The organism is Roseibium sp. AWQ4_290 (genome assembly GCF_056160985.1).
In genome coordinates, this window is record NZ_JBSWYG010000002.1 from 1 (window position 1) to 112,534 (window position 112,534).

Annotated in this window: 114 protein-coding genes and 4 tRNA genes (1 of these 118 cut by a window edge); 80 read left to right on the plus strand and 38 right to left on the minus strand. The window is 59.5% G+C overall.

What is annotated here, in order from left to right; translation table 11 throughout:
• Positions 1-484 precede the first annotated feature (484 nt).
• The 4 genes from gpt to ACXAH0_RS02185 form a co-directional block, all read right to left on the minus strand.
• Complete coding sequence (gene gpt, locus ACXAH0_RS02170) at positions 485-994, minus strand: xanthine phosphoribosyltransferase (protein WP_475185254.1); 510 nt, start codon at positions 992-994, stop codon at positions 485-487.
• 13 nt (positions 995-1,007) lie between these two features.
• Positions 1,008-1,754, minus strand: coding sequence for a competence/damage-inducible protein A (locus ACXAH0_RS02175; protein WP_475188763.1), 747 nt, complete (start codon positions 1,752-1,754; stop codon positions 1,008-1,010).
• A gap of 73 nt (positions 1,755-1,827) precedes the next feature.
• Complete coding sequence (locus tag ACXAH0_RS02180) at positions 1,828-3,030, minus strand: FAD-dependent monooxygenase (RefSeq protein WP_475188764.1); 1,203 nt, start codon at positions 3,028-3,030, stop codon at positions 1,828-1,830.
• Positions 3,031-3,076: 46 nt separating this feature from the next.
• Positions 3,077-3,322, minus strand: coding sequence for a zinc-finger domain-containing protein (locus ACXAH0_RS02185; RefSeq protein WP_475185241.1), 246 nt, complete (start codon positions 3,320-3,322; stop codon positions 3,077-3,079).
• Positions 3,323-3,543: 221 nt separating this feature from the next.
• Between ACXAH0_RS02185 and ACXAH0_RS02190 the strand changes: the two genes are divergently transcribed.
• Together ACXAH0_RS02190 and ACXAH0_RS02195 are read left to right on the plus strand one after the other, a co-directional pair.
• Positions 3,544-4,290 carry an alpha/beta fold hydrolase gene (locus ACXAH0_RS02190; RefSeq protein WP_475185237.1) on the plus strand — a complete coding sequence of 249 codons (747 nt, stop codon included), beginning with the start codon at positions 3,544-3,546 and terminating at the stop codon, positions 4,288-4,290.
• 83 nt (positions 4,291-4,373) lie between these two features.
• A complete protein-coding gene (locus ACXAH0_RS02195) occupies positions 4,374-5,258 on the plus strand; it encodes an alpha/beta fold hydrolase (RefSeq protein WP_475185234.1) in 885 nt (294 codons plus the stop codon).
• Positions 5,259-5,428: 170 nt separating this feature from the next.
• Here ACXAH0_RS02195 and ACXAH0_RS02200 read toward each other — a convergent pair whose 3' ends face one another.
• Positions 5,429-6,241, minus strand: coding sequence for an enoyl-CoA hydratase (locus ACXAH0_RS02200; protein ID WP_475188766.1), 813 nt, complete (start codon positions 6,239-6,241; stop codon positions 5,429-5,431).
• Positions 6,242-6,383: 142 nt separating this feature from the next.
• Between ACXAH0_RS02200 and cysE the strand changes: the two genes are divergently transcribed.
• Both cysE and ACXAH0_RS02210 read left to right on the plus strand, forming a co-directional pair.
• Positions 6,384-7,205, plus strand: coding sequence for a serine O-acetyltransferase (gene cysE / locus ACXAH0_RS02205; RefSeq protein ID WP_475185225.1), 822 nt, complete (start codon positions 6,384-6,386; stop codon positions 7,203-7,205).
• A 169-nt stretch (positions 7,206-7,374) separates the two neighbouring features.
• Positions 7,375-7,590, plus strand: a complete 216-nt coding sequence (locus ACXAH0_RS02210) for a DUF3126 family protein (protein WP_475185223.1) — start codon at positions 7,375-7,377, stop codon at positions 7,588-7,590.
• Positions 7,591-7,669: 79 nt separating this feature from the next.
• Here the strand turns inward: ACXAH0_RS02210 and ACXAH0_RS02215 are convergent, their stop codons facing one another.
• The gene (locus ACXAH0_RS02215; protein ID WP_475185219.1) at positions 7,670-8,380 is read right to left on the minus strand and encodes a hypothetical protein; all 711 of its coding nucleotides are present in this window, start codon (positions 8,378-8,380) and stop codon (positions 7,670-7,672) included.
• Between the two features lie 213 nt (positions 8,381-8,593).
• On the opposite strand from ACXAH0_RS02215, the gene ACXAH0_RS02220 reads away from it, so the two are divergent.
• On the plus strand, positions 8,594-8,920 hold the full coding sequence (locus ACXAH0_RS02220) for a DUF6949 family protein (protein WP_475188768.1): 327 nt from the start codon (positions 8,594-8,596) through the stop codon (positions 8,918-8,920).
• 161 nt (positions 8,921-9,081) lie between these two features.
• On the plus strand, positions 9,082-9,618 hold the full coding sequence (locus ACXAH0_RS02225; RefSeq protein ID WP_475185210.1) for a gamma carbonic anhydrase family protein: 537 nt from the start codon (positions 9,082-9,084) through the stop codon (positions 9,616-9,618).
• A 170-nt stretch (positions 9,619-9,788) separates the two neighbouring features.
• Here the strand turns inward: ACXAH0_RS02225 and ACXAH0_RS02230 are convergent, their stop codons facing one another.
• The 3 genes from ACXAH0_RS02230 to ACXAH0_RS02240 all read right to left on the minus strand — a co-directional run bounded on the left by ACXAH0_RS02230 (position 9,789) and on the right by ACXAH0_RS02240 (position 12,582).
• Positions 9,789-10,403: a transglutaminase-like cysteine peptidase gene (locus tag ACXAH0_RS02230; RefSeq protein ID WP_475185206.1), complete on the minus strand. Its 615-nt coding sequence runs from the start codon at positions 10,401-10,403 to the stop codon at positions 9,789-9,791.
• A 551-nt stretch (positions 10,404-10,954) separates the two neighbouring features.
• On the minus strand, positions 10,955-11,581 hold the full coding sequence (locus ACXAH0_RS02235; RefSeq protein WP_475185204.1) for a PilZ domain-containing protein: 627 nt from the start codon (positions 11,579-11,581) through the stop codon (positions 10,955-10,957).
• Between the two features lie 356 nt (positions 11,582-11,937).
• Positions 11,938-12,582 (minus strand): PAS domain-containing protein, encoded by a 645-nt coding sequence (locus tag ACXAH0_RS02240; protein ID WP_475185199.1) that lies wholly within the window; start codon positions 12,580-12,582, stop codon positions 11,938-11,940.
• A 669-nt stretch (positions 12,583-13,251) separates the two neighbouring features.
• On the opposite strand from ACXAH0_RS02240, the gene ACXAH0_RS02245 reads away from it, so the two are divergent.
• Positions 13,252-14,034 carry a rhomboid family intramembrane serine protease gene (locus ACXAH0_RS02245; protein ID WP_475185196.1) on the plus strand — a complete coding sequence of 261 codons (783 nt, stop codon included), beginning with the start codon at positions 13,252-13,254 and terminating at the stop codon, positions 14,032-14,034.
• A gap of 126 nt (positions 14,035-14,160) precedes the next feature.
• On the plus strand, positions 14,161-14,592 hold the full coding sequence (locus ACXAH0_RS02250) for a CBS domain-containing protein (RefSeq protein WP_475185192.1): 432 nt from the start codon (positions 14,161-14,163) through the stop codon (positions 14,590-14,592).
• Positions 14,593-14,671: 79 nt separating this feature from the next.
• On the opposite strand, the gene hisI is transcribed toward ACXAH0_RS02250, so the two are convergent.
• Positions 14,672-15,124 carry a phosphoribosyl-AMP cyclohydrolase gene (hisI, locus tag ACXAH0_RS02255; RefSeq protein WP_475185188.1) on the minus strand — a complete coding sequence of 151 codons (453 nt, stop codon included), beginning with the start codon at positions 15,122-15,124 and terminating at the stop codon, positions 14,672-14,674.
• A 46-nt stretch (positions 15,125-15,170) separates the two neighbouring features.
• Entirely contained in the window at positions 15,171-15,806 is a 636-nt protein-coding gene (gene folE, locus ACXAH0_RS02260; protein WP_475185183.1) for a GTP cyclohydrolase I FolE, read from the minus strand.
• A gap of 283 nt (positions 15,807-16,089) precedes the next feature.
• Here folE and ACXAH0_RS02265 point away from each other — a divergent pair, with 283 nt between their 5' ends.
• From ACXAH0_RS02265 to ACXAH0_RS02285, 5 genes are all read left to right on the plus strand, one after another.
• On the plus strand, positions 16,090-16,554 hold the full coding sequence (locus tag ACXAH0_RS02265; RefSeq protein ID WP_475185178.1) for an iron-sulfur cluster assembly scaffold protein: 465 nt from the start codon (positions 16,090-16,092) through the stop codon (positions 16,552-16,554).
• 32 nt (positions 16,555-16,586) lie between these two features.
• Positions 16,587-16,946: a membrane protein insertion efficiency factor YidD gene (yidD, locus tag ACXAH0_RS02270; RefSeq protein ID WP_475185173.1), complete on the plus strand. Its 360-nt coding sequence runs from the start codon at positions 16,587-16,589 to the stop codon at positions 16,944-16,946.
• An 89-nt stretch (positions 16,947-17,035) separates the two neighbouring features.
• Positions 17,036-18,817: a B12-binding domain-containing radical SAM protein gene (locus ACXAH0_RS02275; RefSeq protein WP_475185170.1), complete on the plus strand. Its 1,782-nt coding sequence runs from the start codon at positions 17,036-17,038 to the stop codon at positions 18,815-18,817.
• Positions 18,818-19,130: 313 nt separating this feature from the next.
• Positions 19,131-21,107, plus strand: coding sequence for a threonine--tRNA ligase (gene thrS / locus ACXAH0_RS02280; protein ID WP_475188771.1), 1,977 nt, complete (start codon positions 19,131-19,133; stop codon positions 21,105-21,107).
• Between the two features lie 240 nt (positions 21,108-21,347).
• The gene (locus ACXAH0_RS02285; protein WP_475188773.1) at positions 21,348-22,196 is read left to right on the plus strand and encodes a lysophospholipid acyltransferase family protein; all 849 of its coding nucleotides are present in this window, start codon (positions 21,348-21,350) and stop codon (positions 22,194-22,196) included.
• Between the two features lie 79 nt (positions 22,197-22,275).
• Here ACXAH0_RS02285 and ACXAH0_RS02290 read toward each other — a convergent pair whose 3' ends face one another.
• A complete protein-coding gene (locus tag ACXAH0_RS02290) occupies positions 22,276-23,382 on the minus strand; it encodes a hypothetical protein (RefSeq protein ID WP_475188774.1) in 1,107 nt (368 codons plus the stop codon).
• A 331-nt stretch (positions 23,383-23,713) separates the two neighbouring features.
• On the opposite strand from ACXAH0_RS02290, the gene ACXAH0_RS02295 reads away from it, so the two are divergent.
• The 4 genes from ACXAH0_RS02295 (at position 23,714) to ACXAH0_RS02310 (ending at position 27,783) form a co-directional block, all read left to right on the plus strand.
• Positions 23,714-24,310: a nitroreductase family protein gene (locus ACXAH0_RS02295; protein WP_475188778.1), complete on the plus strand. Its 597-nt coding sequence runs from the start codon at positions 23,714-23,716 to the stop codon at positions 24,308-24,310.
• A gap of 1 nt (position 24,311) precedes the next feature.
• The gene (locus ACXAH0_RS02300; RefSeq protein WP_475188781.1) at positions 24,312-24,914 is read left to right on the plus strand and encodes a flavin reductase family protein; all 603 of its coding nucleotides are present in this window, start codon (positions 24,312-24,314) and stop codon (positions 24,912-24,914) included.
• 312 nt (positions 24,915-25,226) lie between these two features.
• Positions 25,227-26,528, plus strand: coding sequence for a lytic transglycosylase domain-containing protein (locus ACXAH0_RS02305; protein WP_475188783.1), 1,302 nt, complete (start codon positions 25,227-25,229; stop codon positions 26,526-26,528).
• Positions 26,529-26,628: 100 nt separating this feature from the next.
• Positions 26,629-27,783, plus strand: coding sequence for a DUF2336 domain-containing protein (locus ACXAH0_RS02310; RefSeq protein ID WP_475185141.1), 1,155 nt, complete (start codon positions 26,629-26,631; stop codon positions 27,781-27,783).
• A gap of 91 nt (positions 27,784-27,874) precedes the next feature.
• On the opposite strand, the gene ACXAH0_RS02315 is transcribed toward ACXAH0_RS02310, so the two are convergent.
• The 12 genes from ACXAH0_RS02315 to ACXAH0_RS02370 form a co-directional block, all read right to left on the minus strand.
• On the minus strand, positions 27,875-28,408 hold the full coding sequence (locus ACXAH0_RS02315; protein ID WP_475188787.1) for an Hpt domain-containing protein: 534 nt from the start codon (positions 28,406-28,408) through the stop codon (positions 27,875-27,877).
• 131 nt (positions 28,409-28,539) lie between these two features.
• Positions 28,540-29,352: an NAD kinase gene (locus ACXAH0_RS02320; protein ID WP_475185127.1), complete on the minus strand. Its 813-nt coding sequence runs from the start codon at positions 29,350-29,352 to the stop codon at positions 28,540-28,542.
• Between the two features lie 145 nt (positions 29,353-29,497).
• Entirely contained in the window at positions 29,498-30,277 is a 780-nt protein-coding gene (locus tag ACXAH0_RS02325; protein WP_475185121.1) for a trypsin-like serine peptidase, read from the minus strand.
• 139 nt (positions 30,278-30,416) lie between these two features.
• Entirely contained in the window at positions 30,417-31,940 is a 1,524-nt protein-coding gene (locus ACXAH0_RS02330; protein ID WP_475188791.1) for a sulfatase-like hydrolase/transferase, read from the minus strand.
• Complete coding sequence (gene phnX, locus ACXAH0_RS02335) at positions 31,937-32,719, minus strand: phosphonoacetaldehyde hydrolase (protein WP_475188793.1); 783 nt, start codon at positions 32,717-32,719, stop codon at positions 31,937-31,939. The genes ACXAH0_RS02330 and phnX overlap by 4 nt, the downstream gene beginning before the upstream one ends.
• A gap of 9 nt (positions 32,720-32,728) precedes the next feature.
• Positions 32,729-33,856, minus strand: a complete 1,128-nt coding sequence (locus tag ACXAH0_RS02340; protein ID WP_475188794.1) for a TIGR03364 family FAD-dependent oxidoreductase — start codon at positions 33,854-33,856, stop codon at positions 32,729-32,731.
• A gap of 12 nt (positions 33,857-33,868) precedes the next feature.
• Positions 33,869-34,972 (minus strand): ABC transporter ATP-binding protein, encoded by a 1,104-nt coding sequence (locus ACXAH0_RS02345; RefSeq protein ID WP_475188796.1) that lies wholly within the window; start codon positions 34,970-34,972, stop codon positions 33,869-33,871.
• Positions 34,969-35,976 (minus strand): ABC transporter ATP-binding protein, encoded by a 1,008-nt coding sequence (locus ACXAH0_RS02350; protein WP_475188800.1) that lies wholly within the window; start codon positions 35,974-35,976, stop codon positions 34,969-34,971. Before ACXAH0_RS02350 ends, ACXAH0_RS02345 begins: the two co-directional genes overlap by 4 nt.
• A gap of 10 nt (positions 35,977-35,986) precedes the next feature.
• Complete coding sequence (locus ACXAH0_RS02355) at positions 35,987-37,138, minus strand: ABC transporter permease (protein ID WP_475188803.1); 1,152 nt, start codon at positions 37,136-37,138, stop codon at positions 35,987-35,989.
• Positions 37,139-37,141: 3 nt separating this feature from the next.
• Positions 37,142-38,134 carry an ABC transporter permease gene (locus ACXAH0_RS02360; protein ID WP_475185085.1) on the minus strand — a complete coding sequence of 331 codons (993 nt, stop codon included), beginning with the start codon at positions 38,132-38,134 and terminating at the stop codon, positions 37,142-37,144.
• A gap of 289 nt (positions 38,135-38,423) precedes the next feature.
• Complete coding sequence (locus ACXAH0_RS02365) at positions 38,424-40,478, minus strand: ABC transporter substrate-binding protein (protein ID WP_475188804.1); 2,055 nt, start codon at positions 40,476-40,478, stop codon at positions 38,424-38,426.
• A 117-nt stretch (positions 40,479-40,595) separates the two neighbouring features.
• On the minus strand, positions 40,596-41,489 hold the full coding sequence (locus tag ACXAH0_RS02370) for a LysR family transcriptional regulator (protein WP_475188808.1): 894 nt from the start codon (positions 41,487-41,489) through the stop codon (positions 40,596-40,598).
• A gap of 304 nt (positions 41,490-41,793) precedes the next feature.
• On the opposite strand from ACXAH0_RS02370, the gene cyoA reads away from it, so the two are divergent.
• From cyoA to adhP, 5 genes are all read left to right on the plus strand, one after another.
• On the plus strand, positions 41,794-42,711 hold the full coding sequence (gene cyoA / locus ACXAH0_RS02375) for a ubiquinol oxidase subunit II (protein ID WP_475188809.1): 918 nt from the start codon (positions 41,794-41,796) through the stop codon (positions 42,709-42,711).
• Positions 42,711-44,753: a cbb3-type cytochrome c oxidase subunit I gene (locus tag ACXAH0_RS02380; protein WP_475188812.1), complete on the plus strand. Its 2,043-nt coding sequence runs from the start codon at positions 42,711-42,713 to the stop codon at positions 44,751-44,753. The genes cyoA and ACXAH0_RS02380 overlap by 1 nt, the downstream gene beginning before the upstream one ends.
• Entirely contained in the window at positions 44,750-45,355 is a 606-nt protein-coding gene (cyoC, locus tag ACXAH0_RS02385) for a cytochrome o ubiquinol oxidase subunit III (RefSeq protein ID WP_475185064.1), read from the plus strand. The genes ACXAH0_RS02380 and cyoC overlap by 4 nt, the downstream gene beginning before the upstream one ends.
• A gap of 10 nt (positions 45,356-45,365) precedes the next feature.
• Positions 45,366-45,671 (plus strand): cytochrome o ubiquinol oxidase subunit IV, encoded by a 306-nt coding sequence (gene cyoD / locus ACXAH0_RS02390; RefSeq protein WP_475188816.1) that lies wholly within the window; start codon positions 45,366-45,368, stop codon positions 45,669-45,671.
• 120 nt (positions 45,672-45,791) lie between these two features.
• A complete protein-coding gene (adhP, locus tag ACXAH0_RS02395) occupies positions 45,792-46,808 on the plus strand; it encodes an alcohol dehydrogenase AdhP (protein ID WP_475185058.1) in 1,017 nt (338 codons plus the stop codon).
• On the opposite strand, the gene ACXAH0_RS02400 is transcribed toward adhP, so the two are convergent.
• Both ACXAH0_RS02400 and ACXAH0_RS02405 read right to left on the minus strand, forming a co-directional pair.
• On the minus strand, positions 46,805-47,131 hold the full coding sequence (locus ACXAH0_RS02400; RefSeq protein ID WP_475188817.1) for a hypothetical protein: 327 nt from the start codon (positions 47,129-47,131) through the stop codon (positions 46,805-46,807). The two genes, adhP and ACXAH0_RS02400, sit on opposite strands and share 4 nt — an antisense overlap.
• A complete protein-coding gene (locus tag ACXAH0_RS02405; protein ID WP_475188819.1) occupies positions 47,128-48,231 on the minus strand; it encodes an IS5 family transposase in 1,104 nt (367 codons plus the stop codon). The genes ACXAH0_RS02400 and ACXAH0_RS02405 overlap by 4 nt, the downstream gene beginning before the upstream one ends.
• Positions 48,232-48,937: 706 nt before the next feature.
• Here ACXAH0_RS02405 and ACXAH0_RS02410 point away from each other — a divergent pair.
• Positions 48,938-50,416 carry a methyl-accepting chemotaxis protein gene (locus ACXAH0_RS02410; RefSeq protein ID WP_475185052.1) on the plus strand — a complete coding sequence of 493 codons (1,479 nt, stop codon included), beginning with the start codon at positions 48,938-48,940 and terminating at the stop codon, positions 50,414-50,416.
• Between the two features lie 219 nt (positions 50,417-50,635).
• Here ACXAH0_RS02410 and ACXAH0_RS02415 read toward each other — a convergent pair whose 3' ends face one another.
• The 3 genes from ACXAH0_RS02415 to ACXAH0_RS02425 form a co-directional block, all read right to left on the minus strand.
• A complete protein-coding gene (locus tag ACXAH0_RS02415; protein WP_475185050.1) occupies positions 50,636-50,995 on the minus strand; it encodes a hypothetical protein in 360 nt (119 codons plus the stop codon).
• Positions 50,996-51,224: 229 nt separating this feature from the next.
• A tRNA-Thr gene (locus ACXAH0_RS02420) sits at positions 51,225-51,300 on the minus strand.
• Between the two features lie 205 nt (positions 51,301-51,505).
• Positions 51,506-52,342, minus strand: coding sequence for a TrmH family RNA methyltransferase (locus ACXAH0_RS02425; protein ID WP_475188821.1), 837 nt, complete (start codon positions 52,340-52,342; stop codon positions 51,506-51,508).
• Positions 52,343-53,130: 788 nt separating this feature from the next.
• Here ACXAH0_RS02425 and ACXAH0_RS02430 point away from each other — a divergent pair.
• The 51 genes from ACXAH0_RS02430 to ACXAH0_RS02680 all read left to right on the plus strand — a co-directional run bounded on the left by ACXAH0_RS02430 (position 53,131) and on the right by ACXAH0_RS02680 (position 96,980).
• Positions 53,131-53,215 (plus strand) — tRNA-Tyr (locus tag ACXAH0_RS02430).
• A 22-nt stretch (positions 53,216-53,237) separates the two neighbouring features.
• Positions 53,238-53,311 (plus strand) — tRNA-Gly (locus tag ACXAH0_RS02435).
• Between the two features lie 170 nt (positions 53,312-53,481).
• Entirely contained in the window at positions 53,482-54,672 is a 1,191-nt protein-coding gene (gene tuf, locus ACXAH0_RS02440; protein ID WP_475188824.1) for an elongation factor Tu, read from the plus strand.
• Between the two features lie 108 nt (positions 54,673-54,780).
• Positions 54,781-54,856, plus strand: a tRNA-Trp gene (locus ACXAH0_RS02445).
• A gap of 105 nt (positions 54,857-54,961) precedes the next feature.
• Positions 54,962-55,165: a preprotein translocase subunit SecE gene (gene secE, locus ACXAH0_RS02450; RefSeq protein WP_475186766.1), complete on the plus strand. Its 204-nt coding sequence runs from the start codon at positions 54,962-54,964 to the stop codon at positions 55,163-55,165.
• Positions 55,166-55,219: 54 nt separating this feature from the next.
• On the plus strand, positions 55,220-55,750 hold the full coding sequence (gene nusG / locus ACXAH0_RS02455; protein ID WP_475186763.1) for a transcription termination/antitermination protein NusG: 531 nt from the start codon (positions 55,220-55,222) through the stop codon (positions 55,748-55,750).
• Positions 55,751-55,919: 169 nt separating this feature from the next.
• Positions 55,920-56,348, plus strand: coding sequence for a 50S ribosomal protein L11 (gene rplK, locus ACXAH0_RS02460; RefSeq protein WP_475186760.1), 429 nt, complete (start codon positions 55,920-55,922; stop codon positions 56,346-56,348).
• Between the two features lie 4 nt (positions 56,349-56,352).
• Positions 56,353-57,051, plus strand: a complete 699-nt coding sequence (gene rplA, locus ACXAH0_RS02465; protein WP_475186758.1) for a 50S ribosomal protein L1 — start codon at positions 56,353-56,355, stop codon at positions 57,049-57,051.
• Positions 57,052-57,369: 318 nt separating this feature from the next.
• On the plus strand, positions 57,370-57,888 hold the full coding sequence (gene rplJ / locus ACXAH0_RS02470; protein WP_475186757.1) for a 50S ribosomal protein L10: 519 nt from the start codon (positions 57,370-57,372) through the stop codon (positions 57,886-57,888).
• Between the two features lie 58 nt (positions 57,889-57,946).
• Positions 57,947-58,324, plus strand: coding sequence for a 50S ribosomal protein L7/L12 (rplL, locus tag ACXAH0_RS02475; protein WP_475186754.1), 378 nt, complete (start codon positions 57,947-57,949; stop codon positions 58,322-58,324).
• A 275-nt stretch (positions 58,325-58,599) separates the two neighbouring features.
• Positions 58,600-62,739, plus strand: coding sequence for a DNA-directed RNA polymerase subunit beta (rpoB, locus tag ACXAH0_RS02480; protein ID WP_475188826.1), 4,140 nt, complete (start codon positions 58,600-58,602; stop codon positions 62,737-62,739).
• Between the two features lie 92 nt (positions 62,740-62,831).
• A complete protein-coding gene (gene rpoC / locus ACXAH0_RS02485; protein WP_475186750.1) occupies positions 62,832-67,031 on the plus strand; it encodes a DNA-directed RNA polymerase subunit beta' in 4,200 nt (1,399 codons plus the stop codon).
• Between the two features lie 75 nt (positions 67,032-67,106).
• Positions 67,107-67,400, plus strand: a complete 294-nt coding sequence (locus ACXAH0_RS02490) for a regulator (protein WP_475186748.1) — start codon at positions 67,107-67,109, stop codon at positions 67,398-67,400.
• Positions 67,401-67,659: 259 nt separating this feature from the next.
• Positions 67,660-68,175, plus strand: coding sequence for an Lcl C-terminal domain-containing protein (locus ACXAH0_RS02495; protein ID WP_475188828.1), 516 nt, complete (start codon positions 67,660-67,662; stop codon positions 68,173-68,175).
• Positions 68,176-68,779: 604 nt separating this feature from the next.
• The gene (gene rpsL / locus ACXAH0_RS02500) at positions 68,780-69,151 is read left to right on the plus strand and encodes a 30S ribosomal protein S12 (protein ID WP_006936459.1); all 372 of its coding nucleotides are present in this window, start codon (positions 68,780-68,782) and stop codon (positions 69,149-69,151) included.
• Between the two features lie 12 nt (positions 69,152-69,163).
• Positions 69,164-69,634, plus strand: coding sequence for a 30S ribosomal protein S7 (gene rpsG / locus ACXAH0_RS02505; RefSeq protein WP_475186744.1), 471 nt, complete (start codon positions 69,164-69,166; stop codon positions 69,632-69,634).
• A gap of 25 nt (positions 69,635-69,659) precedes the next feature.
• Positions 69,660-71,735 carry an elongation factor G gene (gene fusA, locus ACXAH0_RS02510; protein WP_475188829.1) on the plus strand — a complete coding sequence of 692 codons (2,076 nt, stop codon included), beginning with the start codon at positions 69,660-69,662 and terminating at the stop codon, positions 71,733-71,735.
• A 47-nt stretch (positions 71,736-71,782) separates the two neighbouring features.
• Entirely contained in the window at positions 71,783-72,973 is a 1,191-nt protein-coding gene (gene tuf / locus ACXAH0_RS02515; RefSeq protein ID WP_475188831.1) for an elongation factor Tu, read from the plus strand.
• A gap of 73 nt (positions 72,974-73,046) precedes the next feature.
• Entirely contained in the window at positions 73,047-73,355 is a 309-nt protein-coding gene (rpsJ, locus tag ACXAH0_RS02520; protein ID WP_006936455.1) for a 30S ribosomal protein S10, read from the plus strand.
• A gap of 22 nt (positions 73,356-73,377) precedes the next feature.
• Positions 73,378-74,088 (plus strand): 50S ribosomal protein L3, encoded by a 711-nt coding sequence (gene rplC / locus ACXAH0_RS02525; RefSeq protein ID WP_475178289.1) that lies wholly within the window; start codon positions 73,378-73,380, stop codon positions 74,086-74,088.
• Positions 74,088-74,708: a 50S ribosomal protein L4 gene (rplD, locus tag ACXAH0_RS02530; protein ID WP_475178286.1), complete on the plus strand. Its 621-nt coding sequence runs from the start codon at positions 74,088-74,090 to the stop codon at positions 74,706-74,708. Before rplC ends, rplD begins: the two co-directional genes overlap by 1 nt.
• Positions 74,705-74,998, plus strand: a complete 294-nt coding sequence (locus ACXAH0_RS02535; protein ID WP_152501370.1) for a 50S ribosomal protein L23 — start codon at positions 74,705-74,707, stop codon at positions 74,996-74,998. The genes rplD and ACXAH0_RS02535 overlap by 4 nt, the downstream gene beginning before the upstream one ends.
• 15 nt (positions 74,999-75,013) lie before the next feature.
• Positions 75,014-75,847: a 50S ribosomal protein L2 gene (gene rplB, locus ACXAH0_RS02540; RefSeq protein WP_475188833.1), complete on the plus strand. Its 834-nt coding sequence runs from the start codon at positions 75,014-75,016 to the stop codon at positions 75,845-75,847.
• Between the two features lie 11 nt (positions 75,848-75,858).
• Positions 75,859-76,137: a 30S ribosomal protein S19 gene (gene rpsS, locus ACXAH0_RS02545; RefSeq protein WP_022998243.1), complete on the plus strand. Its 279-nt coding sequence runs from the start codon at positions 75,859-75,861 to the stop codon at positions 76,135-76,137.
• A 2-nt stretch (positions 76,138-76,139) separates the two neighbouring features.
• Complete coding sequence (gene rplV / locus ACXAH0_RS02550) at positions 76,140-76,520, plus strand: 50S ribosomal protein L22 (RefSeq protein ID WP_475178277.1); 381 nt, start codon at positions 76,140-76,142, stop codon at positions 76,518-76,520.
• Entirely contained in the window at positions 76,520-77,248 is a 729-nt protein-coding gene (gene rpsC / locus ACXAH0_RS02555; protein ID WP_299481553.1) for a 30S ribosomal protein S3, read from the plus strand. The genes rplV and rpsC overlap by 1 nt, the downstream gene beginning before the upstream one ends.
• A 47-nt stretch (positions 77,249-77,295) precedes the next feature.
• On the plus strand, positions 77,296-77,709 hold the full coding sequence (gene rplP / locus ACXAH0_RS02560) for a 50S ribosomal protein L16 (RefSeq protein ID WP_475178271.1): 414 nt from the start codon (positions 77,296-77,298) through the stop codon (positions 77,707-77,709).
• 20 nt (positions 77,710-77,729) lie between these two features.
• A complete protein-coding gene (gene rpmC, locus ACXAH0_RS02565; RefSeq protein ID WP_475178269.1) occupies positions 77,730-77,930 on the plus strand; it encodes a 50S ribosomal protein L29 in 201 nt (66 codons plus the stop codon).
• 10 nt (positions 77,931-77,940) lie between these two features.
• The gene (gene rpsQ / locus ACXAH0_RS02570) at positions 77,941-78,171 is read left to right on the plus strand and encodes a 30S ribosomal protein S17 (RefSeq protein ID WP_475178265.1); all 231 of its coding nucleotides are present in this window, start codon (positions 77,941-77,943) and stop codon (positions 78,169-78,171) included.
• 171 nt (positions 78,172-78,342) lie between these two features.
• Positions 78,343-78,711, plus strand: coding sequence for a 50S ribosomal protein L14 (rplN, locus tag ACXAH0_RS02575; protein WP_008191626.1), 369 nt, complete (start codon positions 78,343-78,345; stop codon positions 78,709-78,711).
• Complete coding sequence (rplX, locus tag ACXAH0_RS02580; protein WP_475178259.1) at positions 78,711-79,028, plus strand: 50S ribosomal protein L24; 318 nt, start codon at positions 78,711-78,713, stop codon at positions 79,026-79,028. Before rplN ends, rplX begins: the two co-directional genes overlap by 1 nt.
• Positions 79,021-79,578: a 50S ribosomal protein L5 gene (rplE, locus tag ACXAH0_RS02585; RefSeq protein ID WP_094071092.1), complete on the plus strand. Its 558-nt coding sequence runs from the start codon at positions 79,021-79,023 to the stop codon at positions 79,576-79,578. Before rplX ends, rplE begins: the two co-directional genes overlap by 8 nt.
• 21 nt (positions 79,579-79,599) lie before the next feature.
• Positions 79,600-79,905, plus strand: coding sequence for a 30S ribosomal protein S14 (gene rpsN / locus ACXAH0_RS02590; protein ID WP_094071091.1), 306 nt, complete (start codon positions 79,600-79,602; stop codon positions 79,903-79,905).
• Positions 79,906-79,917: 12 nt separating this feature from the next.
• On the plus strand, positions 79,918-80,316 hold the full coding sequence (rpsH, locus tag ACXAH0_RS02595) for a 30S ribosomal protein S8 (protein ID WP_207140512.1): 399 nt from the start codon (positions 79,918-79,920) through the stop codon (positions 80,314-80,316).
• Between the two features lie 40 nt (positions 80,317-80,356).
• Complete coding sequence (gene rplF, locus ACXAH0_RS02600) at positions 80,357-80,890, plus strand: 50S ribosomal protein L6 (protein WP_475178247.1); 534 nt, start codon at positions 80,357-80,359, stop codon at positions 80,888-80,890.
• Between the two features lie 13 nt (positions 80,891-80,903).
• On the plus strand, positions 80,904-81,266 hold the full coding sequence (gene rplR / locus ACXAH0_RS02605) for a 50S ribosomal protein L18 (protein WP_475178243.1): 363 nt from the start codon (positions 80,904-80,906) through the stop codon (positions 81,264-81,266).
• Between the two features lie 41 nt (positions 81,267-81,307).
• Positions 81,308-81,874, plus strand: coding sequence for a 30S ribosomal protein S5 (gene rpsE / locus ACXAH0_RS02610; protein WP_475178240.1), 567 nt, complete (start codon positions 81,308-81,310; stop codon positions 81,872-81,874).
• Positions 81,875-81,915: 41 nt separating this feature from the next.
• On the plus strand, positions 81,916-82,113 hold the full coding sequence (gene rpmD / locus ACXAH0_RS02615; protein ID WP_475178235.1) for a 50S ribosomal protein L30: 198 nt from the start codon (positions 81,916-81,918) through the stop codon (positions 82,111-82,113).
• Positions 82,114-82,135: 22 nt separating this feature from the next.
• Positions 82,136-82,603 (plus strand): 50S ribosomal protein L15, encoded by a 468-nt coding sequence (gene rplO, locus ACXAH0_RS02620; protein WP_475178231.1) that lies wholly within the window; start codon positions 82,136-82,138, stop codon positions 82,601-82,603.
• Positions 82,604-82,653: 50 nt separating this feature from the next.
• Positions 82,654-83,985 carry a preprotein translocase subunit SecY gene (gene secY, locus ACXAH0_RS02625; RefSeq protein ID WP_475178226.1) on the plus strand — a complete coding sequence of 444 codons (1,332 nt, stop codon included), beginning with the start codon at positions 82,654-82,656 and terminating at the stop codon, positions 83,983-83,985.
• Positions 83,982-84,578 carry an adenylate kinase gene (locus ACXAH0_RS02630; protein ID WP_475188837.1) on the plus strand — a complete coding sequence of 199 codons (597 nt, stop codon included), beginning with the start codon at positions 83,982-83,984 and terminating at the stop codon, positions 84,576-84,578. The genes secY and ACXAH0_RS02630 overlap by 4 nt, the downstream gene beginning before the upstream one ends.
• Positions 84,579-84,757: 179 nt before the next feature.
• A complete protein-coding gene (gene rpsM / locus ACXAH0_RS02635) occupies positions 84,758-85,126 on the plus strand; it encodes a 30S ribosomal protein S13 (RefSeq protein ID WP_031268319.1) in 369 nt (122 codons plus the stop codon).
• Between the two features lie 71 nt (positions 85,127-85,197).
• Positions 85,198-85,587 carry a 30S ribosomal protein S11 gene (rpsK, locus tag ACXAH0_RS02640; RefSeq protein WP_006936427.1) on the plus strand — a complete coding sequence of 130 codons (390 nt, stop codon included), beginning with the start codon at positions 85,198-85,200 and terminating at the stop codon, positions 85,585-85,587.
• A gap of 91 nt (positions 85,588-85,678) precedes the next feature.
• Complete coding sequence (locus tag ACXAH0_RS02645; RefSeq protein WP_475178218.1) at positions 85,679-86,701, plus strand: DNA-directed RNA polymerase subunit alpha; 1,023 nt, start codon at positions 85,679-85,681, stop codon at positions 86,699-86,701.
• 185 nt (positions 86,702-86,886) lie between these two features.
• Positions 86,887-87,312, plus strand: coding sequence for a 50S ribosomal protein L17 (gene rplQ / locus ACXAH0_RS02650; RefSeq protein WP_475178213.1), 426 nt, complete (start codon positions 86,887-86,889; stop codon positions 87,310-87,312).
• 261 nt (positions 87,313-87,573) lie between these two features.
• On the plus strand, positions 87,574-89,679 hold the full coding sequence (locus tag ACXAH0_RS02655; protein ID WP_475188842.1) for a methyl-accepting chemotaxis protein: 2,106 nt from the start codon (positions 87,574-87,576) through the stop codon (positions 89,677-89,679).
• Positions 89,680-89,830: 151 nt separating this feature from the next.
• Positions 89,831-91,276: a DegQ family serine endoprotease gene (locus ACXAH0_RS02660; protein ID WP_475178315.1), complete on the plus strand. Its 1,446-nt coding sequence runs from the start codon at positions 89,831-89,833 to the stop codon at positions 91,274-91,276.
• Positions 91,277-91,285: 9 nt separating this feature from the next.
• Entirely contained in the window at positions 91,286-92,590 is a 1,305-nt protein-coding gene (locus tag ACXAH0_RS02665) for a replication-associated recombination protein A (protein WP_475188845.1), read from the plus strand.
• 201 nt (positions 92,591-92,791) lie between these two features.
• Entirely contained in the window at positions 92,792-95,185 is a 2,394-nt protein-coding gene (locus ACXAH0_RS02670) for a patatin-like protein (protein WP_475178201.1), read from the plus strand.
• Positions 95,186-95,377: 192 nt separating this feature from the next.
• Positions 95,378-95,761 carry a fluoride efflux transporter CrcB gene (gene crcB / locus ACXAH0_RS02675; RefSeq protein ID WP_475178198.1) on the plus strand — a complete coding sequence of 128 codons (384 nt, stop codon included), beginning with the start codon at positions 95,378-95,380 and terminating at the stop codon, positions 95,759-95,761.
• A gap of 199 nt (positions 95,762-95,960) precedes the next feature.
• On the plus strand, positions 95,961-96,980 hold the full coding sequence (locus ACXAH0_RS02680; protein ID WP_475178193.1) for an RluA family pseudouridine synthase: 1,020 nt from the start codon (positions 95,961-95,963) through the stop codon (positions 96,978-96,980).
• Positions 96,981-97,007: 27 nt separating this feature from the next.
• Here ACXAH0_RS02680 and ACXAH0_RS02685 read toward each other — a convergent pair whose 3' ends face one another.
• The 3 genes from ACXAH0_RS02685 to ACXAH0_RS02695 all read right to left on the minus strand — a co-directional run bounded on the left by ACXAH0_RS02685 (position 97,008) and on the right by ACXAH0_RS02695 (position 99,039).
• On the minus strand, positions 97,008-97,496 hold the full coding sequence (locus ACXAH0_RS02685) for a P-loop nucleotide/nucleoside kinase family protein (RefSeq protein WP_475178190.1): 489 nt from the start codon (positions 97,494-97,496) through the stop codon (positions 97,008-97,010).
• Positions 97,497-97,501: 5 nt separating this feature from the next.
• Positions 97,502-97,672: a hypothetical protein gene (locus ACXAH0_RS02690; RefSeq protein WP_475178189.1), complete on the minus strand. Its 171-nt coding sequence runs from the start codon at positions 97,670-97,672 to the stop codon at positions 97,502-97,504.
• Between the two features lie 77 nt (positions 97,673-97,749).
• On the minus strand, positions 97,750-99,039 hold the full coding sequence (locus ACXAH0_RS02695; RefSeq protein ID WP_475188848.1) for a DUF2778 domain-containing protein: 1,290 nt from the start codon (positions 99,037-99,039) through the stop codon (positions 97,750-97,752).
• A gap of 393 nt (positions 99,040-99,432) precedes the next feature.
• Here ACXAH0_RS02695 and ACXAH0_RS02700 point away from each other — a divergent pair, with 393 nt between their 5' ends.
• Both ACXAH0_RS02700 and ACXAH0_RS02705 read left to right on the plus strand, forming a co-directional pair.
• Positions 99,433-100,113: an HAD-IA family hydrolase gene (locus tag ACXAH0_RS02700; RefSeq protein WP_475188851.1), complete on the plus strand. Its 681-nt coding sequence runs from the start codon at positions 99,433-99,435 to the stop codon at positions 100,111-100,113.
• Complete coding sequence (locus ACXAH0_RS02705; protein ID WP_475178179.1) at positions 100,113-100,886, plus strand: ATP12 family chaperone protein; 774 nt, start codon at positions 100,113-100,115, stop codon at positions 100,884-100,886. The genes ACXAH0_RS02700 and ACXAH0_RS02705 overlap by 1 nt, the downstream gene beginning before the upstream one ends.
• A gap of 22 nt (positions 100,887-100,908) precedes the next feature.
• Here the strand turns inward: ACXAH0_RS02705 and mgtE are convergent, their stop codons facing one another.
• The 5 genes from mgtE to ACXAH0_RS02730 form a co-directional block, all read right to left on the minus strand.
• Positions 100,909-102,330 (minus strand): magnesium transporter, encoded by a 1,422-nt coding sequence (mgtE, locus tag ACXAH0_RS02710; protein ID WP_475178176.1) that lies wholly within the window; start codon positions 102,328-102,330, stop codon positions 100,909-100,911.
• 85 nt (positions 102,331-102,415) lie between these two features.
• The gene (locus ACXAH0_RS02715) at positions 102,416-103,147 is read right to left on the minus strand and encodes a proteasome-type protease (protein WP_475178171.1); all 732 of its coding nucleotides are present in this window, start codon (positions 103,145-103,147) and stop codon (positions 102,416-102,418) included.
• Positions 103,148-103,423: 276 nt separating this feature from the next.
• Positions 103,424-104,245 carry a transglutaminase family protein gene (locus tag ACXAH0_RS02720; RefSeq protein ID WP_475188854.1) on the minus strand — a complete coding sequence of 274 codons (822 nt, stop codon included), beginning with the start codon at positions 104,243-104,245 and terminating at the stop codon, positions 103,424-103,426.
• 27 nt (positions 104,246-104,272) lie between these two features.
• A complete protein-coding gene (locus ACXAH0_RS02725) occupies positions 104,273-105,223 on the minus strand; it encodes an alpha-E domain-containing protein (RefSeq protein WP_475178161.1) in 951 nt (316 codons plus the stop codon).
• Between the two features lie 6 nt (positions 105,224-105,229).
• Positions 105,230-106,654, minus strand: a complete 1,425-nt coding sequence (locus tag ACXAH0_RS02730; protein WP_475188858.1) for a circularly permuted type 2 ATP-grasp protein — start codon at positions 106,652-106,654, stop codon at positions 105,230-105,232.
• Positions 106,655-106,942: 288 nt separating this feature from the next.
• Here ACXAH0_RS02730 and ACXAH0_RS02735 point away from each other — a divergent pair, with 288 nt between their 5' ends.
• Complete coding sequence (locus tag ACXAH0_RS02735) at positions 106,943-108,475, plus strand: acyl-CoA carboxylase subunit beta (RefSeq protein WP_475188862.1); 1,533 nt, start codon at positions 106,943-106,945, stop codon at positions 108,473-108,475.
• Between the two features lie 82 nt (positions 108,476-108,557).
• Here ACXAH0_RS02735 and ACXAH0_RS02740 read toward each other — a convergent pair whose 3' ends face one another.
• Positions 108,558-108,872 carry a hypothetical protein gene (locus ACXAH0_RS02740; RefSeq protein ID WP_475178150.1) on the minus strand — a complete coding sequence of 105 codons (315 nt, stop codon included), beginning with the start codon at positions 108,870-108,872 and terminating at the stop codon, positions 108,558-108,560.
• Between the two features lie 256 nt (positions 108,873-109,128).
• On the opposite strand from ACXAH0_RS02740, the gene ACXAH0_RS02745 reads away from it, so the two are divergent.
• The 3 genes from ACXAH0_RS02745 to ACXAH0_RS02755 form a co-directional block, all read left to right on the plus strand.
• Positions 109,129-111,141, plus strand: a complete 2,013-nt coding sequence (locus tag ACXAH0_RS02745) for an acetyl-CoA carboxylase biotin carboxylase subunit (RefSeq protein ID WP_475188867.1) — start codon at positions 109,129-109,131, stop codon at positions 111,139-111,141.
• Positions 111,142-111,376: 235 nt separating this feature from the next.
• A complete protein-coding gene (locus ACXAH0_RS02750) occupies positions 111,377-112,408 on the plus strand; it encodes a peptidoglycan-binding domain-containing protein (RefSeq protein WP_475188870.1) in 1,032 nt (343 codons plus the stop codon).
• A 105-nt stretch (positions 112,409-112,513) separates the two neighbouring features.
• Positions 112,514-112,534, plus strand: partial view of an HAD family hydrolase gene (locus tag ACXAH0_RS02755; RefSeq protein WP_475188873.1) — the beginning only. 633 nt of this gene lie beyond the right edge of the window; only the first 21 of its 654 coding nucleotides appear in the window; its start codon is at positions 112,514-112,516; its stop codon lies beyond the right edge, outside the window.

Here is a 112,534-nt window from a genome sequence, read left to right on the forward strand (position 1 = left end):
CCGCTGGCCGCAGACCCAAGAAGGCGCCGCTGCATAGGGGAGACAAACAACAAAAGAGATCCGCGCCAGCGCGGAGACTGTCGCCCCTCACCGGGACGATGACTGAGGCGAACCCGCGCTCTTGGATGCCAGGCCGAAACATCGGCAAGGGCGCTTTATACCTTGGGAGGCCAAAGTCAAAGGGTCCTATCATGAAGCGCTCCACAGACCCTGCTGGCAGCGACTTCGAAGACAACCGTGGACCTGGTGAGGAGGCAACAGGGCTTGGGACTTGACTGTGAGGCCGGAATTAGACAACCAACCTGAATAGATAGAAACCCATCTGATGGCGCTGGTCCGGCCCGCCGGACTGCGTTGCGCCGCTTGAACGGCCAAAAAGGCCGTGCTGCGCAACGCGCCTTGCCGGCCAATCCGGACCAGCGCCATCAGATGGGTTTCTATCTATTCAGGTTGGTATAAGAGCAGGCTGGGGGGCTTTGGCGCCTCAGCCGGCCGTGTCGTTTGAGAGCGGTGGCTGGAACTGCCAGCCCATGTCCCAGGGAAAATAGATCCAGGTGTCCTGGGAGACTTCGGTGATGAACGTGTCGACCATCGGAACGCCGACCGGCTTGGCATAGACGGTTGCGAAATGCGCCTTGGGCAGCATTTCGCGCACGACCTTCATGGTTTTGCCGGTGTCGACCAGATCATCAATCACCAGGACGCCGCTGCCGTCTCCGTCTTCCAGATCGACCACTTTCGGGTCTATCGGCTTGATGACCTTCAACTGGCCCTGATTTTCATAATCATGATAGGAGGCGATGCACACGGTTTCGATGGTGCGGATGCCCAGTTCCCGGGCCACGATACCGGCTGGAACCAGTCCGCCTCTGGTGATGCAGACGATGGCTTTCCATTCGCCTTCACTGGACAAGCGCCAGGCCAGGGCACGGGAGTCGCGGTGAAACATGTCCCAGGATACGGGGAACGCTTTGTTTTGTGCGGGATTTTCCATTTTTGTCTCGCTTTTAAGATCCCAGTAGCTCTGCAACGGCTGCAGCCACATCCTGCGCTGTGGCCTTCAATTCGGCTGCGTCGCGGCACCGGATAACAATTTGTGTCGTGAATTTTCCATCGGTTGCATTCGGATAGGACCCGATGAGTGTGTCCGGATGCGCGTCCTGAATGGCGGCCAGTCTGTCGGCAATCCGGCTTTCCGGCAGTTCCGCCGGTACGGTTTCGGAGAGCATTTTCCGGCCCGTTTTCAGCGTCGGCGCGATGGCGTCCATCATGGCCTGCATGATGGAGGGCACACCGGCCATGACATGCACATTGTCAATCCGGAACCCGGGCGCCTTGGAGACCTTGTTCTCGATCAGGTCCGCGCCTTCGGGAATACGCGCCATACGCTGACGGGCCGGTGTGAACTGTCCCGGAGCATAATGCTGTTCCAGGATTGCAACGGCACGCGGGTCCAGATTAAGCGGTACCTGAAAGGCTGCCGCGATGCTCTCGGCTGTGATGTCATCATGGGTGGGGCCGATCCCGCCGGAGGTGAAGACATAGTCATAGCGGGTGCGCAAGGTGTTGACCGCTGCCACGATGTCGTCCTGATCGTCCGCAACCACCCGGACTTCCTTCAGGTCGATCCCAAGCGCGGTTAGATAATCGGCGGCAAAGCCGACATTCTTGTCCTTGGTCCGGCCGGACAGGATTTCATCGCCGATGACCAGAAACGCAGCGGTTACAACGTCATCTGCCTTCTGTCCGGTCATCGTAGCGCTCCTTGAAAACGGGATGGGGATTGGCTTTATCCCAGCTTTCCGTTCAGCTCAAGCAAAAGAGGGCTCACGCGCCAGGCGTCCAGCCATAAATGTCGTCAAAGCGGGCGGCCAGCTGCTCAGGCGATGACAGGCGCAAGACCGTGTCCCGGGCAAAGGCCATTGGGCCCGAATAATGGAAGACCTTCGCGTTGCGGTGCGAGATCCCCTGCACAAAGCTGGCCCTTGGTTTGCGCTCGCGTTCATAGGCTCTGAGCGCGGAGGAAATGTTGCTGACGTTCCTGGGCAGGTGGCGGGCCAGAATGGCGGCATCTTCAATCGCCATGGCCGCGCCCTGAGCCATGAAGGGCAGCATCGCGTGGGCAGCATCGCCCAGAAGGGCCACATGCCCGTGGGACCAGGGGCCCGAGGCGTCCACGCCGCACAGTGCCCATTTCAGCCACCGGTCCGGCGTGTTCAGAAGGTTCCGGACAGCGGCAGGCCAGGCGCGGAAGCTTTTCAAGAGGTCTTCCTTATCCGCCTCAGCGGACCATGTCTCCTCGGCCCAGTCTTCCCTGGCCAGCGCGACAATGTTAAACGCCTGGCCGCCCTTAATCGGGTAATGCACAAGATGGCTGTCCCTGTGCAGCCAGAGGCCGCTGTCCCCATGGAACATCTTGTCCACCTGATCGATGGGCACGGTTGCCCGGTAGGCGGCCAGACCGCTGAAGCGGGCATTGGTGTGTCCGGGGATCTGGCGTCTTGTCTTTGACCAGACCCCATCGGCCCCGATGAGCGCCTTTGCCGGCTGTGTCCGTGTGTCTTTACCCTGCCGGTAGACGCAGACCAGATCGTCATAGGGCGAGGCGGTCAGGTCCTGAACCTCACTTGCCAGCCGGATGCTGATCCTCTCGGTCTCAAGGGCCGTTTCAAGCAATTCCCTTTGCAGATCCGCCCGGTGGATGACCCAGAACGGGTACCCGTGCCGCTCCCTGATATAAGAGCCGAACGCCACCCGGGCGAGTTTCCCTCCCGTATGGCCAGACCAGATCTGCAGATTGTCCGGCGCATAGGCGTGGGGTTCCAGCCTGTCCAGCACGCCGAGCTCCGCCAAAATGGCGCAGGCATTGGGAGAGAGCTGAAGCCCTGCGCCGACTTCCGAGATCTCGTTAGCACGTTCCAAAAGCAGGATTTCATGTCCCTCATGCGCCAGGGCGAGGGCTGCGGTCAAGCCGCCAATACCGCCCCCGGCAATGACGATGGGGCGGTCGGTCTCAGTGTGGTCAGCCATGAAAGGGCTCTTGCGGGAAGGCTTTTGGGGAGGTCCGGCGTCAGGCTCAAGCCGCTTCCGGGGTCCAGGCGCAATCGTCCGGCGACGATTCCGTGGCCTTCAGGGTTGAGTCGAACTTGTAGAGGGTGGAGCAATACGGGCAGACGATCTCATTTTCCGTCCCCATGTCCAGAAAGATATGCGGATGATCGAACGGAGGCCGTGCGCCGATGCACATGAATTCCCGCGCGCCGACCGCGACAGAATCGTGTCCGCTCGTGTTTTGGAAATGCGGGACAACCTGATCCGCCATGGTCTCATACCTCTTTGAGCGAAGGAGAACGGGAAGGCTTTTGCGATAGCAAATTTCGCGCCTGTGATCCATGAGGAAATTGAGCCGCGCCGCCAAATACCCTGCGGTTCTCCGCCGCATGGGCGCCGGCGCTCAGGCTTTTCGGCTTTGCCAAGCCCGGCCAAACCTTTTACTGTGATACAGAACTTATATTCCCTTTACGTAAAGGTTATCTCCTTTCCATGCCATATGCAGATATTGAAGGCGTCAAAATCGCGTATCTCGACGAGGGGCAGGGCGATCCGGTCCTGCTCATTCACGGCTTCGCCTCCAACAAACAGGTCAATTGGGTCAATACCGGCTGGGTCGATCTTCTGGTCAAGGATGGCCGGCGCGTGATTGCACTGGACAATAGGGGGCATGGAGAGAGCCAGGCCTTTCATGACCCGGCCGCCTATGGAGCGCCGGTGATGGCCGAAGATGCACGCGGCTTGCTGGATCATCTGGAAATCGGAACGGCGGATGTCATGGGCTATTCCATGGGTGCCCGGATCTCCGCGTTTCTGACGCTGAACCACCCGGGCCGGGTGCGCAAGGCGGTCTATAGCGGGCTGGGCTATGGCATGATTTCAGGCGTGGGCGATCCAGAGCCGATTGCCGCAGCTCTGGAGGCCGAGCGGCTGCAGGATGTGACGGATCGCACCGGCCGGGCGTTCCGCGCGTTTGCCGAGCAGACCGGCTCCGACCGGCTCGCGCTGGCCGCCTGTATGCGCTCCTCCCGCCAGAAAATCAGCGAAGAGGATGTGGCCCGGATCACGCGGCCGGTTCTGGTGGCGGTCGGCACCAAGGACGATATTGCCGGATCGCCTCAGAAATTGGCCGATCTGATCCCGGGGGCCGAAGTGCTCGACATTCCGGGCCGGGATCACATGGTTGCGGTGGGTGACAAGGTTCACAAACAGGGGGTCCTGGCGTTTTTGAACGCCTGAGGGTCAGCGGTTAAAAGGCCGGGGCGCCTGCCGCGTCCCGGTCCTGCGAAGGAGAGCCTGCGCAGGAGTTTTCGGGAGGGTGCATGGAGCCGAAACGGGTTAATTTTGAAGGGGCGGAACAGAACCGGCTGATTGCGGACCGGTATGGGCAGGGCACGCAGCCGGTGGTTTTGCTCCATGGCGGTGGCCAGACCCGCCATTCCTGGGAGATGGCCGCCCGCCGGATCGCAGCCCTCGGGCATCCCGTCTATGCCATCGACCAGCGCGGTCATGGGGAAAGCAGTTGGGTGCCGTCCGGCAATTACGGGTTTGAAGCCTTTGCGGCGGATCTGTGCGCCGTCACCCGGCAAGTGGTTGCGCTTCACCGGGCAAAGCCGGTTGTTGTCGGTGCGTCTCTTGGCGGGTTTGCCGGGATGCTGGCGGAAGGGCGCCATCAGCCCGGTGGCTTTGCCGCTCTGGTCCTGGTGGACATAACCCCCCGTGTCGACATGGGCGGGGTTGGCAAAATCATCGGCTTCATGGGCGACCGGGTGGAAGAGGGCTTTGCCGATGTGGAAGAGGCTGCCGACGCCATTTCCCGGTATCTGCCGGGCCGGGCCCGGCCAAAGGACCTGTCAGGCCTGACGAAAAACCTGCGTCTGCACGAGGATGGCCGCTACCGCTGGCATTGGGACCCGGCGTTTTTAAAGTCGCGCCAGCACCGGGAGCCGGCCGTTGCCGAGGCGGTGCAGCAAGACCTTCTGGCCGCTGCGGCCCGCCTTGCCCTGCCGGTGATGCTGATCAGGGGGCGGAATTCGGAACTTGTCTCCATGGACCATGTGGAGGAGTTTCTGAGCCTCGTTCCAACGGCGCAGTTCACCGATATTCAGGATGCCGGGCATATGGTTGCGGGAGACCGAAATGATGTGTTTGCGGACGCCGTCGAGACGTTTCTGGCTAGATTGCCTGCCGCTGCTGAAGGGGTCTAGAGCAAGGCGCGTTTCAGTCAATTTTCCTTTCGCTGCCTGTCATCAGAGCTTTCCGCGCAAAAGACACGCTGATTTGAAACCGGATCAGCGTGCCGCGATTTAATTCATTTAAACAATATCTTTTCTCTGATTTTTGAGAAGTAAGTTTAATCTCGGCGGTGGAGCAGCCTTCACTGGCCGGTGAAGACCGGGGGTCTTTTGTCCAGAAAGGCCCGGCAGCCCTCCCGATAGTCAGAGCTGTCAATGCATTGTGTGGCGGCCTCACGGTGCTGGCGGAGATCCTTTTCCGCTGCAGGCCCGCTCAGGTCGTTCACGCAGGCTTTGGCCGCGCGGATGGACAGGGGCGCGTTGGCGCTGATCGCGCCGCACAGGGACTGAAGACGGCTGGCAAGGGTGTCCGGCTCGCTGATCTCGTCAACCAGGCCCATCTGGATGGCTGCCTCAGCGGTGATCCGCCCGGCTGTGAACAAAAGGCGTTTGGCGGCTGAGGGCGACACGGTTTCAAGAAGATCGGACAAGGCTTCAGGCGGATAGGCCAGGCCCAGCCGTGCCGCCGGAATGCCGAAAACGGCCGTCCGTGATGCAAGGCGGATGTCGCAGGCCAGGGCGACGCCAAGCCCACCGCCCAGGCAGGGACCTTCAATGGCCGCAATCACCGGCATGGGCAGAGATTTCAGGGCGGCAAAGGCCTGCACATTGATCGCATCATAGGCCGCGGCTGCGTCCGGGGTTGCCCGGGTGTCCTCAAATTCGGCAATGTCGGCTCCGGCGCAAAAGCTCTCCCCGCCGGAGCCCCTGACCACGCAGACGCGGATCTGCGGATCTGCAGCGATCTGCGCAGCGAGGCCCGGAAGGCGCTTCCAGGCGGCCAGGGAAAGAGCGTTTTTCCGCTTCGGCGCGTTCAGGATCACTTCGGCAACGGGGCCGGTTTTCCTCAGAAGCGGATTGTCCTGGAGCATATCCGTGTCACCGGACTGGGGCATGGGGGAAAACTTTCGGCTGGTATTAACGTTTCAGCTTTCATAACAGGCCTTCATATCTGATATCAGCAAGTTTTATTTGGGAATGTAAGGCGGTCGTCCTATTTTAGGGAAACGTTTTGACGGCTTGAAAAGGAGACAGGCCATGTCGGCACCGAAGACACAACCCGGTGTGGAGCGCGTTCCGACCCATGATCCGGTCTGGACCAAGCTGCGCGAGGAAGCACAGCAGATGGTGACACAGGAACCGGCACTGTCGTCCTTTGTCTATGAGACCGTTCTCAACCACGACAGTCTGGAAGAGGCGGTGCTGCACAGGCTGGGCGACCGGCTCGGCCGGGATGTCGTCTCGGCCTCGCTGATCCGGCAGACCTATCTTGAGGCTCTGGCCGACGAGCCGGAGCTGGCCAAGATCTTCCGGGTTGATATTGTGGCCGTCTATGATCGTGATCCGGCTTGCTTCCGTTACCTGGAGCCGGTGCTCTATTTCAAGGGATTTCATGGGCTTCAGACCCACCGGCTGGCCCATTGGCTGTGGCGCAAAGGGCGCAAGGATTTTGCCCTTTATCTGCAAAGCCGGGCCTCGGAAGTGTTCCAGATCGATATTCATCCGGCCGTTCCGGTCGGACGCGGCATTTTCATTGACCATGGCACCGGCATTGTTGTTGGCGGCACTGCCGTGATCGGGGATGATGTGTCGATCCTGCAGGGCGTCACGCTTGGCGGCACCGGCAAGGAAGACGGTGACCGGCATCCGAAGATCCGCCATGGTGTTCTGATCGGGGCGGGGGCGAAAGTGCTTGGTAATCTGGAGATCGGCCATTGCTCACGCATCGCCGCCGGTTCCGTTGTGCTGTCCGACGTTCCAGTCAATACCACCGTTGCCGGGGTTCCGGCTAAGATTGTCGGCAAAGCCGGGTGTTCGGAACCGGCCCGCAGCATGAACCAGTTGCTTGGTCAGGAGTGAGGCCTGACCGGCAAATATGTCTTTATTCGGTCAAACCGCGCGCTCCTGCGGCTTTTGCAGGGGCACTGAGGAAGCCGGGGAAAGCCTTCCGAAAGGGTTTTGGCATTTGGGGCTGGTCTTATAGGGTCCGCGCGACTAAATAGCAGACGGCATAGACAAGGAGAGCGCCGTGAACCCTGATGAAATCCGCAAGATCGAAGCTTACTTGCGTTCGAAATTCGAGCTGCAGAGCCTTCAGGTGCGCGCACGTCCGCGCAAGGATGATTCCGCTGAAGTCTATATCGGTGAAGAATTTATCGGTGTGATTTTCCGCGACGATGAGGACGAGGACCTGAGCTGGAATTTCCAGATGGCCATTCTGGAAATCGACCTCGACGACGTCTGAGCCTTAAGGACAGATTGAAAACGCGTCAGGCGGCTTCTTCCGAGGCCGCCTTTTTGCTGTGCGCTGGATTGTGGCTCAGTCAGCTTTTGCGGAACGAGGCGATCTTGTGCAGGACCGCCTTGTCGATGGTCCGCCATTCTGCAAGCAGGGCTTGGTCGAACCGGTATCGGAGTTCTAGCCCGGATGCCAGAACGATGGCCCTGTGGCAGAGTGTCTGTCTGCTGGTCCGGTCTTTCCGGCACCGGGCGATAAAGCCGTTATTGTGCGCAGGGTCATAGACAATCAGATCCCTGTTTCGGGCCCCCTTGCCGGACAGGCGCAGCATTTTCAGTCCGTTCGGTCCGCTCAAGACACCGCTGCGCGCCAGCCGCCGGTAAAACGGGTCGAGCCGTGCCCGCATGCTTTCCCGCCCGGGGCTGAATTCCAGCTCCACAACAACAGGCAGGGCGGCTTTGCCGGTGGCTTCTGCATCGCTGCCGGGGCCCGCAGGCATCAGATTGGGCCAGGTCATGGCGAGTGTTACTGCTGAGAAGGCGGCACGGTCCTGGAGGACCTTGGCCCTTTGGCGCTCAGTGGACAGATAAGCTGGCGGCAGTTCAAAGGCGGTGCGGCCCACGGTCAGCGAAACAGGCCCGTTTCGTTGGCTGGCGGCCGCATAGGCCTGCCAGGAGCTGTTCCAGTGGCTGGTGCGCTCGGCGATATGGGCCGCGCCCAATGCCAGCATGGCCAGGGACAGGATCGTGAACCGGCGGGTGTTGATACTGGTGGTTGGCAGGGACAGGGGGATCATGGCGTCCCCTTCTGCAGCGCAAATGCGCAGAATTGGGACCCGCTGTGCCGAAACGGGACACGTGTTCCGTTCAAGGAGACCCATGAAGACAGCAAATCTGGCGCGAATCTTAAGTTTTTGCCCATTAGCCCATCCGGCACAGTCTTTGCGTAGGACTGTTTAAAGATTGTTAATCACTTTCTCAGTGTGATCGTTAATAAGAGGTTAACAGCCGTGATCTTCGATCTACTTCTCGTTGGATATATTGCGAGCGCAGGCTTCGTTGCCGCAGGCGTTCTTGGCAGCCTTTACCAGCTTGTCACCAAGCAGCCTCCGAAATTTTCCTTTTCAGGAGAAAACCTTCTGGCGTTTCTGGCCGAAATATTCCTGTGCGTGTTTGCCGGGCCGTTCATCATCATGCGCAATGCTATCCGGGGGCGCCGGATCGAAGGGCGCCCGCTGGGCTGGCTGGTTGCTTCGTCCACGATCGCGGGCATGTGGAGCATGTGTTCCGGCATTCTGGTGATGAATGTCGCTCTGGTTGTTGCCGGATATTCCTGACAGGCACGAGCGTTTTCAGGTCTTTAAGGGGGCGTTGCCGGTGGCCTTGGCGGGCAGTGCACCCGCTTTCGTCTGTCAGAACCAAACGAGCGTTTCACCGGGCGGACGGAATGGGTCATCATGGAAGGCAGAATCAAGTCTCCTTGCCATGAGGGATCTCCATGCCGATTTTTTCGCTTGAAGGCCGCAAGGCCGTTTTTCCAGACAGCGGTGCTTTCTGGGTCGCTCCGACTGCCACTTTGATCGGAGATGTCCGGTTGGAAGAAGAGGCAAGTGTCTGGTTCGGAGCGGTTTTGAGAGGGGACAATGAGCCCCTGATCATCGGCGCCCGTTCAAATGTCCAGGATGGCTGCGTCTTTCACACGGATATGGGGTTCCCGCTGACCATCGGGGCTGATTGCACCATCGGGCACAAGGCGATTTTGCACGGCTGCACCATCAAGGCGAATTCCCTGATCGGCATGGGGGCGACGGTGTTGAATGGGGCGGTGATCGGCTCAAACTGCATCATCGGGGCGAACGCCCTTATTCCTGAGGGCAAGGCTATTCCGGACAATTCCCTTGTGGTTGGTGTGCCTGGCAAGGTTGTGCGCAGCCTGCCGCCGGAATCGGCCGAAACGATCCGCAAGTCCGCTGAAGGATATGTGCGCAATTGGCACCGCTACGCTGCTGGGCTGGCAGAGGGTGGCCCGGCTTGAAGGCAGGTCTTCAAAGCTGCCCACCGGAACAGCTCACAGTTCGGGAAAAGTCGGGAACCGGCCCATGCGGGGGGCAGGACCGGTTCCCTGGATCCGGCCGTGGTAGGGATGGGGAGGGTGGGGACGCGACCGGATCGTCCTGACGGCCCCCGAAGGGACCGATCCCTATCCTAGTGGGACACGCTGCTGACAGTTGTAACGCGCGTGTCGGAAATCCCCGTCCACTTGACGGGAGAGGTGGCGGACTGGCGTTTGATGTAGCGGTACGGGGTGGAGTACCAGGGCAGGACCGCCTGAATCTGATTGTCCAGGATCATGTCGCCGAGATCCGTACGGACCGTCAGGACAGCATGGCCGGAATTTTGAACATCCTTGGCAACGGTGATCAAAAGGGCGCTGCGCGGCCAGCCTGCTTCCATCAGGACACGCTGCTTTTCAAGGACATATTCTTCGCAATCGCCATAACCGTTGACCGGGTAGGTCCAGTGTTCGACCTTGCCGAAGAGATCATCGTCGGTCATCGGACGGATCCGCCGGTTCACTTCCGCGTTGATCGCGATCAACTGGTTCCAGCGGTCTTCGTTCAACTTCACCACCACCGGCTGATACTGGTCATGCGGACAGGCCCAGGCATAGTCGTGGCAGAATTGCTTGTAGCCGATCGGCGCTTTGACAGCTTTATTCATGTCCATGAACCGGCCGGTATCGGCCAAGGCGGACGCAGCTGTGAAAGTGCCGCTTATGGCGATAACTGATGCGAAGAGAAGCTTTTCAAGTAGTTTCATCGTAACGCCCTCCCCAAGGCTGAGGCTACGATGACGTATTGCTTTTTATTTCCTGAAAATCTTCGAAGTAAAAACCTATTTATACTTTAATATAATTCGATTTTTATTTTAGTAAAATGAAATTCTCTTTTTAGGAAATCTTGAATCGAATTTTCCTAAAATTTTATCGATCCTCTGGAAGGTGTTGAGATCATTGCTGAAATGGTTGGTTTGGGGCGCTTTTACAGGTGGCCGCGCAGAGGCCGCTCGGTGGTTTGGGGGGGGAAAATCACGTGGTCTTTGCCGGATTCAAGGGGCAAGAAAAATGCAAGATCAGGCAAAAAAAGAATGGGAATGGGGTGTCTTGAGAAGACTGCGGGAGCGGGCCCCGCTCTCAGGCCGAAACCCGTTGCCGGACGCCATTGTGTCTTTTGACAGAGGTGCTGTTGCTTTCTTTCCTGGCAGCTTTCTGAAGGGGATGCCGGAAGAAGCGTGGCTCAGGCATGGCCGCGTTTAACCGCTCAGGGGCGGGGTCCTGGTGGCTGACTGGAATGGGAAAGAAAGGCGTGATGTCAGGGAGCTGAGATATGCGCCTCGAGCAGCTCGCGGTTCTGGACTGCGGCAAACTCGACCGCGATCCCTCCTTCGATGCGGCGGATCACACGAGCCTGCATCTTGCCGAGCGTGATTGGGGCGCCCATCTCCGGGATGATGTCGGTTGCAAGCGCGGCGCCAGACAGGGACACGTCGATAATGCGGCAGACATGTTCCGACCCGTCGGGCAGAACCATCCGGGTCATCGGGTTCTTCGGCACAAAACGGTCGTGGCGGCGGTCTTCAGGAAGGTTCAGCTCATCCCGGTTGGCAAGCCAGGTCAGTACATTGGCGATTTTGTCCCGCTTGCGCGCGGTGTTGCGAAGCTCCACCGCAAAGCCGCCGTCAATCGCGCGGGAGATGCGGCCTTCCACACGGCTGAGGTGGTCCAGATAAGCAACCACACGTTCACCGACCCGGCCCTCGACGGGCGTGATCATGGCCATGCCGCCCGGGGACATGTCGATCACCTGGCAGGGATATTCCCTCCGGTCTTCCAGCATGAAGCGGCCCAGTATATCCACCTGAACACGCTGGTGTTTCCGGCGGTCCGTGACTTGAAGCGGCTTGCTTCCTTCTGGTGCTGTTGCCAATCCGGCGTCCATGCCTGCTCTATCCAAACAGTGTGTCTCGCACCACCCCTGGCCGAAACCGAATCCCTAACATCTGCGTCCACTCTAGGGAGCTGGGGTTAACGATGTGTAAGAATAGCTGTGCAGAAAAGATCTTTCTGCCACAAAAAAACAGTTTGCACTTTATTGAGGCACAGAAACAGCCAGCATGGCCGGCCCGTTCTACAAAGTGGAACGGCAGAAACGGGATGCTTTGTTTGACGGAAGAAGTTTCACACCGATGAATTTATTACGCGAAAACAAACTCCTAAAGAAAAAAGACCCGGGCGGACCCGGGTCTTTTGTGTGAAGCAAAACGGAGACTTTCAGCGGTGGTCCAGGCTGCTGGTTCAGGCCTTGCCGCCGCTATAGACGGTCAGGTGGCCGACCTTGCGCTCCGCCCCCTGGGGCAGCGGCGGGGTCGGCATGGCCATGCCTTCCGCAGTGTAGCGGGGCAGAACAGGGTTAACCGCTACGCCTGTGTCGGCAAATGCGGGCCGCTCGTCCGGCCAGACCAGACGCAGGCTGGTAATGGACTGGTTCAGGATGGGATGGAGCCCTAGCCAATAGGGTTTGTCCATGGGGGTGCAGCAGCCGAGAATCCGGATGCGGCCTTCGCCCGGCACGTTCAACGGGACCAGAAGCATTTCCATGGGCAGAAGCTGGCCCCGCTCGGTATGGCCGTTCACACCGATCACAGCGGCGGCCGCATCTTCGGAAATGGCAGCGATCAGGCTTTCCAGCGCTTCCCGGTCTTTGGTGCTCCAGCCGCGCAAAAAATTGCGCCCTTTCAGTTCCCGGCAATGGGCCGAGCAGAGCCGCGTGCCGGCCAGGCGGTAGCGGACATCCTGCGGCCCGTTGGTCTCCAGAATGAACGTGTCGCCCAGGAGACCCCGGATTTCGCCGGGGTCAACTTCACTGCGGTTGGGGGCCGGGCGGGCACCGCGCAGGTTGTCCCAGTAAGAATAAAGAGTTTGCGTTACACCATGTTTCATCTTGCTTCGCCTCGTCGCCTTCAAGCGTCCCTTGTTCCGTCTCAAGACAGAAGCTGTATCAATTCGGGACGTTTATCCGTTTCAGCTTCTTTTTGTCCTTAGCTAAGCAGGGGGCGTGCCAACCCCTTGAAGTCACCGGCAGATTAATTTCTGCAGTTTGTTAGGGTTAACGAAAGGTGAGGCTTGTTTTGTTGCGCCTTGGCTGGCAGCTTAACATTCTGTTCACGATGTTTGGGTGGCGCGGGGGCGTCAAACCACTGGGCAGCAGAAGAAAAGGCTGAAACGCCTGATGTGCTGCCTTTTGAGCCCGGATATCACCGGAGGGGACCCGAGACGGACGTGTGGGGACGCGGCTGGAAACCGGGGGGCAAAAGGCGCCGGTATCGCTACGATACCGGCGTTTTTTTTTGGAGTATGACGAGTGTGTCCAGACCGACATCCCGGCCGCAGAGAGGGCCGATGATGCGTTCTTCGGTTGGGGGGGAGACAGCTTTCTCTTGTCTTTACGTTCCTGGCTCACCAGTTCTTTTACGAATTGCTCCTTAAAGTGTCCACGCGGGCTGTCTTCCGGCTGTCCACCCTTGTTTTGTCCGATAGCTGGCTTAGAAGAGGGGGACTGTCTGCCGGACCAGAGCGGTCCGGGAGGGGCTGGGAAAAGGCCGAGGGCTCATGAACGTCTATAAATTCGATGAAGAACGCAGCCGGCGTGAGCAGGCCGAAAAACAGCAGGCCCGCAAGCAAAGCGGTCCACCCGCCCTCAATCTGCCGGATGTCATCGTCTGGCTGGGCGGCGTGCTGATTGCCATTCACCTTGTCAGGACCTTCCTGTTGCCGGTGGCTTGGGACAATCAGATCCTGTTCCAGTTTGGCTTCTGGCCGGTGAAATACACGGTTTTCGGCAGTCTGCCCCTGTCTCAAATGGCGTCAAGCCTCTGGGCGTTCCTGACCTATTCGCTGCTTCATGGCGGGGCGGCCCACATTATTTTCAACCTGCTCTGGATGGCGATTTTCGGAAGTGCGGTGGCACGCCGGTTCGGGGCGGCCCGGTTTCTGGTTTTTTCGGCCCTGTGTTCGGTGGGCGGGGCCTTTGCCCATCTGGCCACCCATTGGGGGGAAACCACGCCGATGATCGGCGCGTCGGCGGCCATTTCCGGCCAGATGGCAGCCGCCATCCGCTTTGTCTTTGAGCTGGGAGGGCCGCTCGGTGCGTTCCGCCGGTCAGATCAGGGGGCGTATATGGTTCCCGCGCAGCCCCTTGCGGAATGTTTCCGCAATCAGCAGGTGCTTGTCTTTGTCGCGGTCTGGTTTGGTCTCAATCTCTTTTTCGGCCTGATGAGCGGGCCGGTTGCCGGTCAGCCGGCCAGTGTGGCCTGGCAGGCCCATATCGGCGGCTTTGTCGCAGGCCTCGCTCTGTTTCCCCTCCTGGACCCGGTGCCTCAGCGCAGGCCCTGAGGCGCTGGTATACCAGAGACGCATGCAAGACGTGTTGGGCGGGGAGTTTGCGGCACCGGCTTTTAATGCCATGATGCGGCTTGCCCGCAGATGCGGGTTTCATGATGCCATGGGAGGAGTTGGTACATGACCGTTGCAGCCATTTTGCATGGGAAGGGCCACGAGACGATCACAGCGCGCAGCGACACCGTTCTGAGCGATGTGTGCGAAACTTTGGCGAAATACAAGATCGGAGCTGTCGTGGTGTGTTCACCCGACAGAGCCATTGAAGGGATCGTGTCGGAGCGGGATATTGTCCGGGCGATCGGCACCCAGGGGCCGTCTTCCCTGCAACTGCCTGTCTCCAGCGTAATGACGCGGGAGGTGGTCACCTGCAGCGAGACTAACAGTGTCAATGAAGTCATGGCGCGCATGACCCAGGGGCGCTTCCGTCACATGCCGGTGGTGATGGATGACAAGCTGGTCGGGGTCATCTCCATCGGCGATGTGGTGAAACACAAGATCGCCCAGGTCGAACTGGAAGCCGAGCAGATGCGAAATTACATCTCCATGACCTGAGACTCCATGACCTGAGACTTGGACACTTCAGAAATTTTTCTCACGCGCAGGGGCGCTGCCGGGTCCGGCCCTTGGGGCTTTATTGTCCGTAGACCTCAACCGGGTCATAGACTTTTTCCGCTTCGACCCTTTCCAGACGGACGGGGCCGCCGTCCGTGCTGACGACTTTGCGGAAAAAACAGGACCGGTAGCCCACATGGCAGGTGGCGCCGTTTCCGGACACCGAAACTTTCAGGACAATGGCGTCCTGATCGCAATCGGTCAGGATTTCATGCACGGTCTGAACCTGTCCGGAAGTCTCGCCCTTTTTCCAGAAGCCCTTGCGCGAACGGCTCCAGTACCAGGCTTCCCCGGTCTCGATTGTCCGTTTCAAGGCTTCCTCATTCATGTAACCGACCATCAGGACCTCACCGGTGGCGTGATCGGTTACCACGGCCACAATCAATCCGTCCCGGTCATATTTCGGCATCAACAGAGCGCCGGTCTCAACCGCCGCCTTGTCGCCGCGTTCGGAAAGAAGGGGAGTGCACATGGAAAAAAGAGCCCTTGCCTTTGTGTTGGGAGGCAAGGGCGTGGTGTTAGTTGCCCTTGCCGCGCACCAGGGACATGAATTTGGCCTGCTCGGCCGGATCATCCTGGAAAACGCCGGTGAACTGGGTGGTGATCGTGGAGACCCCGGGTTTTTGTACGCCGCGCATGGTCATGCATTGATGCTCAGCTTCGATCATCACGGCAAGGCCGCGCGGCGCAAGCGTATCGTCAATGACCGAAGTGATCTGCGACGTCAAGTTTTCCTGGGTCTGCAACCGCTTGGCATAGATATCCACGACACGCGCAATTTTAGAAAGGCCCACGACCCCGTCTGCCGGATAGTAGGCCACATGCGCTTCGCCGATAAAGGGAAGCATATGATGTTCGCAATGGGAATGGAACGGAATGCCACGCACCAGAACTATATCCTGATAGCCGCCGACATCTTCAAAAGTGCGCTTCAAATGTTTGATTGGATCTTCAAAATATCCGCCATAAAGCTGGCTCAAGGCTTTGACGACCCGCTTTGGGGTCTCAACCAGACCTTCCCGGTCCGGATCATCTCCGGTCCAGGCAAGGAGGGTGCGAACGGCAGCTTCGGCTTCTTCTCGGCTGGGCCTGGTTAATTGATCCGGCGACTTTCTCTCGAACTTCTTTTCAACCGGATTCAGGACAGCATCCATCGGGAACCTCGCAAATTTACCCTTATCACTTGTCATACGGCGCCCGTGTGTGCACAGATCAAGAAGTCCCAGCGCGGAAGCTGGGGACCCTTAACATACTCCACACAAAAAGCGAACGCGCAGTTACGAGGCGAGTGGAACCGGTCTCCGGCCCCTTGGAACGGCCGGATAACGGCTGCGGCACTCTACCCCTTGCGAATTTGCCGTGGCGTCTGATCTATATATAAGAACGCAAAGCGCCATCAATGTGTCGCGCTTCAAAGGCTTTCACGAAGAGGCGAGAATGCTGGACGACATCTATAATGCAAAGATCCTGGAGCTCGCCGGGAACATTCCAAGGATCGGCCGCCTGGAACAGCCGGATGCCACGGCCAAGGCCCACTCGAAACTGTGCGGGTCCACGGTTCAGGTGGATCTGAGCCTGCGCGACGGGGTCGTGAGCGATTTTGCCCATGACGTGAAGGCCTGCGCTTTGGGACAGGCGTCTTCCTCCGTCATGGCCCGCAACGTAATTGGCGCGAGCCCGGACGAATTGCGGCAGGTGCGGGACACAATGCGCGCGATGCTGAAAGAGGGCGGCAGCCCGCCGGAGGGACGGTTCGCGGATTTGAAATATCTGGAGCCGGTACGCGATTATAAGGCGCGTCATGCATCGACGCTGCTCACCTTCGACGCTGTCGTCGACGCCCTGGAGCAGATCGAGGCCAAGGAAAAAGCAAAGGAGAAGGAGGGCGGTGCGGCTGCTTGATCTCTTCAGCCCGCCGGACCTGATGTTGCCCCATGTGTTCCCGCTGCCCGTCAAAGTCTGCCTCTGACAAACCTCTCTCCCTTCCCGGGCGGGGGGCTGTCGCCCTGATCTGGCTGTACCGGCATTCCCTCTCTCTGGTAATGGGCCGGGGCTGCCGCTATGCGCCGAGCTGCTCGGACTATACCGAACAAGCCATCCGCACCTTTGGTTTTTGGGCGGGCGGCTGGATCGGGCTGGCGCGGATCTTGAGATGCAACCCGTTTGGTGCTTCCGGTTTTGACCCGGTCCCGGACACGCTGCCGGAAGGGGCCCGCTGGTACAGGCCCTGGCGCTATGGCCGCTGGACAGGCCGGCACATTCCGGAAAAATTTCGCCTCGACGAGGCCGGTTAAGAGCTTTGGCCCCCTTTTCCGGGTTTTGGTTGACCTAAGGTAAATTGAGTGCGACGGTCCCTCGTTAGCCAGACGGCCGGGGAGGGGACATGGACGCGCACGCATTCCACTTCGTGATGATCAAGCCGACCCATTACGACGATGACGGCTATCCGATCCAATGGCTCAGATCCGCTATTCCGTCGAACACCCTGGCCAGTCTCAACGGGCTGGCGGAAGCGGCCCGGGCGCGCAAGGCGCTTGGGTCTGATGTCCGCGTTCACCTTCACACCTTTGACGAAACCAACAAACGTGTCCCGCCAGCCAGGATCGCGCGGGACATCCGGCGGCGTGGCGGCAAGGCTCTGATTGCGCTGGTCGGGGTGCAATCGAACCAGTTTCCCAGAGCAGCAGATCTCGCCCGCCAATTCCTGCGCGAGGGGCTGCCCACAGCCATGGGCGGGTTCCATGTGTCCGGTTGCATCTCCATGCTGGAGCAAATGCCTGAGGAGATGGTGGCGCTACAGGCCGAGGGCGTCAGCTATTTTGCCGGAGAAGCGGAAGACCGCCGGCTTGACCAGGTTTTCCGGGATGCTTGGGCCGATGACCTGAAACCACTCTACAATTTCATGGCAGATCTGCCGTCGCTGGAAGGGGAGCCGACTCCGATCCTGCCAACGCACCATATCCGGTTTACTGCAGGATCGCATTCCAGCTTTGATCTGGGGCGGGGCTGTCCGTTCCAATGTTCTTTCTGCACAATCATCAATGTGCAGGGGCGCAAGAGCCGGTTCCGCTCCGCAGACGATCTGGAGCAGATCATCCGGGACAACTACAGCCAGGGCATCAACCGGTTTTTCATTACGGACGACAACTTCGCCCGCAATCGGGAATGGGAACCCCTCTTTGACCGGCTGATTGCTCTGCGCGAAGGGGAAAAATTCGACATCAAATTCATCATTCAGGTGGATACGCTGTGCCACCGGATCGAAAATTTCATTGAAAAGGCCACCCGGGCCGGGGTGAACCGGGTGTTTATTGGCCTTGAAAACATCAATCCCGACAATCTCCTGGCGGCCAAGAAACGGCAGAACAAGATCACCGAGTACCGGGAGATGCTGCAGAAATGGCGGGCGCATGGGGCAACCACCTATGCGGGCTACATTATCGGCTTTCCGGGGGATACCAAGGAATCGGTCCTGCGCGACGTCGAAATCATCAAGTCAGAATTGCCCCTCGATCTCCTGGAATTCTTCTACCTGACCCCTTTGCCTGGTTCCGAGGACCACAAGGTCTTGCTGTCGAAAGGCGCCTGGATGGACCCGGACCTCAACAAATATGATCTCAACCATCGGGTTTCTCATCATCCAAAGATGAGCGATGCGGAATGGGAGGAAGCCTATCGGGAGGCCTGGGAGAGCTATTATTCGGAGGCTCATATCGAAACACTGCTGCGCCGGGCCGCCGCGCATAAGAAGGGCCGCCCTGGCAACAAGCTGTTCCTGATGATGTGGTTCAAGCTGATGGTCCAGCACGAAGGTGTCCATCCCCTGGAAGGTGGTTATTTCCGCCTGAAATTCAGGACAGACCGGCGCAGCGGCCTTCCGGTGGAAGGGGTCTTTGCCTTCTATTCAAGATATGTGCGCGAGATCGCCGCCAAACATTGGGCCTATCTGTCCGCGGCCTTTCGGGCCTACCGGATCTACCGGACCGTGAAAGCCTCTCCTGCGCGCTATGCCTATTCCGATCTTGCTATCAAGGAGATGGCCAAGGAGAGCGAGGACGCTCTTGCCATGATCCAGGAAACGCGCGGTGGGGTGGAAGCTGCTGCAAAGACCGCGCGGGATGCGTCCCTTGTCCGGGGTGCCAAGGACAGGGCGGCCGCGTCTTAAAACGATTCTATCCGGGTGCTGTGCCTGTCTCCTCAAAGGGAGAGGCCGCCACCGGGGCCGGGTGAGGGCTATAGGCGGTCGTTTGGCAAATTGGGCTGCCGATTGCTCAAGAAAGATGCGGCCCACGGACTCCTTGGCAAAACGTCTTTGGTGTGACCGGCAATTGTTGCATGCGGGCGCCGCCCCGCCCTTCATACGCTGGTCACGAGGTCGTAAGGGTTGCCGTTTCCCGCCGAATACCCTATCAGCAGGCGGTCCATAGCCAATGAACAGCTTACCTGCCTTGTCTGCAGGAGTGAGCAGGAGACAGACGATGATTCAACTGACTTTCCCCGACAATTCCGTGCGCGAATACGAGGCTGGCACCACCGGCCTTGCCGTTGCCGAAGGCATTTCCAAGTCGCTGGCCAAAAAGGCCGTGGCGATGACGCTGGACGGGGAGCTGCAAGATCTCACCGATCCGATCAAGATCAGCCACAAGATTGAGATCGTCACCCGGGACGATCCGCGCGCTCTGGAGCTTATCCGCCACGACGCTGCGCATGTGATGGCTGAAGCCGTGCAGGAATTGTGGCCAGGCACCCAGGTCACCATTGGTCCGGTGATCGAGAACGGTTTTTATTACGATTTCAAGCGCGTCCATCCGGATAGCGGCGGCGACTGGCCGTTCACGCCGGAAGAACTGCCGGCGATCGAGAAGAAGATGCGTGAGATCATTGGCCGGGGCGCACAATTCACTAAGGAATTGTGGAGCCGAGAAGAGGCCAAGACCTATTTTGCCGCAAAAGGCGAAACCTACAAGGTCGAGCTGGTCGACGCGATCCCGGAAGATCAGGACCTGAAGATCTACAAGCAGGGCCAGTGGCTCGACCTGTGCCGGGGGCCGCATATGGTCTCCACCAGGCAGATCGGTGATGCCTTCAAGCTGATGAAGGTGGCCGGCGCCTATTGGCGCGGGGATTCCAACAACGAGATGCTGACCCGCATCTATGCGACCGCCTGGCAGAATGAAAAAGATCTGAAAGCCTATCTCCATATGCTGGAAGAGGCGGAAAAGCGCGATCACCGCAAGCTGGGCCGGGAGATGGACCTTTTCCATTTCCAGGAAGAGGGGCCGGGGGTTGTCTTCTGGCACCCAAAAGGCTGGGACATGTTCCAGAACCTGATTGCCTATAAGCGGCGGCGCCTGAAGGACGACTATAAGGAAGTGAACGCACCGCAGGTGCTGCACACGTCCTTGTGGGAGACTTCCGGCCACTGGACCTGGTACAAGGAGAACATGTTCTCCGTTCAATGTGCTGACCCGGAGGCGGAAGACGACCGGGTTTATGCACTCAAGCCGATGAACTGTCCCGGCCATGTTCAGATCTTCAAGCATGGTCTTAAAAGTTACCGGGATCTTCCTATGCGCCTTGCCGAATTCGGGATGGTGCACCGCTATGAGCCCTCCGGCGCTCTTCATGGTCTGATGCGCGTGCGCGGCTTCACCCAGGACGATGCCCATGTCTTTTGCACCGAAGAGCAGCTTGCCGAGGAATGCCTGAAGATCAATGAGCTGATCCTGTCGGTCTACAAGGATTTCGGCTTTGACGAGGTGGTGGTCAAACTCTCCACCCGGCCGGAAAAACGGGTCGGGTCCGACGAGATGTGGGACCATGCCGAGGCGGTCATGGGCGATGTGCTCAAGCAGATTGAAGCTGAGTCCGGCGGGCGGGTCAAAACGGACATCTTGCCGGGCGAGGGCGCGTTTTACGGGCCGAAATTCGAATACACCCTGCGCGACGCCATCGGCCGGGAGTGGCAATGCGGCACGACCCAGGTTGATTTCGCCCTCCCGGAACGGTTCGGCGCGTTCTATGTCGACAAGGACGGGGAAAAGAAGACCCCGGTTATGGTCCACCGGGCCATTTGCGGTTCGATGGAGCGGTTCCTCGGCATTCTCATTGAGAACTTTGCCGGGCATTTTCCGCTCTGGTTCGCACCGCTCCAGATCGTGGTGGCCACCATCACCTCCGAGGCGGATGCGTATGGGCAGGAAGTGGCTGATCTTTTGAAGTCCAAGGGGCTGAAGGTGGAAACGGATTTCCGCAATGAGAAGATCAACTACAAGGTTCGCGAGCATTCGCTGGCCAAGGTTCCGGTGATCATCGTTTGTGGAATGCGCGAAGCGGAAGAACGCACGGTGAATGTACGCCGCCTGGGCTCCAAGAACCAGACTGCGATGGGGCTGGACGAGGCCGTGGCCGGGTTCGTTGAAGAGGCGACACCGCCGGATCTGAAAGCCGATTGAGCTTGACCGGCTTGCCTTTTGTGGTCTGAAATCAGAGATTTCATCGCCAAGGACAAGACACTGCCAATCTGGATGAGCGAGACGCGTTTTAATCAAGCGTCAACGATGCCGGTAAGCGGAAAAACTGACATCTTGCACATTGTCCTTACGTTAGGGCAATGTGCCGTCACATTCTTGTAATATCGTGTCTGGTATTGGGGTGGTCATTTACCCAAAGTCAGTGAAGAGACGACGGCGACCGTGGATCACGCAGAATTCAGCTATGCCAATCCGGACCATCCGCCGATCAAGCGGTGGACGATCAGGGCAATTGAGGGTCTGTCCGGCCGCAAGAAATTGCTGGACCATTATCAGGTGTGGAAACACACGATGGTGGGCACGTCGGACTGTATCTGGAACGATCTGCTCGGGCTGATCAATCTGAATGTCTCCGTTGAAGCCGGGGAGTGGCCGCCCAGGAACCTGCCGGACGGTCCCCTGGTGCTGATCGCCAACCATCCCTATGGCATTGGCGATGGTCTGGCGATCCTGGCCCTGGCGGAACAGCTAAAACGCCCTTTCAAAATCCTGATCAACAATGAATTGCTGAAAGTGCCCGAAGTGCGGCCCTTTTCTCTGCCGGTTGATTTTGAGGAAACCAAGGACGCGCTGAAAACCAATATACGCACCCGCAAGGAAGCCTTGCAGCTGCTGCAGGAGGGGACGACGATCATCGTGTTTCCGGGCGGCGGCGTGGCAACGGCGGCCAAGCCCTTTGGCCGCGCGGAGGAGCTGCCCTGGAAAACCTTCACGGCGAAGATGATCCGGGCCTCCCGGGCGACGGTGCTGCCGCTTTATTTTCACGGCCAGAATTCCTGGGTGTTCCATCTGGTCAGCAAATATTCCCTGACCTTGCGGTTGGCGCTGCTTGTGCGCGAGTTCCGCCGCATTCTGGGCTCCGTGATCACGGCCCGGGCCGGGCAGGCGATCCCCTTTGAAACCCTCTCCGGTTTCAAGGATCAGAAGGAAATCATGGATTTTCTGCAAACGCGGGTCATGGAAATGGCCCCGGCCGAACCGGCCAAGCGCTTGCTCGCACGGCGGAGCTGACCTTCTACATAGCGTAATTCGGGCGTTCTTTGTCTTTGCCAGAATGCAACGGCGTGGTGACGTCCAGCTCTTTGATGGATCAGTCGGTGGAGGCTGTTTCCTGGGTTGCCAATTCACTCGTAGCGGTCACGACTTCCACTTCCCGGTCCTGACCGGGCACCACCTCGAATGTGTACAGATACGTGCGCCCGTTGTTGCGCGCCAAAGCCTCGTATTCCCCGGCAGCCAGAACAAAATCCGGGAAGGCGCCTGTGGCTTCGACCACCACGTGACCTCCGGCGCTCAACACCGACCAGGTGGTGTTTGCAATCGCTTCACCGCCCCGTTCGTTGACAAGTTTCAAGGTGATATCCGCGGCCTTGTGCAGGATTGTGGCCTCGGTCAGCTTGCCGGGAAGCACCTGAACATCGGCGCGGATGACTGCGTTCACATCCCCGTAGTGGCTGACAATATGATAGGTGTCCGCGCCCAGACGCACGATGGCACCGGGCTTGAGACCGCCAATGATTTTGTGCCGTTCGCCGCGTTCGTTAAACGTACGGTCATAGACATCGAAGGTCACCAGCTTGCTGTCGATGCTCTGGCCATCCTGAAGCGTGGCGCCGAACTTGATGCCGCCCGCATTCAAGGTGAGCATTTTCGACTGGACTTCCTTGCCGATGACAATCCGGTTGGTGGCCTGGGCATAACCGTAAGATGTGTGGATCAGATAGGCCCCCGGGTCCAGGCGGAATTCCGCGTCGCCACCTTTGGACGTGGCGACCAGATCCAGGCGTCCATTGGCATTCGGGGTTTCCGAATAGATGCGCCAGACCAGACCGTCATTCAGCGGAGCGCTATCTGGTGTCAGTTTGGCCATAAGATAGAGCGCGCCCTGGTCCAGACCTTCGCTCATGCCGGTCATGGCCGAATGGGCCGGAGCGTAGGGAAGGGGAGTGTCGGCAAAAAGCGGCTCGGGCTCCCGGTCCAGCAGATTGAGGATCTCGTCCGGATTGGCCGGTGCGTCAGGATGCGGCTTGGAGGGCGGTGGCATGGGCGCTTCAACGGTTGCAGCCTGTTCCGTGTCGGCCTGCACTGCAAAGGTCTGCGTGAAGAGCACCGGCGCAGCAACACCAAGAACAGCTGCAAGCCGCTTCAAAAGGCTAAGAGTTCTCTTGCCGTTGGTAATCGATCCTGCTTCCAACATGCCCACTTCATTGTCTATCTGGCCGCCAGAAGTCGCGGCGACCCGTCTTTTACACCAAATCGGTAGCGGGCGATACAAGCGTGTCGCGCTTTGCCACCAGCAAATGCAACCCGGCAGTCCGGTGCCCGGTTTCTTCGCAAAACCGGTATGTTTGCGGTGGGGCGAAACGGAAAAGCCCGTTCCTGTATGGACCTGAAAATCGGGCAAATTCAAGACAACTTTTCCGGTTCTACTGGCCGAGAAAGAAGGAACCGGCCCTCCGCCGTTGACAATTCAGGGCAATCAATTAGGTCCTTTGGGACAAAAGCCCCGCATGCAAGAGTGAATATTCATGTCAAATTTCAGCCCCCGGTCGCAGGAAACGCTTGCGTTCCTGCAAAAACGGCGTTCGCATCCGTCTGTTACCATGACTGGCCCCGGGCCGGACAAGGATCAGGTGGACGAGATCCTCACAATTGCGGCCCGGGTGCCCGATCACGGCAAGCTGGCCCCCTGGCGGTTTGTCCTTTACCCGCAAGAGCAGGGAGAGGCGATTGGCGAAAAGCTTGCCGCGCTCTATGAAGACAGGAACGGGCCGCTTGACAGCGATCAGAGGCACAAAGAGCTGACCCGGTTCACGCGAGCCCCGTTGGTCATCGGGGTTGTGAGCACTGCGGCTGACCATGCCAAGATCCCGCTCTGGGAGCAGGAACTGTCCGCCGGAGCGGTCTGTATGAACCTGGTTACGGCGGCGGCCGCAAGCGGATTTGCCTCCCAATGGCTGACTGAATGGTACGCCTTCGACACGGAGGCGGCGGCCTTTCTTGGGGCGGAAGACGGTGAGCGCTTTGCCGGCTTTGTCCATATCGGGACCCCGAGCCAGGCGCCGGTGGAGCGGCCCAGACCCGATCTGGCGGATCTTGTGAGCATCTTCGGGGAGCCGCACTGACATGTTCTATGACACTGACGCCAATGATCACGGACTGCCCCACAATCCGTTCAAGGCCATCGTGACCCCGCGGCCCATCGGCTGGATTTCCTCGGTTGATGCGCAAGGCCGTCCCAACCTTGCTCCTTACAGTTTCTTCAATGCGGTCGGTGACCGGCCGCCGATCGTCATGTTTGCCTCCTCCGGTTACAAGGACAGCGTATCCAATGTGGAGGCGACTGGGGAATTCGTCTGCAACATGGCGAGCTTTGATCTCAAGGAGGAGATGAATGTCTCCTCGGCGGCCGTCCCCCATGAGACGAGCGAGTTCGAATTGTCCGGGCTTGAGATGGCGCCGGGCCGGCTGGTGAATGTGCCGCGTGTTGCCAGGGCGGTGACGGCGCTGGAATGCAAACATCTGCAAACCATGCGGCTGGCGGATTTAGGCGGTGCGCAGACCCAGTCCTGGGTCGTGTTCGGCCAGGTTGTCGGCATTCACATTGATGACAGCATTCTGGTGGACGGCATGGTCGATGTGACCCGCTTCAAACCTCTGTCCCGTCTCGGCTATATGGATTATGCGGCAGTGAGCGAAGTGTTTCAGATGAAGCGGCCTGAAGTCTGACGCGTTGCGCCTTCCGGGGGACCGGCCACCGGGCGGGCTCCCCTGAGCCCGTTTCGGCCTTCAGGCGACTCGACAGGATTTTTGTGTGTTTCGGTCTCGGTTTTTCAGATTGATTTTTCCCAAGAAAAGTCCCGGAACCTTTGGGATTTCCACTTTTTCCGCTTTGGCCCTTGTCAAGAATTCGGGCAAGGAAGATTAAATCGGTGCCCAGGGCCCTCCAAATGGCGTCGGCTGTGGGCTGTTAAGGATTTGTTAACTATTAAAGCGCGAAATTAACCAAGTGATAACCAGTTCCGTCGAGGAGATAGGGGCATGCGTGTTGCCGACACACCCTCGATCGCGTCTCGGATCGAGCTTGCATTTCAGTCAGCGAGTAACTCAACAGGAACGTCTTTTGACTACCTGGTGAAAACGGCTGCCCGGGAATCTTCCTTCAATCCGGCGGCAAAGGCCAAGACGTCGAGTGCGACGGGATTGTTCCAGTTCATTGAATCCACCTGGCTGGAGACAATGAAAGAGGCGGGGCCCCAGCACGGGCTTGAGAAATATTCCGACCAGATTCAGCGCAGCAAGAGCGGCAAATTCTACGTCAAGGACGCCCAGATGCGGCAGGAGATCCTGGATCTGCGCAAGGATCCGGAAATCTCGTCCATGATGGCGGGTGCCTTGACCCAGAAAAACGCCAACTACCTGGAGCGCAGGATCGGCCGGGAGCCGACCGATGGTGAGCTTTACATGGCCCACTTCCTTGGGGCACATGGCGCCAGCCGTCTGATCGATGCCACCAATGCCAATCCCGATATGCGTGCCGACAAGATGTTTTCTGCCCAGGCGCGGGCCAACAAGCCGATCTTTTATGAAAGAAACGGCAAGGCCCGGTCCATGCAGGAGGTCTATGAGGTCATCGTTTCAAAGCATGATGCGGTGTCCAGAATAGCCTCTGCCGGAAACAGCAAGGATCTGCGCAGTTCGGGCGAACTTCTCAACGTGGCGGCCTTGCCGTCTTCTAAGCCGCTTCATGCCATTCAGGGTATTGATCAGGAAGAGTTCGATCATCTGGCAGGCGATCCTGCGGCAGCCTTTGCCATGCGCTCCAAGCCTCTGTCTCCGGGCCAGATTGCCGCGGCTGCGTCCGGTTTGCCAGGGGTAAATGAGATTGCGCTGGCGGAAACCAGCGTGCCCCTGCCGCAAAGACGCCCGGATCAGAGCACGGAGGCAGCCGGGCCTGGTGAGCCGGCGCCGGTGACCGTGGCGGCTGCAAACCAGCCTGAACCGCAGGATCCGCGTGAAGCGGCCATCAATGGCACTGCTCCCGACACGCCGAGGGCCGCGTCCCGGGTTGTGTCAGCATTTCAGGCTGCAGAAACTGCCAACCCGTTCGAAGCCTTGTTCCGAAATGATCAAGGGTCCTCGGATGCCGGTATGAATCCGCGCTTTGCCTCTGCCTTTGCAGCGGTGGAAGAGGCAGCCCTGTTTGGCACCTTGTCCGGCGCGTCCAACCAGGTGGCGGCACAGGAGTTGGCTCTTGCAGATCAGGGCGGTCCGCTCGATCTGACACGGTTTTTGCGGCTGAAGGCAGAGGAAGAGCAGAAGGATCTCCTGCCGCCAGCCTGATCACTTTTATAAACGGGTATCGGCAAAATTATAGTGAACCGATCGTTAAGTCTTTGCTGTCAGACTGGTTTCAGTTTCTTGAAACAGACAGATTGCCGCCATGACCGGACACGACCTTTTGCATGTGACCCACGACGATGATCGGGAGCAGGATATTCTTTCCGCTAAGGAAATCGCAGAAAGATGCCTGGCCGCCGAAGACGGCAGTGAGGAAAGGGTGACCATGGCTGCGGCGTTGACGGTTCTTCTGGACGATCCCAGCCGGGGCGTGCGAAAGGCGATTGCCAGGGTTTTGGCCAAAAGCGCCTATGCGCCCGGACATGTGGTCCGCTGTCTGGCGAGTGATGTCGACGAGGTCGCCGTGCCGGTCCTGTCATCATCCCCGATTTTGAGCGAAGCGGAACTGGTCGACCTTCTGGCGCAAGGCAATGATGCGGTTCAAGCGGCAATCGCCGGACGGGCCGATCTCCCGGCTTCGGTCAGTGCCGCTCTGTGCGAGGTCGGCAGCGAAAGTGCCTGCCGCGCCCTGCTGGCCAATGGCTCGGCCCAGGTGCTGCAATCCTCTCTTTTGCGGCTTGCACAGCGGTTCGAAGACCGCCCGGACATTTGCGACCAGTTGCTCAAGACCCGCGATCTGCCGCTGTCCAACCGCTATGAACTCCTGATGCGGTTGGCGGAAAGCCTGGACGACCATCCGCTGGTTCTGGAACGGGTGCCGGAAAACCAGCGCCATACTTTCCTGAGTGATGCGGAGGACAAGGTGGTTCTGCGTCTGGCGCTTGAGGCCAGCGAAGCCGAGCTGCCGGAGTTTGTTGAACATCTGCGCGCCCGGGGCAAGTTGAACACCCGCTTGCTGCTGCGCTCCGTCTGCTGCGGGCGTTTGCGGTTCTTTGCCGCCGCGCTTGCCAATCTGGGTCAGGTGCCGCTGCCGCGCTTGTGCAAATTGCTCATGACCGTGCGCCGCTCCGCGCTTCAGGCCATCCTGCGCAAGGCCGGACTGCCGTTGCGCGCACATCAGGCGTTCCTTCTGGCGATCGATATTGCCCGTCAGGCTGATGCGGATTTTACCTATGATCTGGCATTGGATGAAGCCCGGCTTCTGACCGAGACCCTCCTGGAAGAGATGCAGGATGGTGCGCTTGGGGCCGATGAGGATGTCGCGGCCTTCCTTCGCCGCTTCGCCATCGAGGTGGCCCGGCTGGAGGCGCGCCTCTTGGTGAAAAACGGCACCTTGCAGGTTACCAAAGCTGCTTAGAGCCTCGTGCGATCAGTCTGCACCATTTGATGCTGGAAAGCAGATCCTTCGGCAAGGCGCTTTGCGCAGCGCGATGCGGCAGGTGCTGTCGTCAGGCGTCGTCGTCAGGTGGTGGCGGAAACTGTTTCAAATAGTCTTCCGAAACGCTTTCAAGACTTTCAAGAAGTTCCACACCGGTCTTGTTGCCGTCATCCTTGGCGCCTTCCATGACCATGGCCCGGATGGCTTCCACATAGCGTTCGGCCAGTTCCAGCGGCAGTTTGTCGGCAGAAGGAACGGTTTCGATCAGATGGCAGAACCCTGCGGCGACCTGGCCGACCAGCGGAAAGCCAAGCGTCAGGGCCTGGCCCTTGATATTGTGGGCTGCCTGGAACAGGGGCGCCAGTGTGTCTTCAGAAAGGCCCTCGCTCTGGAGACAGTCCCAGGCACTCAATAAGTCCTTGGTTTCGTTATCCATCCAGTTGCCGAAATGGCTTGAAAGGCGTTCCAGGGCCGCTTCCGCCGCCTTGACCGGATCGAACTTCTTGGCTTCCCGGGGCGTGAGAACACGGACTTTCCTGCGCAGATCGTCAGGCGGGGTCAAGACTTCGTATTCCTGTTCCGGATCCTGAACGGTTTCGGCCATGGGTGGTTTTGTCTCCGTGGGCAGCAGACCTTAAAGGGTGTTGCGGACAGTATGATGGTACAGCCTTAACAGGCTGTTGCCATTGCCGCTCTTCACCGGATCTTTGCCTCGCGGCGCAGGGCCCGAGGCAGTCAGTACCGGAACATCTCGCTCAGGATACGCTCATCCCAGTCATGATCGGCATCGAACATGATCACCCCCTGGATGTCCTGCGCTTCGCAGACGGAGACCCGGGTGACATTGCGGATTTCCTTGTGGTCTGCAGAAGCGCTGACCGGGCGTTTGTAGGAGGCCAGAATGTCGATATCAACAGTCGCGTGGTTGGGCAGCAGGGCGCCGCGCCAGCGCCGGGGCCGGAAGGCACTGATGGGCGTCAGCGCCAGAAGCTGGGCGGTGATCGGCAGTATCGGGCCGTGGGCGGACAGGTTATAGGCGGTGCTGCCGGCCGGTGTCGCCACGATGATGCCGTCGCAGACAAGCTCGTCCAGCCTGGTCTTGCCGTCGACGGACACCATGAGCTGCGCGGCCTGGGAGGTCTGGCGCAAAAGAGAAACCTCGTTGATGGCCAGCGCCGTGTGACGGGTGCCGCTTTCATCCAGCGCAGTCATCTTAAGTGGCCGGATGGTGGTGGTGTCGGCTTTGGCAAGCCGTTCGGGCAGGTCGTCTTCCCGGTATTCGTTCATGAGAAAGCCGACCGAACCCCGGTTCATGCCATAGATCGGCGTGCCCCCAGCCATATGCTCGTGCAGGGTCTGCAGCATCAGGCCATCCCCGCCCAGGGCCACGATCACGTCGGCGGATTCTGCTGCCACGTTGCCATAGCGGGCGGACAGGGCGAGGAGCGCGCTTTGAGCCTCTTCCGTGTCGCTGGCGACAAAGGCCAGCTTGTCGGTCGCAACAGGGCGGGGATCAGCAGATGTCACGGAGATCGCAGCTTGGTTCATGGGGCACTGGGGTCACTTGTTGTCTGGCCGCTGAAAAGAATTGTCACGGCATCGCCATGCGTCTCAAGCAGCGCATGCCCTATCGGAAGATGGACCTCTACCATAGCGGGATTTGCGCTTGCGAGCAGTGCTTTTTTCTGAAGGACTACTTTTCCGGTTTCTGCCGTGGGAGCCCGGCAGGCTTTGGCAGGTCTGGTGCGGTGGTTTCTGCCGCCTGATCGCAAGAGGCGGTCTTGATCAAGTCCTGCCATTCGGAAAACGGAACGACAACCGAGCGTTCGTCATTGATCTTGGCAGACATGACGGCGGCCACCCGGGGGCCGAAGATCGTGTTGACCATGAGCGGGCCGCCGGAGGCTCCGGTTTCCGTATTGCAATCGGTGATCCAGACATCGGATTGGCTGCCGAGAACGGAACAGGAGGACACGACGGTTGGCAGATAGGGCCGGCTGCGCCGGTAGCCAACGGACAGAAAGCGGCTGGTGGAGGGTACGCGTTTTGATTCTTCGGGCGTCAGCGCAGGCAGGGGAAACAGCGTGCTCGGTTCCTTCAGGATTATCAGGCCGATGTCAGAGCGCAACTCGCTGATTTTCGGCCGCCGGCGGGGAATATAGCTGTCAAGGGTGAGCAGGCATTGCGCTTCCAGGCGGGCGGCATATTCATCCCGCCGGACCCCGGCAATGAAAAGGACCTCCTCGGCGGGCAGTTTCTTTTTTGTCTTGGACGAGACGATGCAATGGGCGGCGGTGAGCACCTTGTTGGGGGCAATCAGAGTACCCGTGCAGCTGGAGACGGATTTATACCCGGCCCGGTTCACCCGGCCGATGGAGTGCCAAGGATAGTCCGTGCTGTCGATAACCTTGAGCTCGGCCTTTGCAGCGGCAGCTGCAGTAGGGGACGCCAGCGCGAGGATTGCGCAAAACATCAGCCAAGCCAATATGTTGAGTGTTGATCCGGCTGAAACCTGGTTGGCCTTGCCATCCCGCATTGCGTCTTGCCCTTATGTCTCGCAGTCCTTGGCGCCTTGCACGTGCACGAAGGGGCCGGACCCGGTGCGAAGCGGTCTATTGGCTATAATAGTCCCAGACCATCGTTCTTGCGAGTGTCTCGTCATTGTGCCGAAGGCGGGTGGAAAGCAGCGCCTCGGCCTGCTGAAGAGCGACGTCCGGCGGGGCTGAGGGCACGTGGCCGAACCCGTGCGGGTCTGAGCGGCCGGACAGCAGGTTGGGCAGCCCGGAAAAATGGACATAGTGCCAGTCCTCAGTCAGCCGGGAGATAAGGGCGGGAGCCGTGTCCGGCGCTGTTCCGGGGAGCGTTTCTGGCCCCAGACCGGGAAAGAGATGGGGCCAGCGCCGCATCAGCTCCCGGAAGTCATATTCCCACAGAGCCGCGTCCCGCCATCTGAGAGGGGTCTGACCTTTCAGGAACGGCATCAACGTGCTGCCATCGGGGGCGTGCTGCGGATCGAGATCCAGAAGATCGAGCAGCGTCGCGAAAATGTCGACAGCGGACGTGTAGGCGGTAACGCGATTGCCTTCAAGGCCCCCGGGCAGGCGGATCATCAGCGGGATATGATAGCTCTGACGAAAATAGCCGCCTTTGCCCAGCATCCAGTGATCGCCCATCATTTCCGCATGGTCGGAGGTAAAGATGACCATCGTGTCCGGGAAGGCTGTCAGTGCTTCGAAGATCCGGCCGAGCTGGGCATCGACTTCCGTGATCATGCCGTAATAAAGCGCGCGGATGCGGGCCAGATCCCGCCGGCTTAGATCCCGGACAAGACCGTCGGCGCCTGGAATGTGGCTGGCGAGCTGCTGATACGCCTGAAGCGCGGCGATCAGGGGATGAGCCGCAGCTTCCAGGTCAGGGGTATCGGCCCCGGCAAAGTCCGGACCGCTGTCCGGGTCATAGAGCTTGTTATAGGGCTCCGGCACCGCCATGGGCGGATGGGGCCGCAGAAACGAAATATGGGCCATGAAGGGGGCCCCTTCCGTCTCTCTTTCTGCGAGCCAGTCCAGAAAGGCATTGGTCAGGAAGGCGGTCTGGGTTTCATCGCTCGCATAGCGCGGTGCGTTCAGCGAGATCCTTTCACCCTTTTCCGGGGCCACATGATGAATGCTGTCAAAATGGGACGGGTCGTGGCCTCTCGAGGCAAGCCAGGAAAGCCATGGCTTGTCGTCTTCCGGCAGGCTCTGTCGCACGTCAAAGCCCGGTAAAACACCCTCATAGGTCTGAAGCGCCGGATCGGCAGGATCGTGCAGCCGCGGGTCCGGTGAAGTGTCCGTATAGCCGAAGAGGGTTGGCCGGTAGCCGGCCCTCCGGGCGGCGCGGGCAAGGTTGTCGAACCGGTCATCCAGCGGCGCGCCGTTCCAGACGACCCGGTGGTTCATCTGGTAAAGGCCGGTATAGAGGCAGGCGCGGGCAGGCGAGCAGGGTGCGGTGCCTGCATAATGCTGCTCGAATACCGTTGCGGTTCTGCCAAACGCATCCAGATGGGGTGTTTTCACCACGGGATGGCCAAGGCTGCCGATACAGTCTCCACGCCACTGGTCGGCGGTGATGAGGAGAATATTCGGGCGGCGGGTCATGCCGCCTCCAGTTTTTCGATCAGGGTCGGAAGATCGGCCACCGTGTCGATCACATGGTCGGCCCCGGCCTGTTTTAGCTTTTCTGTGGCAAAGGCGCGCAAGGCGTCGATTTCATCAGAGGTGAGGGCTTCCAGCTCCTGCGGTGTCTTGCCCGCATAATTGCCGGACAGGGCAAGGCCCACTGTCACACAGCCTGCGGCGACGCCTTCGGCAATGCCTGGTTCCGTGTCATCCACCTTGATGACCGCCTGGGGCGGATAGACCACCAGATCGACAAAACACTTATACATGCCAAGCGGGCCGGGACGGCCTTCCGGCAGATCGTCGGCACAGACCAGATTGTCCGGTGCATAGCCCTGGCGTGCCGCTTTCGGCAGTACCCGCTCCATGATCGAACGGGTGTAGCCCGTGGTTGACCCAATCTTGAGGCCCTTGTCCCGGAGAGTTTTGACCATGCTGGCAGCGCCGGGCACCAGGTCGGCGAAATCGGCGACGACCTCCTCGTTCATGGGAACGAAGACCTCATAGACCCTGTCCACATCCGCGTCAGCCGGAGCTGCGCCATATTTGGCGGCCCATTGGGCGGCAATGTCCGGGTCGTTCATCATGTCGCGGATGTGATCCCATTTCGGCTTGCCCATGGGACCTCTGGCCTGATCGATGGTGGCCGTGATGCCAAACGTTCCGAAGGCCTTGACGAAGACCCCCATTGGCGCAAAGGACCCGAAATCGATCATCGTACCGGCCCAGTCGAAAACGACCGCTTTGAATTTGCTCATAATTTTTCCTCAGGCATACAGATTGGCAATGGTTTCCTCACCAATGGCAAAGGCGGTTGAGGCGCCGCAGCCGGCCGTCACCATGACAACCCGTGTGGCATCGTCCGGCGCATCGGTCAGGCGCCAGCGGTCCGGGGCCGAGGCATAGGTGCCGATCCAGGTTTCCGAGACCTCGTAGGCGCCCAGATCGAGCAAGGTGTTCATCTCGGTCAGGATCAGATCGTTCACGCCCTTTTCGATAAAGGGGTCCGGGGTCGGGTCATAATGGTGGCTGTCGCCCACCACGAGGCTGCCATCGGCCGACTGGACCACGATCAGGTGAATGCCGTTCTCCCGGTATGCGCGCATGTCCCGGTCGAGCCGGGCCTTCAGGGCCTCGGCTTCAGGTAGTTCTGCATAGCCGAGATAGCGGGCCAGGCCGAGATCGGACATGACGGCTGTGCCAAGCGCAGTCTTCTTTTCCGGTGTGACCCGGAGCATCTGCAATTTGCAGCGGGAAACGTCATAGGAGGCGATGCGGCCGCTGAAAAGGGTTGTGCCGTCATCGCCCGGACAGACGACCACAGTGTCCGCATGCACGGGCCCGCGCGAGGTTTCAAGCTTCGGCGTGTCGACCGCATTCACGCTTGTCTGCCACAGGAAGTCGACCCCGTGGGCTGCTTCCAGCCAATTGGCGATCTGGGGCAGAGCGTCTTTGGATTCCACCCGCACCTCCAGGGGCGAATAAAGCGCACTTGAAATGGTGTTCGGGCGCAGGCAAGGCACTTTTTCGGCAGCTTCGCTGGCCGTCAGCTGGCGGCATTCGGCGCCCATCTCGGTTTTCAAAAAGGCGTTTATCACGGCCTCCGATTCCGGCAGCCGGGCGGTCATGGTCAGGCCTTCCTGCAACAGCTCGATCTCGGCGGCCTTTGCCACGTCGCCCCAGATAGAGCGGCTGCGCGCAGCCATGGTCCAGCAGTCACCGGCCTGCTGGCCTGTCACGGTCACAAAGCCGAAATTGCGGATAGAGGCGCCGTTCGCGACACTGTCGCGCTCGATCACAACAACCTTCTTGCCGCGTTTGACGGCGGCCAGCGCATGTGCGAGGCCGACGATCCCGGCGCCGACAACGGCGAGATCATAGAATGTCTGTCTCATACGGGACGTCTCTCAGGCTTTTAGTTTTGGTCTTGAGAAATCAAAGTCTTCGGTAAAGTGGCAAGCCACAAAATGCTCTTCCGATACCTCCCGCCACTCTGGTGGCTCTGCGGAGCAGCGCTCTTTGGCAAAGGGGCAGCGGCTATGGAAACGGCATCCGGCAGGGGCGTCCAGGGGATTGGGGATTTCCCCCTGAAGCCGGATCGGGTTGAACTCCACGTCCGGATCGGCTTGGGGGATCGCGGATAGGAGCGCGTGGGTGTAGGGGTGCTTGGGGTCGAAAAACAGTTTTTCGGTTGGAGCATATTCCACAAATTTGCCCACATACATTACCGCCACCCGGTGGCTCATCTGGGCCACGACCGACAGATCGTGCGCGATGAACAGGAAGGCCACATGCATCTCTTCCTGCAGATCTTTCAATAGGTTGACGATTTCTGCCTGGATCGAAACATCAAGAGCGGACACGCTTTCGTCGCAGACGATAAAATCGGGCTTTGAGACGAGCGCGCGGGCAATGCAGATGCGCTGGCGCTGACCGCCGGAAAAGGCGTGTGGAAAGCGGCGCAGATGTTCCAGGTTGAGCTTGCAGCGTCCTGCAATCTCGCGCACCCGCGCATCGATGGCCTCCCGGTCCTTCATCATGCCGGAGGCAATCAGGGGTTCTGCAATTATGTCGCGCACGGTCATGCGCGGGTTGAGGGACGAATAAGGGTCCTGGAACACCAGACTCATCTTGGAGCGGAACAGGCGCAGCCGGTCCGCCGCCAGGGTCGACAGCTGCACCTTGCCTTCAGAAAAGACCATGTTCATGTGCTGGCGGAATTTGCGCAGCTCTTCGCCCTCCGCATGGGCAACGTCAATGTCCTGACCGGCCGTGTGAAAGATCACATCCCCGTCCGTCGGATCAATGGCCCGCAGGATGGCCCGCCCGACCGTGGTCTTGCCGGACCCGGATTCTCCCACAAGACCGACGGTCTCGCCCCGCCGGATCTCAAAGGAGACGCCATCGACGGCCCGGAGCTGGCGGGTCTCTGAGGAAAACAGCTTCTTCTTGCGGACGGGAAACCGGACTTCCAGGTCCTTGACCTCAATAAGAATGTTGTCCGTGCTCATGCTGCGCTCCTTCCCTGCTCGGGCTGCTGGTAGAGCCAGCAGCGCACCGACCGTTCCGGACCGGAGGGGGTCTCCGGGGGGGCGTTCACGTCACAGGTGCCGGAAACCGCATCCGGGCAGCGGGTGTGGAAGGGGCAGCCGGACGGGCGCTCTGTGGGGCTCGGCATGTCACCGGGGACCGGAGAGAGCCGGTCATGCAGGGTATCGAGGCTCGGGATCGCCTTGAGCAGCCCCTGAGTGTAGGGGTGCTGGGGCCGCCGGATGATGTCCCGGGTCGGGCCGCGCTCGACAATGGTGCCCAGATACATCACCGCCACCTCGTCTGCGATCTGGGCAATCACGCCCAGATCGTGGGTGATGAAAATCATGGACATTCCCAGATCCCGCTGCAGGGCGCGCATCAGGTCCAGCACCTGGGCCTGAATGGTCACGTCAAGGGCTGTTGTCGGCTCGTCGGCAATCAGAAGCGCAGGGCCGGCGGAAAGGGCAAGGGCAATCATTGCCCGCTGGCGCATGCCACCGGACATTTCGTGGGGAAACTGGTCCACCCGCTCGGACGGATTGGAAATGCCGACCTTGTCCAGCATTTCCACTGCCAGATCCCGGGCCATGCGGCGGCTGCAGTTCCGGTGCAGTTGGATGGCCTCCATCATCTGATTGCCGATGGTATAGACGGGGGAAAAGCTGGCCATGGGTTCCTGGAAGATCATGCCGATTTCCCCGCCGCGCAATTGCTGCAGGGCGCGGGAGTTCCGCTTGATCTTGTGGATCCCGATCTCCTTGCCATCCTTGGCCCTGTAAGTGATCCGCGTGTCTTCCGACAGGCTGGCATTTCCGGGCAGAAGCTGCATGAGCGCCTTGGTGGAAATCGACTTGCCCGAGCCGCTTTCCCCGACAATCCCGAGGGTCTTTCCGGCTTCCACCGAAAAGCTGACGCCCTGAACCGGGGTGATACGGCCTTCATCCGTGTCGAAGGAAATGGAGAGGTTTTCAACGGTCAGCATGGTATGCTCCTCACTTCGCATCGCTATAGGGATCGGCCGCATCGCGCAGGCCGTCGCCGATCACGGTAAAGGCCAGCACCGCGACCACCACAAAGACGGCGGGAATGAACAGCCAGGGGGTCTGTTCGATCACCCGCACCGATTGGGCCTGCTGCAGCAGGACGCCCCAGGAGACGGTTGGCGGGCGCAGGCCAAGGCCGACAAAGGACAGGGCCGTTTCGGAGAGGATCATGTAGGGGAAGGAAATCACCAGATCGACGATGATGAAGCTGGTGAAGCTGGGCAGCATATGCTGGCCGATGATCCGTCCGGGCCGCGCCCCGGCCAGCCGGGCGGCGACCACATAATCTTCGCCCCGGATCGACAGGAGCTGGGAGCGGATGCGCCGGGCCAGGGTCGGCCAGCCGAACAGGCCAAGGATCAGTGTCATGGCGAAATAGACCTGGGTGGTCGACCATTCCTTCGGCATTGCGGCGGCCAGACCCATGTAGAGCGGAATGATCGGCACGACACGCACGACTTCGGTCACCCGCTGGATGACGTTGTCGGTCAGGCCGCCCGCATAGCCGGCAATGCCGCCGATCATCAGCGCCAGCACAAAGGAGATCAGGACGCCAATCACCCCAATGGAGAGCGAGGTGCGCGTGGCATACATGGTCCGGGAAAACACATCCCGGCCGAGATCATCGGTGCCCCAAAGATGTAGTTTGGCATTTGGGTCCGACAGGCCGAAGAGGTGGATATTGGAGGGAATGAGCCCCAGAATCCGGGTATGTTCACCCTGCACGAAGACCTGCAGATAGACCCTTTTGTCCGGGTCCGGCACGGAAATGGCACGCAAGGTTACCGGATCGCGCTTGGTGCTGACCCCATGAATGAAGGGCACGGCGGAACAGCCGTTCTGGTCGCAAAAGAGTGGGATCTGCGGGGCGCCATCAATGTATTTTGCATCCCGGGTGGTCGGGCCATAGGGGGCCACAAATTCGGCGAAGAGACCGAGCACGGCCATCAGGGCCAGAATGAAACTGGCCACCATCGCGGCCCTGTGGCGGCGGAAGCGCCACCAGATCAGGGTCCATTGGGAGGCTGAATAATATTTCAGTCGGCGCTGGCGTTCTTTTTCTTCGGCTTTGCCGAGCGTCTTGGCGGTCGCGTCCGTCATCGGTCAGGCCCCCAGTTTGATGCGCGGATCAAGCCACGCCAGAAGCAGGTCGGATACGAAATTCATGAAGACAATCACGAAGGTCAGAAGCAGAAGGATCGCGCCCGCGACATACATGTCCAGATCCAGATAGGCCCGCAGCAGCAGCTCGCCGAGTTCGGTCAGGCCGAGCACGGCCGCCACGATGGGCAGTTCCGAAAAGATGCGGTTCACGTCAAATCCGATCGTGGAGACAATGGGGTTGATGGCGAGCCTGGCCGGATATTTGAGCAGCAGCTTGCCTTCCGGAACGCCCCGGGCCCGGGCGGCTGTCACCGACAGGCGGTTCAATTCGTCGGACATGGTCGCGCGCATGGTCTGGATCTGATAGGCAACCGCCGACCAGGCCAGCACCACCGCCGGAAGCCACAGATGTTTGACCAGGTCCCAGAGCTTGGCCAGCGACCAGGGGGCGTCCTGATACGGGGCGGAAAAAAGCCCGCCAATATCGGCCCCGAACCATTTGTTGGCGAAATAAAGCAGGATCAGCGCCAGCAGGAAATTCGGCAGGGCCAGTCCAAGATAGGAAAAGACAGTCAATCCGTAATCCAGGGACGAGCCGCGCTTTACGGCCGCAAAGATGCCGACCGGAATGGAGATGGCGTAGGTCAGAAGCAGGGTGGTCAGGAGAATGCCAAGGGTCAGCCAGGCCTTGTCGCCGATCACCTTGACCACCGAGGTTTCAAAGGCAAAGGCCTGCCCGAAATCCCCGTGTAGGACGATGTTGCCGATCCAGTCGAAATAGCGCAGCACCATCGGCTTATCGAGGCCGAGATCGGCCCGGATGGCCTGGACATCCGCTTCAGTGACCGTGACACCGGTTCCGGAGAACTTCCGGAAGGCATAGCGATCCGCATAGTCGCCGGGCGGAATTTCCATGATGATGAAGACCATTACGGAAACAAGCGCCATGGTGATGACCATGCCCAAAAAGCGCTCAAGCGTGAACCGAAGCATATGCCCTCTCCATCCTGGCAGCCCGGTACCGAGTGACCCGCGCCGAGTGACCAGTGCCGAATGCCCAGTGACTGGCGGTGGTGCCGGTTGCCTTTGCTGCCAAACATCTTCTTGAGCGCCTGTCGAACCCTGTCCCAAGGAAGCGCCCCTGCCGGAAACGGACTTGTGCGGTTCTCTTCCGGATTGGGGGATCGGGCAACAAGTCGCGTTTGAGTGTCTCCGGCAGACAGCCGGATCTGCTCACAAAGGGCCGGGACAGTGTGGCTGCCCCGGCACCCGGGTCAAAGGATTACTGTTCCAGCGACCACTGCTGCGGACGATACGGATAGGTCCAGTAGAAGTCGTAGGTCTTTGCTTTGATCGGCTGCACGTTTTTCAGGGTATTGTGGTACATGAAGGGCGCAACGATATCGCCGACGGTGCCGATCTTCAGCAGGTTGTCGACATGGATCTGGGCGATTTCCTGGCCCAGGCGGTTGCTTTCTTCAGAGCCCATTTCAACCTGAATGAACTTTTCCGACAAATCCCAGAGCTTCTTGATGTCCGCAGGCGGCTCGGTGCCTTCCTTGCCGCCGGATTCTTTCCAGGCGGCCCAGCCGAAGCCGGTGCCCGGGTTGAAATAATCACCGAAGGGCGGGATGAAGGCGGTCACATCCTGGGAGACGGTCGGACCGGCGTTGCCGTCATATTTCCAGGTGGTGACATCCAGGTCGTTGTTGTTCCCGGCTGCGCGGTATTCGTCCGAAGTCACTTCCTTCAGGTCGACGCGGACCCCGGCAGCGGACCAGTAGTCGCGCACCAGTTCCATCATCTTCACCGGAACACCCTGGCTGGAATAGACCAGACGGACCACCAGCGGCTTGCCGTCCGGACGCTCCAGCGTGCCGTCGCCATCTTCGTCCTTCAGGCCGATCTCTGCGAGCAGCGCCTTAGCGCCGTCCAGATCAAAAGCGATGTCCTTGTTCAGCATCTCATCGGTGATGAATGACACGGTCTTCGGCTCGGCCGGGACGCCCTGCATCGGCTTGCCCTGGCCCAGATAGACGATCTCGTTGATCTCGTCCCGGTTCATGGCAATGGACATGGCCCTGTTGAAGCGGATGTCGGAGAACAGCTTTGCCAGAACCGGATCCTTGTGGGTGCGGTTGAAGGAGAAGAAGACATTCTCGCCAAAGGTCGGGGCGAAGGAGACGGTGTAGTTGCCCTTGGCTTCGTTTTCCTTCAGGAGCGGAAAATCTTCCAGGAAAACAGCCTGCTGCTTCCAGTCGACTTCACCATTCATGATTTTCAGGTTCTGGACTTCCTTGTCGCCGATATAGGTCTCGGAAATCTCGGAAATATAGGGGAGCTGGTTTCCGGCCGTGTCCACCATGTGGAAATAGGGATTGGCGACCAGCTTGCGGCCTTCGGAGGTTTCCTCAACCACAATGTGGCTCTCCAGTGTCGGCACGACGGCGCGGCCGATCTTGGCCGCCTTGTCGCTGTCTTTCAGGAGCGGGGAGGGAACGTCTTTCCAGTCGGATCCGCCATAGTAGAAATCAACGGCAGCGGCTGCAGTCTCAAAGCCGTAGTCCTTGGCCAGCTTCTCCGCGTCCTTATTGTATTTCGGCATGAACTGGCTGAGGAAATGCTTCGGCTGGAATGGTTGGCCGTAGTCCACGGCAAATCGGTTCAGAATGCCTGGGGTCGGCACAGGGAAGGTGAATTTCACCGTGGCCGGATCAACGGCTTCCACTTTGACCGGCTCTCCGGCAAACAGCCAGCGGCCCGGGGTCTTTTCGTAGACAGCCGGGTTCAGGATGATGTCATTGTACCAGAAGGCAACGTCGTCGGCGGTGAAGGGCTCGCCGTCAGACCATTTGTGGCCTTCTCGCAGCTTGAAGGTCAGCTCGGTATAGTCATCGTTCCAGGTCCAGGACTTGGCGACATTGGGCACGACCGTCTGCAGGTCATCGGAATAGCGCACAAGATTGACGTGGCGCACGGACAGAAGGTCGGATGTGCCCGATTCCGTGCCCTTGGAGATGCCTTTCAGCACGCCGCCATAGGTGCCGATCTTCTGGTACGGGGCCACCACCAGCGGTTCGGCCGGCAGGCGCTCGGACACATCGGCCAGAGCCACATTGCCGAGGATCTTGCCATTCAGGTCGCCAATGGCCGGGTTCTGGGCAAAGGCGAGGCTGCAGGAGGCTTTTTCCTCGAACTCGGCCAGTTCGAACTGTTCCGGATAGGCCGGAGTGAGGCCCTGCATGTCTGCAACAGTCACGCTAGGGCAGTTAGCCATGGCAGGGGAGGCCAGAACGGCCAGCGCTGCGCCGGACAGAAGAAGGGATTTGAAGGTCATTTTGGGCTCCTCGACGGGAAAATATGCGATGCCCTAGAAACGCCTGTTTCTTAACAGTTTGATGAAATACCAAAATGTATAATTTTAATCTATAGAATCCTGTCTGACATGAAAGTGTCAAACGCCGCGCAGGCTGTGGCGGAATGCCTCGACGGACGCGACTTTTTCCATGTCCTTCTGCCAGACAACAAAATGGTTTGCGGTCAGGCTCGGGTCGTCGATCTGAACCGCTATGCAGCCATCGCGCTCCGCGATTTCTGCTTCCATGGCGATTCCGACGCCGACACCGGAGCGGATCAGGGTGGCAAGGGACCCCCATGAGCCAAGCGCCAGAATGGTTTTCGGTTTGACGCCTGCCACGGTGGCCGACGCCTCGAAGATCCGGCGGGTACCGGACGAGCTTTCCCGCTGAAGCAGGGAGAGGCCGGCGACATCCTCCCAGGTGACTGTGTCTTTGCCCCTGAGGGGGTGCTCTGGCGGGGCGGCGATGACGATACGTGTCTGGATCAGCAATTCCCCGTCAAGCCCGGCCGGGATTTCCCGTGCAGTGACAAACCCAATATCGATCTCGCCCGCCTCGAACAGATCCAGAATGTCCTGGGTGGCCAGGGCACGGGCCTCAATTGCCACATCGGGATGTTTGGCCATAAAGGCGGAGATCCGGGGGATCGCCAGCTGATAGGTGGAATAGCCGATCCGCAACTGGCCGGACACGAGCGCCCGGTTGCGGTTCAGCTCGGTTTCCAGATCGGCGGTCAGCGCCAGCACGGCCCGGATCTTGGGCAGCAGGCCTTCCAGGGCCGGAGTGGGGGCAACGGAATAGCCGGACTTGGCCAGCAGCTTGGTCTTGTAGCGGCTTTCAAGGCCCTGGATGTGATTGGAGATGGAGGGCTGGGAGACGCCAATTTCCTTGGCAGCGGCTGAAAAAGAGCCGGTGCGGATCACCGCTTCCAGCGCCCGCAACTGCCCCAGGCTCAAATGGCTCTGACTGCGCGGTTTCAATCGTTCCATCGGTGACCGGTCTGTTCTTGAGGCTTCATCAGGGCGTTGCGGCGCCGTATCCTAGGCGGCTCAACCGCCGATTTCCACTGCGGGCCGTCCGTGTTTGGCAGAAGTGTCTGTTCCCTAGCGTAACTTTTTGAGGTGGCAGCCCTTTCAAACAGGACTGTGCTCCGCTAGGCTTTCTGTTGGTTGAAGATCGAAGCACCGCAAACCGTCGCGTTGATAGCGCTTGTTGGGGCAGACCGGAAGCGGAAACATATCCGCCCGGTGGCCGGTGTGCTGAGGTCTTGCACGGGGGAGCAATGTTGATCTGATGCGCAGGTTCATCTACCCGCTTCGTCACAGATCCGGCCCGGCGCTGCGTGCTGCAGGGCTTGTGCTGCTGCTTTCCGGCTGCGGACTCTCCACAGCACCGATTGTCAACCCGGGCGGGCCGGTGGCGCTTGCCGAACGCGATCTGCTCTTCACTGCGTTCTGGATCATGATGATTGTCGCCGTGCCGGCCATCCTGCTGACGCTGGTATTTGCCTGGCGCTACCGCCAGTCGAACCATACGGCCACCTATACGCCCGGCTGGGGCGGGTCCTGGACCATCGAGACCGTGATCTGGCTGGTGCCTGCGGCAATCATTGTCGTTCTGGGCACGCTCGTGTGGGAGAGCACCCACAAGCTCGATCCCTACAAGCCGGTTGCCTCGGACAAACCCGCTTTCAAGGTACAGGCGGTCGCGCTCGACTGGAAATGGCTGTTTCTCTATCCCGAATTCGGCCTTGCCAGCGTCAATGAGCTTGCCTTTCCCGCTGATCGGCCCCTAACCATTGAAATCACCTCCGACACGGTGATGAATTCCCTGATGATCCCGGCGCTGGGCGGCCAGATCTATGCCATGGCGGGCATGCGCTCAGAACTTAATCTGCTGGCGGACGGGCCCGGCATTTTTGCCGGGCGCAACACCATGTATTCCGGAGACGGGTTTGCCGATCAGCATTTCAAAGCCCATGCACTCGGCCCGGACGGGTTCAAGCTGTGGCGGGCAAAAGTGTCGTCGACGGCTCAGGTGCTGGATGCCCGGGCCTATCTGGCGCTGCACAAGCCAAGCGTTGCCGATCCGGTGACCTATTACGGGTCCTTCGAACCTGGGCTGTTTGAGATCATCCTGCGCAAATACGCGCCGGTTGTCGGTCCTTACGAGAGTGAAGCGGCCGAACTGATCTGCCGGGGGGCTGCGTGATGCTGGGACGTCTGACGGTGGAGGCCATTCCGCTTTATTCCTGGGTTGCTATGGGCGGAGCCGGGGTGACGGTTGGCGGCGGGCTCGCGGTCTTTTTGCTGATTACCTATTTGCGCGCCTGGAAGCATCTGTGGACGGACTGGCTGACCAGCGTCGACCACAAGAAAATCGGCATCATGTATGTGGTGCTGGCCCTGGTGATGCTGGTGCGCGGATTTGTCGATGCGCTGATGATGCGGGCCCAGCAGGCATTTGCGCTCAACAATGAGGGCTATCTGCCGCCGGAGCATTTCGAGCAGATCTTCTCCTCCCACGGCACCATCATGATCTTTTTCGTGGCCATGCCGTTCCTGACCGGTCTGATCAACATCATCGTGCCCCAGCAGATCGGCGCCCGGGACGTGGCCTTCCCGTTCTTGAATTCCGTCAGTTTGTGGATGACCGCCGCCGGGGCGGGGCTGGTGCTGATCTCGCTGGTGATCGGCAAATTCTCCACCGCCGGGTGGACCGGCTATCCGCCCTATTCAGGCATTGAATACAGTCCGGGCGTCGGCGTCGATTACTGGCTGTGGGCGCTGATTGTCAGCGGCATCGGCAGCACCGCGTCGGGGATCAATTTCATCGTCACGATCATCAAGAACCGCTGTCCGGGCATGACCTATATGTGCATGCCGATGTTCACCTGGACGGCCCTTTGCATCTCCATCCTGATCGCCTTTGCCTTTCCGGCCCTGACTGTGGTGGCGGTCCAGCTGACCCTGGACCGGAGCCTCGGCTTTCATTTCTTCACCAACGGGGATGGCGGCAACATGATGCTGTTTGCCAACCTCCTTTGGATCTGGGGGCATCCGGAGGTCTATATCCTCATCCTGCCCGCTTTCGGCATCTTCTCCGAGGTGGTCGCCACCTTTTCGCGCAAACGGCTGTTCGGCTATGTCTCCCTGGTCTATGCGACTGCCTGTATCGCCCTTCTGTCTTTTACCGTCTGGCTGCATCACTTCTTCACCATGGGCTCGTCCGCCAATGTGAATGCGGTGTTCGGTATTGCGACCATGATCATTGCCGTGCCGACGGGCGTGAAGATCTTCGACTGGCTGTTTACCATGTACCGGGGACGGATCGAGTTTCATCCCGCCATGGTGTTTACCATCGGCTTCATGGTGACCTTCGTGATCGGTGGTGTGACCGGGGTTCTACTGGCCCTGCCGCCGGCAGACTATCTGATGCACAATTCCACCTTCCTGGTGGCCCATTTCCACAATATGCTCATTCCGGGTGCCCTTTTTGGCTATTTTGCCGGGCTGAATTACTGGTTTCCCAAGGCCTTCGGCTTCAAGCTGGACGCCAAATGGGGCCTGCGCTCGTTCTGGTTCTGGATCATCGGTTTCTATCTGGCCTTCATGCCGCTTTATGTGCTCGGCTTCATGGGGATGAGCCGGCGCATGGAGCACTATGCAGATCCGGCCTGGCAGCCTTATCTGATTGTTGCGGCGCTGGGGGCAGTCTGCGTTCTGTGTGGCATCATCTGCATTGCGGTGCAGCTATACGTGTCTGCCAGGGCCTGGGGCTCGGCCCGGGATGTGACCGGCGACCCGTGGAACGGGCGCACCCTGGAATGGGCGACAGCGTCTCCTCCCGCTCCCTATAACTTTGCGGTTCTGCCGCATGTGCACGAAATCGATGCCTTTTACGACATGAAGCTGCAGGGCACCGCCTACCGGCCTCCGCACGCCTATGAGGCCATCGTGATGCCAAAGAGCAGCGCTCTGGGGCCTTTGCTGGGGGGCCTGTCTTTTGTGCTCGGCTTTGCCATGGTCTGGTATATCTGGTGGCTGGCCGGGCTGGCGTTTCTGGGATGCCTTGTGTGCATTGGTTTTCGCGCCTGTGATGATGACACGGAGTTTGTGCTCCCGGCCGAGGAGGTGGCCAGGCTGGAGGCGGAACGGTTCTCCCGGTTCGGTCCGGCGGACCACCACGACATGCGGGCGTTTCAGCCCATCGGGGCAGCTTCCGGCGCTCCTCTGGCAGGGAGGGCAGGATGAGCGCCACGGCCGGGTCTGAAACGCTTCTTCAACATGAGGAACAGAAGGCGCTGGAGGCGCGGGACTTTGGCTTCTGGGTCTATCTGATGACCGACGCCATTCTTTTTGCCCTGCTATTTGCCTCTTATGTGGTTCTTTCGGGCAATTCAGCGGCCGGACCGGCGGCGCGGCAGCTGTTTGATCTCGCCCACACGGCCGGGGAGACGGTGCTGCTGTTGCTCTCCAGCCTGACCTTCGGGATTGCCTCGATAGCGATGGCCGCAGGCAAGGCGGAGCGGGTGGTGGTGTGGCTTGTGATCACCCTCAGTCTCGGCCTCGGTTTTCTGGCGATGGAGCTTTGGGAATTTCACGGCATGATCGCACAAGGGGCGGGGCCTGGCACCAGTGGCTTTCTGTCCGCCTTCTTCACCCTGGTCGGCACCCATGGCCTGCATGTGGCCTTCGGCGCGATTGGTATCGGCGTGATGATTGGGCAGGTTCTGGTCAAGGGGCTGACGCTGCCGGTGCGCTCCCGTCTGTTCCGGCTGGGGCTTTTCTGGCACTTTCTCGACATTGTCTGGATCGGGATCTTCTCGGTGGTCTATCTGCCGGGGGTGATGTAGGAGACGCACGATGGATCCATCCGCCCAGCCCAGCCTCTCCACCTATCTGACCGGGTTCGTGCTCGCCGCCCTTTTGACGGCAATCCCCTTTGGTCTTGTCTGGGGCGGGCTTTTGACGGGAGTGGCCGTTTATGGGGTCATAGCTGCGGCGGCCCTATTGCAGGTGCTGGTGCATCTGGTGTTCTTTCTGCATCTCAATGTCAGATCGACTCCGGGAGAAAACCTGTTCTTTCTCGGGTTTGCGGCAGTGCTGATCCTCATCATGGTCGGCGGCAGCCTCTGGATCATGTTCGACCTGCATCACCGGATGATGTGAATGGCGCCCGTCCTGGCCTCTTCCTGCCCTTGAAAGTCAAAACTCTTGCGTTTGATCAATGACGGGCGCAACCGTTCGTGCGAGCACGGGCCTGTCTTGTAGCAGGCATAGGAAAAGCTCATGTCAAAGATGAAAGCTGCCGTTGTGCGGGCCTTCGGGGACCCGCTCGACCTGTGCGAAGTCGACAAGCCTGAGGTGAAGGACGGCAAGATCGTCGTCAAGGTGATGGCCTCGGGCGTGTGCCATACGGATCTGCATGCCGCAAATGGCGACTGGCCAGTCAAACCCAATCCGCCTTTCATTCCGGGCCATGAGGGCGTCGGGGTGGTTGCTGAGGTTGGTGCCGGGGTGACATCGGTGAAGGAAGGAGACCGGGTCGGGATACCCTGGCTCCATTCGGCCTGTGGTCATTGCAAACACTGCATGGGTGGCTGGGAGACCCTGTGCACGGACCAGCAGAACACCGGCTACAGCGTCAATGGCGGCTTTGCCGATTATGTGCTCGCCGATCCGGACTATGTCGGTCATCTTCCCGACGGGCTGGAGTTTGCTCCGGCCGCGCCGGTCCTGTGTGCGGGTGTGACCGTCTATAAAGGTCTCAAGGAAACCGAGGCCCGTCCGGGGCAAACGGTGGTGATCTCCGGCATTGGCGGCCTCGGTCACATGGCCGTTCAATATGCCAAGGCCATGGGGCTCCATGTGATTGCGGTCGATATTTCCAGGGACAAGCTTGATCTGGCCAGCTCTCTTGGGGCGGACAAGGTCATCAATGCACTTGAAACCGACCCGGTAGCTGAAGTTCAGGCAGGCGGTGGTGCCGAAGGGGTTCTGGTCACCGCCGTTGCGGGCAAGTCCTTTGAACAGGGTGTCGGGATGCTGGCCCGTGGCGGCACCATGAGCCTTGTTGGTCTGCCGCCGGAGGACTTTCCGCTGTCGATCTTCGACACGGTGCTGAACGGCAAGACAATCCGCGGGTCTATTGTCGGCACCCGCCTTGATCTGGCCGAGTCGCTGCAATTTGCCGCAGAAGGCAAGGTGGCCGCCCATTATTCGGAAGAGACGCTGGCGGATGTGAACAGTATTTTCGACCGGATGAAGGCAGGCGCCATTGACGGGCGGATCGTGATGGCGATCTAGCGGGCTGTTGAAGAAGTCCATCGGCGAGCGGAGAATTTGGCTTCATCTCCGCCTTGGAAGCAGACTGCGCCGTTGAGGGAGCCGTCGGACTGGAGTTCGGCCCAACCTTGGCCTTGCACCTCGTCCATTTCGTCATTGCCCTGCCAGGAGAATTCCACGGCTCGGCCTGCGCCGCCGGCAAAGATTTGGCCGGTAACACACCCAAAGACGAATTCGCCAGCGCCCTTGTCCTCAAACAGGATGTAGGCACGTTCCAGCATGTCCGGATAGTCCTCGACATAGTCCGGCATGGCTACGATGCGCCATTTGCCCAAAAGGCTCATGCCGGCACCGCCAGCAGTTTCGGCAGCCGCACCAGATTGTAGGCGGCTGCGGCGAAGGTGAAGGCCCATCCGACACGGTCGCGGCCACGGAACTTCGTCTTGTCCTGCCCGGCGACCGTCTTGATCCAGCCGAACACCTCCTCAATGCGCTTGCGGATGCGTTGGCTGACAGCATAGCCGTCATGGCGCGTCGTGCGCCCGTCGATTGCCGAACGGCGCCCACTCATGTTCTGCGCCACGTGCGGCGTTACCTTCATCGCGCGCAATTCATTGACGAAGTCCTGTGTGTCGTAGGCCTTGTCAGCCCCCAGCGTGACTGCTCGCGGCCGGTCGGCGCGGGGTTCGATCATGTGCAAGGCGGCCACGCGTTCGCCATGAGCGTCGGCCAATGTCAGGCAGGCATCGACCAAAAGGCCGTTGCGGTTCTCCATCAGCCCATGCCCGAGGAAGCAGAGCTTCGCCTCCTTGCCTTTGCCCTTCTTGTAGAGCCTTGCTTGCGGGTCGGTGGTCGAGGCATGCGTATCGTTCGACCGCTTCTGGCCGTGGAAATCAGCCTCGGTGTTGCGCCCGCCGCCAGCAGCCGGTGGTTCACCCGAACCGTCTTTGGGGGCCTCTTTCGGCCTGACGCTCTTCATCGACGCCCAGGCTTCGATCAGCGTGCCGTCGACCGAGAAGTGATCGGTGGACAGAAGCTTCTTCACCCTGGGCTGGGCCAGCACTGCCGCCAGGAATTTCGCGGCAATGTCACCTTCCAGAAGCCGGTCGCGGTTCTTTGAGAAGGTCGAGTGGTCCCACGCTGGATCATCAACGCCAATGCCGACGAACCAGCGGAACAGAAGATCGTACTCCAGCCGCTCCATCAGAAGCCGCTCCGACCGGATCGAATAGAACGCCTGCAGCAGCATCGCCCGCAAAAGCTTCTCCGGCGGGATCGACGGGCGCCCAATCGGCGAATACAGAGCAGAGAACTCCGGCTCCAGAATAGTCAGGGCCGCGCTCACGATCTCTCGGATCGAACGGAGCGGATGATCCCGCCGAACCCTCGCCTCAAGATCGACATAGCTGAAAAGCTCGCCCGTCTGCTCGTCTCCGCCACGCATCCATCACCTTCCAAAAATCATCTTCGGGAACAATGAATCACGGCAAGGCCTTCGAAACGAGCCCTTTTTCAACAGCCTGCTAGAGGGCATCGTGCGCTAAGTCTGCACCATTTGATGCTGGAAAGCAGTTCCTTCGGCAAGGCGCTTTGCGCAGCGGGATGCGGTGTATCGCGCAAGCGAGGCAACGCTGCCGATGGGCTGCGTTCCATCACCCGAGGGGCCGGTCTGCTTTGCCCGCTGACATCGTTGGATCGCACTTTTGGTGGGAAACACCAGGGCGCGCGATCCGCCTCCTCAGCAGACAAAGCAGATCCGGTCAAATCGTGCAGACGTGTCGCACGATGCTCTTGGGGCCGCGGCCGGGGCCGGAAGTGGTGGTGGTCTGGTCTTCATCTGCGCTGCTGCTGTTTCCGGCCCAGTTCTGCAGGCGCGAATCTGGGGCATATTCGAGCAAAGCGCCGGTTGTGGTTTGACGAAGTGGGGTGCGTTTTACTTGAATTGATTTAATTTTAAATTGTAAAAATTTCCTATAAATTCTTTAAAAATACGTAGTGTAGTGAATTTATTTTCAATCTAGGGTATTATTTGTATCGTTTTTTGTTTTTTATTTTTATCTGTTTAGTTATGCGCTCGTAAGTCAATATTAAGTCTTTTTTTTTAAGGTTAGACCCTACGGAATATCGTGATGTTAGGGGGACCCGCCGCCATGAAGCTTGCAAAGCCGGCGATTTCAACACTTGTAACGACCGCCACCAAGCAATTGATGGCCAATGTGATGATTGCAGATAGCGACTACAATATCGCCTATCTGAATGATTCGCTCATTGAGCTTCTGAAAGAGGCTGAACCGGATATCCGCCAGAAATTCCCGGATTTCCGGGCGACCGAGCTTATCGGCAAATCGATTGATATCTTCCACAAGAACCCGGCCCACCAGCGTGGCCTGCTGTCGTCCCTGACATCCGTGCACAGGGCGACCATCCAGATCGGTGACAGGAGTTTTGACCTGATCGCCAGCCACATCAACAAGGGCGGCAAGAGGATTGGCACTGTGGTTGAGTGGGGCGATGCGGCCGAGCGGCTGCAGAACCTGGAATACGGGGCCAAGATCGAGGCGCTTGGCAGGTCCCAGGCGGTCATCGAGTTTACTCCGGACGGCACCATTTTGGATGCCAATGACAATTTCCTGAACGCGCTCGGGTATTCGCTTGCGGAGGTGCGTGGCCAGCATCACCGGATCTTTGTGGACCGGGACTTTGCAGCCTCCGGCGACTATGTCCGGTTCTGGGAAGAGCTTGCGGCAGGCAATTATCAGGGTGGGGAATTCAAGCGGATCAACAAGTCCGGCGGAGAGATCTGGATCCAGGCGGTCTATAACCCGATCTTCAATGAGCAGGGCGAGCCTTATAAGGTGGTGAAATTCGCGACCGACATCACCGCGCAAGTGGAAGAACGCCGGCGGCGCGTGGATGTACAGGCCACGATCGACAAGGATCTGCAGGCAATTACCACCTCTCTGTCAGAAACGGCTCAGCAGGCAACCACCTCCGCAGATGCCTCTGCCCAGACCTCTGCCAGCGTGCAGACGGTGGCTGCGGCAACGGAAGAACTGGTGGCCTCCATTCAGGAAATCAGCCGTCAGGTGCAAACCGCCCAGAGCGTGTCTGCCGAGGCGGTGTCGGAGGCAGGCAAGTCCAGCGAGATCATGTCTGGCCTGTCGGAAGACGCCAAGACCATCGGCAATGTCATTGATTTGATCGACAGCATCGCCAACCAGACCAACCTTCTGGCGCTCAACGCCACAATCGAGGCAGCACGGGCCGGGGAGGCGGGCAAGGGCTTTGCGGTGGTTGCCTCGGAGGTCAAGAGCCTTGCCTCCCAGACCAGCAAGGCAACAGAGGAGATTTCGGCCCAGATCGTCAACATGCAGGCGACGACGGATCAGGCGGTGCAGGCGATTGAGTCGATCATGGGCATCATCAGTCAGGTCAGTGAGATCTCGGCCAGCATCTCTTCCAGCGTGGAAGAGCAGAATGCGGTGACGCAGGAGATTTCCAGCAATATGCAGACCGCTTCCGAAGGGGCGGAACTGGTGGCCTCCAACATCAAGTCGATTTCCAACTCCACTGCCGAAATCGACGCTGCGGCCCACAAGGTCCGCGAAGCCTCCCGCTCCGTGGCTTAAGGGCCGCCGCCGCGCCGGGGCCGGTGCAAGGCTGCTTGGGAATCGAACCCGTCCGCCGTTCCGGCGGGCGGTTTTTCTTTTGTTAGAGGCATCGCGTTCCGTCAGCTTCCCGTCTTACGGCCTGAAATCAGAGCGATAACCGCAAAGAGAACACAGATCGCCTTCACATAAGTGCGGCACACCCTGGGGAATCTGATCCCGGACAGGCGAAGCGGATTTTCAGGATGCTTTCACCAGCCGCTGCCAGGCGGTTTCATCAGCCGCTTTCAGTTTTGCCAGAGCTGCTTCCGCTTCGGTCTGCAGCGTGTCCTTGTTCCTGTCTTTGACGGCTTCAATCTCCTCGACCAGCCTGTCAATGTCCGGCAGGGGCGTGGCTGTGGCTGTCGACAGGGTCTGAAGGGCTTCGAGGATCTTGCCAAGCTGTTTGCCGTAACTGGCCACATCGGTCTGGATCTTCTGTTCCAGCTCGATATTGCCCTTGATCTCCGGCGACAAAAACCGCGGAACGATTTCCTGGGTGACATTCCCGGAAAATGGGGCCTTGAAAATCGGGGCCCAGACGTCAAATGGATTGGTCACACTCGCGTTCCTTTCACATCGAGAGGGGGAACGGCGCAAATCGCCCGTGTCTGGAAAGGCTTTGCGCTTCCCGGTCCAGAGTGTGAAGTTTACCATAAGCGAAGGGGCTTGCGGTGCTCCGGCCAAGCTGCGGTCTGCTGGAATTTTCAGCAACACCCTGACGAACCGCAACGTGCTTGTTGGCGCATAAGCGTAAGATGAGGAAAATATCAAAAAATCAGGGAGTTCATGGTGCCGGCAGCAGGATTCGAACCCGCGACCCCGAGATTACAAATCACGTGCTCTACCAGCTGAGCTATACCGGCGCCGGGAAAGGCTTCTACCAGATTGCGGCGGCTTGTCCATGCCCTGAAGACGTTTTTTGTGGCAAGACGGCTAAAAAACCGCCAAGCCCCTCAGACCCTTTGAAAAATTGCATTGCCTCTGTGGATAATCCGGGCAGGGGGCGGTGGTGACGCATGGGCGGAGATCATTGAAGCCCGAGTACGGAGCAATTGACCCTTTGGCGTGTCAGAGGCCCATCTTCATGCGCGCCACATATAAGGACAGCACTGCCGCGTTGGAGACGTTCAAAGAGCGGATCTCACCGGGCATGTCGAGCCGGGCCAGCAGGCCGCAGGCCTCGCGCACCCCCTGGCGGACGCCTTTGCCCTCAGAGCCAAGCACCAGAACCGTCTTGTCCGTGAACTGCGTGTCTTCAAGGCTGGCCGGACCGTCGCTGTCCAGCGCGATGGCGCCGAAGCCCTGGGTTTTCATTTCGGTGACAAAGCGGGCCATGTTCTTCACCCGCACATGTTTGATCATGTCGAGCGCACCAGAGGCGGATTTGGCAAGCACCGGGCCTTCTTCCGGAGCGTGGCGTTCGGTGGTTACCACCGCATCCGCGTCAAGAGCCACGGCCGAGCGCAGGATTGCACCCACATTATGGGGGTCTGTCACCTGGTCCAGGGCCAGAACCAGCCGGGCGCCTTTCAGTTCTTCCACCCCATAGGCGGGCAGGGGATCGGCCTCCAGAATCATGCCCTGGTGGACTGCGTCCTTGGTCACCATCCTGTCGAGGGCCCTTGGCATCAGGGTCTCCACCGGCACATCTATGGCAACACTGCGCTCCGACAGCCGGTTCTGCGCGTTTTCGGTGGCATAAAGCTTCAGCCGCTTGCGGTCGGGATTGGCAAAGGCGGCTTCAACCGTGTGCAGCCCATAAAGAAGGACGGGGCCTTCGGGCGGAAGGCCCGGGCGGCGCGGGCCCGGCTTGCCGCCTGCCTTTTTGGAAAAGCGGGCGCCGGACGGCGTGCCGGAGCGGGATCTGGCCGGTTTTGGCCGGTCCGAATTTGAATTCTGCGTCATGGGGCAGCTCTAGCGCCAAACCGGGGCCAGGGGAAGGGGGCAGCCGTCTGCCGTATCGTTTCATAGGCCAGATCACGCAGTCCTCTTGGAAGATTGAGGGTCCGAAGGGGCATCTCATCAGGGGGCGGCGGTTGTTGCGTCCTGTTATGCTCATGGATCTGTCTTGGCGCTCGCACCGTCCGGGCCGCCGCGCCGGGACCTTTGAGCGGCGGCGCTCTATATCCGCTGCCGTGGGTGGTGTCGCATCCCGTGCGGGGCGGCGCAGGTGGGAGGCTTCGCTGAATGGACTTTCCTGTTTCTTGGAAGAAGGGCGAGGTCTCGCATCAAAAAGGGGCTGAGCTTTCATGCTGGCGGTCTGTCGTTCAGGCGCGCGCTCGGCTCCATTTGCGGCTCTGACACGGCCTTCGCTTCGGTACAAGAACCAGGAAGGGACTGTTTTTTCAAAGGTGTGACACTTTCAGGCGACCCCTATGGGGACGCCAGGCAGGCGCGCCAAGTTGTCCACAGGTACAGCGTTAAGCTGGGGCCATGAACGGGAAAAGGGGCGGGAAACCGTGACATCGGGCCCTGGGGAAGGCACTCTCGTGCAGACGGCAAGCAAGGCATTCTCGAGCGTTCGGAGCAGGTGTTTCGAACGTCATCCTGATTTTGTGCATTTCTTTGCAAAATCAGCGTTGACACGGCAGGGCCGCATCTGCATAACACGCGCCACGGGATTGCTCGCCCCTTCCGGGCGGGCTCTCCGGTAAAAGCCATCCTGATCGCTTCGGCGTGAAGCAGGACGAGATGGAGGAGTGCCCGAGTGGCTAAAGGGGACGGACTGTAAATCCGTTGGCTATGCCTACGTTGGTTCGAATCCAACCTCCTCCACCATCGTTCCTGGTTCTCTCGTTGTGCGGGTGTAGCTCAATGGTAGAGCAGCAGCCTTCCAAGCTGACGACGAGGGTTCGATTCCCTTCACCCGCTCCATCATGGGGCTAACCGGAGTGTCCGGAACGGAAGGCTCTTTCGCCCGGAAATCCTGAAAAATAGTTCTACGGGAAGCAATTCGTCGCTCGCGGATCTGTCCAAGGCGCCGGAGAGTGGCCCGACTCGAGCCTATATCGACCGAACCGAGTATTGGACAGAGAGCGACGCCGATGGCGAAGGAAAAATTTGAGCGCACGAAGCCGCACGTTAACATTGGCACGATTGGCCACGTTGACCATGGCAAGACGACGCTGACAGCAGCAATCACGATGACGCTTGCCGAAGCCGGCGGCGCTGAAGCCAAAGCGTATGACGAGATTGACGGCGCGCCTGAAGAAAAGGCTCGCGGGATCACGATCTCCACGGCGCATGTTGAGTATGAGACGGAAAACCGTCACTACGCTCACGTTGACTGCCCGGGTCACGCTGACTACGTGAAGAACATGATCACGGGTGCTGCGCAGATGGATGGCGGCATTCTGGTTGTGTCTTCGGCAGACGGCCCGATGCCGCAGACGCGCGAGCACATCCTGCTTGCCCGTCAGGTTGGCGTTCCGGCGCTTGTTGTTTTCATGAACAAGGTTGACCAGGTCGACGACGAAGAGCTGCTTGAGCTGGTTGAAATGGAAATCCGCGAGCTGCTGTCTTCCTACGAGTTCCCGGGTGACGACATTCCGATCGTGAAGGGTTCTGCCCTTGCGGCTGTTGAAGACCGTGATGCGGCGATTGGCCGTGACGCGATCCGCGAGCTTATGGCGCAGGTTGACGACTACATCCCGACGCCAGAGCGTCCGAAGGATCAGCCGTTCCTGATGCCGATCGAAGACGTTTTCTCGATCTCCGGCCGCGGCACGGTTGTGACCGGCCGTGTTGAGCGCGGCATCATCACCGTTGGTGAAGAAGTCGAGATCGTCGGCATCAAGGACACTTCGAAGACGACGGTGACCGGCGTTGAAATGTTCCGCAAGCTGCTGGACAGCGGCGAAGCGGGCGACAACATCGGTGCGCTGATCCGCGGCGTTGGCCGTGAAGATGTTGAGCGTGGCCAGGTTCTGTGCAAGCCGGGTTCTGTGACCCCGCACACGAAGTTCAAGGCTGAAGCCTACATCCTGACGAAGGAAGAGGGTGGCCGTCACACGCCGTTCTTCACCAACTACCGTCCGCAGTTCTACTTCCGTACGACGGACGTGACGGGTGTTGTGTCTCTGCCGGAAGGTACGGAAATGGTGATGCCGGGCGACAACGTCTCTGTGGACGTTGAGCTGATCGTGCCGATCGCCATGGAAGAAGGCCTGCGCTTCGCAATCCGCGAAGGTGGCCGTACCGTCGGCGCCGGCGTCGTCGCATCCATCATCGAATAAGATGAGTTTTGTCCTGCCGGGCTTGTGTCCGGCAGGGCTGCTTCTTAAGTCTTGCGGTGCGTGGCTTGAGAGGGTATCAGGAGCAAAGCTGCGGAAGCAGCCTTCTGAAGGGGTATAGCTCAGCTGGTAGAGCGACGGTCTCCAAAACCGTAGGTCGCGGGTTCGAACCCTGCTGCCCCTGCCAAATTTGCTCTTGATTCATTTGCCTCGAGGGCTTAAAGAGTTTCCTCGAGTGAGGCGCGCGAAGTTAATTCGCGCGCCCACTCGTATTTAACAGACCGGAATCGGAATGGCGAAGACCAATCCCTTTAAATTCATCCAGGAAGTGCGCTCCGAAACGTCCAAAGTGACGTGGCCGACGCGCAAGGAAACCACGGTGACCACCTTGATGGTGTTCGTCATGGTTGTGATTGCGTCGATTTTCTTCCTCCTCGCGGATCAGCTGATGAGCCTTGGGATCGGCTATCTTCTGGGTGTGGGTGTCGGCGGTTGAATGTAGGCCGGCCGCCCGGTTTGTAGACAAGAACAAGAAACGGAACTGAGAACCATGGCCAAGCGCTGGTATATTGTGCACGCCTATTCCAATTTTGAGAAAAAGGTCGCCGATTCCATCCGCGAGAAGGCTGAGCAGAAAGGTCTGACCGATCTGTTTGAGGAAATCCTCGTTCCGATGGAAAAGGTCGTTGAGGTGCGCCGGGGCCGTAAGGTGGATGCCGAGCGCAAGTTCTTTCCCGGTTATGTGCTGGTGAAGATGGAAATGACCAACGAGGCGTTTCACCTGATCAAGGATACGCCGAAAGTGACCGGGTTCCTGGGCGCGGACCAGAAACCGATGCCGATCCCGGAAAAAGAGGCCATGCGCATCATCAACCAGGTGCAGGAAGGCGTGGACCGGCCGAAGCCGACCGTCAGCTTCGAGGTTGGTGAGCAGGTGCGTGTGTCCGATGGTCCGTTTGCGTCCTTCTCCGGCCTTGTGGAAGAAGTTGACGACGAACGGGCGCGCCTCAAGGTGGCCGTGTCCATCTTCGGCCGCGCAACACCGGTGGAACTGGAATTCGGTCAGGTCGACAAGCTCTGACTGTTTGCCGCCCTGCGGGCGGCTCAAGCGCCTGGGCCGGAGGTGATCTCCGGGCTGGGTAAACTCAGGTGGTAGGTCCTGATGCTCTTCGCCGGGCATCGGCGCGGGCCGCACCACCAGCTCCCAAGAGGCCGGGTTGCCGTCCGGCGTCAGAAGACTGGAGACAGATATGGCGAAGAAAATTGAAGGCTTCCTGAAGCTTCAGGTGCCGGCAGGCTCCGCGACCCCGTCGCCCCCTATCGGGCCGGCGCTTGGTCAGCGTGGTCTGAACATTATGGAATTCTGTAAGGCGTTCAATGCCCAGACCCAGGATGTTGAAAAGGGTGCACCGTGCCCGACCGTGATCACTTACTTCTCCGACAAGTCCTTCACGTTTGAAGTGAAGACTGCACCGGTGAGCTTCTTTCTGAAGAAGGCTGCCAAACTGCAGAAAGGGTCCCAGACCCCGGGCCGCGGCACCGTCGGGTCCGTGACCAAGGCGCAGGTGAAGGAAATCGCCGAAGCCAAGATGAAGGATCTGAACGCCAACGACGTCGATGCAGCAATGTTGATGGTTGAAGGCTCCGCCCGCTCCATGGGCCTTGAGGTAACGGAGTAAGATCATGGCGAAGGTTGGAAAACGTTTGAAAGCAGCTCGTGACGGCATCGACGCCAACAAGCTGTATGCTCTGGACGAGGCGATTGGCCTGGTGAAAGAGCGCTCCAAGACCAAATTCGACGAAACCGTCGAAGTTGCGATCAATCTGGGTGTTGACCCGCGCCATGCGGACCAGATGGTCCGTGGTGTCTGTGTGCTGCCGAATGGCACGGGCAAGACCGTCAAGGTTGCCGTGTTCGCGCGCGGCGACAAGGCTGAGGAAGCCAAGGCTGCCGGTGCTGACATTGTGGGCGCTGAAGAGCTGGTCCAGGAAGTGCAGGGCGGCAAGATCGACTTTGACCGCTGCATTGCAACCCCGGACATGATGCCGCTGGTTGGCCGTCTCGGTAAGGTTCTGGGCCCGCGCGGCCTGATGCCGAACCCGAAGGTTGGCACCGTGACGCCCGATGTCAAGGCTGCCGTGAACGATGCCAAGGGCGGTGCTGTTCAGTTCCGCGTTGAAAAGGCCGGGATCGTCCATGCCGGTGTTGGCAAGGTGTCCTTCTCTCAGGAAGCGATCACTGAGAACGTCAAGGCTCTTTTGGACGCTGTCCAGAAGGCCAAGCCGTCTGGCGCCAAAGGCTCCTATCTGAAGCGCATTGCCGTGTCCTCCACCATGGGCCCGGGCGTGAAGATCGATCTGGCAAGCGTTGCCAGCGAATAATCCGGCCTGACCGGATTGACCAAGTTTCCGGCCGCAAGGCCGGAGAAAGACCCGGCGGGTTCCGCCGGGTTGCCCTGTCCGAGACTGCAGGTGCCGGGAAACCGGCTTAAGCCCAAAGGCCTGCATAGATGGGTGAGAACCGGATTTTTCCGCTCCGGCGGACGACACGGTTCGAACCAGACCTTGCCAGCGCGTTTTGCGCGATGGCGGGGGGACAGGACCCTGAGCGCCGTCTTTCGGGCGGTCCCGGGTTCGGGGCCACCTGCTTGGCGGCAAAGGTAAACCGGTGGCGGTTCCGCCATCAAATGGAGAAGGCAAGTGGAAAGAGCGGAAAAGCACGAGTTCGTGACGTCCTTCAACGCCGAGCTGGAAGGCACCGGCGTCGTTGTTGTCGCGCACTATGCAGGTCTTTCGGTTGCACAGATGACCGCCTTGCGGGCATCCGTGCGTGAAGCCGGCGGCGCTGTGAAAGTCGCAAAAAACCGCCTTGTGAAACTCGCCCTTAAAGGCACCGACCTTGAGCATATCTCCGACCTGTTTCAGGGCCCTACCGTTCTCGTTTATTCCGAGGACCCGGTAGCCGCACCGAAAGCAGCCGTCGACTTCGCCAAGGCAAACGAACAGTTTGCGATTCTTGGCGGTGCTCTTGGAACGACCAACCTGAACCCGGATGGGGTCAAGTCTCTGGCAACCATGCCGTCGCTCGATGAGCTGCGCGCGAAACTGGTTGGCATGATCCAGACCCCGGCAAGCCGGATCGCTCAGGTTGTCAACGCACCGGCCGGGCAGCTTGCCCGCGTCTTCGGCGCGTATGGCGACAAGGACGAAGCCGCATAAGGCGCCCAAACACTGTCTAACGAAACCACATCTGGTTCGAACTTAAGGTACTAAGAAAATGGCTGATCTTGAAAAGCTCGTTGAAGAACTGTCCACGCTGACTGTCATGGAAGCTGCTGAACTCAGCAAGCTTCTGGAAGAGAAGTGGGGCGTTTCTGCTGCTGCTCCGGTTGCAGTTGCTGCTGTTGCTGGTGGTGGCGGTGAAGCTGCTGCAGCTGAAGAGAAAACTGAATTTGACGTTGTTCTGGCTTCTGCCGGCGACAAGAAAATCAACGTCATCAAGGAAGTCCGTGCCATCACCGGCCTGGGCCTGAAGGAAGCCAAGGAACTCGTTGAGTCCGCTCCGAAGGCTGTCAAGGAAGGCGTTGCCAAGGACGAAGCTGAAGAACTGAAGAAGAAGCTGGAAGAAGCAGGCGCTTCTGTCGAGCTGAAGTAATAAAGGCCTCGGCCTTTTGAGCGGTCCCGGTTTTCCGGGACCGTTTGTTGCCCCGGCGGGTCCAACCCGTTTCCGGGGCAAACGCACCACTAGGGCCAGCTGTTGTGTATGAGGCATGACAGAGGCTCTGGGCCCCATGAACCGGTCAACTTTTCTGTTTTGAAATCAGAAGGTTGATCTTTGGGGGACGGTTTTCCGAAGCGCCCGGGCAGGGCAGCCCGATTGGACAAGGGGCGTTTCGGGAAGCCGTTACCCGGCCGATACGAGGAGCGACAATGACCCAAACGTTCAACGGTCGCAAAAAGGTCCGTAAATATTTCGGATCGATCCGCGATGTCGCGGCAATGCCCAATCTCATCGAGGTACAAAAAGCATCCTACGACCAGTTTCTGCAGGTCGACGAGATGCCGGGCGGTGGCCGCAAGAATGAAGGCCTTGAAGCGGTCTTCCAGTCCGTATTTCCCATCTCTGATTTTGCGGGCACATCCCTTCTGGAATTTGTGTCCTTCGAGTTTGAAGCTCCCAAATATGACGTGGACGAGTGCCGCCAGCGCGACATGACTTTTGCTGCGCCGCTGAAGGTGACCCTGCGTCTGATCGTTTTCGACGTGGACGAAGACACCGGCGCCAAGTCCGTCAAGGACATCAAGGAGCAGGATGTCTACATGGGCGACATGCCGTTCATGACCGACAACGGCACCTTCATCGTCAACGGCACCGAGCGTGTGATCGTCTCCCAGATGCACCGGTCTCCCGGTGTGTTCTTTGACCATGACAAGGGCAAGACCCATTCCTCCGGCAAGCTCCTGTTTGCCGCGCGCGTCATTCCCTATCGCGGCTCCTGGCTGGATATCGAGTTCGACGCCAAGGACATCGTCCATGCCCGGATCGACCGCCGCCGCAAGATCCCGGTGACCTCGCTGCTGATGGCCCTCGGCCTCGACGGCGAAGAAATTCTGAACACTTTCTACAAGCGGATCGACTACACCCGCCAGAAGGACGGGTCCTGGCGGATGCCGTTTGACGGCGACCGGCTGAAGGGCACCAAGGCCTCCTATGACATGATTGACGCCGATAGCGGCGAAGTTGTGATCGAGGGCGGCCGCAAGATCACGGCGCGCACCATCCGCCAGCTCGGCGAAAAGGGCGTGACCGCTCTCAAGGTGACTGACGAGGATCTGCATGGCCAGTATCTGGGTGAAGACATTGTCGATCTGCAGACCGGTGAGATCTATGCCGAAGCTGGTGACGAGATCACCGGCAAGCTGCTGGAAGAACTGGTGGAGCGGGGCTATCACGACCTGCCGATGCTGGACATCGACCACGTCAATACCGGCCCCTATATCCGCAACACCCTGGCCGTCGACAAGAACGAATCCCGTGAGGATGCGCTTTTTGACATCTACCGGGTGATGCGTCCGGGCGAGCCGCCCACCATAGACACCGCCGAGGCGATGTTCCAGTCCCTGTTCTTTGACGACGAGCGCTATGATCTGTCCGCCGTCGGCCGGGTCAAGATGAACATGCGTCTTGATCTGGAGTGCGAGGACACGGTCCGCACCCTGCGCAAGGACGACATTCTTGAGGTCATCCGGGTGCTTCTGGAGCTGCGCGACGGCAAGGGCGACATCGACGACATCGACAATCTGGGCAACCGCCGGGTACGCTCTGTCGGCGAGCTGATGGAAAACCAGTACCGGGTCGGCCTGTTGCGCATGGAGCGCGCGATCAAGGAGCGCATGAGCTCCGTTGAGATCGACACGGTCATGCCGCAGGATCTGATCAACGCCAAGCCGGCGGCTGCCGCCGTGCGCGAGTTTTTCGGTTCCTCGCAGCTGTCCCAGTTCATGGACCAGACCAACCCGCTATCTGAAGTCACCCACAAGCGCCGCCTTTCGGCCCTTGGCCCGGGCGGTCTGACTCGTGAGCGGGCCGGCTTTGAGGTGCGCGACGTGCACCCGACCCACTACGGCCGGATCTGTCCGATCGAGACGCCGGAAGGCCCGAACATCGGTTTGATCAACTCCCTGGCGACCTTTGCCCGTGTGAACAAATACGGCTTTATTGAAAGCCCGTACCGGAAGGTGAAGGACGGGGTCGTGACCAACGACGTTGTCTATCTGTCGGCCATGGAAGAAGCCAAGCACTATGTGGCCCAGTCGAATGCTGAATATGACGCGGACGGCCGGTTCACCACCGAGCTGATCACCTGCCGCCACGCCGGTGAAAACATGATGGTTCCGTCCGACAAGGTCGACCTGATGGACGTGTCGCCGAAGCAGCTTGTGTCGGTTGCGGCGGCGCTCATTCCGTTCCTTGAGAACGATGACGCCAACCGCGCGCTGATGGGTTCGAACATGCAGCGTCAGGCCGTGCCGCTTGTGCGCGCCGAAGCGCCGTTTGTCGGCACGGGCATGGAGCCGGTCGTGGCCCGGGATTCCGGGGCGGCCATCGGCGCCCGCCGGGCCGGTGTGGTCGACCAGGTGGATGCGACCCGTATCGTCATCCGGGCAACCGAAGAACTCGATCCGGGCAAGTCCGGCGTCGATATCTATCGGCTGCAGAAGTTCCAGCGCTCCAACCAGAACACCTGTATCAACCAGCGTCCGCTGGTGCGTGTCGGGGACCGGGTCCACAAGGGTGACATCATCGCGGACGGTCCATCGACCGATCTCGGCGATCTGGCCCTGGGCCGGAACGTGCTGGTCGCGTTCATGCCCTGGAACGGCTACAACTTCGAGGACTCCATCCTTCTGTCCGAGCGCATCGTGTCCGATGATGTCTTCACCTCGATCCACCTTGAGGAATTTGAGGTGATGGCCCGTGACACCAAGCTCGGCCCGGAAGAAATCACCCGCGACATTCCGAATGTGTCGGAAGAAGCGCTGAAGAACCTCGATGAGGCCGGCATCGTCTATATCGGTGCGGAGCTTAACCCGGGCGACATTCTGGTCGGCAAGATCACCCCGAAGGGCGAGAGCCCGATGACACCGGAAGAAAAGCTTCTGCGCGCCATCTTCGGAGAAAAGGCGTCCGACGTGCGCGACACGTCCCTGCGCCTGCCGCCGGGGGTTTCCGGCACGGTCGTCGAAGTGCGCGTCTTCAACCGCCACGGCGTTGAAAAAGACGAACGCGCCATGGCGATCGAGCGCGAGGAAATCGAACGCCTCGCCAAGGACCGGGACGACGAGCAGGCGATCCTTGACCGTAACGTCTATGGCCGTCTGGCCGAGATGCTGATGGACAAGGTGGCTGTTGCCGGCCCGAAAGGCTTCAAGAAGGACACGGACCTGACCGGGGATGTTCTGAATGACTTCCCGCGCTCGCAGTGGTGGCAGTTTGCCACCGACGACGAGAAGTTCATGTCCGAAATCGAAGCCCTGCGCGGCCAGTATGACGACAGCCGCAAGCGTCTGGAGCAGCGGTTCATCGACAAGGTCGAAAAGTTGCAGCGCGGTGACGAGCTTCCCCCTGGCGTCATGAAGATGGTCAAAGTGTTTGTGGCCGTGAAGCGCAAGCTTCAGCCGGGCGACAAGATGGCCGGCCGTCACGGCAACAAGGGCGTGGTCTCCAAGATCAACCCGTGTGAAGACATGCCGTTCCTGGAAGACGGAACCCATGTGGACATCGTGTTGAACCCGCTCGGCGTGCCCTCTCGTATGAATGTGGGCCAGATTCTGGAAACCCACCTGGGGTGGGCCTGCCGGGGCATGGGCCACCGGATCGGGGAAATGTACGAAGAGTACAAGCGCTCCGGCCAGATCGAGCAGCTGCGCGGCAAGATCGTCGAGATCTATGGCGACAACATGAAGGGCGACAACGTCAAGGAATATGATGACGAAGGCATCGTGCGCCTGGCGGACCAGCTGAAGAAGGGCGTTTCGATTGCAACCCCGGTCTTCGATGGCGCCCGGGAGCCCGATGTGGTCGAGGCCCTCAACATTGCCGGATACGATGCGAGCGGCCAGTCCGTCCTTTATGACGGGCGGACCGGTGAAGAGTTCGACCGCAAGGTGACTGTGGGCTACATTTACATGTTGAAGCTGCACCACCTGGTGGACGACAAGATCCATGCCCGTTCCATTGGCCCGTACTCGCTTGTGACCCAGCAGCCGCTGGGGGGCAAGGCGCAGTTCGGTGGCCAGCGCTTCGGGGAAATGGAGGTCTGGGCGCTTGAAGCTTATGGTGCAGCCTATACGCTGCAGGAAATGCTGACGGTCAAGTCGGATGACGTTGCCGGCCGGACGAAGGTCTATGAGGCCATCGTGCGCGGGGACGACACCTTCGAGGCTGGTATTCCGGAAAGCTTCAACGTGCTTGTGAAGGAAATGCGGTCCCTGGGGCTCAATGTGGAACTTCAACGCACTGACGCACCCATGATTGGCGAGGAAGAAACTGCAGACGCTGCAGAATAACCCCGGCAACGGACCACAAATGACTTGGCATGCCGGTGACGGGGAGGGGCCAGAGCGCGCCCACCCCGCCCGCGCATCGAAGGAGATGGATCATGAATCATGAGGTCATGAACCTGTTTAACCAGCAGGCTCCCACACAGACCTTCGACAATATCCGGATTTCGCTTGCGAGCCCGGAGAAGATCTTGTCCTGGTCTTTCGGCGAAATCAAAAAGCCGGAAACCATCAACTACCGGACATTCAAGCCGGAGCGGGACGGTCTGTTCTGCGCGCGTATCTTTGGCCCTATCAAGGACTATGAATGTCTTTGCGGCAAATATAAGCGCATGAAATACAAAGGCGTCATCTGTGAAAAATGTGGCGTTGAAGTCACGCTTTCCCGGGTCCGCCGCGAGCGTATGGGTCATATCGAACTGGCCGCGCCCGTTGCCCATATCTGGTTCCTGAAGTCGCTTCCGAGCCGCATTGGCCTGCTGCTCGACATGACGCTGAAGGATCTGGAACGGGTTCTGTATTTCGAAAACTATGTGGTTCTGGAGCCGGGCCTGACCCCGCTGAAGCAGCATCAGCTTCTGTCGGAAGAAGACTTCGTGGCAGCCCAGGACGAATATGGCGAAGACGCCTTCACGGCGATGATCGGTGCTGAGGCGATCCGCGAGATCCTGATGAGCATGGATCTGGAGCGCGAAAGCGAAAAGCTGCGCCAGGAAATCGCTGAAGCCACCACCGAGCTTAAGCCGAAGAAACTGGCCAAGCGCCTGAAGGTCATTGAAGCCTTCATGGAATCGGGCAACCGTCCGGAATGGATGATCATGACCGTCGTCCCGGTCATTCCGCCGGATCTACGCCCGCTGGTGCCGCTGGATGGCGGCCGGTTCGCGACCTCGGATCTGAACGATCTCTACCGCCGCGTGATCAACCGGAACAACCGTCTGCGCCGTCTGATGGAGCTGCGTGCCCCGGACATCATCATCCGGAACGAGAAGCGTATGCTTCAGGAATCCGTGGATGCCCTGTTCGACAATGGCCGCCGCGGCCGGGTCATCACCGGTGCCAACAAGCGCCCGCTGAAGTCCCTGTCCGACATGCTCAAGGGCAAGCAGGGCCGGTTCCGCCAGAACCTGCTCGGCAAGCGGGTTGACTATTCCGGCCGGTCGGTGATCACAGTTGGGCCGGAACTGAAACTGCATCAGTGCGGCCTGCCGAAGAAGATGGCGCTTGAACTGTTCAAGCCGTTCATTTATTCGCGCCTCGACGCTAAGGGCTTCTCTTCGACTGTCAAACAGGCGAAGAAGCTGGTGGAAAAGGAGCGTCCGGAAGTCTGGGATATCCTGGATGAGGTCATCCGCGAGCACCCGGTTCTCCTGAACCGTGCGCCGACCCTGCACCGTCTTGGCATTCAGGCGTTCGAACCGACCTTGATTGAAGGCAAGGCCATCCAGCTGCACCCGCTCGTCTGTTCCGCGTTCAACGCCGACTTTGACGGGGACCAGATGGCTGTTCACGTGCCACTGTCGCTGGAAGCCCAGCTGGAAGCGCGCACGCTGATGATGTCCACCAACAACATTCTGCACCCGGCCAACGGGGGCCCGATCATCGTGCCGTCGCAGGATATTGTTCTCGGCCTCTACTATCTGTCCATCATGGCAGAAGGCGAGCCGGGCGAGGGCATGGCGTTCGGTGATATCGGCGAGATCCACCACGCACTGGCCAACAAGGTCATCACGCTGCACACGAAGGTCAAGGGCCGGTACAAGTCGGTTGACGCCGACGGCAACCCGACCTCAGAGATCATCGAGACCACGCCGGGCCGGATGCTGATCGCAGAACTTCTGCCCAAGCATTTCGAAGTGCCGTTCGAGGTCTGCAACAAGCTGATGACCAAGAAGGACATCTCCAAGATGATCGACACGGTTTACCGTGCCTGCGGTCAGAAGGAGACGGTTATCTTCTGTGACCGGATCATGCAGCTTGGCTTTAAAAATGCCTGTAACGCCGGTATCTCCTTCGGCATGGACGACATGGTCATCCCGGACACCAAGCAAAAGCTGGTGTCTGAAACCGCGTCGCTCGCGACCGAATACGAGCAGCAATATAATGACGGTCTGATCACCCAGGGCGAGAAGTACAACAAGGTTGTCGACGCCTGGGCGAAATGCACCGACAAGATTGCTGACGAGATGATGGCCCGCATTAAGGCGGTCCAGATCGATGAGGAATCCGGGCGTCAGAAACCGATGAACTCGGTTTACATGATGTCCCACTCCGGTGCCCGTGGCTCGCCCCAGCAGATGAAACAGCTGGCGGGCATGCGCGGCCTGATGGCCAAGCCGGACGGCTCCATCATCGAGAACCCGATCATCTCCAACTTCAAGGAAGGCCTGTCGGTTCTGGAGTACTTCAACTCCACCCACGGTGCCCGTAAGGGTCTGGCCGACACCGCCTTGAAGACGGCGAACTCCGGGTATCTGACCCGCCGTCTGGTGGATGTGGCGCAGGATTCCATCATCCTGGAACAGGATTGTGGCTCCGAGCGCGGCATCACCGTGGCTCCGATTGTCGATGCCGGCAACGTGATTGCCTCCCTTGGCATGCGCGTTCTCGGCCGGACCACTGCGGAAGACGTGGTCAACAACCAGACTGGCGAATTGCTTGTCCCGAGAGGCAAGCTGATCGACGAGAAGGATGTTGAGGCGGTTGAAGCGGCCAAGGTTCAGCAGATCAAGATCCGGTCGGTTCTGACCTGTGAAACCGAAACGGGCGTGTGTGCGACCTGTTACGGCCGTGACCTGGCGCGCGGGACCCCGGTCAACATGGGCGAAGCCGTCGGCGTGATCGCGGCCCAGTCCATCGGCGAGCCGGGCACGCAGCTGACGATGCGGACGTTCCACATCGGCGGCACGGCCCAGGTTGTCGACAGCTCCTTCATCGAGTCCAACGTGGACGGTACCATCAAGATCCGGAACCGGTCCGTGAACCGGGATTCGGAAGGCAACCTGATTGCCATGGTCCGCAACATGTCCATCGTTGTGATCGACAGCGACGGCAACGAGCGGGCGGTCCACCGGGTCGCCTATGGCTCCAAGCTGCATGTGGATGAAGGCGATGCGGTCAAGCGCGGCCAGCGGATTGCCGAATGGGATCCCTACACCCGTCCGATGCTGGCGGAAGTCGACGGTGTGGTCGACTTTGAGGATCTGGTTGATGGTGCGTCCGTTCAGGAAACGGCCGATGAGGCGACTGGCATCACCAAGCGTGTTGTTATCGACTGGCGGTCTTCCCAGCGCGGTGCGGATCTCAAGCCTGCCATCGTCATCAAGGACGACAAGGGCACGATCTCGAAAAACGCCCGTGGTTCTGATGCCCGCTTGATGCTCTCGGTGGATGCGGTTCTGTCCGTTCAGCCGGGCTCCACGGTCAAGGCCGGTGACGTTCTGGCTCGTATCCCGCTGGAAAGCGCCAAGACAAAGGACATCACCGGTGGTCTGCCGCGCGTTGCCGAACTGTTCGAAGCACGCCGTCCGAAGGATCATGCGATCATCGCCGAAATCGATGGCACGATCCGTTTCGGCCGGGACTACAAGAACAAGCGCCGCATCATCATCGATCCGGCGGAGGATGGCGTCGAGCCCGTCGAATATCTGATCCCGAAAGGCAAGCACTTCCACCTTCAGGAAGGGGACGCCATTGAAAAGGGTGAGTATATTCTCGACGGCAACCCGGCTCCGCACGACATTCTGGCGGTCAAGGGCGTGGAAGCGCTGGCGGCCTATCTCGTCAACGAGATCCAGGAAGTCTACCGGCTCCAGGGTGTGACCATCAACGACAAGCACATCGAAGTGATTGTCCGCCAGATGCTGCAGAAGATCGAGATCACAGATCCGGGTGACACGGAGTTCTTCTCCGGCGAACAGATCGACAGGATCGACTTCGAGGAAGCCAACCAGAAGGCCATTGACGAGGCGAAAGACCCCGCCAAGGGCACTCCGGTTCTCCTTGGCATCACCAAGGCGTCTCTGCAAACCCGCTCGTTCTTCTCTGCCGCGTCCTTCCAGGAAACGACCCGCGTCTTGACCGATGCGGCTGTCAACGGCAAGACCGACCCGCTGGTCGGTCTGAAGGAGAACGTCATTGTGGGCCGCCTGATCCCGGCCGGTACCGGCGGGGTGATGAAGCGGATCCGCAAGATCGCCTCTCACCGGGACGATCTCATCCAGGAAGCTCAGCGCCAGCAATCTTCGGAAAGCGCGGCGGAAGGTCTTCTGGAAGACATGACCGGGGCCGCCGAATAAGCGGTGTCAAAAAGATGACGGGAAAGGCCGCCTTCGGGCGGCCTTTCTTATATGACCTTCAAAAAGGAATGATCCATGAACGACAATGACCAGGACTTGGACCCGGTGGTCTATATTGTGATCGGCCGGGTGTGGGAAAACGAGAATGCGGTTCCAAATGAGGCAATCACCATTCATGCGCTTCTGACGGCCGCCGATGACGACGATGCTGTCCGTAAGACGCTGGAGTCGTTGTCTACGCAAGGATTTGCAGAAGCAGAACTTGATCAAATTGGTGTTATGGACGGGGAACCAGATGATCCTGTCTATGAGGGCGCGTATCAGGATGCGCTGTCCGGAAACGTCGCGATTGTCACGTTCACCGAGTAATTGTCTGTTAGAATAGTTTCTTTTGCCAGCTTCGAAAAGAAGACGGCGGGCTGGAGATTGTGTGGAGGTGCACGCCCCGCATATAGGGTTGGGAGCTGGCGGCAGCGTCAAATAGGGCAGAGAGACTGCCAAAAGATTGCCAGACGGAAAGTGCTTCGGGTCAATTTCAGATTCTGCTGTGCCCGGTTTTTGCCTTAAGTTTCGTTATTTTAATGCAAAATCAGCTGGTTATTCCTCCAAAACGCTCCTGGCGAATAGAATGTTCTTTATCCATACGCTCCCGAAGCTAGCAAGCATCGTTGCTTTGACGATCTCCCTTTTGGCATCTCCCGCATATGCCGACTGTGTCTCATTAAGCAGCAGCGGGTTTGAACTCAGCGGTCCGATTGCGACCGACAAGAGGACCGGGCTCCAGTGGCAGCGCTGTGCTGTCGGGATGGTGTGGCAGCAGAATGGGAACGACTGTTCCGGCACCCCTCTTGGACTGTCAAACCAGGAGGCCATGGAAGAAGCCCTGAAGTCAGGGAAGGGATGGCGTGTACCAACAGCGCAGGAATTGGATACGCTTTTTCTGGACAGTTGCGATGGTCCGAAGATCGATCAAGTGGCCTTTCCGAATATCGCGGCTTCTGACATGGGGGCCGGCGCGGAGTTTTGGACCTCGACGCAAGTTCTGCCGCCAAACATGTATTACTATTTCAATGTGACGAAAGGGTATGCCGACATGCACAGTTCTGGCTACCATCTGTCAGTATTGCTGGTCCGCGAGCCATAAGCGGAATATAGATTACCGGCATTTCCAAAGAGCAGGGCTGGTTTGCAAGACCTGCACGGCTCGGGCGATTCTTCGATAAACCACCGGTATCAAATACGATTCTAGGTTCCGAGCCGGAAGCCTGAAGCGAAGCGCACGATCTCTTCAATCGCCATCAGGAAACGACTGGCCGGCGCTTTGTATCATTATGTCCCGAGCCTGCTGGTTAGCGAAATAAAATACCAAAATGGACCTGCGTCCGATTGTAAAATAACAGGATTGTTCGGCATTGCCCGGAAATGCGGAATTTCCAATAAATCACTTGACGCAATGGGTGCATATGAGTAGTTTCCGCGCATCCCAAGGGCAGGCGGTAAGAGTGAACCCGTCCAGCGCGCTCCGAAGCGCCGGATCAAATCCTCTTAAACGCTGCCGGGTTACATAGGCGAATAAGCGTCGATTGCATGACCGCGGGGTAACTCGTGGTCCTCTGGTTTTTCGCAGCGCCTGCCGCTCATTTGAGAGCGCGCGGGCGCGATTTTGCATGTCTTTACCGGACTTGCAGGGTCTGCGGGGGACTGCAGTTGCATACGAATTTTTGGATGGACAAGGTAAAGGGCAAAGAATGCCGACCATCAACCAGTTGATCCGCAAGCCGCGGAAAGATCCGCCGAAGCGGAACAAGGTGCCGGCCATGGAGGCCTGCCCCCAGAAGCGTGGTGTTTGCACCCGCGTTTACACGACGACGCCGAAGAAGCCGAACTCGGCTCTGCGTAAGGTGGCCAAGATCCGCCTGACCAACGGCTTCGAAGTCATTGGCTACATCCCGGGTGAAGGTCACAACCTTCAGGAGCACTCGGTGGTGATGATCCGCGGCGGCCGCGTCAAGGATTTGCCGGGTGTGCGCTACCACATCATCCGTGGTGTGCTTGATACCCAGGGCGTCAAGGATCGTAAACAGCGCCGTTCGAAATACGGCGCCAAGCGGCCGAAGTAAGGAGCACATCAGATGTCCCGTCGTCACCGCGCTGAGAAACGCGAAATCAACCCGGATCCGAAATTCGGGGATGTTGTGGTCACGAAGTTCATGAACTCCATCATGTACCACGGCAAGAAATCCACCGCCGAAAGCATCGTCTACGGTGCGTTCGACGTCGTCGAGAACAAGACCCGCGAGAACCCGATTGAAGTGTTCCATGCGGCTCTTGAGAATGTCATGCCGCAAGTGGAAGTGCGCTCCCGCCGTGTTGGTGGTGCGACCTACCAGGTGCCGGTTGAGGTTCGCTCTGACCGCCGCCAGGCGCTCGCTATCCGCTGGTTGATCGCAGCTGCGCGCAACCGCAATGAAACCACGATGGTTGATCGTCTGTCCGGCGAACTGCTCGATGCAGCAAACAACCGTGGTACCGCAGTTAAGAAGCGTGAAGACACGCACCGGATGGCGGATGCCAACCGCGCGTTCTCGCACTATCGCTGGTAATTTGTGACTTCGAAGGGCTGACGCTATGTCGCGCACGCATAAAATCGAGGACTACCGCAACTTCGGCATCATGGCTCACATCGATGCTGGCAAGACCACAACGACGGAGCGGATCCTCTACTACACGGGCAAGAGCCACAAGATCGGCGAAGTTCATGACGGCGCTGCCACCATGGACTGGATGGAGCAGGAGCAGGAGCGTGGCATCACGATCACCTCTGCTGCCACCACTGCGTTCTGGAACGAAAAGCGGCTGAACATCATCGACACCCCGGGCCACGTTGACTTCACCATTGAAGTTGAGCGGTCCCTGCGTGTTCTCGACGGTGCCGTTGCCCTTCTGGACGCCAATGCCGGTGTTGAGCCGCAGACCGAGACTGTCTGGCGCCAGGCCGACAAGTACAACGTCCCGCGGATGATCTTCGTCAACAAGATGGACAAGCTCGGCGCCGATTTCGATCGCTGCGTCAGCATGATCAAGGAGCGCCTCGGCGCCAACCCGTTGGTCCTGCAGCTGAACATCGGTGCGGAAAACGAGTTTGCCGGTGTCGTCGATCTTCTTAAGATGAAGGCGCTGGTCTGGCAGTCTGAAAACCTGGGCGCTGCTTGGGATGAGGTCGACATTCCCGCTGACCTGGCTGACCGTGCGCAGGAAATGCGTGACGCACTGATCGAAACCGCCGTGGAAGCTGATGAAGCTGCCATGGAAGCTTACCTGGAAGGCGAAGAGCCCTCCATGGACAAGCTGAAGGAACTGATTCGCAAGGGCACCATTGCAGGTGACTTTGTGCCGGTGTTCTGCGGCTCCGCTTTCAAGAACAAAGGCGTTCAGCCGCTTCTGGACGGCGTTGTCGATTACCTGCCGAGCCCGGTCGACGTTCCGGCCATTAAGGGTATTGATCCGAAGACCGAGGACGAAGTCGAGCGCAAGTCCTCCGACGAAGAGCCGCTTGGTCTTCTGGCCTTCAAGATTGCAAACGATCCGTTCGTTGGCTCCCTGACCTTCTGCCGGATCTATTCCGGTGTGCTGAACAAGGGTGTGTCCCTGCTCAACACGGTCAAGGACAAGCGCGAGCGTGTCGGCCGGATGATGCAGATGCACTCCAACTCCCGTGACGATATCGACGTGGCCTATGCAGGCGACATCGTGGCCATCGCGGGCCTGAAGGACACCACGACCGGCGACACCCTGTGTGACCCGCTGAAGCCGGTGATCCTGGAGCGTATGGAATTCCCCGAGCCAGTCATCGAGATTGCTGTTGAGCCGAAGACTAAGGGCGACCAGGAAAAGATGGGCCTGGCCCTGAACCGCCTGGCAGCCGAAGATCCGTCCTTCCGCGTGAAGACGGACGAAGAATCCGGCCAGACCATCATTGCTGGCATGGGTGAATTGCACCTGGACATCATCGTCGACCGCATGAAGCGTGAATTCAAGGTCGAGGCGAATATCGGTGCACCGCAGGTGGCTTACCGCGAAACCATCACCAAGCAGGCTGAAGTGGATTACACCCACAAGAAGCAGTCCGGTGGGTCCGGTCAGTTCGCCCGCGTCAAGCTCACCATCGAGCCGGCCGAGCCGAATGAAGGCTATGTCTTCGAGAGCAAGATCGTTGGCGGTTCGGTGCCGAAGGAGTACATCCCGGGCGTTACCAAGGGGATTGAAAGCGTCATGTCGTCTGGCCCGCTGGCTGGCTTCCCGATGCTCGACATCAAGGCAACGCTCACCGATGGTGCCTATCACGACGTTGACTCCTCCGTCCTTGCCTTTGAGATCGCCGGCCGTGCCGGTTTCCGCGAAGGTATTGCCAAAGCCGGCCCGAAACTGCTTGAGCCGGTCATGAAGGTCGAGGTTGTCACGCCGGAAGACTACATGGGTGATGTGATTGGTGACCTGAACTCCCGCCGCGGCCAGATCGCGGGCACGGAGAACCGGGGCATCGTCACCGTCATCACCGCAATGGTTCCGCTGGCCAACATGTTTGGCTATGTGAACAACCTGCGTTCCATGTCTCAAGGCCGCGCCCAGTACTCGATGGTGTTCGATCACTACGAGCAGGTGCCGCAGGCTGTCGCCGAAGAGGTTCAGGCGAAATACGCCTGATCCCAGCCTCTTAACGTCAAAAACAAATAGAGAAACGGAGTAATCCGATGGCGAAGGAAAAATTTGAGCGCACGAAGCCGCACGTTAACATTGGCACGATTGGCCACGTTGACCATGGCAAGACGACGCTGACAGCAGCAATCACGATGACGCTTGCCGAAGCCGGCGGCGCTGAAGCCAAAGCGTATGACGAGATTGACGGCGCGCCTGAAGAAAAGGCTCGCGGGATCACGATCTCCACGGCGCATGTTGAGTATGAGACGGAAAACCGTCACTACGCTCACGTTGACTGCCCGGGTCACGCTGACTACGTGAAGAACATGATCACGGGTGCTGCGCAGATGGATGGCGGCATTCTGGTTGTGTCTTCGGCAGACGGCCCGATGCCGCAGACGCGCGAGCACATCCTGCTTGCCCGTCAGGTTGGTGTTCCGGCGCTTGTTGTTTTCATGAACAAGGTTGACCAGGTCGACGACGAAGAGCTTCTTGAACTTGTCGAGATGGAAATCCGTGAGCTTCTGTCTTCCTACGAGTTCCCGGGCGACGACATTCCGATCGTCAAGGGTTCTGCTCTTGCAGCTGTTGAGAACCGTGATGCGGCGATTGGCCGTGACGCGATCCGCGAGCTGATGGCGCAGGTTGACGATTACATCCCGACGCCTGAGCGTCCGAAGGACCAGCCGTTCCTGATGCCGATCGAGGACGTATTCTCGATCTCCGGCCGCGGCACGGTTGTGACCGGCCGTGTCGAGCGCGGCATCATCACCGTTGGTGAAGAAGTCGAGATCGTCGGCATCAAGGACACTTCGAAGACGACGGTGACCGGCGTTGAAATGTTCCGCAAGCTGCTGGACAGCGGCGAAGCGGGCGACAACATCGGTGCGCTGATCCGCGGCGTTGGCCGTGAAGATGTTGAGCGTGGCCAGGTTCTGTGCAAGCCGGGTTCTGTGACCCCGCACACGAAGTTCAAGGCTGAAGCCTACATCCTGACGAAGGAAGAGGGTGGCCGTCACACGCCGTTCTTCACCAACTACCGTCCGCAGTTCTACTTCCGTACGACGGACGTGACGGGTGTTGTGTCTCTGCCGGAAGGTACGGAAATGGTGATGCCGGGCGACAACGTCTCTGTGGACGTTGAGCTGATCGTGCCGATCGCCATGGAAGAAGGCCTGCGCTTCGCAATCCGCGAAGGTGGCCGTACCGTCGGCGCCGGCGTCGTCGCATCCATCATCGAATAATCGACAGCCGGGCCTGCCGGCGCAGCTTATGGTTTGAGCGGGCAGGCCCGCAGTCTTATTGGGAACAATAACAATGAACGGTCAGAATATCCGGATCCGCCTCAAGGCGTTTGACCACCGTATTCTCGACGCCTCCACCAAGGAGATCGTCAATACGGCCAAGCGGACCGGTGCTCAGGTACGGGGTCCCGTGCCGCTGCCGACGCGGATCGAGAAGTACACCGTGCTTCGCGGACCGCATATCGATAAGAAAAGCCGCGATCAGTTCGAGATGCGGACGCATAAGCGTCTTCTCGACATCGTTGATCCGACGCCCCAGACGGTGGACGCGCTCATGAAGCTCGACCTTGCCGCTGGTGTCGACGTCGAGATCAAGCTCTAAGGCGGGGTCAAGGGGACACATCATGCGTTCTGGAGTGATCGCTCAGAAAGTGGGCATGACCCGCATCTACAACGATGCAGGCGAGCATGTTCCGGTCACGGTTCTGCGGCTGGAAAATTGCCAGGTGGTTGCCCACCGGACTGACGAAAAGAATGGATACACGGCGCTGCAGCTCGGCGCGGGTACCCGTAAAGTTAAGAATACGCCGAAAGCACTGCGTGGGCACTTTGCTGTTGCAAAGGTCGAGCCGAAGCGGACAGTGGCCGAGTTCCGCGTTTCCGCGGACAACATGATCGACGTGGGAGCGGTTTTGACCGCTGACCATTATGTCGAGGGCCAGTTCGTGGATGTCACGGGCACGTCGATCGGTAAGGGGTTTGCCGGTGCGATGAAGCGCCACAACTTCGGTGGTGGACGCGCAACCCACGGTAACTCGATCTCGCACCGTTCACACGGTTCAACGGGTCAGTGTCAGGATCCGGGCCGTGTGTTCAAGGGCAAGAAAATGGCCGGTCATATGGGCGATGCCCGCGTGACCACGCAGAACCTGAAGGTTGTGCGCACTGATGTTGAGCGTGGCCTGATCATGGTCGAGGGTTCTGTTCCGGGCGCCAAGGGCGGCTGGATCCTGGTCCGCGACGCGATCAAAAAGGCGCTGCCGGACAATGTTCCGGTTCCGGGTGCTTTCAAGGCGTCCGAAGCGACTGAGGCTGCCGGGAAGGAGAGTGAGTGATGGAACTCCAGGTCAAGACCCTAGAAGGTGGGGCGGCCGGTTCGATCACGGTGTCTGACGAGATCTTTGGTCTCGAGCCGCGCACCGATTTGATCCACCGTGTGGTGCGCTGGCAGCTTGCCAAGCGCCAGGCGGGCACCCACAAGACGCTGCAGCGGTCTGAAATCTCCGGCACGACGAAAAAATTCGTCCGCCAGAAGGGTTCGGGCGGTGCACGTCACGGCAACAAGAAAGCCCCGCAGTTTCGCGGTGGTGGCAAGGCCTTCGGCCCGGTCGTGCGCGACCACGGCCATGACCTGCCGAAAAAGGTCCGTGCCCTCGGCCTGAAACACGCATTGTCCGCGAAAGCCAAGGCCGACAGCCTGGTGGTTGTGGAAGATGCGAAAGCAGCCGAAGCCAAGACCAAGGCTCTGAAAACGCAGCTCGGGAAGCTTGGGCTGACCAGCGCCCTGGTCATCGATGGTGCGGAACTTGACAACAACTTCGCACTGGCCTCGCGCAACATCCCCCATGTGGATGTGCTGCCGGTTCAGGGCATCAACGTCTACGACATCCTGCGGGCCAACACGCTTGTGTTGACCAAGGCTGCGGTGTCCGCACTTGAGGAGCGCTTTAAATGAGCAAACTTCCTCACTACGACAAGATCGTCGGCCCGGTGATCACCGAAAAGTCGACGATGGCTTCTGAAGAGAACAAGGTTGTCTTCAAGGTTGCCAATGACGCAACCAAGCCGGAAATCAAGGCCGCTGTCGAAGCTCTGTTCGGCGTCAAGGTCACGGCAGTGAACACCCTGGTCCGCAAGGGCAAGGTGAAGCGCTTCCGCGGACGTCTTGGCCGCCAGTCCGACTTCAAGAAGGCCGTCGTTACGCTGCAGGAAGGTCACGCTATCGACGTGACCACCGGGCTCTGAGACGGGGACTAGAAAATGGCACTTAAGACATTCAACCCGACGTCCCCAGGCCGCCGTCAGCTGGTTCAAGTTGACCGCTCCGGCCTCTGGAAGGGCAAGCCGGTCAAGACCCTGACCGAAGGCCTTTCCAAGAAGGGCGGCCGCAACAACACCGGCCGTCTGACGTCTCCGAACCGTGGTGGCGGTCACAAGCGGTCCTACCGTCTTGTTGACTTCAAGCGCCGCAAGTGGAACGTGCCGGCAACGGTCGAGCGTCTGGAATACGATCCGAACCGGACCGCATTCATTGCGCTGATCCGCTATGAAGATGGCGAGCTGAGCTACATTCTGGCGCCGCAGCGCCTTGCGGCTGGCGACACCGTCATTGCCGGTGCAAATGTGGACGTGAAGCCGGGCAATGCGGCGCCGCTGTCCAGCATTCCTGTCGGCACGATTGTGCACAACATTGAGCTTAAGCCGGGCAAGGGCGCCCAGATCGCCCGTTCTGCCGGTGCGTTTGTTCAGATTGTTGGCCGTGACCAGGGGTACACCACGCTGCGTCTGATGTCTGGCGAACAGCGCCGGGTTCTGGGGACCTGCATGGCCTCCATCGGCGCTGTGTCCAACCCGGACCACGGCAACGTGAACCTCGGCAAGGCAGGCCGTTCCCGCTGGCTTGGCATCCGCCCGCATACGCGCGGTGTTGCCATGAACCCGATCGACCACCCGCATGGTGGTGGTGAAGGCCGGACCTCCGGCGGTCGTCATCCGGTTACCCCCTGGGGCAAACCGACCAAAGGCAAGCGCACGCGGCGCAACAAGCAGACTGATAAGTTTATCGTCCGCAGCCGCCACGCGCGTAAGAAGTAAAGGACAGGATCGTGGCACGTTCGATCTGGAAAGGTCCGTTTGTCGACGGGTATCTGCTGAAGAAAGCGGACAAGGTCCGTGAGTCCGGCCGGAACGAGGTCATCAAGACCTGGAGCCGCCGCTCAACGATCCTCCCGCAGTTCGTCGGTTTGACTTTCGGCGTCTATAACGGTCAAAAGCACGTTCCGGTGCTTGTGTCTGAAGAGATGATTGGTCACAAGTTCGGTGAATTTTCGCCGAGCCGGACCTATTACGGACACGGCGCCGACAAGAAGGCGAAGAGGAAGTAACGATGGGCAAGCCGAAGCGTGAGCGGACGCTCGCTGACAATGAGGCCCGGGCAATGACCCGCATGCTGCGCATTTCTCCGCGCAAGCTGAACCTCGTTGCGGCTTCGATCCGTGGCAAAAAGGTCGGTTCCGCGATTGCGGACCTGACATTCTCCCGCAAGCGCATCGCGCATGACGTCAAGAAGACCTTGATGTCTGCCGTTGCGAACGCGGAAAACAATCACGACCTGGACATCGACAACCTGGTGGTTGCCGAAGCTCATGTTGGCAAGGCATTTGTCATCAAGCGGTTCCAGGCCCGTGCACGCGGCCGGGTTGGCCGGATCGAGAAGCCGTTCTCGAACCTGACCATCGTCGTGCGCGAAGTTGAGGAGACTGCCTGATGGGACATAAAGTAAACCCGATCGGCATGCGCCTCGGGATCAACCGCACCTGGGATTCCCGCTGGTATGCGAACAAGAACGAATACGGCGATCTTCTGCACGAAGATTTCCGCATCCGTGAGTTCCTTCTGAAGGAACTGAAGCAGGCTGCTGTCTCTAAGGTCGTGATCGAGCGCCCGCACAAGAAATGCCGCGTGTCCATCCATTCCGGCCGTCCGGGTGTGGTCATTGGCAAGAAGGGTGCGGACATTGAGCGCCTTCGCAAGAAGATCGCCGATATCACGAATTCGGAAGTGCATCTCAACATTGTTGAAGTGCGCAAGCCGGAGATCGACGCGACGCTTGTTGCCGCTTCGATCGCTCAGCAGCTGGAACGCCGTGTTGCTTTCCGCCGCGCCATGAAGCGGGCCGTTCAGTCTGCCATGCGTCTTGGCGCCCAGGGCATCAGGATCAATTGTGGCGGCCGCCTCGGCGGCGCGGAAATTGCGCGTATTGAATGGTACCGTGAAGGCCGCGTGCCGCTTCACACACTGCGGGCCGACATCGATTACGGTGTTGCCAGCGCGCATACCGCTTATGGCGTGTGCGGTGTCAAGGTCTGGATCTTCAAGGGTGAAATTCTGGAGCATGACCCGATGGCGTCCGAACGCCGTGCAACGGCTGCTTCCGAAGGTAACCAGGGTGATCGCGGCGGACGCCGGGATCGGGGCCGCGAGCGCGCAGCTTAAACAAAGCTGCCTGCCGCTCGTAAGATAAGAAAGACGAGAGAAGAACGATGCTGCAACCGAAGCGCACAAAGTTCCGCAAGCAGCACAAAGGCCGCATCCACGGCTTGTCGAAGGGAGGCACTGACCTCAACTTCGGCGCATTCGGTCTGAAGGCTATGGAGCCGGAGCGTGTGACTGCACGTCAGATCGAAGCGGCCCGTCGTGCTATGACCCGTCACATGAAGCGTGCGGGTCGTGTTTGGATCCGTATCTTCCCGGACCTGCCGGTTTCCTCGAAGCCTGCCGAAGTCCGCATGGGTAAGGGTAAAGGGTCTCCGGATTACTGGGCTTGCCGAGTCAAGCCGGGCCGGATCATGTTTGAAATCGACGGTGTGCCGGAAGACGTGGCCCGTGAAGCCATGCGTCTTGCCGCCGCCAAGCTGCCGATCAAATGCCGTTTCGTTCAGCGTATCGGCGAGTAAGGCAGGCGAGGAGTTAAGCCATGAAGGCGACCGATGTACGGGCTAAGACCCTCGACGAGCTCCGCAGTGAGCTTGAAGGCCTGAAGAAAGAGCAGTTCAACCTGCGCTTCCAGAAGGCCACGGGTCAGCTTGAAAACACTGCGCGTGTGCGGCAAATCCGCCGCGACATTGCGCGTATCCAGACGATCATGCGCGAGAAGCGCGTGACGGCGAACGCTTAAGGAGACGGCCATGCCGAAGCGTATCCTGCAAGGCACCGTTGTCAGCGACGCCAATGACAAGACGGTGACGGTGAATGTGGAGCGCCGCTTCACGCACCCGCTTTTGAAGAAGACTGTGCGCCGGACCAAGAAGTACCGGGCACATGACGAAAGCAACCAGTACAAGGTTGGCGACTCTGTTCAGATCGAAGAGTGCGCGCCGATTTCGAAAAACAAGCGTTGGACCGTGGTCGCCGAGTGACCCGGCTCCCCGTTTGGTGAGTACCAGGCGCCCGTGACCCGGGCGCCTAAAGATCATCCTGACGGCGGCCAGCCGCAGGCAGGATGTAGGAACATCTGAGAGCTGATCATTTTGGTGTCATGTGGGATCCACATGAGGGCAGGGTGATCGAGAAGAACAAGGCAGCCAGTCATGATTCAGATGCAAACAAACCTCGACGTCGCGGATAACTCCGGCGCCCGTCGTGTCATGTGCATCAAAGTGCTCGGCGGCTCCAAGCGCAAATACGCCCAGGTCGGAGACATCATCGTTGTGTCCGTCAAAGAGGCTATTCCGCGGGGCCGCGTCAAAAAGGGCGACGTGATGAAGGCTGTCGTCGTGCGCACGGCAAAGGATATCCGCCGTCCCGATGGCAGCGTGATCCGGTTCGACCGCAATGCGGCCGTGCTGGTCAACAACAACAAGGAGCCGGTCGGCACCCGTATTTTCGGTCCGGTGCCGCGTGAACTCCGCGCAAAGAACCATATGAAGATCATTTCGCTCGCGCCGGAGGTGCTCTGATGGCTGCGAAAATTAAAAAAGGCGATACGGTGATTGTGCTGACCGGTCGTGACAAGGGCAAGTCCGGCGAAGTCATCAAGGTGATGCCGTCCGACAACAAGGCCCTGGTCCGCGGGATCAACATGGTCCGCCGCCACCAGAAACAGACCCAGACGCAGGAAGCTGGCATCGTGTCCAAAGAGGCGCCGATCCACCTGTCCAACATCTCGCTCGCCGATCCGAAAGACGGCAAGCCGAGCCGCGTCGGGTTCAAGCTGCAGGACGATGGCACCAAGGTTCGTGTCGCCAAGCGTTCGGGAGACCTGATCGATGGCTGAGACCACTTACGTGCCGCGTCTTAAGACGCATTACGATGAAGTCGTGCGCAAGCAGCTTCTCGAAAAATTCCAGTACAAGAACGTCATGCAGGTTCCGCAGCTGGAAAAGATCGTTCTGAACATCGGTGTCGGTGAGGCTGTTGGCGATTCCAAGAAAGCCCGCACCGCGGCTGAAGACCTGGCGGCGATTGCCGGTCAGAAGCCGGTGATCACCAAGGCGAAAAAATCCATCGCGACCTTCAAAGTCCGCGAAGGCATGCCGCTGGGTGCCAAGGTGACCCTGCGCCGCCAGCAGATGTTCGAATTCATGGACCGTCTGATCACCATCGCGCTGCCGCGCGTGCGTGACTTCCGGGGCCTGAATCCGAAGAGCTTCGACGGTCGCGGCAACTACGCCATGGGCATCAAGGAGCACATCGTGTTCCCGGAAATCGAGTACGACAAGGTCGACCAGATCTGGGGCATGGACGTGATCGTTTGCACCACGGCGCCGACCGATGACGAGGCGCGCGAGCTTCTGCGCGCGTTCAACTTCCCGTTCACGAAGTAACGGGCAAGGAAGGGAACGACGATGGCGAAGAAAAGCGCAGTCGAAAAAAACAAGCGCCGCGAGAAGCTTGTCAAGAAATACGCTGAGAAGCGCGCCGCGCTGAAGGCAATGGCTAAAGATGAGAGCCTGTCTTTGGAAGAGCGTTACAATGCCCGCCTTAAGCTGGCGAAACTGCCGCGGAACTCCGCGCCGAACCGCGTTCGCAACCGTTGCGAAGTGTCCGGCCGTCCGCGCGGTTTTTACCGCAAGCTGAAGATGTCGCGTATTGCGCTTCGTGAACTGGGTTCCCTGGGCAAGATCCCGGGCCTGGTCAAGTCGAGCTGGTAAGGAGAAACTCCGATGGCAATTTCTGATCCGTTGGGGGATATGCTGACCCGCATTCGCAACGCGCAGATGCGTCGCAAGAACAAGGTCAGCTCACCAAATTCCAAATTGCGTGCACATGTACTTGATGTGCTTGCAAAAGAGGGGTACATCCGTGGCTACACCACGGTTGACTACGAGGGCGGCAAGTCCGAGTTGGAAATCGAACTGAAGTATTTCGACGGGGAACCGGTCATCCGCACGATTGAGCGGGTATCCAAGCCGGGCCGCCGCGTGTACTCGTCGGTGAAAAACATCCCGCATGTCTCTAATGGCCTGGGCGTGTCGATCATTTCGACTCCGCGCGGTGTCATGAGCGACCATCAGGCGCGGGAAGAAAATGTAGGTGGTGAGGTTCTTTGCCGCGTCTTCTGATGCGGCATCCTCGCTTTTAAACAACGACAAGGTTGGTCATATGTCTCGAATTGGCAAAAAGCCAGTCCCCGTGCCAAGCGGGGTAACGGCATCGATCGACGGTCAGACGGTTACGATCAAGGGCCCGAAAGGCGAAAAGTCTTTCGTGCTCAATGATCTTGTTCTGGCCGAAATGACGGATGACGGGATCAAAATCGATCCGCGCAACAATTCCAAGCCGGCCCGCTCCATGTGGGGTATGAGCCGTACGATGGTTTCTAACCTGATCACAGGGGTGACCGACGGGTTTAAAAAGGACCTGGCAATCACCGGTGTCGGGTATCGTGCCCAGGTCCAGGGCCAGAACCTTCAGCTGGCGCTTGGTTTCTCGCATGACGTTGTCTATCCGATCCCGGACGGCATCGATATCAAATGCCCGAAACCCACGGAAATCAGCATCTCCGGCACCGACAAACAGCGTGTCGGCCAGGTTGCTGCTGAAATCCGCGAATTCCGCCCGCCGGAGCCCTATAAGGGCAAAGGCGTTCGTTATGCAGACGAATTCATCGTCCGCAAAGAAGGCAAGAAGAAGTAACGGACCATAGATCATGGCGAATAGCAAACAAGCTTTCGAACGCCGCCGCGATCGCGTGCGCCGTTCGATCAGGAAAGCCGCTGGCGGACGTCCGCGCCTTTCCATCTTCCGCTCGTCGAAGCAGATCTACGCCCAGATCATTGACGATGCGAAGGGGTACACAATTGCCTCTGCTTCAACGATCGAAAAAGATCTCAAGGGCAGCCTGAAAACGGGCGCCGACGTTGCAGCAGCTGCTGCCGTTGGCAAGCTTGTCGCAGAGCGGGCAGTTGCCGCTGGCGTCAAGCAGGTCGTGTTCGACCGGGGCGGGTACATGTATCACGGGCGCGTCAAAGCGCTGGCCGATGCAGCCCGCGAAGGTGGACTTGAATTCTGACCAGCGCCCGTTGGCGCTCTTAAGAACGGAAGACGTATAAAATGGCGAGACAGGAAAATCGCGATCGCGAAGAGCGAGACAGCGAATTCGTCGACAAGCTCGTTCACATCAACCGCGTGGCAAAAGTGGTCAAGGGTGGCCGCCGGTTCGGCTTCGCAGCACTTGTTGTGGTTGGTGACCAGAAGGGCCGTGTCGGCTTCGGTCATGGCAAGGCACGTGAAGTGCCGGAAGCCATCCGGAAAGCAACAGAAGCTGCAAAGCGCACCATGATCCGTGTGCCGCTGCGCGAAGGCCGGACCCTCCACCACGATGTGGAAGGCCGTCACGGCGCAGGCAAGGTTCTGCTGCGAGCAGCCCCGGCCGGTACCGGGATCATCGCAGGTGGCCCGATGCGTGCCGTCTTCGAAACGCTTGGCGTTCAGGATGTTGTGGCAAAGTCCCTCGGGACGTCGAACCCGTACAACATGGTTCGTGCCACCTTCGCCGCCTTGAAGAAGGAAGACAGCCCGCGCTCCGTCGCTGCCCGCCGTGGCCTGAAGGTCTCTGTGCTGCAGTCTCGGCGTCGTGATAACAACGAAGAGGCGGCTCCGGCTGCCGCTGAGGCTTGACCTTGGCGGCTCCGGCCCCCAGCTGAGAGAGGGTAGGTTCCATGGCGAACACCGAAAAGACTGTTACGGTCGAACAGATCGGCAGCCCGCTGCGCCGTCCGAAGGACCAGCGCGCGACGCTCATCGGTCTCGGCCTGAACAAGATGCACCGCCGCGCGACACTGAAGGATACTCCTGAAGTGCGCGGCATGATCAATAAGGTTCAGCATCTCGTTCGCGTCGTCGAAGACAACGCATAAGGACGGGGTGAGGAGAAACAACATGAAGCTCAACGAACTTCAGGACAACGAAGGTGCCGTCAAGGACCGCACCCGTGTTGGCCGCGGCATCGGGTCCGGCAAGGGCAAGACCGGTGGCCGCGGTGTCAAGGGGCAGAAGTCCCGGTCCGGCGTTGCGATCAAAGGCTTTGAAGGCGGCCAGATGCCGCTTCACCGCCGTTTGCCGAAGCGCGGCTTCACGAACATCTTTGCCAAGGACTACAACACCGTGTCCGTTGGCCGTGTTCAAAAAGCAATTGATGCAGGCAAGCTGAATGCGTCGGAGGCGGTTACCGTCGAAGCGCTCAAGGCAGCCGGCGTTGTCAAAAGGGTCCGTGACGGTGTGCGCATCGTTGCCAACGGTGAACTCACCGCGGCAGTGACCTTTGAAGTTGCCGGTGCCTCCAAGGGCGCTGTGGCAGCAATCGAAAAAGCGGGCGGCAAGGTTGCCGTTCTGGGAGCTCAGGCTTAACAGCCTGGGCTTTTCCCATTTGTCAGCAAGTATTCTGACCGGAGTAGGGCATGGCATCGGCCGCCGAGCAACTGGCGTCAAATCTCAATTTCTCAGCTTTCGCCAAGGCTGAAGAACTCAAAAAGCGCATCTGGTTCACGCTGGGGGCGCTTTTGGTTTATCGACTGGGCACTTACATTCCGATGCCCGGTATCAATCCGGTGGCCTTTGCGCAGGCCTTCGACCAGGCCCAATCCGGGATTCTGGGCATGTTCAACATGTTCGCGGGCGGAGCGGTTGGCCGGATGGCCATTTTCGCGCTCGGGATCATGCCGTATATCTCCGCATCCATCATCATGCAGCTCATGACGACCGTTGTGCCGTCTCTGGAGCAGCTGAAGAAGGAAGGCGAGCAGGGCCGCAAGGTCATCAACCAGTATACCCGTTACGGAACCGTGGTGTTGGCCATGTTCCAGGCCTATGGCATCGCCGTCGGACTGGAATCGGCTGCCAATGTCGTGACCGACCCGGGCTGGTTCTTCCGTGCCTCCACCGTGATCACCCTTGTGGGCGGCACCATGTTCCTGATGTGGCTCGGGGAGCAAATCACCTCGCGCGGCATCGGCAACGGTATTTCGCTGATCATTTTTGCCGGGATCGTCGCCGGGCTTCCGGCCGCGGTCGTTCAGACCCTTGAGCTGGGCCGTCAGGGCTCTCTGGCTACCTGGATCATTCTGACCGTGATCGTTCTGGCTGTGGTCGTCATTGCGTTCATCGTGTTCATGGAGCGGGCGCAGCGCCGGCTGCTGATTCAGTATCCGAAGCGGCAGATGGGCAACCGCATGTTTGAGGGCAACACCTCGTTCCTGCCTCTGAAGCTCAACACTGCCGGTGTGATCCCGCCGATCTTTGCGTCCTCGCTTCTGCTGGTTCCGGCCACGCTTGCCGGCTTCGGGCAGGGCACGGGCAATGAGTGGCTGACCTATATCACTGCGGCGCTTGGTCACGGGCAGCCCCTGTTCATGGTCTTTTATGCGGCCATGATCATCTTCTTCTGTTTCTTCTATACGGCGATCGTGTTCAACCCGAGCGACACGGCCGATAACCTTAAGAAACATGGTGGTTTTATCCCGGGTATCCGTCCGGGCGAACGGACGGCTGAATATATAGACAAGGTCCTCACGCGTATCACGGTTGTGGGCGCGATCTATATCACCATCGTTTGTCTATTACCCGAATTCCTCATTTCGGCGACTGGCGTTCCGTTCTATTTCGGAGGAACCTCTTTGCTGATCGTTGTCAGTGTGACCATGGACACGGTATCCCAGATCCAGGGCCATCTGCTTGCGCATCAGTATGAGGGGCTGGTGAAAAAAGCTAAATTGAGGGGGAAACGCCGATGAGGCTGATACTGGTAGGACCGCCGGGCGCAGGGAAGGGAACGCAGGCCACACGCCTCGTTGCGAAATACGGCATTCCCCAGCTCTCAACCGGTGACATGCTGCGTGCGGCCGTTGCCGCGCAGACCCCGGTCGGGGTGAAAGCCAAGGAAGTGATGGATTCGGGTGGTCTGGTGTCGGACGAAATTGTCGTCGGCATCATCCGGGACCGGATCTCGCAAGCAGATGCCAAGAACGGGTTCATTCTCGACGGCTTCCCGCGCACGATCGCCCAGGCCGAGGCGCTGGACGAGATGCTCAAGGATAGCGGCCTGAAGTTGAATGGCGTTCTGGAGCTTCGGGTCGACCAGACCAAACTGGTGGACCGGATCATCAAGCGGGCGGAAGACGCCAAGGCGGCCGGTGAGGCTGTGCGCAAGGATGACGACCCTGAGGTCTTCAAGCAACGCCTTGAGGCTTACAACCGGGATACGGCTGTTGTTGTGCCGTATTACGAGAAAACCGGTCTGCTTTCGGTCGTTGACGGCATGCAGTCTATTGACGATGTGTCAGCGTCCATAGAAAGCGTTCTTCAGGGACTTGACGAGAAGGTTTAAGAGCGGTAAAGGACCCGCTCTGTCAAAAAGTTTAGCCGGTTCCATGCAAATGGGACCGGCATTCTCTGTGCCGGGTGCTTCCCGGCATATTCGTACCCGCAAGGGCCGGCCTCCACCGGACGCGGGCATTCGCAATAGCGCTCTTCCACCTGGTTGGCGCTCAACACATGGAGACAAACGTGGCACGTATTGCTGGCGTTAACATCCCGACGAACAAGCGCGTTGTGATCGCGCTTCAGTATATTCACGGCATCGGCGCGAAATTCGCGCAGGAAATCATCGAGAAAAACAACATCGATGCAGCCCGCCGTGTCAACGAGCTTTCCGACGCAGAAGTGCTGTCCATCCGTGAAACCATCGACCGCGATTACCTCGTGGAAGGGGACCTTCGCCGTGAGACGGCAATGAACATCAAGCGTCTGATGGACCTTGGCTGCTACCGCGGCCTGCGTCACCGCCGCGGCCTGCCGGTCCGTGGTCAGCGGACGCACACGAACGCCCGTACCCGCAAGGGTCCGGCGAAACCGATCGCTGGTAAGAAGAAATAACCATCGCACCGCGATTGGTGGTGGAGCTGCCGGAATTACGGCAGTGACGAGATCAAAACAAGGACAACAGAATGGCTAAAGACACGACGCGCGTGCGTCGCCGCGAACGCAAGAACATCTCTTCTGGCGTTGCGCATGTGAACTCCACGTTCAACAACACGATGATCACGATTACCGACGCTCAGGGCAATGCAATCTCCTGGTCGTCCGCTGGTGCGCTTGGCTTCAAGGGCTCCCGTAAGTCCACGCCCTATGCTGCACAGGTTGCTGCCGAAGACGCTGCCAAGAAGGCCGCTGAACACGGCATGCGCACTCTGGAAGTTGAAGTCCGTGGCCCGGGTTCCGGCCGTGAATCCGCATTGCGTGCGTTGCAGGCTGCCGGTTTCCTGATCACGTCCATCCGTGACGTGACGCCGATTCCGCACAATGGCTGCCGTCCGCGCAAGCGCCGCCGCGTCTAAGGCTTTCCGGCTTTAGGTACCTGTTTCTCCAAATGGCAAAGAATGGCCCGGACCTTGAAGAACCGGGCGGGATAGCCGAAGGGACGAAAACGTGACCATTCAGAAAAACTGGCAAGAACTGATCAAGCCGACCAAACTCGAGATCAAGCCGGGTCAGGACCCGCGCTTTCTGGCAACCGTTGTTGCCGAGCCTCTTGAGCGTGGCTACGGTCTGACACTCGGCAACGCTCTGCGCCGCATTCTGCTGTCTTCCCTGCAAGGGGCGGCGGTGACGGCTGTGCAGATCGATGGCGTTCTGCACGAGTTCTCGTCGATCCCGGGCGTGCGCGAAGACGTTACCGACATTGTTCTGAACATCAAGGAAATTGCCATCCGTATGGATGGCGAAGGCCCCAAGCGCATGGTTGTGCGCAAACAGGGCCCGGGCGTTGTGACGGCCGGTGATATTCAGACGGTTGGCGATGTGGAAGTGCTCAACCCGGACCTGGTGCTCTGCACGCTTGATGAAGGCGCTGAAATCCGCATGGAATTCACCGTCAACACGGGCAAGGGCTACCATTCTTCCGACCGGAACCGTCCGGAAGATGCACCGATCGGCCTGATCCCGGTCGACAGCCTGTATTCCCCGGTCAAGAAGGTCTCCTACAAGGTGGAAAACACCCGTGAAGGCCAGGTTCTTGATTACGACAAGCTGACCCTGACCGTTGAAACCGACGGCTCCGTCAAGCCGGATGATGCGGTGGCTTTTGCCGCACGCATTCTGCAGGATCAGCTGTCCATCTTCGTCAACTTTGAAGAGCCGCAGCGCGAAGTCGCCGAGGACACCGTCCCGGAACTGGCGTTCAACCCGGCGCTCTTGAAGAAAGTCGACGAGCTGGAACTGTCTGTCCGGTCTGCAAACTGCCTGAAGAACGACAATATCGTGTATATTGGCGATCTCATCCAGAAGACCGAAGCGGAAATGCTGCGGACGCCGAATTTCGGCCGCAAGTCGCTCAACGAGATCAAGGAAGTGCTCGCCCAGATGGGTCTCCATCTCGGCATGGAAGTGGCCAACTGGCCGCCTGAGAACATCGACGATCTGGCCAAGCGCTACGAAGACCATCAATACTAAGGGACGTACGCGTCCCAAGAGCATCCAACCGTCTTGACGGCGCAAACAGGGTGCTCGCCGACGAAGGAACAGGGCAATTTTCTAGTTTCAGGCGTTCAGACCTGGAAATGAATTGCTCTTCAGGATCAACCGGGCAAGTGCTCACAGGACAAGAGCAGACTGCCTGACAGACAAAGGAGAGGGCCATGCGCCACGGGAAATCCGGCCGCAAGCTCAACCGGACCTCTAGCCACCGCAAGGCTATGTTCGCGAATATGGCAGCATCGCTGATCAAGCATGAACAGATCGTGACGACGCTGCCGAAGGCCAAGGAAATGAAGCCGATCATCGACAAGCTCATCACTCTGGGCAAGCGCGGTGATCTCCATGCACGCCGCCAGGCCATTTCGCAGATTCGCGACACGGCCATGGTTGCCAAGCTGTTCGAAACGCTCGGTGCGCGTTACAAGGACCGCAACGGCGGGTATTCACGGGTTCTCAAAGCCGGTTTTCGTCATGGTGACAACGCTGCCATGGCTGTGATCGAGCTGGTTGACCGGGATCCGGAAGCACGCGGTGCTGAAGACCGCGCACGCGCTGAAGCTGAAGAAGTGGCGGAAACCGCAGCGTAATTTAATTTGCCATTGGCAAAAATATCAGAAGCGGGCCCCTGGCCCGCTTTTTTTGTGCCTCTATCTTGAACCTAAGCGACTGGTTTTAGTTCATAAAATTGAAACTTACGATTATCATTGGATTAAGAAATTTTACCTAGGTTCCCTTCCAGCATTGCAATCGGCTTTCGATAGGGTTGGGAGAATCTAGTGTCCAAACGGTCGTCTTCTTCTGGAAAGAAGTTATCCTCGTTCCGGCTTTCCTTTGTGATTCCCGCGTTGATGATTTTCATTACGTTTGCTGCCTGCGCGGCGGTCGGGGTCATTGGCTATCTCAACGGTAAGGACGGGTTGCGCAAAATGGCGGAAGCGGAACTTGGGATGGTGATCACCGCCCGGTCCGCGCTTCTGGATAGCAAGCTGAAAGCCGCAGAAGGCGAAATTGGCACCCTTGCCTCCAACGTGGCTGATCCGCTGAACACGCTTGGCCAGGCGTTGCTCAATCTGGATCGGGAAGAAAACGATATTCTGACCTATTTCCAGGCCCCGTCTGACCGGGCTGAGCGGGCCGCGCTTGCGGGCAGTGATCAGAAGACCATGTATGCTTGGCGCCATTCCGAAGCGCACCCGGCGATCTACAACGTCTGGAAGAACAGCGGCTACGCGGATATCTACCTGATCGACAAGTCCGGCCTGGTGCTCTACACGGTGACCAAGGGCGGTGAGTTTCTGAAAAGGCTCGGCGACAACAACAACCCGGCCAACGGAACCGGCCTGGATCAGGTGTTCAAGAATTCCATCGGTCTGGACGAAGGTCAGCTTTCGGTGACCTCCTTTGCCAAATATGCTCCGGCTGGCGGCGAAGCCTCCCTGTTCCTCGGTGCGCCGGTTTTCCTCAATTCCTTCGGTCAGAAAGAGCTGAACGGCGTCGTTGCAGTCCGGCTTGATTCCGGGTTCCTCGACAAGGTGGTCTCCAGCCGCAAGGATCTAGGGCAGACCGGCCAGGTCTATGTGGTTGGCGAGGGGGGCAAGGTGCTCAGCGACAAGCCGCTGGCCTCCGGTCCGACCTCCCTGGTCGAAACTGCGTCCGCTGCGCCGGTACTGGAGGCGCTCAAGGGCACAGAAGAGGCCGGTATCGTCAAAGGCGAGGACGGTGTATCCGATCTCATGGTGGCCCGTCCGCTTCAGTTCCGGGGGCAGACCTGGGCCGTGGTTGCTGAAAAGAGTGTCGAGGAAACCCTGGCGGCTGTCACCAACATGCGCAATCAGATGTTCATCTGGTCGCTGGTGACCATCGCGATTGCCGCCGTGATCGCGCTTCTCTTCTCGCAGTCGGTCACGCGGCCTCTGTCGACGCTCGTGGGAGCGCTCAACGCGATTGCGTCCGGTGAACTGGGGGCTGAGATCAAGGCCGCTAGCCGCGGCGATGAAATCGGTGATATCGGCCGGGCTGTGCTGCAGATCCGCCAGAATGCGGCGGATGAAAACGAGCGCCGGGCCGCGGAAGAAGCCGAAGAGGCCCGCAGCCAGGCGGATCAGCGCCAGGAAATGCTGGCCAATCTGGCTGGTGAATTTGAAGCCACGGTCGGCACGGTGGTGAACAAGGTGGCCCGTTCGGCAGCCTCTCTGCGCTCCTCTGCAGACAAGATGCGGGAGATCACCGATACGGCCGGGGAAACCTCTGCCAGCGCTGCGTCCATGTCTGAAGGCGCGCTAAAGGAAGTGGAATCGATTGCGGCTGCTTCTGACCAGCTCTCCGGGTCAATCCAGGAAATCTCGGCTCTGATCGAACGTTCCTCCAATGTGGCCGCTGAAGCCACCAAGCGGGCGGAGACGACCAACTCCACCGTTAAGTCGCTTGCCGAAGCGGCCAACCGGATCGGTGAGGTTGTTACCCTCATCAGCGACATTGCCGACCAGACCAATCTTCTGGCCCTCAACGCCACCATCGAGGCTGCCCGTGCCGGCGAAGCGGGCCGGGGCTTTGCGGTGGTTGCGTCCGAGGTCAAGGATCTTGCCTCCCAGACCGGCAAGGCCACCGGCGAGATCCAGCAGCAGATCGATGCGATCCGCAATGCGACTGATGACGCGGTGGGGGCCATTGGCGACATTCAAAAGACCATCAACGAGATCACCACCTCGGTCAGCGAAGTGTCGGCTGCAGTCACCGAGCAAAGCTATGCGACTCAGGGGATTGCCGAAAACACCCAGCGGGCCGCCCAGGGAACGTCCAAGGTCACTGAGGACATCCGCAACGTGTCGTCCCTGTCAAACGACACCAACATGGCTGCCCAGAACTTCTCCGAAGAAGCCGCTGACATGGCCGGGGATGCGGAACAGCTGGACCAGGAAGTGCGCAGCTTCCTTGAACAGGTCCGCTCTGCCTGACGCAGCGCGCCTGAAGTGACAGCAAAGTGACCGCCGGGGTCCGGATCTTTCCAGGCCCCGGCTGTTTTTGTATTTGCCTCTGTTCCACCCAATCTGCCATGTATCGCCGGGGCATAGAAGAATCGACAAAAGGATACCGGCAATGCGTCTGATGCGTTTTGACACGCTTCGCTTTTCCAGTTTTGCACTGATCACGGCCTGTGCGGCCCTTTGGGCCTGTCTGGCTGCGGCGCAAACAGTTGAACCGAGCCCGGCAGATCTGCGGCTGGTTCCGCAATCGTCGGAACAGATCAAACTGTCTTTTGCCCCTGTTGTGAAAAAAGTCGCCCCGGCAGTGGTCAATGTATATGCGAGCCGCAAGGTGGTCCGGCGCCAGCGGGTGTCGCCGTTTCTCGAAGATCCGTTCTTCCGCCGCTTTTTCGGCCAGCAGGGTGGAGGTGGCCGCCCGCAGGAGAGGGTTGAATCCTCGCTCGGCTCCGGGGTGATCATTTCCGCCGACGGCACGGTGATCACCAACCATCACGTCATCAAGGGCGCCGACGAGGTGCGGGTGGCGCTCAGCGACCGGCGGGAGTTTGACGCGGATATCGTGCTGATGGACGAGCGGACGGATCTGGCGGTGCTCAAAATCCGGGGTGAGGGCCCCTTCGATCATGTCAGCTTCGCCGATTCAGACAGTCTTGAGGTAGGCGATGTGGTTTTGGCGATAGGTAACCCGTTCGGGGTGGGCCAGACCGTGACGCAAGGAATTGTTTCCGCCCTGGCACGGACGCAGGTCGGGGTGACCGACTTTCAGTTCTTCATTCAGACGGATGCGGCCATCAATCCGGGCAATTCAGGCGGGGCCCTGGTGGATATGACCGGCAAACTGGTCGGTATCAATACGGCGATCTTTTCGCGCTCCGGCGGTTCCAACGGAATCGGCTTCGCCATTCCGGCCCATATGGCCCGGTTCGTCGCCCAGGCGGCCGATCACGGCGGCAAGGTGCAGCGGCCCTGGCTCGGTGCGACAGTGCAGCTCGTCAATTCCGACATTGCCGAGGCGCTTTCCCTGGAAAGGCCGCGTGGGGTTCTGGTGACGGCGGTCTATGACGGCTCGCCGGCAGCTGAAGCGGGTCTCAAGGTCAGCGATCTTGTGATTGCGATTGAGGGCAAGGAGGTCACCGATCCCAATTCCTTCGGCTACCGCTTCGCCACACGCATGATCGGGGAAGCCGCGTCCTTTCAGGTGCTGCGCGACGGTAAGGAGCTCACTTTGTCCGTCCCCTTGAAACCGGCTCCGGAAACCGTGCCCCGGGACACCCGCGAGTTGCGCGAGTTCTCGCCCTTTGAAGGCACAACCGTGATGAACCTGTCCCCGGCCGTTTCGGAGGAACTCGGCCTGGAAGGGGTGTTTGACGGAGTGGTGATTGCCTCGGTCCAGCGGGGCGGGGCCGCCAACCAGGTGGGGCTTCGACCCGGCGATATCATCCGTGCGGTGAATGACCAGCCGGTGGAAAGCACCCGCATGCTGGAGACCATTACCAAGACCCCGCCGCGTGTGTGGCGGTTGGAAATCGAGCGCAACGGCAAGATTTCCAAGCTCGAACTGCGCTAGGAAGGGGCCGTGAGCGATCTGTTCGAAGCGTCTGGCCTTGCGCAGACCGGTCCGCGCCCGCTCGCGGACCGGATGCGGCCATCGCAGCTTGCCGATGTGGTTGGCCAGGACCACCTGCTGGGACCGGAGGGAACGCTCTCGCGCATGCTCAAGACACGCACCCTTGGGTCGCTTGTCTTCTGGGGACCGCCGGGCACGGGCAAGACAACCATTGCCCGGTTGCTGGCCAATGAGACCGATCTGGCATTCGAGCAAATTTCGGCGATCTTCTCTGGCGTCGCGGACCTCAAGAAAGTGTTTGAAGCGGCAAGGGCCCGGCGCATGAGCGGGCGGGCTACCTTGTTGTTTGTCGATGAAATCCACCGCTTCAACCGGGCTCAGCAGGACAGTTTTCTGCCGGTGATGGAAGATGGCACGATCACGCTTGTAGGGGCGACGACCGAAAATCCGTCCTTTGAGTTGAATGCCGCTCTCCTGTCGCGGGCCCATGTGATGACCTTCCAGTCCCTGAGCCTGGAGGCGATCGAGCAGCTTCTGCTGCGGGCCGAGGCGGAGGAGGACAAGGCTCTTCCCCTGGACGCAGAGGCGCGCAAGGTTCTGATCCGCATGGCCGACGGGGACGGGCGTTCGGCTTTGACCCTGGCCGAAGATGTCTGGCGGGCAGCGGGTGAAGACGAGACATTTGACGCGGAGCGGCTGCAGGAGATTGTGCAGCGCCGGGCGCCAATCTACGACAAGAGCGCCGACGGCCACTACAATCTGATCTCCGCGTTGCACAAATCCGTGCGCGGGTCCGATCCGGATGCGGCCCTATACTGGTTCTGCCGCATGCTGGACGGTGGCGAAGACCCTATGTATCTGGCCCGGCGTCTCATACGCATGGCGGTGGAGGATATCGGGCTTGCGGATCCCAACGCGCTGGTTCAGGCCAATGCATCGCGCGATGCCTATCAGATGCTTGGCTCGCCGGAAGGGGAGCTCGCCCTGGCCCAGACCGTGATCTATCTGGCAACAGCGCCCAAATCCAATGGCGCTTACGTCGCCTACAAGGCAGCGCTCAGGGATGCCAAATCCAGTGGCTCCCTGCTACCGCCCAAACATATTTTGAACGCGCCCACCAAGCTGATGAAGCAGGAAGGCTATGGCGCGGGGTATCAATATGATCATGATGCGCCGGACGGGTTTTCCGGCCAGGATTATTTCCCTGAGGATCTGGGACGTCAGACCTATTATGATCCGCCGGAACGCGGCTTTGAACGGGAGCTGCGCAAACGGCTGGACTATTGGAGCCGGCTGCGCAAGGAACGCGGGTAGCCTGACGGCTGGTTTGGGGGGCGTCCGGCCTGCTCAAGCGGGCGTGAACCTTTTTGAACCCTATTTGACCGCTCCGCAGCGTAAGGCCGTTCCCTGTGATGCCGATGGCAGCTATCCAATAGGTCCTATTCGGTGAGCTTGGAATAAGGAATATAGCAACCCTTTTCACGCAGGATAAAGCCTTGGTCCGGTGGGCAGTTCATGAAGGAAATCGAACTCAGACTTGCGCTCGTGCTTTATGGTGGCGTTTCTCTCGCCATCTATATGCATGGGGTGAGCCGGGAGATCCTGAACCTGGTGCGGGCGTCCAGTTTCCGCCTGGACCGCAAGAGCGGCAACGGGGCGCCTGGCGGCGAGGCCCAGCCTCTTGAGCCGGTTCAAACCGCCTATCAGGATCTGCTTGATATCCTGTCGGAGACCGCCGACATCCGGGTGGTTGTCGATGCGATTGCCGGTGCGTCTGCAGGCGGGGTCAACGGGATTATGCTGGCCAGGGCGCTCGCCCATGACCTTCCGCTGGTCAGCCATAGCGAGATGTGGCTGGAAAATGCCGATGTCACCCGCCTGTCGCGACCGCAATCGGGCCTGTCCCGCTATTTGAAACTCTCCGTTTCGCCGGTGCTTGATCAGCTCATTTCCACCCGGCTGAAAAAGCAGATCAAAAGCGTGGAAACCCGGGAGAAACTGCGCCAGTTCATGCAGGCAAGATGGTTTTCGCCGCCCTTTTCCGGGGAACGGTTCATCGGCTGGATGCTGGATGCCTGCCAGAAAATGGACAAGGCGGGCGAGGGGGCGCGCACGCTGATCCCCCGGGGGCAGACCCTTGATCTGTTCGTGACCATCACCGACTATAACGGGGTCAAGCGCAAGATCCTCCTGGACGATCCGGCCTATGTTGAGGAATGGGACCACCGGCGCATTTTGAATTTCCATGCGGTGCACCGCACCCCTGGCTTTGTCGACAGTCAGTTCGACATGCAAAATGTGCCCGAACTGGTGTTCGCCGCCCGCGCAACCTCATCTTTTCCCGGGGCGTTCCCGCCTGCGACAGTGGCGGAGATGGAGCGGGTGCTTGCGAAGAAGGGGCTCGGCTGGCCCTGCCGGGAAGCGTTTTTGGCCCGGGGCATGGGCCTTTCCGGAGACACCATCGCCCAGCACTGTTTTGTCGATGGCAGCGTGGTCATGAACAAGCCCTTTGCGCCGGTGCTTGATGTGATTGAAAAACGTCCGGCCGCACGCGAAGTCGCCCGCCGGCTGATCTATGTGGACCCGGCGCCGGTCGACCTGAGTGCCCCCCGGGGGAGCGGTCTTGAAGTGCCGGGTTTTTTCCGGGTGATCCTGGCTTCGCTGGCCCATATCCCGCGCAATGAGCCGATCGGGGACGATCTGAAGGAGCTGGAGCAGAACAACCGGCGCAGCCGCTGGCTTGCGCAACTGATCGATGCGACCGGCCCCGTCGTTGAAAAGGCGGTTTCGCCTCTCTTGCCCAAGCGCCGGGCGGTGACGGCGGACGGCTTGGCGCGCTGCCGCAAACAGGCCACCAATGCAGCGTTTGAACAAGCCGGGTTTGCCTTCTTGAACTATCAGTCGCTGAAACTGCACGCCCTGGCGGAACGGCTGGCCGGGCTGGCCGCGCGGGTCAGCCTTGGCACGCAGCACACGGTGTCTGAAGATATGGCGCTGCCGCTTGTGTCAGGCTATTTCAACCGGCTGGCGGCGGCCAGCAAGGACGGGCTGGGACGCAGCGATCCGCAGATTGTGGGGCTGCTGCGCGGACTGGATGTTGACTACCGCATCCGCCGTCTGCGCTTTGCCATCCGCCGGCTCAACGGGTTTTACCAGCATGACAAGGCAAGCGGCCGCCCGCCGCCGGATGCCAATGCCCTCGATCACCTGAAGGGTCTGCTCTATGAGCAGATCGACCATCTTAGCTGGCGCTGGACCGAGCGGTTTTTCGGGGGGCGCAGCGGTGACCTTTCCGAGGCGTTTCTGGCGGTGGCCTCAGCCGGGAAATTTGCCGCTGACACGGATATTCAGTCTTTGCTTCTAAGCCTTGGCAGGCGCATGGGGCTGACGGACCTGGACCGGCTGCATGATGAGCTGTTTGCCGAAACTGCCCGGGAGCTTCTGGACAAGGACCGGCACCAGTCTCTGCTCAGGTCTTATATCGGCTTTGGGTTTTATGATCTGATCACGTTTCCGGTGCTGCAGAGAAACGATTTTTCGGAAGTGACGGAGATCCTGGTGGACCGGATCAGCCCCCGGGACGCCGAGAGCCTTTATACGGATGGTTTTGATCTGAAGGGCAAGGCTCTCAACACTTTCGGCGCCTTCTTCAACCGGAGCTGGCGGGAACATGACTATCTATGGGGGCGTTTGAATGCGGCCGACCGGCTGGTCAGTATCGTTCTGTCTGCCACCGGCGAGGGCGCCTTGCCCCAGCAGCAGGTCAATCAGGCCCGCGCGCGCCTTTTTCTGGCGATCCTGGAAGAGGAGCGGGAGAAGCTGATGACCATTCCTGACGAGCTGCACCGGGTTGACACGCTGATCCGCTCTATCTATCCCGACTTTGCCCATGTGGAAGAAGAAGCTTAAGCTTTGACGCTCTGCCGCGGCCAAAAGATCTTCAAATGGCTTGGCCGATTGCGGGAAATACGCAGAGGGCGTTGTTCTTGGGGGCAATTCCAGCTAGCTTTGCTGAGGATTTCCACAAGGTGCCCATGAAGAGCGGCTGCGCATCGCGTCTCTCCATTCCCGTTCAGGCGTCTTAAAATTCATGGTGACGTTTTGAAACATTTCCTTCTTGTAATGCTCGGCGGCGGGATCGGGGCCGGGGCGCGGCATCTTGTGGCGCTGTTGACACTCCGCCTTTTCGGGCCGGGGTTTCCGGTTGGAACGCTGACGGTCAATGTGCTCGGCTCGCTTGCTATGGGTCTGCTGATCGGCTGGCTGGCCAAATCCGGGGTCCAGCATGTCCAGGCGGTACGTTACTTTCTGGCAACGGGGGTTCTGGGCGGGTTTACGACCTTCTCCGCCTTTTCCCTGGACACATCAGTCCTGTGGGAGCGGGGGGACACCCATCTGGCGATGATCTATGTGCTTGTCTCCGTATTCTTCTCGGTCAGCGCCGTCTTTGCGGGGCTGATGATCGCCCGGCAGGTTGTCTCTTAAGTTTCCCTTCCCATCCGGCTGAATTGCGCCTATACGCTCCGGAACGCTTTTGCCGTGCGTTCGTGTGATGAGCGCAACGAGATATGCGCCGCTTTTGAATGCGATCAACGTTTCGGTGCCCGGTCAGGCCTGTCTGTGCTCCGGTTGATCTTAAAATCATGCCCGGCCCCAGGGGACCGGCTGCCGGATTTGAGAACAAATGTCCGCGATTGAACAAAAACATGTGACCGCCGATGAGGCGGGCATGCGCCTCGACCGTTGGTTCAAGACCCATTATCCGGGGCTTGGCTTTGGCCGGCTGCAAAAACTGCTGCGCACGGGTCAGGTGCGTGTCGATGGCAAACGGGCGGAAGCCAACACCCGCATTGCCAAGGGGCAGATGATCCGGATCCCGCCCTTGGGCGTCGAGTTGCCGGCCGATGACAAGAAGAATGCCCGGCCCAAATCCACCAAGCTCATTGCCGATGACCGCAAGGCCATTGAGGACATGATCCTGTTTGAAGACAATCAGGTGATGGTGCTGAACAAACCGGCTGGGCTGGCGGTGCAAGGGGGCTCCGGCCTCAAGCGGCATCTGGACGGCATGCTGGAAGCCTTTGCGGACCTTAAGGGCAACAAGCCGCGTCTGGTGCACCGGCTGGATCGGGAAACCTCCGGCATCATTCTGGTGGCACGTACCCGCCAGGCGGCACAGGAGCTGACCAAGGCCTTTCGCCACCGCAACACCCGCAAGATCTACTGGGCCATGCTTGCCGGGGTGCCCAAGCCCCGCCAGGGCCGGATTTCCACCTTCCTCGCCCGCAGTGAAGGCGAGGAACGGATGCAGGTTGTCCGTCAGGGGGACGATGAGGCCCAGCACGCGGTCTCGCTCTATTCAGTGTTCGAACAGTCGGCCCAGAAACTGTCCTGGGTCACCATGAAGCCGGTTACCGGCCGGACCCATCAGCTGCGCGCCCACGCGGCCCATATCGGACATCCGATCATTGGGGACGACAAGTATTTCAACATCGAGAACTGGGAGTTGCCTGGCGGCATCCAGAACCGGCTGCATCTTCTGGCGCGCCGGATCGTGATCCCGCATCCCTCCGGCCACGGGTCCATTGATGTGTCTGCGCCTTTGCCACCCCATATGCGCCAGACCTGGAACCTGCTCGGCTTTGATGCCAATGACTATGATCCGGAGGCCGATGACCCGGATGAAAGCCTGATCAAGCGGTAACCGGAAGGCGGGAACAGCAGCTGCCACTCAGGTGGTGTGCCAGTGTATCTGGAAGCCCTCGGCGTCCATAGGGGGCTCAAAGTGGCGGCTGATCCGGTCAAACTGGTCTTCGCTCACAGTGAATTCGTGGGCCCTGGCCGCATTGCGCTGGCTGAGCCGGCTCTTGCAGACTGCGTCTGGAACATCGAGCACATGCAGTTCATGTTTGCTGTCTGCTGCCTCAAACAGGCTACGCATCCACAGCCGGGATGTGGAGGTGTTTGCCTGAAAATCGAGAACGACCGACAGGCCTGTTTTCAAGAGGCTGACAATGTGCGGGCCCATGGTTTTCCTCAGCCTTTCAGAACACTCCACATAGTCGGACAGAGTGATGAGCCGGTCCGAAAAGAGCCCGGACAGCAAGGCATCTTCCTGCAGCAGCAGGGTGTTTGGGCGCTCTGCCAGCGATTTGGCAAGGGTGGATTTGCCGGCAGCGACCTTGCCGCAAATCAGGTAAAGAGTGCTGTCTGCTGGCATTTGCCCTAAAAGCCCTGAAACAAGGCGCTCAGGATCACCGAGGCCACGGTGAGACCGGCGACACCTGCCACCAGCTTCCAGGCGTCGGAGCGTTTTTTGAGACCGGGCCAGCCGAGCGGTTTGATCACCTGGATGGCGGCCACCAGGAACAGAAAAAGCGTGACGATCTTGATCAAGGCCGGGCTCCGGTCACAGGGCAGAGAAGGAACTGTCCTGCGGCATAGCCAATGTTCCCGGTTGCCGCAAGCCTTGCTCAGGCGCCGATGCGGCGCTCCAGCTTGGCCATATAGGTCGGCAGTTTTTCAATCGACGGCACAACGATCATTTTCTTCACCTTGCCGGCTTTGAAGGCCTTCAGGAATTTATTGTAATCCTTGAAGGCGACGCAGCCGTGGGAGCCATTGGTCCGGCGCAGAAGGGGTGTGTGGGCGAGCATGCCGTCCCGGCCTTTCATTGCGGCCTGATCGTGCGGCAGCATACGGATGGCTTCGACCCCGTGGAAGCGTCTTTCCCGCATCCTCAGATCGTAGATATTCGGCGGGGTTGGGCCCAGATTGCGCACATGGGTGTAGTCCGGATTGTCCATGCGGTGGCCGATCCCGGAATGGGCTTCCAGTTTGGTGCCGTCCGGCATGTGCACGGTGGCCGCGCTGATGTCATAAACGGCAATTCCGCTGCCGCGCCCCGGAAGGCCGTCTTTGCGGCCGCTGAAGAGTTTGCCGATGCCGCTGAAGGGACCGCTGTCTTCGCTGTCGGGCAGGCCCGGCGTTGCATAGGCCAGAACCGGCGCGGAGGCTTTGGGCGCATCTTTGCTGCGCCCAGCGGTTCTGGACTGCGTCCGGACGGGCGGTTGCGGTTTCACGCCGGGGGCTGGGGCCAGAATTGCGCCGGGCTTTTCGGGGGCAAGTTCAGCGGATCGTGTCTCAGCAGAGGCGGAAGGGTTGGCCAGAGGGTCATTTGCCAGCGGGATGGAGGCCGTCACGATTTCCGCCGCGTCCTCTCCCACATCCTGCGCTGGTGCGCCGCCTGAAGGCAGCTGTGCCGGAGTGTGTGAAAGGGCTGGCGCTGCAGCGGTTGCCAAAGAGGTGGCCTCAAGCCGGTTGCGGGCTGCCAAAAGCGTGCTGGCCAGTTTCTGCTGTGCGAGTTTCTTGGCCAGTTTCAACTTGGCAGATTTGATCGTGTCTTCCCCCGGCGCAAGGGCAGCCTTGTCCCGGCCGGGCCTTGGTGCTGCCGGGGCGCCGGGCATCTCCGCTTCGAAGACCTCTCTTTCCCGGGGCTGTGCCAGACCCTTGGGGGAGGCGTCAGCGTCAGGAGCGAGCCCCATATCCGCAGACCCGGACGTATGGGCGAGCGCCAGAGATGGGGGGCTGGAGAGCCCCTGGGCAGAGCGGGAGGGGGCAAGGGCCGGATTGAAAAGGGCGCTGAGGGCCGCGGCACCGGCAATTACAGCCGCGGCTGCGGCAAAAAACACAAGGAAAAGCTGGTTCTTGTTCAAAAGGCCCACGCGGTTTTCCCTGCTCGTCTGCTGTTCATTCCGCTTCATTTAGACACAATCATCCCGTTGCTCGCAGCTCTTTGAAAGTGCGATCCAATATGTGTGCGATTTGGCGACAATCAGGCCCAATCGACGGTGCCCACCCATGCAGCGCAGTATCTTGATCTATGGTAACCGTCCGGTTTACGAACATGGTTAACCAAACCTTGCGGCAGGCCGTATGCTTCGAAAACCATCATAAAGCGGCAAATTTCAGGCGCTTGTGCGCAATGGCAGATATCCAAAGAACGCATGGCTCGGCAAAAGACCCTGGGTCATTTTTGCCGGGTGGGCTCTTGACGCGGGTTTCCGGTGGGCTAAGCACCCAGCTTCCGGCCCCTTGACCCGGCCTTCAAAACCCGGCACATGCGGGTTTTGCGCTCTCCGGCAACGAGGTCCCCTATGTATCTGGTCATGTTTGATGTCGACGGCACACTGGTCGACAGTCAGGAGACGATCTATCACGGTCTTCAGGTCGGGTTTGAAGCAGCAGGCTTGCCCATGCCAGACCGCAAGACGGCGCTGTCCATTGTCGGCCGTTCTCTGGAAGAGGCCTTCGCGGATCTGTTGGGGAACAGCCATTTGGACAAGGTGCCGGTGATGGCGGAGGCCTACCGGCAGTCCAAGATCCAGCGCCGTCAGCAGGGACTGGAGATTGATCCGCTTTATCCCGGTGCGCGTGAGGCGATCCTCAGGCTGCATGCCCGCGACGACATCCTGTTGGGCATTGCCACCGGCAAGGCACAGCGCGGGGTCCGCCACATGGAGGAGACCCACGGGCTGACCGGCCGGTTCGTGACCATTCAGACGGCCGATACATCCCCCTCCAAACCCCATCCGGACATGATCGAGCGTGCCCTTGCCGAAACCGGGGCCGAGGTATCCAGAACGGTGATGATCGGCGATACCGGATTTGACATGGCCATGGCCAAACAGGCAGGTGTGCATGCAATTGGTGTCACCTGGGGCTATCATGACAGCATCCGTCTGGTTGCGGACGGGGCGGACAGGTTGATCGACGGCTTTGACCAGTTGGATGAGACGCTCGCGGAAATTTTGGATTTTGACAGGGAAACAGTCTGATGCGGGATTTTCTTGAAACCTTGCATGAGGATGCGGCGAAGGATCCGGAGCAGCGTGCCCGGGATCTGTCCCGGCGTGAGTTGCCCAAGCGGTTTTACAAGGAGGCTGCGCCTTCAGAAGTGGAAGGGGGCTACGCCATTCACCTGGACGGGCGCCCTGTGAAAACGCCGGGCAAGGCCTTGCTGCTGCTGCCCAATGAAGCGATTGCCGGAGCTGCCGCAGCCGAGTGGTCTGCTCAAGACAAGGAGATCAATCCGGCCACCATGCCCCTGACCCGGCTGGCCAACACCGCAATTGATGCCGTTGCAGAGCGTTTCGGCGAAGTGGCTGACGATATCGTGCGCTTTGCCGGCAATGATGCGCTGTGCTACCGGGCGGACGATCCGGACAGTCTTGTGGAGACCCAGCGCAGATTGTGGGACCCGGTGGTTGAGTGGGCGGGAGACCTGCTCGGCGGCCGGTTTGTGCTGATTGAAGGGCTTATTCACGCCGAACAGCCACAGCCGCTCCTGGCTGCCTTTCGGGAGCGCATCGCCAGTGAAACGCCGTTGCGGCTGGCCGCTCTTCACACGGTGACCAGCCTGACCGGGTCGGCCCTGCTGGCACTTGCCATCCGGGAGGCGCATCTGGAGGCAGATGCGGTCTGGCGGGCCGCGCATGTGGAAGAGGATTTCAACATCGAGCGCTGGGGCGAAGATGCGCAAGCAGCCCAGATCCGCGCCTATAAACGCACCGAATTTGAGGCGGCGGTTCTGGTTCTCAAGACGGCCTGAGCGGGTTTGCGCGTGCTGCGGGTCAGCCCATGTAAAATGTGGTCGCCATCAGGAAGAAGATCAGCACCCCGAGCACGTCATTTGACGATGTGATGAAGACCCCGATGGCCATGGCCGGGTCAATGCCGATCTTGTCCAGAAGGATCGGCACCGTTGCCCCCACCATGGCGGCCAGTGTTGTGACGCACAGAAGCGACAGCGATGTGGCAAGCGCAAGGCGCAGCGGGGCTTCGAGAGGCACAACAAAAGACGCAGCCAGCACCAGCGCCGCCAGAACCAGCCCGGCAATTGCCCCATTGAAGAACGCAGCCATAAGTTCCTTGATCAGGCGGTAGACTATATCGCCGGACCACAGGGCCCCGGTCGCGATGCCCTGAACCGCCACGGCGGAGGCCTGAAGACCTGCATTTCCCGCCATCGACATGGTGACGGGAATGAAGGCGGCCAGAATGGCCGCTTCGGCCAGCTGGTCCTCGTAGGAGCCGACAACGGTTGCCGCGATGCTGGAGCCAACAAGACCGGCCAGAAGCCAGGGCAGGCGGCCGCGCACGATCCGCAACACGGTGTCATCGGAGCGCGCTTCGCCGGACACGCCACTCATCAGCAGCATATCCTCATTGGCTTCATCTGCCGCAATGCGTGTCAGCTGCTTCGGCGTGACCCGGCCGATCAGATGCCCCTCGCCACTTACAACCGGCACCGTGCGCATGTCTCGTTTGCGGGCAAGACGCAGGACCTCTTCCTGATCCGTATCCGCAGAAACGGCAATCACATCCCGGTTCATGATGCTGGACAGCGGCACGCCGTTCTGGGCGAGCAATAGCTTCCCAACCTCGACCGTGCCGGTTAGCTTGCCGTCAGCATCAGTGACATAAACGGTGAAGATCCGCCGGATCCGGCTGGCTTCCGCCTGCATCAGGGCCACGGCGTCCCCGGCCAGGCAGTCTTCGCGCAGGGCTACGAACTTGCGGGCCATCACCCGCCCGGCCGTATCGTCTGCATAAGCGCCGCGGGTTGCGATTTCTTCCACATCGGGCAGGCGCGCGATCAGCTCGTCGGCGACATCGTCTGGAAATTCATTCAGGATCTCGGTGGCATCTTCCGGGTCCAGCCCGGCCAGAATGTCCCGGAACTGATCCAGCGTGGAATCTTCCATCAGGATCGAGCGGAATTCGGGCCGCAGCTCGGCCACCACCTTGATGGAGGGATTGGCGGGCAGCCACTGGAACAGCTTGCGGGCATGTTTCAGCCGCAGGCGCGTGAGCAGCTGCATCACGTCGATCGGGTCCCAGCGTTTGAGCAGCTCCTCAAGCTGGGCGCGCTGACCCGCCTTGATCATGTCGCGCACGGCTTTCAGTGGCTGTTCGTTGGCGTCCAGCAGATCATGTGAGGTCTCCCGCGTCCAGGCAATTTCGGCCGCTTCGCGCGCAACGCTGGTGGTCATGACTTTACTCCGGATCAATTCATCCGCTTCTACTGCCGCATTGTGACGGCTTTCTTACAAGAGCTTTCGGGGTGGCAGCGCGCGCTCAAACATCAAATTCATCAATTTCGCCAAAGGCCGTGCGCAATTTGTCGGACCAGCCCTTGGAGAGCTTCTGGAAATAGGGGTCGTCCTGTTCAATCCGCACCTGACGGTCCGTTGAGAACGTGTCCTTGTTGTAAAGCAGCATGTCGATGGGCATGCCGACGGACAGGTTCGAGCGCAGCGTGGAATCGAAGGACAGGAGCACCAGTTTGGCGGCTTCGCCAAGGCGCATGCCGGAGCGGGTCACCCGGTCGAGAATCGGCTTGCCGTATTTGTGCTCTCCGATCTGCAGGAACGGCGTATCCTCGGAGACCTCAATGAAGTTTCCGGCCGCGTATATCTGAAACATGCGTGGCTCTTCCCCGGCGATCTGCCCGCCCAGAATGAAGGTGACAAAGAAGTTTTCCGCATTGGTCGCCAGCGCTTCGCCATCGATTTCCTTGACCTCGCGCACGGCGCTGCCCACCAGCCGGGCCACCTGAAACATGGTTTTGGCGGTCAAAAGAGTGGCGCGGTCATTGTCCGCCGCCGTGATATGTTCGCTCAGAAGTGAGATGACTGCCTGGGTGACGGCCAGGTTTCCGGCCGACAGAAGTGTGATCACACGCTCCCCTGGCTCCTCCCAGGTGTGCATTTTCTTGAAGGTTGAGATGTTGTCGACACCTGCATTCGTGCGCGTGTCGGAGGCAAACACAAGTCCGCGATCCAGTTTCAAGCCAACACAATAGGTCATTTCCGTGCCCCAAACCCCTTTGCCCTGTGGTCCAGCCACCGGCCTGTCACGTGTTCAGTTGTTATGCTGCGCAAGCCAAATTGCAAGGCCGGAATCCGCTGTGTCCCACAGGCAATGAGCGTCTCGCGCGCGGCTGTTGACAAGGTGGGCGGGAGGGACCGGCCTGCGATTGCAGAGCGGGCAGGCCTCCCCGGTTGCGGGCAGAGATGTGGCCCGCACGTCTCCGGCTGGCTCTCGCGCCCGTGCCGGGAGACCCCGGCGCCCGGAACAGCCGCTTTACTGCTGTTGCTGCTGCAACGCGGCCTGGACGACATCCACTTCCACCTGGAGGTTCTCCTCCAGCCCGCCAAAGCGGATGCCCCGGATGGGCGCGGCGGAGCGGGAATCCAGCCCGGTCGTAAGCCGCACGTAGCGGTCTGTCGGACACATGGCGTTGGAAACGTCGAAGCCGGTCCAGCCGAGCCCCTCAATCATCACTTCCGCCCAAGCGTGATGGGCTTCGGAGACCTGCTCGTCCTCCAGCAGCAGATAGCCGGAGACATAGCGCGCGGGAACGCCGAGGGAGCGGGCGGCGGCAATGAAGATATGGGCGTGGTCCTGGCACACGCCTTCGCCTGCCGCCAAAGCCGTGGCCGCCGGAGCGTGGGTCTCTGTCACTCCGGTCTTGTAGTCCACCTTGTCCCGCACGGCCTGCATGAGCGCATGAAACCCTGCAATCCGGTCATGGCCTTCCGCATGGGAGGCCAGACGGCGGATGGCCTGGTTGGACTGGGTAAGGGGGGTGACCCGGGTAAAGATGCGCGGCGGGATCACCGCGTTGGGCTCATGGCCCAGAACCCCATTGGTGTCTTTTGTCTCCACGGTGCCGCTGGCGGTGATTTCGACATCTTCCACCGGCTCGCTGCGCGAGACCATGTGCACCTGATTGCTGAACGCGTCCTTATATGTGGTGGCACGGCCAATGCCCGGGGCCTCAATGGCCCAGTCCAGCACCTTCTGGGTGGCGCCGTCTTCCGGCGTCAGCCGCAATTGCTGCATGGAATTGGCCAGCGGCACATCGTAGCGGTAGCGGGTCGTATGTCGGATAGTCAGTTTCATAGGGCACCGGACAGCGGAAAGGGTCGATCAGGCAAAATTGTAGTCTTCGGAGAGCTGCAAGGCGAATTGATTGTTCTTGCCGATGAAGTCGGTCAGGAAGTCGTGGAGCCCGTCCTGATAGATTTCCCGCATCTGCTTTTCGCACAGGGTGCGAGAGATCTCCATGGCCAGGTCCAGGCTCGGTTCGCGGGAGCTGTAAAATTGTGCCAGTTCCTCTGCCGTATCGGCAATCCATTTGTAACAATGGGCGAGCGAGCGTGGCATTTCCCTTTTCAAAATCAGGAACTCGCCAATATTGAAGGCCTTGAGCCGGGCATTGGGATAGGCGAACCGGTAGCTTCTGCGCCCGGACAGGGACCTGAGGATTGCGGACCACTGATAGCGTTCCACGGATCCGTCATCGGCAATATCGCTATCCGGCAGCAGCGCCCAGTACTGTGTGTTCAGGATGCGGGCGGTGTTGTCGGCCCGCTCTACGAAATTGCCCATCTGGGAGAAGAAATAGCCGTCATCCCTAAGAACCGTGTTGAGCAGGGCGCCCCGGAACAGATGGGCGCGTTGGCTGACCCATGCGAGAAAATCGGGCAGTTTTTCCTGGGTGATGGTTTGCGGGTTGACTTCAATGAACTCGATCCAGGTTGTGTTGATGGCTTCCCAGAGTTCCGCCGTGATGCTGGTGCGGACCGCCCGGGCATTGTTGCGCGCCAGTTCCAGGCTGTTGCGCACACTGACCGGATTGTCCTTGGAGAAGATCAGGAACGCGGTCATCGTGCGGATGTTCAGTTCATCATATCTCTCTGCAAAGCCCTGCTCATTGTCCGAACAGGTGAGGGCAAAGCGCCAGTGGGTGCCGTCTTCCTGGCCCCCGTGGGACATGATTGCGCCGCGATAGGCGACTTCCAGCAACCGGGCGACATTCTGGGCACGCTCGTGATAGCGGGACATCCAGAAGAGGGAGGAGGCAGTTCTTCCGAGCATCAAAAATCAGTCCTCAAGTACCCAGGTGTCCTTGGTGCCGCCGCCCTGGCTGGAATTTACCACTAGCGAGCCCTTTTTCAGCGCGACCCGGGTCAGCCCGCCCGGGGTGATGCGGACCTGATCGCCAATCAGCACGAAGGGCCTGAGATCCACATGCCTTGGTGCGACGCCCGAGGCCACGTGGGTCGGGCAGGCCGAGAGCGCCAGGGTGGGCTGGGCGATGTAGTTGGACGGGTTGGTCTCCAGCACTTTGCGGAATTCAGCAATTTCCCGTTTGGACGCGGTCGGGCCGATCAGCATGCCATAGCCGCCGGAGCCATGAACTTCCTTGACCACGATGTCGGCCAGATTGTCGAGCACATAGGCCAGATCGCCGGGGCGGGCGCAGTTCCAGGTGGGCACATTGTTCAAGATCGGCTTCTGGCCGGTATAGAACTCAATGATGTCCGGCACATAGGCATAGATCGCCTTGTCATCGGCAATACCGGTGCCCGGCGCGTTGCAAATGGTGACATTGCCGGCCCGGTAAGCATCGAACAGTCCGGGAACACCCAGCATGCTGTCCGGATTGAAGGTGAGCGGGTCAAGGAACGCATCGTCAATACGCCGGTAGATCACGTCCACCTGTTTCGGCGCGCGGGTGGTGCGCATGAACACCTTGCCCGCATCGACAAACAAATCCCGTCCTTCCACAAGACCGACGCCCATGGAATCAGCCAGGAAGGCATGTTCGAAATAGGCGGAATTGTATATGCCCGGAGTGAGCACGACGACGGTCTGCTCCGACTTTGCCGGATCGGGGCCGACGCTTTCCAGGGTTCGGCGCAACAGTTCCGGATATTGCTCGACCGGAGCAACGGCATGGGTCTGGAAGAGTTCGGGGAAGAGCCGCATCATGGTCTCCCGGTTCTCCAGCATATAGGAGACGCCCGACGGGGTGCGGGTGTTGTCTTCCAGAACGTAGAATTCGTTCTCCGACACTCTGACCAGATCCGTGCCGATGATATGGGCATAGACCTTGCGGGCCGGGGTGAAACCCGCCATCTCCGGCAGGAAGGCATCGTTTTGCAGAATCAGATCGGCGGGAATGCGCCCGGCCCGCAGGATTTCCTGGCGGTGATAGATATCATGCATGAAGGCATTGAGCGCTCTCACCCGCTGGTCGATCCCGGCGGACAGGCGCCGCCACTCGGCTGCCGAAATGATGCGCGGAATCGGGTCGAAGGGAATCAGCCGTTCGGTTGCCTCTTCCGCGCCATAAACGGCGAAGGTGATGCCAAGGCGGCGGAAAATCGTCTCCGCGTCGCGGCTTTTTTTGGAGAGGAAATTCGCGGGTTTGTCTTCAAGCCAGGCGGCCAGCCTGGAATAGGGCACGCGGGGCCCGCCGGTTTCATCGAGCATTTCGTTGAAGAAAGTCCGGTCGTCCGCCATTGCCTCCCCTTTTTTGCTGTTTGCTTGTTGAGCAATCATGGCAAAATTCGGAAGGGTGTCAAAGAACAATATCGCGGCTGAGTTGCCTAGTATTTGTGCAAATCGTCTGGTGGGTGTGCCTGAAACTGCCGTAGCTGCATTCTGAATGGCTGGAAGGCCGGTCTTCTGTGCAAGGGCGCGCGGTCGGTTCAGCAAGGTCCTTACGGAAGGACCTTAAGCCCATGTGCTGACTTTGCCTTCTTTTGCGATCATGGTACGGCCAAGGGAAACGAGCATTGGGAGGACCGGATGAAAGACGTTCTGGCCGAATTGGAACAGCGCCGCGCAACGGCACGCCTTGGGGGCGGTCAGCGGCGGATCGATGCCCAGCATGCCAAGGGCAAGCTGACGGCGCGCGAACGGATCGAGGTGCTTCTGGATGAAGGCTCCTTTGAAGAATTCGACATGTTCAAGCAGCACCGCTGTACCGAATTCGGTATGGAAGAGCAGCATATTCCGGGCGATGGCGTTGTCACCGGCTGGGGCACGGTCAATGGCCGCACCATTTATGTCTTCTCAAAGGATTTCACGGTGTTCGGCGGGTCTCTTTCAGAGACCCATGCTGAAAAAATCACCAAACTTCAGGATATGGCCCTTCAAAACCGAGCACCTGTCATTGGCCTGTTTGATGCCGGTGGCGCCCGCATTCAGGAAGGTGTGGCCGCGCTGGGCGGGTATGGCGAAGTGTTCCAGCGCAATGTGCTGGCCTCCGGCGTCATTCCGCAGATTTCGCTCATCATGGGCCCTTGCGCCGGTGGGGATGTCTATTCTCCGGCCATGACCGATTTCATCTTCATGGTGCGCGACACGTCCTATATGTTTGTCACCGGTCCGGATGTGGTGAAGACGGTCACCAATGAAACCGTGACGGCGGAAGAACTGGGGGGCGCGTCGGTCCATACGACCAAATCTTCCATTGCCGACGGCGGCTTCGACAATGATGTGGAAGCGTTGCAGGAGATGCGCCGGCTGATCGATTTCCTGCCGATGAACAATCAGGCGGATCTGCCGGAATTGACCAATTATGATGATCCGGAGCGGATCGACACCAGCCTCGACACGCTGATCCCGGACAATCCGAACAAACCGTATGACATGCGCGAGCTGGTTCTGAAGACCCTGGATGAAGGGGATTTCTTCGAGATCCAGAAAAACTTTGCAGGCAACATCTTAACGGGGTTCGGCCGCATGGAAGGGCGCACGGTGGGCATTGTCGCCAACCAGCCCATGGTTCTGGCGGGAGTTCTGGATTCCGACGCCAGCCGCAAGGCCGCCCGGTTTGTCCGCTTCTGCGATTGCTTCAACATTCCGATCGTGACCTTTGTGGATGTTCCGGGGTTTTTGCCGGGCATCTCCCAGGAATATGGCGGTCTGATCAAGCATGGGGCCAAGCTTCTTTTTGCCTATGCGGAGGCCACGGTGCCGAAAATCACCGTCATCACCCGCAAGGCCTATGGCGGCGCCTATGATGTGATGAGCTCAAAACACATTCGCGGTGACATCAACTACGCCTGGCCGACGGCGGAAATCGCCGTCATGGGGGCAAAGGGGGCGGTGGAAATCCTCTACCGGTCCGAGTTGGGGGATGCTGACAAGATCACCAGGCGCACAAAGGAATATGAAGACCGGTTCGCCAACCCGTTTGTGGCGGCAGAGCGCGGCTATATTGATGACGTCATTCGCCCGCATTCCACCCGCCGCAGGGTGGCCAAGGCTCTGGCGCTGCTCCGCTCCAAACAGGCCGATATGCCTTGGAAGAAACACGACAACATTCCGCTTTGACCTGCGCGGAAAGCGAGCTGGGTTGAAGGGGCAAGAGGCCGGTCCCCGGATCCGGCCTCTTTGGGGGGGCGTCCGGAAACCCTCAATCCCAGCGGTTGAAGCCGCCGCGTGGAAAGAGGGGCTCCTTGCATTCATAGGCAACAGGGCATTTGCGGGTGTCCCGGGTCGGGCCGTATTGCACAAAGAGTTCCTGATTGTAGTCGCAATAGCTCCGGTTGGACACGAACATGGAATAGGTATGCTGGCCGGTGGTGAAGACCACGGCACCATGCTGGCGCACCATGTTTTGGGCCTGTTTGCAGGTCATCTGGCGCAGGTCCGGGCGGGCTTCGGCCGCTGTGGCAATCATCAGGCTGGCAAGCGCCGCGCTGAAAGCGGCGGAACGGGGCAGGCGCATCTCGGTCTCCCTTTTTGTCCGGTTGATCCGGCGGTGAATGGAACAGGGCCTTTCACTTTCCCAATGTGCACCGCTGGACGTGACCACACTGTGATGGCGGCAACAGATTATCGCATTTACCGCATTGATGCTCCAGCGTCAGGTCTTGAGAGAGAAGGGGCCGTTCTGTGTCCTTTCACCTCTCGCCCTTTGGATAAGTTGCGCCGGTTCAAAGGGCCGCCTACAAACGAAAAAACGATCCAGTCGGGTGGAAAACATGTTTTCAAAAATTCTTGTCGCCAACCGGGGCGAAATTGCCTGCCGTGTCATGAAGACGGCCCGCCGTATGGGCATCAAGACGGTGGCCGTCTATTCCGATGCCGACCGGGATGCGCTTCATGTGGAGATGGCAGACGAGGCGGTGCCTATCGGCCCGGCCGCTGCGGCTGAGTCCTATCTGGTTGCGGACAAGATCATCGCCGCCTGCAAAGAGACGGGAGCCGAGGCGGTTCATCCGGGCTATGGTTTTCTGTCGGAACGGGCCAGTTTCCCCGAGGCCCTTGCCAGGGAAGGCATTGTCTGGATCGGGCCCAATCCGCGGGCGATTGAGGCCATGGGCGACAAGATCGAATCCAAGAAATTCGCCAATGAGGCCAAGGTCAGCACGGTTCCGGGCTATCTGGGCGTGATTGAAACGCCGGACCATGCGGTGCAGATTGCCGAAGAGATCGGCTATCCAGTCATGATCAAGGCCTCCGCGGGCGGCGGCGGCAAGGGCATGCGCATTGCCTGGACGGCGGCGGAAGTGCGCGACGGCTATGACCGCTCCAAATCGGAAGCTGCCTCTTCCTTTGGCGATGACCGGGTCTTCATCGAGAAGTTCATTGAGAACCCGCGCCATATCGAAATCCAGGTTCTGGGCGACAAACACGGCAATGCCATCTATCTGGGCGAGCGGGAATGTTCGATCCAGCGGCGGAACCAGAAGGTGATCGAAGAGGCGCCATCGCCGCTTCTGGACGAGGAGACCCGCCGCAAGATGGGCGAGCAGGCGGTCGCCCTGGCCAAGGCGGTGGATTATGACAGCGCGGGGACGGTGGAATTTGTCGCCGGGCAGGACAAGAGCTTCTTCTTTCTTGAAATGAACACCCGCCTTCAGGTGGAGCACCCGGTGACCGAACTGGTCACGGGTGTCGATCTGGTGGAGCAGATGATCCGCGTTGCGGCGGGTGAACAGCTGGACCTGGCCCAGAAGGATGTGACCTTGTCGGGCTGGTCGGTGGAAAGCCGGATCTATGCGGAAGATCCGTACCGCAACTTCCTGCCCTCCATTGGCCGTCTGGTACGCTATCAGCCGCCGGAAGAGCAATCCGGCGATGGGGTGACGATCCGCAACGATACCGGTGTCGTGGAAGGCTCGGAAATCTCCATGTTCTACGATCCGATGATCGCCAAGCTGATCACCCACGCCCCCAGCCGGGATCAGGCGATTGCGGCGATGAGCGAAGCGCTGGACGCGTTTTATGTGGATGGCATCCAGCACAATGTGCCCTTCCTGACCGCCCTCATGAACCATCCACGCTGGCGCGCCGGGGATCTGGCCACCAGTTTCATTGCTGATGAATATCCGGACGGGTTTTCCCCGGCCGAGCCGGATCAGGAGGCGCTGAACGTGCTGGCGGCGGTCAGCCTGTCCATGGGCGCGCTGGAAAAGGAACGCCTTGATCATCTGCCCGGCCGTTTGCGGCCCCATTCGGGGGCGGTGCGCGAAGACTGGGTGGTCAAGCTGGACAAGGCCTATGTGCCGATCCGTCTCGCCGCCGGATATCCCGGAACCCCGGTGGAGATGGATGTGGCCCTTGGCGGCGGGCCGGTTTTGACCGTAAGCTCCGAGTGGAGCCCCGGCGATGTGCTGTGGTCAGGCCGGGTCGGGGATCAGAGCGTGACGGTTCAGGTGCGCCCGGTCACCGGCGGCTACCGGCTGGACTGGCAGGGCTATTCGGTTGTGGCCAGGGTGCTGAGCCCGCGCGTGGCCGAGCTGGACAGGCTCATGCCGGAAAAATTGCCGCCGGACACTTCAAAAATGCTGCTTTGCCCGATGCCGGGCCTTGTGGTCTCCATCGCCGTGGAAGAAGGGCAGGAGGTCAAGGCCGGGGAACAGCTGGCGGTGGTCGAGGCCATGAAAATGGAAAACGTCTTGCGGGCGGAACGGGACTGCACGGTCACCGCGATCAAGGCCGCCCCCGGCGACAGTCTCGCGGTGGATGCCGTGATCATGGAGTTTTCCTGAGCGGCATTGCCTGCAGGATACCGCGTTGAAAGCGAAGAGCTCCGGTCTTGCGGCCGGAGCTTTTTTGTTTGGTGACGTTTGGACGGAGAGTGTCTTTAGGAAAGTAAAGTCGTCAGACAGATTATTGACTGAATATGTTGTCTAGATCACATTTTTTTGGTGATTATTATTATAGATGACGCAAGTGCCGTTCGGGCTGCGGCGCATTTGCTGGCAACACATTGAAAGAAAAACGATGCCTATTTATTCATCAATTGGAATCAGCGGGTCTGTTGGCAGGAGCGGCAAAAACGATCCCTTCGACGTGCGTACGGTTCAACAGCGGCTGAATGATTTGATGCATGCGCCCAGAGTGCCGCTGGCGGTCGACGGCAAGTCCGGTCCCAAGACACGGGGTATGATCCGTGACTTTCAGCATTCGGTGCTGCACTTCCGCTGGCCAGACGGCCGGGTTGACCCGGCAGCAAAAACAATCGCCGCCCTGAATGATCCGGCCTCAGAAAGCATCTGGGCGCAGGCGTCGATCCAGCCTTTCATTCCAGACAAGCCGTCCGGCGGCGGAAGCCAGAGCGATGATGTGATTGACGAGATCATCGAAGACCTGAAGGACGAGTTCGGCATGTCCGAAGGGGAAGAAAAGGCCATGCGAAAGGTTCTTGGCGAGGTGCTGAAAGGCAACCACCCTGGAGGCCCCACCAGCGCCGAAAAGGCCGGCAGCTATGGCCGTCTCTTTTTCAAGGCAGTGCGGGGCGGGCTCGTGTTCGCCGCTGCCAACAGTCCGCTTTGGGTCATGGGAGCGGTTTTGAGCATGGCGGCGCCCTTTGTCATGTTTTATGGCTTTTTGAAAGTGCTGGGAAAATCCATGCAGACGGGATCCCGCATTTATGGGGCCGTCGGGGCTGCCTACGCGACAGCCTATTGGGTCCATGGCGGTGTCAAGCCAGTTGGATGCCAGACCCTGATTGCGCGCAACAAGTCCAAACCACCGGAATGGCGGCAAAAGCCGGAAGACATGGAAAAATGCTGGCGTGAAGGCTGGAAATCGGCCTGGAATGCCATGGAAAAAATGTGCGCCGATGAGGCGCGCAAGGCCGGGTGCTCCAAAGAGGAAATGCACAAGGCGCTTCAGATGTTCATGGGCGTGAACAGTCCGCAGCAGATTGCCCGCAGCTGCCTGTTGCAGATTTCCAAGGATCTGCGTCTCAAGGACCCCAATGTCGCCAATGTTGCTGGCCTGCTGGCAAACGAACTCATTTATCCCCATTGAGGTTGAGGCTCTGATCCATCACGCTCAGACCAAGTCACTTCAAGGTTTTTGCAAGGGCAGGGCTGTGCTAGGCAAAACAGGCACACCTTCCCGCATGGACCTGCAATGACATCCTTAAAAACAGTT

Coding starts and splice junctions, on each gene's coding strand:
- cysE (WP_475185225.1), top strand. CDS start 6,384: ATGTCGGCACCGAAGACACAACCCGGTGTGGAGCGCGTTCCGACCCAT.
- phnX (WP_475188793.1), bottom strand. CDS start 32,719: ATGAGCAAATTCAAAGCGGTCGTTTTCGACTGGGCCGGTACGATGATC.
- rplE (WP_094071092.1), top strand. CDS start 79,021: ATGGCTGAGACCACTTACGTGCCGCGTCTTAAGACGCATTACGATGAA.
- rpoC (WP_475186750.1), top strand. CDS start 62,832: ATGAATCATGAGGTCATGAACCTGTTTAACCAGCAGGCTCCCACACAG.
- ACXAH0_RS02320 (WP_475185127.1), bottom strand. CDS start 29,352: ATGAACCAAGCTGCGATCTCCGTGACATCTGCTGATCCCCGCCCTGTT.
- ACXAH0_RS02175 (WP_475188763.1), bottom strand. CDS start 1,754: ATGACCGGACAGAAGGCAGATGACGTTGTAACCGCTGCGTTTCTGGTC.
- rpsL (WP_006936459.1), top strand. CDS start 68,780: ATGCCGACCATCAACCAGTTGATCCGCAAGCCGCGGAAAGATCCGCCG.
- rplN (WP_008191626.1), top strand. CDS start 78,343: ATGATTCAGATGCAAACAAACCTCGACGTCGCGGATAACTCCGGCGCC.
- rpmC (WP_475178269.1), top strand. CDS start 77,730: ATGAAGGCGACCGATGTACGGGCTAAGACCCTCGACGAGCTCCGCAGT.
- ACXAH0_RS02235 (WP_475185204.1), bottom strand. CDS start 11,581: ATGGACGCCGGATTGGCAACAGCACCAGAAGGAAGCAAGCCGCTTCAA.
- rplL (WP_475186754.1), top strand. CDS start 57,947: ATGGCTGATCTTGAAAAGCTCGTTGAAGAACTGTCCACGCTGACTGTC.
- ACXAH0_RS02360 (WP_475185085.1), bottom strand. CDS start 38,134: ATGCTTCGGTTCACGCTTGAGCGCTTTTTGGGCATGGTCATCACCATG.
- ACXAH0_RS02315 (WP_475188787.1), bottom strand. CDS start 28,408: ATGGCCGAAACCGTTCAGGATCCGGAACAGGAATACGAAGTCTTGACC.
- rpsG (WP_475186744.1), top strand. CDS start 69,164: ATGTCCCGTCGTCACCGCGCTGAGAAACGCGAAATCAACCCGGATCCG.
- rpsK (WP_006936427.1), top strand. CDS start 85,198: ATGGCTAAAGACACGACGCGCGTGCGTCGCCGCGAACGCAAGAACATC.
- tuf (WP_475188824.1), top strand. CDS start 53,482: ATGGCGAAGGAAAAATTTGAGCGCACGAAGCCGCACGTTAACATTGGC.
- ACXAH0_RS02245 (WP_475185196.1), top strand. CDS start 13,252: ATGAACGTCTATAAATTCGATGAAGAACGCAGCCGGCGTGAGCAGGCC.
- rplK (WP_475186760.1), top strand. CDS start 55,920: ATGGCGAAGAAAATTGAAGGCTTCCTGAAGCTTCAGGTGCCGGCAGGC.
- secE (WP_475186766.1), top strand. CDS start 54,962: ATGGCGAAGACCAATCCCTTTAAATTCATCCAGGAAGTGCGCTCCGAA.
- folE (WP_475185183.1), bottom strand. CDS start 15,806: ATGGATGCTGTCCTGAATCCGGTTGAAAAGAAGTTCGAGAGAAAGTCG.
- ACXAH0_RS02290 (WP_475188774.1), bottom strand. CDS start 23,382: ATGTTGGAAGCAGGATCGATTACCAACGGCAAGAGAACTCTTAGCCTT.
- ACXAH0_RS02490 (WP_475186748.1), top strand. CDS start 67,107: ATGAACGACAATGACCAGGACTTGGACCCGGTGGTCTATATTGTGATC.
- ACXAH0_RS02250 (WP_475185192.1), top strand. CDS start 14,161: ATGACCGTTGCAGCCATTTTGCATGGGAAGGGCCACGAGACGATCACA.
- rpsC (WP_299481553.1), top strand. CDS start 76,520: ATGGGACATAAAGTAAACCCGATCGGCATGCGCCTCGGGATCAACCGC.
- ACXAH0_RS02225 (WP_475185210.1), top strand. CDS start 9,082: ATGCCGATTTTTTCGCTTGAAGGCCGCAAGGCCGTTTTTCCAGACAGC.
- ACXAH0_RS02200 (WP_475188766.1), bottom strand. CDS start 6,241: ATGCCCCAGTCCGGTGACACGGATATGCTCCAGGACAATCCGCTTCTG.
- gpt (WP_475185254.1), bottom strand. CDS start 994: ATGGAAAATCCCGCACAAAACAAAGCGTTCCCCGTATCCTGGGACATG.
- ACXAH0_RS02750 (WP_475188870.1), top strand. CDS start 111,377: ATGCCTATTTATTCATCAATTGGAATCAGCGGGTCTGTTGGCAGGAGC.
- ACXAH0_RS02660 (WP_475178315.1), top strand. CDS start 89,831: ATGCGTTTTGACACGCTTCGCTTTTCCAGTTTTGCACTGATCACGGCC.
- ACXAH0_RS02720 (WP_475188854.1), bottom strand. CDS start 104,245: ATGAAACTGACTATCCGACATACGACCCGCTACCGCTACGATGTGCCG.
- rplX (WP_475178259.1), top strand. CDS start 78,711: ATGGCTGCGAAAATTAAAAAAGGCGATACGGTGATTGTGCTGACCGGT.
- ACXAH0_RS02425 (WP_475188821.1), bottom strand. CDS start 52,342: ATGACGCAGAATTCAAATTCGGACCGGCCAAAACCGGCCAGATCCCGC.
- ACXAH0_RS02685 (WP_475178190.1), bottom strand. CDS start 97,496: ATGCCAGCAGACAGCACTCTTTACCTGATTTGCGGCAAGGTCGCTGCC.
- rpsJ (WP_006936455.1), top strand. CDS start 73,047: ATGAACGGTCAGAATATCCGGATCCGCCTCAAGGCGTTTGACCACCGT.
- ACXAH0_RS02190 (WP_475185237.1), top strand. CDS start 3,544: ATGCCATATGCAGATATTGAAGGCGTCAAAATCGCGTATCTCGACGAG.
- ACXAH0_RS02630 (WP_475188837.1), top strand. CDS start 83,982: ATGAGGCTGATACTGGTAGGACCGCCGGGCGCAGGGAAGGGAACGCAG.
- ACXAH0_RS02355 (WP_475188803.1), bottom strand. CDS start 37,138: ATGACGGACGCGACCGCCAAGACGCTCGGCAAAGCCGAAGAAAAAGAA.
- rplQ (WP_475178213.1), top strand. CDS start 86,887: ATGCGCCACGGGAAATCCGGCCGCAAGCTCAACCGGACCTCTAGCCAC.
- ACXAH0_RS02350 (WP_475188800.1), bottom strand. CDS start 35,976: ATGCTGACCGTTGAAAACCTCTCCATTTCCTTCGACACGGATGAAGGC.
- ACXAH0_RS02180 (WP_475188764.1), bottom strand. CDS start 3,030: ATGGCTGACCACACTGAGACCGACCGCCCCATCGTCATTGCCGGGGGC.
- nusG (WP_475186763.1), top strand. CDS start 55,220: ATGGCCAAGCGCTGGTATATTGTGCACGCCTATTCCAATTTTGAGAAA.
- mgtE (WP_475178176.1), bottom strand. CDS start 102,330: ATGACCACCAGCGTTGCGCGCGAAGCGGCCGAAATTGCCTGGACGCGG.
- hisI (WP_475185188.1), bottom strand. CDS start 15,124: ATGTGCACTCCCCTTCTTTCCGAACGCGGCGACAAGGCGGCGGTTGAG.
- rpoB (WP_475188826.1), top strand. CDS start 58,600: ATGACCCAAACGTTCAACGGTCGCAAAAAGGTCCGTAAATATTTCGGA.
- ACXAH0_RS02735 (WP_475188862.1), top strand. CDS start 106,943: ATGAAAGACGTTCTGGCCGAATTGGAACAGCGCCGCGCAACGGCACGC.
- ACXAH0_RS02230 (WP_475185206.1), bottom strand. CDS start 10,403: ATGAAACTACTTGAAAAGCTTCTCTTCGCATCAGTTATCGCCATAAGC.
- yidD (WP_475185173.1), top strand. CDS start 16,587: ATGTGTTCCCGCTGCCCGTCAAAGTCTGCCTCTGACAAACCTCTCTCC.
- ACXAH0_RS02705 (WP_475178179.1), top strand. CDS start 100,113: ATGCGGGATTTTCTTGAAACCTTGCATGAGGATGCGGCGAAGGATCCG.
- ACXAH0_RS02340 (WP_475188794.1), bottom strand. CDS start 33,856: ATGAGACAGACATTCTATGATCTCGCCGTTGTCGGCGCCGGGATCGTC.
- ACXAH0_RS02365 (WP_475188804.1), bottom strand. CDS start 40,478: ATGACCTTCAAATCCCTTCTTCTGTCCGGCGCAGCGCTGGCCGTTCTG.
- ACXAH0_RS02410 (WP_475185052.1), top strand. CDS start 48,938: ATGAAGCTTGCAAAGCCGGCGATTTCAACACTTGTAACGACCGCCACC.
- ACXAH0_RS02405 (WP_475188819.1), bottom strand. CDS start 48,231: ATGCGTGGCGGAGACGAGCAGACGGGCGAGCTTTTCAGCTATGTCGAT.
- ACXAH0_RS02300 (WP_475188781.1), top strand. CDS start 24,312: ATGTTCTATGACACTGACGCCAATGATCACGGACTGCCCCACAATCCG.
- rpsH (WP_207140512.1), top strand. CDS start 79,918: ATGGCAATTTCTGATCCGTTGGGGGATATGCTGACCCGCATTCGCAAC.
- ACXAH0_RS02730 (WP_475188858.1), bottom strand. CDS start 106,654: ATGGCGGACGACCGGACTTTCTTCAACGAAATGCTCGATGAAACCGGC.
- ACXAH0_RS02185 (WP_475185241.1), bottom strand. CDS start 3,322: ATGGCGGATCAGGTTGTCCCGCATTTCCAAAACACGAGCGGACACGAT.
- ACXAH0_RS02400 (WP_475188817.1), bottom strand. CDS start 47,131: ATGAGCCTTTTGGGCAAATGGCGCATCGTAGCCATGCCGGACTATGTC.
- ACXAH0_RS02725 (WP_475178161.1), bottom strand. CDS start 105,223: ATGCTCGGAAGAACTGCCTCCTCCCTCTTCTGGATGTCCCGCTATCAC.
- adhP (WP_475185058.1), top strand. CDS start 45,792: ATGTCAAAGATGAAAGCTGCCGTTGTGCGGGCCTTCGGGGACCCGCTC.
- tuf (WP_475188831.1), top strand. CDS start 71,783: ATGGCGAAGGAAAAATTTGAGCGCACGAAGCCGCACGTTAACATTGGC.
- ACXAH0_RS02655 (WP_475188842.1), top strand. CDS start 87,574: ATGATTTTCATTACGTTTGCTGCCTGCGCGGCGGTCGGGGTCATTGGC.
- ACXAH0_RS02345 (WP_475188796.1), bottom strand. CDS start 34,972: ATGAGCACGGACAACATTCTTATTGAGGTCAAGGACCTGGAAGTCCGG.
- ACXAH0_RS02535 (WP_152501370.1), top strand. CDS start 74,705: ATGAGCAAACTTCCTCACTACGACAAGATCGTCGGCCCGGTGATCACC.
- rplA (WP_475186758.1), top strand. CDS start 56,353: ATGGCGAAGGTTGGAAAACGTTTGAAAGCAGCTCGTGACGGCATCGAC.
- rpsE (WP_475178240.1), top strand. CDS start 81,308: ATGGCGAGACAGGAAAATCGCGATCGCGAAGAGCGAGACAGCGAATTC.
- ACXAH0_RS02670 (WP_475178201.1), top strand. CDS start 92,792: ATGAAGGAAATCGAACTCAGACTTGCGCTCGTGCTTTATGGTGGCGTT.
- ACXAH0_RS02310 (WP_475185141.1), top strand. CDS start 26,629: ATGACCGGACACGACCTTTTGCATGTGACCCACGACGATGATCGGGAG.
- ACXAH0_RS02215 (WP_475185219.1), bottom strand. CDS start 8,380: ATGATCCCCCTGTCCCTGCCAACCACCAGTATCAACACCCGCCGGTTC.
- ACXAH0_RS02305 (WP_475188783.1), top strand. CDS start 25,227: ATGCGTGTTGCCGACACACCCTCGATCGCGTCTCGGATCGAGCTTGCA.
- ACXAH0_RS02265 (WP_475185178.1), top strand. CDS start 16,090: ATGCTGGACGACATCTATAATGCAAAGATCCTGGAGCTCGCCGGGAAC.
- ACXAH0_RS02495 (WP_475188828.1), top strand. CDS start 67,660: ATGTTCTTTATCCATACGCTCCCGAAGCTAGCAAGCATCGTTGCTTTG.
- ACXAH0_RS02745 (WP_475188867.1), top strand. CDS start 109,129: ATGTTTTCAAAAATTCTTGTCGCCAACCGGGGCGAAATTGCCTGCCGT.
- thrS (WP_475188771.1), top strand. CDS start 19,131: ATGATTCAACTGACTTTCCCCGACAATTCCGTGCGCGAATACGAGGCT.
- ACXAH0_RS02695 (WP_475188848.1), bottom strand. CDS start 99,039: ATGAAGCGGAATGAACAGCAGACGAGCAGGGAAAACCGCGTGGGCCTT.
- rplC (WP_475178289.1), top strand. CDS start 73,378: ATGCGTTCTGGAGTGATCGCTCAGAAAGTGGGCATGACCCGCATCTAC.
- cyoA (WP_475188809.1), top strand. CDS start 41,794: ATGCGCAGGTTCATCTACCCGCTTCGTCACAGATCCGGCCCGGCGCTG.
- ACXAH0_RS02680 (WP_475178193.1), top strand. CDS start 95,961: ATGTCCGCGATTGAACAAAAACATGTGACCGCCGATGAGGCGGGCATG.
- ACXAH0_RS02275 (WP_475185170.1), top strand. CDS start 17,036: ATGGACGCGCACGCATTCCACTTCGTGATGATCAAGCCGACCCATTAC.
- fusA (WP_475188829.1), top strand. CDS start 69,660: ATGTCGCGCACGCATAAAATCGAGGACTACCGCAACTTCGGCATCATG.
- ACXAH0_RS02380 (WP_475188812.1), top strand. CDS start 42,711: ATGCTGGGACGTCTGACGGTGGAGGCCATTCCGCTTTATTCCTGGGTT.
- rpsQ (WP_475178265.1), top strand. CDS start 77,941: ATGCCGAAGCGTATCCTGCAAGGCACCGTTGTCAGCGACGCCAATGAC.
- rplF (WP_475178247.1), top strand. CDS start 80,357: ATGTCTCGAATTGGCAAAAAGCCAGTCCCCGTGCCAAGCGGGGTAACG.
- rplO (WP_475178231.1), top strand. CDS start 82,136: ATGAAGCTCAACGAACTTCAGGACAACGAAGGTGCCGTCAAGGACCGC.
- rplB (WP_475188833.1), top strand. CDS start 75,014: ATGGCACTTAAGACATTCAACCCGACGTCCCCAGGCCGCCGTCAGCTG.
- ACXAH0_RS02700 (WP_475188851.1), top strand. CDS start 99,433: ATGTATCTGGTCATGTTTGATGTCGACGGCACACTGGTCGACAGTCAG.
- ACXAH0_RS02240 (WP_475185199.1), bottom strand. CDS start 12,582: ATGAAACATGGTGTAACGCAAACTCTTTATTCTTACTGGGACAACCTG.
- ACXAH0_RS02330 (WP_475188791.1), bottom strand. CDS start 31,940: ATGACCCGCCGCCCGAATATTCTCCTCATCACCGCCGACCAGTGGCGT.
- ACXAH0_RS02715 (WP_475178171.1), bottom strand. CDS start 103,147: ATGACCTATTGTGTTGGCTTGAAACTGGATCGCGGACTTGTGTTTGCC.
- secY (WP_475178226.1), top strand. CDS start 82,654: ATGGCATCGGCCGCCGAGCAACTGGCGTCAAATCTCAATTTCTCAGCT.
- rpmD (WP_475178235.1), top strand. CDS start 81,916: ATGGCGAACACCGAAAAGACTGTTACGGTCGAACAGATCGGCAGCCCG.
- cyoD (WP_475188816.1), top strand. CDS start 45,366: ATGGATCCATCCGCCCAGCCCAGCCTCTCCACCTATCTGACCGGGTTC.
- ACXAH0_RS02740 (WP_475178150.1), bottom strand. CDS start 108,872: ATGCGCCTGCCCCGTTCCGCCGCTTTCAGCGCGGCGCTTGCCAGCCTG.
- rplV (WP_475178277.1), top strand. CDS start 76,140: ATGGGCAAGCCGAAGCGTGAGCGGACGCTCGCTGACAATGAGGCCCGG.
- rplP (WP_475178271.1), top strand. CDS start 77,296: ATGCTGCAACCGAAGCGCACAAAGTTCCGCAAGCAGCACAAAGGCCGC.
- ACXAH0_RS02295 (WP_475188778.1), top strand. CDS start 23,714: ATGTCAAATTTCAGCCCCCGGTCGCAGGAAACGCTTGCGTTCCTGCAA.
- cyoC (WP_475185064.1), top strand. CDS start 44,750: ATGAGCGCCACGGCCGGGTCTGAAACGCTTCTTCAACATGAGGAACAG.
- rpsN (WP_094071091.1), top strand. CDS start 79,600: ATGGCGAAGAAAAGCGCAGTCGAAAAAAACAAGCGCCGCGAGAAGCTT.
- ACXAH0_RS02195 (WP_475185234.1), top strand. CDS start 4,374: ATGGAGCCGAAACGGGTTAATTTTGAAGGGGCGGAACAGAACCGGCTG.
- rplR (WP_475178243.1), top strand. CDS start 80,904: ATGGCGAATAGCAAACAAGCTTTCGAACGCCGCCGCGATCGCGTGCGC.
- rplD (WP_475178286.1), top strand. CDS start 74,088: ATGGAACTCCAGGTCAAGACCCTAGAAGGTGGGGCGGCCGGTTCGATC.
- ACXAH0_RS02325 (WP_475185121.1), bottom strand. CDS start 30,277: ATGTTTTGCGCAATCCTCGCGCTGGCGTCCCCTACTGCAGCTGCCGCT.
- ACXAH0_RS02370 (WP_475188808.1), bottom strand. CDS start 41,489: ATGGAACGATTGAAACCGCGCAGTCAGAGCCATTTGAGCCTGGGGCAG.